Annotated in this window: 108 protein-coding genes, 2 tRNA genes, 3 rRNA genes and 2 pseudogenes (2 of these 115 running past the window's edge); 73 read left to right on the top strand and 42 right to left on the bottom strand. The window is 64.9% G+C overall.

Annotated elements, in window-relative coordinates; genetic code table 11:
• Nucleotides 1–401 carry the 5' portion of a RadC family protein gene (radC, locus tag AVCA_RS01385; RefSeq protein ID WP_012698982.1) on the bottom strand. The gene continues 274 nt to the left of window position 1, outside the view, so 401 of the gene's 675 nt are visible here — the first part of the coding sequence; it begins with the start codon at nt 399–401; its stop codon lies beyond the left edge, outside the window.
• 156 nt (nt 402–557) lie between these two features.
• Between radC and coaBC the strand changes: the two genes are divergently transcribed.
• From coaBC to argB, 4 genes and pseudogenes are all read left to right on the top strand, one after another.
• Complete coding sequence (gene coaBC / locus AVCA_RS01380) at nt 558–1766, top strand: bifunctional phosphopantothenoylcysteine decarboxylase/phosphopantothenate--cysteine ligase CoaBC (protein WP_012698981.1); 1209 nt, start codon at nt 558–560, stop codon at nt 1764–1766.
• Between the two features lie 4 nt (nt 1767–1770).
• Nucleotides 1771–2226: a dUTP diphosphatase gene (gene dut, locus AVCA_RS01375; protein WP_012698980.1), complete on the top strand. Its 456-nt coding sequence runs from the start codon at nt 1771–1773 to the stop codon at nt 2224–2226.
• A 42-nt stretch (nt 2227–2268) separates the two neighbouring features.
• Nucleotides 2269–3801: pseudogene (locus AVCA_RS01370) on the top strand (phosphomannomutase/phosphoglucomutase); the annotation flags it as partial.
• A gap of 117 nt (nt 3802–3918) precedes the next feature.
• Nucleotides 3919–4821 (top strand): acetylglutamate kinase, encoded by a 903-nt coding sequence (gene argB, locus AVCA_RS01365; protein ID WP_012698978.1) that lies wholly within the window; start codon nt 3919–3921, stop codon nt 4819–4821.
• Between the two features lie 88 nt (nt 4822–4909).
• Here the strand turns inward: argB and AVCA_RS26615 are convergent.
• Nucleotides 4910–5236, bottom strand: a pseudogene (locus tag AVCA_RS26615) (DUF3360 family protein); the annotation flags it as partial.
• Between the two features lie 204 nt (nt 5237–5440).
• On the bottom strand, nt 5441–6082 hold the full coding sequence (pyrE, locus tag AVCA_RS01355; RefSeq protein ID WP_012698976.1) for an orotate phosphoribosyltransferase: 642 nt from the start codon (nt 6080–6082) through the stop codon (nt 5441–5443).
• A gap of 80 nt (nt 6083–6162) precedes the next feature.
• On the opposite strand from pyrE, the gene AVCA_RS01350 reads away from it, so the two are divergent.
• The gene (locus tag AVCA_RS01350) at nt 6163–6942 is read left to right on the top strand and encodes an exodeoxyribonuclease III (RefSeq protein WP_012698975.1); all 780 of its coding nucleotides are present in this window, start codon (nt 6163–6165) and stop codon (nt 6940–6942) included.
• A 55-nt stretch (nt 6943–6997) separates the two neighbouring features.
• Here the strand turns inward: AVCA_RS01350 and AVCA_RS01345 are convergent, their stop codons facing one another.
• Both AVCA_RS01345 and rph read right to left on the bottom strand, forming a co-directional pair.
• Nucleotides 6998–7366, bottom strand: a complete 369-nt coding sequence (locus AVCA_RS01345) for a DUF4870 domain-containing protein (RefSeq protein ID WP_015589527.1) — start codon at nt 7364–7366, stop codon at nt 6998–7000.
• A gap of 19 nt (nt 7367–7385) precedes the next feature.
• Complete coding sequence (gene rph / locus AVCA_RS01340; protein ID WP_012698973.1) at nt 7386–8105, bottom strand: ribonuclease PH; 720 nt, start codon at nt 8103–8105, stop codon at nt 7386–7388.
• Between the two features lie 142 nt (nt 8106–8247).
• Between rph and AVCA_RS01335 the strand changes: the two genes are divergently transcribed.
• From AVCA_RS01335 to AVCA_RS01290, 10 genes are all read left to right on the top strand, one after another.
• The gene (locus tag AVCA_RS01335) at nt 8248–9111 is read left to right on the top strand and encodes a YicC/YloC family endoribonuclease (protein WP_012698972.1); all 864 of its coding nucleotides are present in this window, start codon (nt 8248–8250) and stop codon (nt 9109–9111) included.
• A 38-nt stretch (nt 9112–9149) separates the two neighbouring features.
• The gene (gene gmk / locus AVCA_RS01330) at nt 9150–9767 is read left to right on the top strand and encodes a guanylate kinase (protein ID WP_012698971.1); all 618 of its coding nucleotides are present in this window, start codon (nt 9150–9152) and stop codon (nt 9765–9767) included.
• Nucleotides 9768–10341: 574 nt separating this feature from the next.
• Nucleotides 10342–10605: a DNA-directed RNA polymerase subunit omega gene (gene rpoZ, locus AVCA_RS01325; protein WP_012698970.1), complete on the top strand. Its 264-nt coding sequence runs from the start codon at nt 10342–10344 to the stop codon at nt 10603–10605.
• A 60-nt stretch (nt 10606–10665) separates the two neighbouring features.
• A complete protein-coding gene (gene spoT / locus AVCA_RS01320) occupies nt 10666–12774 on the top strand; it encodes a bifunctional GTP diphosphokinase/guanosine-3',5'-bis pyrophosphate 3'-pyrophosphohydrolase (protein WP_012698969.1) in 2109 nt (702 codons plus the stop codon).
• A 44-nt stretch (nt 12775–12818) separates the two neighbouring features.
• On the top strand, nt 12819–13202 hold the full coding sequence (locus AVCA_RS01315; protein WP_012698968.1) for a RidA family protein: 384 nt from the start codon (nt 12819–12821) through the stop codon (nt 13200–13202).
• A gap of 300 nt (nt 13203–13502) precedes the next feature.
• Nucleotides 13503–13793, top strand: coding sequence for a NifU family protein (locus tag AVCA_RS01310; protein WP_012698967.1), 291 nt, complete (start codon nt 13503–13505; stop codon nt 13791–13793).
• A gap of 49 nt (nt 13794–13842) precedes the next feature.
• A complete protein-coding gene (gene vnfA1, locus AVCA_RS01305; protein WP_012698966.1) occupies nt 13843–15411 on the top strand; it encodes a vanadium-dependent nitrogenase transcriptional regulator VnfA1 in 1569 nt (522 codons plus the stop codon).
• Between the two features lie 227 nt (nt 15412–15638).
• Entirely contained in the window at nt 15639–17048 is a 1410-nt protein-coding gene (gene nifE, locus AVCA_RS01300; protein WP_012698965.1) for a nitrogenase iron-molybdenum cofactor biosynthesis protein NifE, read from the top strand.
• A gap of 1 nt (nt 17049) precedes the next feature.
• Nucleotides 17050–18432: a nitrogenase iron-molybdenum cofactor biosynthesis protein NifN gene (nifN, locus tag AVCA_RS01295; RefSeq protein WP_012698964.1), complete on the top strand. Its 1383-nt coding sequence runs from the start codon at nt 17050–17052 to the stop codon at nt 18430–18432.
• Nucleotides 18429–18977, top strand: coding sequence for a NifB/NifX family molybdenum-iron cluster-binding protein (locus AVCA_RS01290; protein ID WP_012698963.1), 549 nt, complete (start codon nt 18429–18431; stop codon nt 18975–18977). Before nifN ends, AVCA_RS01290 begins: the two co-directional genes overlap by 4 nt.
• A 26-nt stretch (nt 18978–19003) precedes the next feature.
• Here the strand turns inward: AVCA_RS01290 and AVCA_RS01285 are convergent, their stop codons facing one another.
• From AVCA_RS01285 to AVCA_RS01265, 5 genes are all read right to left on the bottom strand, one after another.
• On the bottom strand, nt 19004–19486 hold the full coding sequence (locus tag AVCA_RS01285; RefSeq protein WP_236616330.1) for an aspartate carbamoyltransferase: 483 nt from the start codon (nt 19484–19486) through the stop codon (nt 19004–19006).
• A 133-nt stretch (nt 19487–19619) separates the two neighbouring features.
• Nucleotides 19620–19892 (bottom strand): MoaD/ThiS family protein, encoded by a 273-nt coding sequence (locus AVCA_RS01280; protein ID WP_012698961.1) that lies wholly within the window; start codon nt 19890–19892, stop codon nt 19620–19622.
• Between the two features lie 16 nt (nt 19893–19908).
• Entirely contained in the window at nt 19909–20673 is a 765-nt protein-coding gene (locus AVCA_RS01275; RefSeq protein WP_231876174.1) for a HesA/MoeB/ThiF family protein, read from the bottom strand.
• Nucleotides 20674–20752: 79 nt separating this feature from the next.
• The gene (gene moeB, locus AVCA_RS01270) at nt 20753–21886 is read right to left on the bottom strand and encodes a molybdopterin-synthase adenylyltransferase MoeB (protein ID WP_012698959.1); all 1134 of its coding nucleotides are present in this window, start codon (nt 21884–21886) and stop codon (nt 20753–20755) included.
• Nucleotides 21887–22426: 540 nt separating this feature from the next.
• Nucleotides 22427–23803: a 4-hydroxybenzoate transporter PcaK gene (locus tag AVCA_RS01265; RefSeq protein WP_012698958.1), complete on the bottom strand. Its 1377-nt coding sequence runs from the start codon at nt 23801–23803 to the stop codon at nt 22427–22429.
• 438 nt (nt 23804–24241) lie between these two features.
• Here AVCA_RS01265 and nifH point away from each other — a divergent pair, with 438 nt between their 5' ends.
• The 12 genes from nifH to AVCA_RS01210 all read left to right on the top strand — a co-directional run bounded on the left by nifH (nt 24242) and on the right by AVCA_RS01210 (nt 34146).
• Entirely contained in the window at nt 24242–25114 is an 873-nt protein-coding gene (gene nifH, locus AVCA_RS01260) for a nitrogenase iron protein (RefSeq protein ID WP_012698955.1), read from the top strand.
• Nucleotides 25115–25231: 117 nt separating this feature from the next.
• Complete coding sequence (locus tag AVCA_RS01255) at nt 25232–25429, top strand: 4Fe-4S dicluster domain-containing protein (protein ID WP_012698954.1); 198 nt, start codon at nt 25232–25234, stop codon at nt 25427–25429.
• A 150-nt stretch (nt 25430–25579) separates the two neighbouring features.
• Complete coding sequence (locus AVCA_RS27195; protein WP_197471038.1) at nt 25580–25930, top strand: AAA family ATPase; 351 nt, start codon at nt 25580–25582, stop codon at nt 25928–25930.
• 490 nt (nt 25931–26420) lie between these two features.
• On the top strand, nt 26421–27845 hold the full coding sequence (gene vnfD, locus AVCA_RS01250) for a nitrogenase vanadium-iron protein, alpha chain (RefSeq protein ID WP_012698950.1): 1425 nt from the start codon (nt 26421–26423) through the stop codon (nt 27843–27845).
• A complete protein-coding gene (vnfG, locus tag AVCA_RS01245) occupies nt 27845–28186 on the top strand; it encodes a V-containing nitrogenase subunit delta (RefSeq protein ID WP_012698949.1) in 342 nt (113 codons plus the stop codon). The genes vnfD and vnfG overlap by 1 nt, the downstream gene beginning before the upstream one ends.
• A 55-nt stretch (nt 28187–28241) precedes the next feature.
• Nucleotides 28242–29669 carry a V-containing nitrogenase subunit beta gene (gene vnfK / locus AVCA_RS01240; RefSeq protein ID WP_012698948.1) on the top strand — a complete coding sequence of 476 codons (1428 nt, stop codon included), beginning with the start codon at nt 28242–28244 and terminating at the stop codon, nt 29667–29669.
• Nucleotides 29670–29914: 245 nt separating this feature from the next.
• A complete protein-coding gene (locus AVCA_RS01235; protein ID WP_012698947.1) occupies nt 29915–30820 on the top strand; it encodes a hypothetical protein in 906 nt (301 codons plus the stop codon).
• 62 nt (nt 30821–30882) lie between these two features.
• Nucleotides 30883–31368: a NifB/NifX family molybdenum-iron cluster-binding protein gene (locus tag AVCA_RS01230; RefSeq protein ID WP_012698946.1), complete on the top strand. Its 486-nt coding sequence runs from the start codon at nt 30883–30885 to the stop codon at nt 31366–31368.
• Nucleotides 31365–32213, top strand: a complete 849-nt coding sequence (locus AVCA_RS01225) for a phosphonate ABC transporter ATP-binding protein (protein ID WP_231876173.1) — start codon at nt 31365–31367, stop codon at nt 32211–32213. The genes AVCA_RS01230 and AVCA_RS01225 overlap by 4 nt, the downstream gene beginning before the upstream one ends.
• Nucleotides 32214–32229: 16 nt before the next feature.
• Nucleotides 32230–33120, top strand: coding sequence for a phosphate/phosphite/phosphonate ABC transporter substrate-binding protein (gene phnD, locus AVCA_RS01220; protein WP_012698944.1), 891 nt, complete (start codon nt 32230–32232; stop codon nt 33118–33120).
• The gene (phnE, locus tag AVCA_RS01215; protein ID WP_012698943.1) at nt 33117–33935 is read left to right on the top strand and encodes a phosphonate ABC transporter, permease protein PhnE; all 819 of its coding nucleotides are present in this window, start codon (nt 33117–33119) and stop codon (nt 33933–33935) included. The genes phnD and phnE overlap by 4 nt, the downstream gene beginning before the upstream one ends.
• Nucleotides 33936–33948: 13 nt before the next feature.
• Nucleotides 33949–34146, top strand: a complete 198-nt coding sequence (locus tag AVCA_RS01210) for a Nif11-like leader peptide family natural product precursor (RefSeq protein WP_012698942.1) — start codon at nt 33949–33951, stop codon at nt 34144–34146.
• A gap of 120 nt (nt 34147–34266) precedes the next feature.
• Here the strand turns inward: AVCA_RS01210 and AVCA_RS01205 are convergent, their stop codons facing one another.
• Complete coding sequence (locus AVCA_RS01205; protein ID WP_012698941.1) at nt 34267–34479, bottom strand: YdcH family protein; 213 nt, start codon at nt 34477–34479, stop codon at nt 34267–34269.
• Between the two features lie 277 nt (nt 34480–34756).
• Here AVCA_RS01205 and AVCA_RS01200 point away from each other — a divergent pair, with 277 nt between their 5' ends.
• The 3 genes from AVCA_RS01200 to AVCA_RS01190 are packed head-to-tail and all read left to right on the top strand — an operon-like array spanning nt 34757 to nt 36180.
• Nucleotides 34757–35326, top strand: coding sequence for a nucleoside/nucleotide kinase family protein (locus tag AVCA_RS01200; protein WP_012698940.1), 570 nt, complete (start codon nt 34757–34759; stop codon nt 35324–35326).
• 45 nt (nt 35327–35371) lie between these two features.
• Complete coding sequence (locus tag AVCA_RS01195) at nt 35372–35872, top strand: nucleotidyltransferase substrate binding protein (protein ID WP_236616329.1); 501 nt, start codon at nt 35372–35374, stop codon at nt 35870–35872.
• Nucleotides 35869–36180, top strand: coding sequence for a nucleotidyltransferase domain-containing protein (locus AVCA_RS01190; RefSeq protein ID WP_012698938.1), 312 nt, complete (start codon nt 35869–35871; stop codon nt 36178–36180). The genes AVCA_RS01195 and AVCA_RS01190 overlap by 4 nt, the downstream gene beginning before the upstream one ends.
• A gap of 35 nt (nt 36181–36215) precedes the next feature.
• Here the strand turns inward: AVCA_RS01190 and mgtA are convergent, their stop codons facing one another.
• Nucleotides 36216–39803 (bottom strand): magnesium-translocating P-type ATPase, encoded by a 3588-nt coding sequence (mgtA, locus tag AVCA_RS01185; RefSeq protein ID WP_012698937.1) that lies wholly within the window; start codon nt 39801–39803, stop codon nt 36216–36218.
• A gap of 671 nt (nt 39804–40474) precedes the next feature.
• On the opposite strand from mgtA, the gene AVCA_RS01180 reads away from it, so the two are divergent.
• Nucleotides 40475–42205, top strand: a complete 1731-nt coding sequence (locus tag AVCA_RS01180) for a glycoside hydrolase family 13 protein (RefSeq protein WP_012698936.1) — start codon at nt 40475–40477, stop codon at nt 42203–42205.
• Nucleotides 42206–42259: 54 nt separating this feature from the next.
• Nucleotides 42260–43477 (top strand): aldose 1-epimerase family protein, encoded by a 1218-nt coding sequence (locus tag AVCA_RS01175; protein WP_012698935.1) that lies wholly within the window; start codon nt 42260–42262, stop codon nt 43475–43477.
• 34 nt (nt 43478–43511) lie between these two features.
• On the opposite strand, the gene AVCA_RS01170 is transcribed toward AVCA_RS01175, so the two are convergent.
• On the bottom strand, nt 43512–43748 hold the full coding sequence (locus AVCA_RS01170) for a hypothetical protein (RefSeq protein ID WP_012698934.1): 237 nt from the start codon (nt 43746–43748) through the stop codon (nt 43512–43514).
• Nucleotides 43749–44133: 385 nt separating this feature from the next.
• Here AVCA_RS01170 and AVCA_RS01165 point away from each other — a divergent pair, with 385 nt between their 5' ends.
• The 5 genes from AVCA_RS01165 to AVCA_RS01145 are packed head-to-tail and all read left to right on the top strand — an operon-like array spanning nt 44134 to nt 48601.
• Nucleotides 44134–45195, top strand: a complete 1062-nt coding sequence (locus AVCA_RS01165; protein ID WP_012698932.1) for an ABC transporter substrate-binding protein — start codon at nt 44134–44136, stop codon at nt 45193–45195.
• Entirely contained in the window at nt 45186–45890 is a 705-nt protein-coding gene (locus AVCA_RS01160) for a GTP-binding protein (protein WP_012698931.1), read from the top strand. The genes AVCA_RS01165 and AVCA_RS01160 overlap by 10 nt, the downstream gene beginning before the upstream one ends.
• Nucleotides 45887–46894, top strand: a complete 1008-nt coding sequence (locus tag AVCA_RS01155; RefSeq protein WP_012698930.1) for an ATP-binding cassette domain-containing protein — start codon at nt 45887–45889, stop codon at nt 46892–46894. Before AVCA_RS01160 ends, AVCA_RS01155 begins: the two co-directional genes overlap by 4 nt.
• Complete coding sequence (locus AVCA_RS01150) at nt 46882–47466, top strand: nitroreductase family protein (RefSeq protein WP_231876171.1); 585 nt, start codon at nt 46882–46884, stop codon at nt 47464–47466. Before AVCA_RS01155 ends, AVCA_RS01150 begins: the two co-directional genes overlap by 13 nt.
• A gap of 4 nt (nt 47467–47470) precedes the next feature.
• The gene (locus tag AVCA_RS01145) at nt 47471–48601 is read left to right on the top strand and encodes a glutamate-cysteine ligase family protein (RefSeq protein WP_236616328.1); all 1131 of its coding nucleotides are present in this window, start codon (nt 47471–47473) and stop codon (nt 48599–48601) included.
• Between the two features lie 173 nt (nt 48602–48774).
• Here the strand turns inward: AVCA_RS01145 and AVCA_RS01140 are convergent, their stop codons facing one another.
• Complete coding sequence (locus AVCA_RS01140) at nt 48775–50808, bottom strand: AsmA family protein (protein WP_012698927.1); 2034 nt, start codon at nt 50806–50808, stop codon at nt 48775–48777.
• A gap of 193 nt (nt 50809–51001) precedes the next feature.
• Between AVCA_RS01140 and AVCA_RS01135 the strand changes: the two genes are divergently transcribed.
• Nucleotides 51002–51826, top strand: a complete 825-nt coding sequence (locus AVCA_RS01135) for an alpha/beta fold hydrolase (RefSeq protein ID WP_012698926.1) — start codon at nt 51002–51004, stop codon at nt 51824–51826.
• A gap of 99 nt (nt 51827–51925) precedes the next feature.
• Here the strand turns inward: AVCA_RS01135 and AVCA_RS01130 are convergent, their stop codons facing one another.
• The gene (locus tag AVCA_RS01130; protein ID WP_231876169.1) at nt 51926–52345 is read right to left on the bottom strand and encodes a hypothetical protein; all 420 of its coding nucleotides are present in this window, start codon (nt 52343–52345) and stop codon (nt 51926–51928) included.
• A gap of 227 nt (nt 52346–52572) precedes the next feature.
• Here AVCA_RS01130 and AVCA_RS01125 point away from each other — a divergent pair, with 227 nt between their 5' ends.
• Both AVCA_RS01125 and AVCA_RS01120 read left to right on the top strand, forming a co-directional pair.
• Nucleotides 52573–53043: a MerR family transcriptional regulator gene (locus tag AVCA_RS01125; protein WP_012698924.1), complete on the top strand. Its 471-nt coding sequence runs from the start codon at nt 52573–52575 to the stop codon at nt 53041–53043.
• The gene (locus AVCA_RS01120) at nt 53018–53434 is read left to right on the top strand and encodes a carboxymuconolactone decarboxylase family protein (protein WP_012698923.1); all 417 of its coding nucleotides are present in this window, start codon (nt 53018–53020) and stop codon (nt 53432–53434) included. Before AVCA_RS01125 ends, AVCA_RS01120 begins: the two co-directional genes overlap by 26 nt.
• A 434-nt stretch (nt 53435–53868) precedes the next feature.
• On the opposite strand, the gene AVCA_RS01115 is transcribed toward AVCA_RS01120, so the two are convergent.
• Entirely contained in the window at nt 53869–54060 is a 192-nt protein-coding gene (locus AVCA_RS01115) for a CsbD family protein (RefSeq protein WP_012698922.1), read from the bottom strand.
• A 90-nt stretch (nt 54061–54150) separates the two neighbouring features.
• Nucleotides 54151–54462, bottom strand: a complete 312-nt coding sequence (locus AVCA_RS01110) for a hypothetical protein (protein ID WP_050764409.1) — start codon at nt 54460–54462, stop codon at nt 54151–54153.
• Between the two features lie 174 nt (nt 54463–54636).
• On the opposite strand from AVCA_RS01110, the gene AVCA_RS01105 reads away from it, so the two are divergent.
• The 3 genes from AVCA_RS01105 to AVCA_RS01095 all read left to right on the top strand — a co-directional run bounded on the left by AVCA_RS01105 (nt 54637) and on the right by AVCA_RS01095 (nt 56775).
• Nucleotides 54637–55443 (top strand): endonuclease, encoded by an 807-nt coding sequence (locus tag AVCA_RS01105; protein ID WP_012698920.1) that lies wholly within the window; start codon nt 54637–54639, stop codon nt 55441–55443.
• 240 nt (nt 55444–55683) lie between these two features.
• Nucleotides 55684–55971, top strand: coding sequence for a con-10 family general stress protein (locus AVCA_RS01100; RefSeq protein ID WP_012698919.1), 288 nt, complete (start codon nt 55684–55686; stop codon nt 55969–55971).
• Nucleotides 55972–56223: 252 nt separating this feature from the next.
• Entirely contained in the window at nt 56224–56775 is a 552-nt protein-coding gene (locus tag AVCA_RS01095; RefSeq protein WP_041806859.1) for an ATP-dependent Clp protease proteolytic subunit, read from the top strand.
• Between the two features lie 61 nt (nt 56776–56836).
• Here the strand turns inward: AVCA_RS01095 and AVCA_RS01090 are convergent, their stop codons facing one another.
• Nucleotides 56837–57049, bottom strand: coding sequence for a hypothetical protein (locus tag AVCA_RS01090; RefSeq protein WP_231876308.1), 213 nt, complete (start codon nt 57047–57049; stop codon nt 56837–56839).
• 260 nt (nt 57050–57309) lie between these two features.
• Between AVCA_RS01090 and AVCA_RS01085 the strand changes: the two genes are divergently transcribed.
• The gene (locus tag AVCA_RS01085; RefSeq protein ID WP_236616327.1) at nt 57310–58113 is read left to right on the top strand and encodes a hypothetical protein; all 804 of its coding nucleotides are present in this window, start codon (nt 57310–57312) and stop codon (nt 58111–58113) included.
• 386 nt (nt 58114–58499) lie between these two features.
• On the opposite strand, the gene AVCA_RS24150 is transcribed toward AVCA_RS01085, so the two are convergent.
• Nucleotides 58500–58769 carry a hypothetical protein gene (locus AVCA_RS24150; RefSeq protein WP_012698915.1) on the bottom strand — a complete coding sequence of 90 codons (270 nt, stop codon included), beginning with the start codon at nt 58767–58769 and terminating at the stop codon, nt 58500–58502.
• Nucleotides 58770–59493: 724 nt separating this feature from the next.
• Here AVCA_RS24150 and AVCA_RS01080 point away from each other — a divergent pair.
• The 3 genes from AVCA_RS01080 to AVCA_RS24145 all read left to right on the top strand — a co-directional run bounded on the left by AVCA_RS01080 (nt 59494) and on the right by AVCA_RS24145 (nt 63448).
• The gene (locus tag AVCA_RS01080) at nt 59494–59997 is read left to right on the top strand and encodes a sigma-70 family RNA polymerase sigma factor (RefSeq protein WP_012698914.1); all 504 of its coding nucleotides are present in this window, start codon (nt 59494–59496) and stop codon (nt 59995–59997) included.
• Nucleotides 59994–60956, top strand: coding sequence for a FecR domain-containing protein (locus tag AVCA_RS01075; protein WP_012698913.1), 963 nt, complete (start codon nt 59994–59996; stop codon nt 60954–60956). The genes AVCA_RS01080 and AVCA_RS01075 overlap by 4 nt, the downstream gene beginning before the upstream one ends.
• 122 nt (nt 60957–61078) lie before the next feature.
• Entirely contained in the window at nt 61079–63448 is a 2370-nt protein-coding gene (locus AVCA_RS24145; RefSeq protein ID WP_012698912.1) for a TonB-dependent siderophore receptor, read from the top strand.
• Between the two features lie 19 nt (nt 63449–63467).
• On the opposite strand, the gene AVCA_RS01060 is transcribed toward AVCA_RS24145, so the two are convergent.
• Complete coding sequence (locus AVCA_RS01060; RefSeq protein WP_236616326.1) at nt 63468–64295, bottom strand: AraC family transcriptional regulator; 828 nt, start codon at nt 64293–64295, stop codon at nt 63468–63470.
• A gap of 177 nt (nt 64296–64472) precedes the next feature.
• On the opposite strand from AVCA_RS01060, the gene AVCA_RS01055 reads away from it, so the two are divergent.
• Nucleotides 64473–65276 (top strand): sulfite exporter TauE/SafE family protein, encoded by an 804-nt coding sequence (locus AVCA_RS01055; protein WP_012698910.1) that lies wholly within the window; start codon nt 64473–64475, stop codon nt 65274–65276.
• Between the two features lie 164 nt (nt 65277–65440).
• Here AVCA_RS01055 and AVCA_RS01050 read toward each other — a convergent pair whose 3' ends face one another.
• Both AVCA_RS01050 and cbpA read right to left on the bottom strand, forming a co-directional pair.
• Nucleotides 65441–65761: a chaperone modulator CbpM gene (locus AVCA_RS01050; RefSeq protein WP_012698909.1), complete on the bottom strand. Its 321-nt coding sequence runs from the start codon at nt 65759–65761 to the stop codon at nt 65441–65443.
• Nucleotides 65743–66684, bottom strand: a complete 942-nt coding sequence (cbpA, locus tag AVCA_RS01045) for a curved DNA-binding protein (protein WP_012698908.1) — start codon at nt 66682–66684, stop codon at nt 65743–65745. The genes AVCA_RS01050 and cbpA overlap by 19 nt, the downstream gene beginning before the upstream one ends.
• 208 nt (nt 66685–66892) lie before the next feature.
• Between cbpA and AVCA_RS01040 the strand changes: the two genes are divergently transcribed.
• Entirely contained in the window at nt 66893–67099 is a 207-nt protein-coding gene (locus tag AVCA_RS01040) for a hypothetical protein (RefSeq protein WP_012698907.1), read from the top strand.
• A 176-nt stretch (nt 67100–67275) separates the two neighbouring features.
• On the opposite strand, the gene AVCA_RS01035 is transcribed toward AVCA_RS01040, so the two are convergent.
• On the bottom strand, nt 67276–68040 hold the full coding sequence (locus tag AVCA_RS01035; RefSeq protein WP_012698906.1) for a hypothetical protein: 765 nt from the start codon (nt 68038–68040) through the stop codon (nt 67276–67278).
• Nucleotides 68041–68627: 587 nt separating this feature from the next.
• Between AVCA_RS01035 and AVCA_RS24140 the strand changes: the two genes are divergently transcribed.
• Entirely contained in the window at nt 68628–69485 is an 858-nt protein-coding gene (locus tag AVCA_RS24140; protein ID WP_236616325.1) for a glycosyltransferase family 2 protein, read from the top strand.
• A gap of 128 nt (nt 69486–69613) precedes the next feature.
• On the opposite strand, the gene trpA is transcribed toward AVCA_RS24140, so the two are convergent.
• Nucleotides 69614–70423: a tryptophan synthase subunit alpha gene (gene trpA, locus AVCA_RS01025; RefSeq protein ID WP_012698902.1), complete on the bottom strand. Its 810-nt coding sequence runs from the start codon at nt 70421–70423 to the stop codon at nt 69614–69616.
• Nucleotides 70420–71640, bottom strand: coding sequence for a tryptophan synthase subunit beta (gene trpB / locus AVCA_RS01020; RefSeq protein ID WP_012698901.1), 1221 nt, complete (start codon nt 71638–71640; stop codon nt 70420–70422). The genes trpA and trpB overlap by 4 nt, the downstream gene beginning before the upstream one ends.
• A 134-nt stretch (nt 71641–71774) precedes the next feature.
• Here trpB and AVCA_RS01015 point away from each other — a divergent pair, with 134 nt between their 5' ends.
• Nucleotides 71775–72671, top strand: coding sequence for a LysR family transcriptional regulator (locus AVCA_RS01015; RefSeq protein WP_175555863.1), 897 nt, complete (start codon nt 71775–71777; stop codon nt 72669–72671).
• A 70-nt stretch (nt 72672–72741) separates the two neighbouring features.
• On the opposite strand, the gene AVCA_RS01010 is transcribed toward AVCA_RS01015, so the two are convergent.
• Complete coding sequence (locus AVCA_RS01010; protein WP_231876305.1) at nt 72742–73149, bottom strand: FecR family protein; 408 nt, start codon at nt 73147–73149, stop codon at nt 72742–72744.
• A 52-nt stretch (nt 73150–73201) separates the two neighbouring features.
• Here AVCA_RS01010 and AVCA_RS01005 point away from each other — a divergent pair, with 52 nt between their 5' ends.
• Nucleotides 73202–73417 (top strand): dodecin, encoded by a 216-nt coding sequence (locus tag AVCA_RS01005; RefSeq protein WP_012698897.1) that lies wholly within the window; start codon nt 73202–73204, stop codon nt 73415–73417.
• 81 nt (nt 73418–73498) lie between these two features.
• On the top strand, nt 73499–74494 hold the full coding sequence (locus AVCA_RS01000) for an LLM class flavin-dependent oxidoreductase (RefSeq protein ID WP_012698896.1): 996 nt from the start codon (nt 73499–73501) through the stop codon (nt 74492–74494).
• A 90-nt stretch (nt 74495–74584) separates the two neighbouring features.
• Here the strand turns inward: AVCA_RS01000 and oadA are convergent, their stop codons facing one another.
• Together oadA and AVCA_RS00990 are read right to left on the bottom strand one after the other, a co-directional pair.
• Nucleotides 74585–76384 carry a sodium-extruding oxaloacetate decarboxylase subunit alpha gene (gene oadA / locus AVCA_RS00995; protein ID WP_012698895.1) on the bottom strand — a complete coding sequence of 600 codons (1800 nt, stop codon included), beginning with the start codon at nt 76382–76384 and terminating at the stop codon, nt 74585–74587.
• Between the two features lie 51 nt (nt 76385–76435).
• Nucleotides 76436–77851: an acetyl-CoA carboxylase biotin carboxylase subunit gene (locus AVCA_RS00990; protein ID WP_012698894.1), complete on the bottom strand. Its 1416-nt coding sequence runs from the start codon at nt 77849–77851 to the stop codon at nt 76436–76438.
• A 206-nt stretch (nt 77852–78057) separates the two neighbouring features.
• On the opposite strand from AVCA_RS00990, the gene AVCA_RS00985 reads away from it, so the two are divergent.
• The gene (locus AVCA_RS00985) at nt 78058–79020 is read left to right on the top strand and encodes a LysR family transcriptional regulator (RefSeq protein ID WP_041806853.1); all 963 of its coding nucleotides are present in this window, start codon (nt 78058–78060) and stop codon (nt 79018–79020) included.
• Here AVCA_RS00985 and AVCA_RS27190 read toward each other — a convergent pair.
• The gene (locus tag AVCA_RS27190) at nt 78962–79186 is read right to left on the bottom strand and encodes a PA3496 family putative envelope integrity protein (RefSeq protein WP_072432471.1); all 225 of its coding nucleotides are present in this window, start codon (nt 79184–79186) and stop codon (nt 78962–78964) included. The two genes, AVCA_RS00985 and AVCA_RS27190, sit on opposite strands and share 59 nt — an antisense overlap.
• A 105-nt stretch (nt 79187–79291) precedes the next feature.
• Nucleotides 79292–80158 (bottom strand): transcriptional regulator HexR, encoded by an 867-nt coding sequence (hexR, locus tag AVCA_RS00980; protein ID WP_012698892.1) that lies wholly within the window; start codon nt 80156–80158, stop codon nt 79292–79294.
• 120 nt (nt 80159–80278) lie between these two features.
• Between hexR and zwf the strand changes: the two genes are divergently transcribed.
• Complete coding sequence (gene zwf, locus AVCA_RS00975; protein ID WP_041807488.1) at nt 80279–81703, top strand: glucose-6-phosphate dehydrogenase; 1425 nt, start codon at nt 80279–80281, stop codon at nt 81701–81703.
• Nucleotides 81704–81717: 14 nt separating this feature from the next.
• Here zwf and yihA read toward each other — a convergent pair whose 3' ends face one another.
• Entirely contained in the window at nt 81718–82368 is a 651-nt protein-coding gene (yihA, locus tag AVCA_RS00970; protein WP_012698890.1) for a ribosome biogenesis GTP-binding protein YihA/YsxC, read from the bottom strand.
• Between the two features lie 376 nt (nt 82369–82744).
• On the opposite strand from yihA, the gene AVCA_RS00965 reads away from it, so the two are divergent.
• From AVCA_RS00965 to AVCA_RS00950, 4 genes are all read left to right on the top strand, one after another.
• Nucleotides 82745–83377 carry a c-type cytochrome gene (locus AVCA_RS00965; RefSeq protein ID WP_012698889.1) on the top strand — a complete coding sequence of 211 codons (633 nt, stop codon included), beginning with the start codon at nt 82745–82747 and terminating at the stop codon, nt 83375–83377.
• A gap of 151 nt (nt 83378–83528) precedes the next feature.
• Nucleotides 83529–84173, top strand: a complete 645-nt coding sequence (locus tag AVCA_RS00960) for a thiol:disulfide interchange protein DsbA/DsbL (protein ID WP_012698888.1) — start codon at nt 83529–83531, stop codon at nt 84171–84173.
• An 18-nt stretch (nt 84174–84191) separates the two neighbouring features.
• A complete protein-coding gene (locus AVCA_RS00955; RefSeq protein WP_012698887.1) occupies nt 84192–85052 on the top strand; it encodes an endonuclease/exonuclease/phosphatase family protein in 861 nt (286 codons plus the stop codon).
• A 134-nt stretch (nt 85053–85186) separates the two neighbouring features.
• Nucleotides 85187–85963 (top strand): N-acetylmuramoyl-L-alanine amidase, encoded by a 777-nt coding sequence (locus AVCA_RS00950; protein WP_012698886.1) that lies wholly within the window; start codon nt 85187–85189, stop codon nt 85961–85963.
• A 34-nt stretch (nt 85964–85997) separates the two neighbouring features.
• Here AVCA_RS00950 and AVCA_RS00945 read toward each other — a convergent pair whose 3' ends face one another.
• Entirely contained in the window at nt 85998–86552 is a 555-nt protein-coding gene (locus AVCA_RS00945) for a Tll0287-like domain-containing protein (protein ID WP_231876304.1), read from the bottom strand.
• Between the two features lie 146 nt (nt 86553–86698).
• Between AVCA_RS00945 and AVCA_RS00940 the strand changes: the two genes are divergently transcribed.
• The 3 genes from AVCA_RS00940 (at nt 86699) to AVCA_RS00930 (ending at nt 88619) form a co-directional block, all read left to right on the top strand.
• Nucleotides 86699–87133: a YeeE/YedE family protein gene (locus AVCA_RS00940; RefSeq protein WP_012698884.1), complete on the top strand. Its 435-nt coding sequence runs from the start codon at nt 86699–86701 to the stop codon at nt 87131–87133.
• Nucleotides 87134–87135: 2 nt separating this feature from the next.
• Nucleotides 87136–87555 carry a DUF6691 family protein gene (locus AVCA_RS00935; RefSeq protein ID WP_012698883.1) on the top strand — a complete coding sequence of 140 codons (420 nt, stop codon included), beginning with the start codon at nt 87136–87138 and terminating at the stop codon, nt 87553–87555.
• A 200-nt stretch (nt 87556–87755) separates the two neighbouring features.
• The gene (locus tag AVCA_RS00930; protein ID WP_012698882.1) at nt 87756–88619 is read left to right on the top strand and encodes an MBL fold metallo-hydrolase; all 864 of its coding nucleotides are present in this window, start codon (nt 87756–87758) and stop codon (nt 88617–88619) included.
• A 127-nt stretch (nt 88620–88746) separates the two neighbouring features.
• Here AVCA_RS00930 and AVCA_RS00925 read toward each other — a convergent pair whose 3' ends face one another.
• Nucleotides 88747–89280, bottom strand: coding sequence for an acyloxyacyl hydrolase (locus AVCA_RS00925; protein WP_012698881.1), 534 nt, complete (start codon nt 89278–89280; stop codon nt 88747–88749).
• 219 nt (nt 89281–89499) lie between these two features.
• A complete protein-coding gene (locus AVCA_RS00920; protein ID WP_041806852.1) occupies nt 89500–89700 on the bottom strand; it encodes a hypothetical protein in 201 nt (66 codons plus the stop codon).
• Nucleotides 89701–89780: 80 nt separating this feature from the next.
• Here AVCA_RS00920 and AVCA_RS25830 point away from each other — a divergent pair, with 80 nt between their 5' ends.
• Entirely contained in the window at nt 89781–89993 is a 213-nt protein-coding gene (locus AVCA_RS25830) for a hypothetical protein (protein ID WP_144061653.1), read from the top strand.
• A gap of 31 nt (nt 89994–90024) precedes the next feature.
• Here AVCA_RS25830 and AVCA_RS00915 read toward each other — a convergent pair whose 3' ends face one another.
• The 8 genes from AVCA_RS00915 to AVCA_RS00880 form a co-directional block, all read right to left on the bottom strand.
• Nucleotides 90025–90327, bottom strand: coding sequence for an I78 family peptidase inhibitor (locus AVCA_RS00915; protein WP_254796224.1), 303 nt, complete (start codon nt 90325–90327; stop codon nt 90025–90027).
• Nucleotides 90328–90434: 107 nt separating this feature from the next.
• Entirely contained in the window at nt 90435–93575 is a 3141-nt protein-coding gene (locus tag AVCA_RS00910; RefSeq protein ID WP_012698878.1) for an efflux RND transporter permease subunit, read from the bottom strand.
• 25 nt (nt 93576–93600) lie between these two features.
• Nucleotides 93601–94734: an efflux RND transporter periplasmic adaptor subunit gene (locus tag AVCA_RS00905; protein WP_041806851.1), complete on the bottom strand. Its 1134-nt coding sequence runs from the start codon at nt 94732–94734 to the stop codon at nt 93601–93603.
• 228 nt (nt 94735–94962) lie between these two features.
• Nucleotides 94963–95078: ribosomal RNA gene (rrf, locus tag AVCA_RS00900) — 5S ribosomal RNA — on the bottom strand.
• Between the two features lie 161 nt (nt 95079–95239).
• Nucleotides 95240–98131: ribosomal RNA gene (locus AVCA_RS00895) — 23S ribosomal RNA — on the bottom strand.
• A 245-nt stretch (nt 98132–98376) separates the two neighbouring features.
• Nucleotides 98377–98452: transfer RNA gene (locus tag AVCA_RS00890), tRNA-Ala, on the bottom strand.
• 44 nt (nt 98453–98496) lie between these two features.
• Nucleotides 98497–98573, bottom strand: a tRNA-Ile gene (locus AVCA_RS00885).
• 91 nt (nt 98574–98664) lie between these two features.
• Nucleotides 98665–100200: ribosomal RNA gene (locus AVCA_RS00880) — 16S ribosomal RNA — on the bottom strand.
• Together the 16S, 23S and 5S rRNA genes with 2 tRNA genes alongside form the textbook arrangement of a ribosomal RNA operon.
• A gap of 1252 nt (nt 100201–101452) precedes the next feature.
• Here AVCA_RS00880 and AVCA_RS00875 point away from each other — a divergent pair.
• The 10 genes from AVCA_RS00875 to AVCA_RS00830 all read left to right on the top strand — a co-directional run.
• Nucleotides 101453–102625 (top strand): Re/Si-specific NAD(P)(+) transhydrogenase subunit alpha, encoded by a 1173-nt coding sequence (locus AVCA_RS00875; protein WP_012698876.1) that lies wholly within the window; start codon nt 101453–101455, stop codon nt 102623–102625.
• A 10-nt stretch (nt 102626–102635) separates the two neighbouring features.
• On the top strand, nt 102636–102944 hold the full coding sequence (locus tag AVCA_RS00870; RefSeq protein WP_012698875.1) for an NAD(P) transhydrogenase subunit alpha part 2: 309 nt from the start codon (nt 102636–102638) through the stop codon (nt 102942–102944).
• A 2-nt stretch (nt 102945–102946) separates the two neighbouring features.
• Nucleotides 102947–104380, top strand: a complete 1434-nt coding sequence (locus AVCA_RS00865; RefSeq protein WP_012698874.1) for an NAD(P)(+) transhydrogenase (Re/Si-specific) subunit beta — start codon at nt 102947–102949, stop codon at nt 104378–104380.
• Nucleotides 104381–104517: 137 nt separating this feature from the next.
• Nucleotides 104518–104835, top strand: a complete 318-nt coding sequence (locus tag AVCA_RS00860) for a DUF2388 domain-containing protein (RefSeq protein ID WP_012698873.1) — start codon at nt 104518–104520, stop codon at nt 104833–104835.
• Nucleotides 104836–105050: 215 nt separating this feature from the next.
• Nucleotides 105051–105365: a DUF2388 domain-containing protein gene (locus AVCA_RS00855; RefSeq protein ID WP_012698872.1), complete on the top strand. Its 315-nt coding sequence runs from the start codon at nt 105051–105053 to the stop codon at nt 105363–105365.
• Entirely contained in the window at nt 105362–107356 is a 1995-nt protein-coding gene (locus tag AVCA_RS00850; protein WP_012698871.1) for a DUF7844 domain-containing protein, read from the top strand. Before AVCA_RS00855 ends, AVCA_RS00850 begins: the two co-directional genes overlap by 4 nt.
• 30 nt (nt 107357–107386) lie before the next feature.
• Nucleotides 107387–107812 carry an OsmC family protein gene (locus AVCA_RS00845; RefSeq protein WP_012698870.1) on the top strand — a complete coding sequence of 142 codons (426 nt, stop codon included), beginning with the start codon at nt 107387–107389 and terminating at the stop codon, nt 107810–107812.
• Between the two features lie 176 nt (nt 107813–107988).
• Nucleotides 107989–108891: an AEC family transporter gene (locus AVCA_RS00840; RefSeq protein WP_012698869.1), complete on the top strand. Its 903-nt coding sequence runs from the start codon at nt 107989–107991 to the stop codon at nt 108889–108891.
• A gap of 168 nt (nt 108892–109059) precedes the next feature.
• Nucleotides 109060–110766 (top strand): Na/Pi cotransporter family protein, encoded by a 1707-nt coding sequence (locus AVCA_RS00835; RefSeq protein ID WP_012698868.1) that lies wholly within the window; start codon nt 109060–109062, stop codon nt 110764–110766.
• Nucleotides 110767–110865: 99 nt separating this feature from the next.
• On the top strand, nt 110866–111794 hold the 5' portion of the coding sequence (locus AVCA_RS00830) for a DUF5924 family protein (protein WP_012698867.1). Its footprint extends 85 nt past the window's final position; only the first 929 of its 1014 coding nucleotides appear in the window; the start codon lies at nt 110866–110868; its stop codon lies off the right edge, out of view.

Here is a 111794-nt window from a genome sequence, read left to right as displayed (position 1 = left end):
TGCTTGGCGTCGAGGAACAGGCAGCCGAAGACCTCGTGGGGCTCGTGGCGCAGGCGCGCCTTCAGGTAATCGCGCACCGCCTGCGGGCTCTCCAGCGCCGGATCGCGGCGCAGGCGCTCGGCCAGGTGCCGGCGGGACATTTCCAGCACCGCCTGCAACTGGGCGAACTTGGCCGGACCGAGGCCGAGGCGGCGGCTGAACGCGGCCCGATCGGCCTCGAGCAGGGCACGCAGGCCGCCGAAATCGTTCAGCAGGTGGCGGGCCAGATCCACCGCGGTCTGCCCGGCGACCCCGGTGCGCAGGAAGATCGCCAAAAGCTCGGCATCGCTCAGCGCCGACGCCCCCTGCTCCAGCAGTTTTTCCCGCGGCCGCTCCGCCGCCGGCCAGTCCCGAATGCCCATGCCGCCTCCCTGTCGAGCCGCCCCGCTACTCCCGGCGCGAGGCTGTGCTATCTTAGCCGGCATTTTGTGCCCGGCCGTGATGAGGAGCACATCCAGGCAGTCCGACTGCCCGGAAGCCGGGGACACGCGATCATGAAAACAACGCAAGGCAGGCCTATGCAGCGGCTGTATCGGAAACGCATCGTCCTGGGCGTCGGCGGCGGCATCGCCGCCTACAAGAGCGCGGAGTTGGTCCGCCGCCTGCGCGACCAGGGTGCGCAAGTCCACGTGGTGATGACCCGGGGGGGACGCGAGTTCATCACCCCCCTGACCCTCCAGGCCCTGTCCGGCCATCCGGTGCACCTGGATCTGCTCGATCCGGCCGCCGAAGCGGCGATGGGGCATATCGAACTGGCCAAATGGGCCGATCTGGTGCTGATCGCGCCGGCCACCGCCGACCTGCTGGCGCGCCTGGCCCAGGGCATGGCCGACGACCTGCTGACCGCCCTGGTGCTGGCCACCGACGCGCCGGTGGCCCTGGCTCCGGCGATGAACCAGGCGATGTGGCGCGACCCGGCGACCCAGGCCAACGCACGGACCCTCGCCGAGCGCGGTCTGCGCCTATTCGGTCCGGCCGAAGGCAGCCAGGCCTGCGGCGACGTCGGCCCGGGACGCATGCTGGAGCCCGCGGAGCTGGCCGAACGGGCCGCCGACTGCTTCGCAGGCGGCCGCTTGACCGGCCGCCACGTGCTGATCACCGCCGGACCGACCCGGGAAGACATCGACCCGGTGCGCTACATCAGCAACCACAGCTCCGGCAAGATGGGCTTCGCCCTGGCCGAGGCCGCCGCCGAGGCCGGCGCCCGCGTCACCCTGGTCAGCGGCCCGGTGCACCTGCCGACGCCGGACCGGGTCGAACGCATCGACGTGATCAGCGCCCGCGACATGCTCGCCGCCTGCGAGGCGGCGCTGCCCTGCGACATTCTCATCGCCGCCGCCGCGGTGGCCGACTATCGCCCGCAGGCCGTCGCCCCGCAAAAACTGAAGAAGAGCCCGGACAGCGACGACGGCCTGATCCTGCAACTGGTGCGCAACCCGGACATTCTCGCTACCCTGGCGCAGCGCGCCGACCGCCCGTTCAGCGTCGGCTTCGCCGCCGAAACCGAAAACCTGCGGGAATACGCCCTGCGCAAGCTGAAAACGAAAAACCTCGACCTGATCGTCGCCAACGACGTGGCCACCCCCGGCATCGGCTTCAACAGCGAGGAAAACGCCGTCAGCGTCATCGACCGCGCCCAGCGGGAAACCCGCTTCGCCCGGACCGGCAAGGGCAAGATCGCCCGCCAACTGATCGCCTTCATCGCCGACCGCTTCGACCAGGCCTGACCCCATGCACAGTCTGCAAGCCAAGATCCTCGACCCCCGCCTGGGCAGCGACTACCCGCTGCCGGCCTATGCCACCGCCGGCTCCGCCGGCCTCGACCTGCGCGCCATGCTCCAGGAGGAGCTGACCCTGGAGCCGGGACAGACCGCCCTGATCCCCACCGGGCTGGCCATCCACATCGCCGACCCGGGCCTGGCCGCGCTGGTCCTGCCGCGCTCCGGGCTCGGCCACAAGCATGGCATCGTCCTCGGTAACCTGGTCGGCCTGATCGACTCGGACTACCAGGGCGAGCTGATGATTTCCTGCTGGAACCGTGGCCAGAGCACCTTCCGCATCGCCGTCGGCGAGCGCATCGCCCAACTGGTGCTGGTGCCGGTGATGCAGGCACACTTCCAACTGGTCGAATCGTTCGACGAGAGCCAGCGCGGCGCCGGTGGATTCGGCCATTCGGGCAGTCATTGAGCGGAACTCCGCGCCGTCCCGGCCATCCAATCTGGCGGGCCGGCGCCGCACGGTAACGAACTGCTCTCTTGCTCACCGAGCAGGTCGCAGGCTGCTCTACTCAACGACATGCTCGACATGGATATCCTCGAAGTAACCCGGACCGCCTGTCCGGAAATATCGGAGCCCCACCCTCGCATGAACAGCTTCCAGAAAGCCCCCTCCCTGCCCGCCAGCATCTTCCGGGCTTATGACATCCGCGGTGTGGTCGGCGACAGTCTGACCCCGGAAGCCGCCTACTGGATCGGCCGGGCCATCGGCTCGGAAAGCCTGGCCAAGGGCGAGCCGAACGTTTCGGTCGGGCGCGACGGCCGCCTGTCCGGTCCCGAGCTGGTCGAGCAGTTGATCCGCGGCGTGCGCGACAGCGGCTGCAAGGTCAGCGACGTCGGCATGGTGCCGACCCCGGTGCTCTACTACGCGGCCAACATCCTCGCCGGCAAGTCCGGCGTGCAGCTCACCGGCAGCCACAACCCGCCGGACTACAACGGTTTCAAGATCGTCGTCGCCGGCGATACCCTGGCCAACGAGCAGATCCAGGTGCTGCGCGAGCGCATCGAGAGCGGTGACCTGACCGCCGGCGAAGGCAGCGTCGAGCAGGTCGACGTGCTGGAGCGCTATTTCGAACAGATCACCGGCGACATCCGTCTGGAACGCAAACTGAAGGTGGTGGTCGACTGCGGCAACGGCGTCGCCGGGGTGATCGCGCCGCGCCTGATCGAAGCGCTCGGCTGCGAGGTGATCCCGCTGTTCTGCGAGGTCGACGGCAACTTCCCCAACCACCACCCGGACCCGGGCAAGCCGGAGAACCTGGAAGACTTGATCGCCAAGGTGGCCAGCGAGAAGGCCGACCTCGGCCTGGCCTTCGACGGCGATGGCGACCGCGTCGGCGTAGTGACCAACAGCGGCGGCATCATCTATCCCGACCAGTTGCTGATGCTCTTCGCCAAGGACGTGGCCGCACGCAACCCGGGCGCCGAGATCATCTTCGACGTCAAGTGCACCCGCCGCCTGACCCCGCTGATCAAGGCCAGCGGCGGCCGTCCGCTGATGTGGAAGACCGGCCACTCGCTGATCAAGAAGAAGATGAAGGAAAGCGGTGCCCTGCTCGCCGGCGAGATGAGCGGGCACGTGTTCTTCAAGGAGCGCTGGTTCGGCTTCGACGACGGCATCTACAGCGCCGCGCGCCTGCTGGAGATCCTCGCCAAGGACCCGCGCCGCGCCGACCAGGTATTCACCGACTTCCCGGTGGACCTCTCCACCCCGGAAATCAACGTCAAGGTCACCGAGGAGAGCAAGTTCGCCATCATCGAGGCCCTGCAGCGCGACGCCCAGTGGGGCGAAGGCGCCGAGGTGAGCACCCTCGACGGCGCGCGCGTCGACTATCCGAAGGGCTGGGGTCTGGTGCGCGCCTCCAACACCACGCCGGTGCTGGTGCTGCGCTTCGAGGCGGAAAGCGCCGAGGAGCTGAAACGCATCCAGGAAGTGTTCCGTGCGCAGCTTTATAATGTCGCCCCGGATCTGAAGCTGCCGTTCTGACCCGGCCGGCATGCCCAGGGCCGACGCTCGCCACTGGCGGGCGTCGGCCTTTCGTCGTCTGGGCGGCAGCCGATTTTCATTTTCCCCCATCCCAGTCTCTGTCCAGCGGAGTTCAGCATGACCCTCAGCCGTGATGCCGCCATTCAGGTCGCCCAGGTTCTCTCCGAAGCACTGCCCTACATCCGCCGCTTCGTCGGCAAGACCCTGGTGATCAAGTACGGCGGCAACGCCATGGAGAGCGACGAACTGAAGACCGGCTTCGCCCGCGACATCGTGCTGATGAAGGCGGTCGGCATCCACCCGGTGGTGGTGCACGGCGGCGGCCCGCAGATCGGCGACCTGCTCAAGCGCCTGTCCATCGAAAGCCGCTTCGTCGACGGCATGCGCGTCACCGATGCGCAGACCATGGACGTGGTGGAAATGGTCCTCGGCGGCCAGGTGAACAAGGACATCGTCAACCTGATCAACCGCCACGGCGGCAGCGCCATCGGTCTGACCGGCAAGGACGCCGGCCTGATCCGCGCGAAGAAGCTCAAGGTCACCCGCCAGACCCCGGAAATGACCCAGCCGGAAATCATCGACATCGGCCAGGTCGGCGAAGTCGAGTCGGTCAACACCGAGCTGTTGAACATGCTGGTGCAGGGCGACTTCATCCCGGTGATCGCGCCGATCGGCGTCGGTGCCGACGGCGAGTCCTACAACATCAACGCCGACCTGGTCGCCGGCAAGGTCGCCGAGGCGCTCAAGGCCGAGAAGCTGATGCTGCTGACCAACATCGCCGGGCTGATGGACAAGGAAGGCCGGGTGCTCACCGGGCTGTCCACCGAGCAGGTCGACGCCCTGATCGCCGACGGCACCATCTACGGCGGCATGCTGCCGAAGATCCGTTGTGCCCTCGATGCCGTCCAGGGCGGGGTGACCAGTGCGCACATCATCGACGGCCGGGTACCCAACGCGGTACTGCTGGAGATCTTCACCGACACCGGCGTCGGCACCCTGATCACCAACCGCCAGGGCTGATGCGGACACCGGCCGCATCCAGGATGCAGAAGGGGGAGCCAGGCTCCCCCTTCTTCGTTGCGGACACCGTGCAGCCGCTACAGACGCCTTACAGCAGTGCCGGAATGCCCGGAATCTGCCCGATGGCCGCCAGGATGCCGGTCAGCAGCAGGAACACGCAGGTCGGGATGACCCAGCGGTGCACGGCCCCCATCGCCTGGCCGCGCTCCTTGTCGCCGATCAGCCCGAGATTGTCCAGCAGCATGGTCAGCGACCAGCCGAAGGCCGGGTTCACCAGCGCCGAGGAGAAGATCACCACGGCGGCGGACTGGGAAGTCTTGCCCTCGCGGGTCATCTGCATGCCGGCCTCCAGCAGTGGCAGGTAGACGCCGACCAGCAGCGCCACGCTCGACACCGGCGGCCATACCGCCAGGTCCTGACACCGCGCGACGGATCGGTCGATGATTCGAATCGGATGGTCGAAGCGATGAGGCAGGCGTCGATGGATCACGCCGGGGTAGCGAGGTAAGGGGGCGGCAATACAATACCGGGGCCGCAGGCGCCGACTATCAGCCAACCGAACCGGCTCGACGGGCCCCTATCGGCATCGGCACCCCGGCTGCCCAGCCTCAACTATCGGTCATATGCCGTATTGCGCACGATAGGCTTCCACGGCGCTCAAATGGCGCTTGAGCTGCGCATCTTCCGCCAGGTACTCCAGCACATCGGAGAGGGAAGCGATGCTGACCACCGGCATGGCGAAGTCGCGCTCGACCTCCTGGATCGCCGACAGCGCGCCCTGGCCGCGTTCCTGGCGGTTCAGCGCGATCAGCACGCCGGCCGCCCGGGCGCCCTGCCCCTGGATGATCTGCATCACCTCGCGGATCGCCGTGCCGGCGGTGATCACGTCGTCGACGATCAGTACCCGCCCGCTCAGCGGTGCGCCGACCAGGCTGCCGCCCTCGCCGTGGTCCTTGGCTTCCTTGCGGTTGAAGCACCAGGGCAGGTCGAGTCCATGGTGCTCGGCCAGCGCCACCGCGGTCGCCGCGGCCAGCGGGATGCCCTTGTAGGCCGGCCCGAACAGCACGTCGAAGGCAATGCCGCTACCGACCAGGGCCGAGGCGTAGAAACGGCCCAGTCGCGCCAACGCCAGCCCGCTGTCGAACAAGCCGGCGTTGAAGAAATAAGGGCTGGTCCGTCCCGACTTGAGGGTGAACTCGCCGAAGCGCAGCACACCGCGCTCGATGGCGAAACGAATGAATTCGCGCTGGTAGGCCTGCATGAAAAGTCCCGATAGGCACGGATTTAGCTATATGCTCCGAGGTCGGGTATCATACACGCTGGTTTTTTTGGGGGCCATGTATGCGGATCATCAGTGTAAACGTCAATGGTATCCAGGCTGCCGTCGAGCGTGGCCTGCTCAGCTGGCTGCAAGCCCAGAATGCCGACGTGATCTGCCTGCAGGATACCCGCGCCTCCGCCTTCGAACTGGACGATCCGACCTACCAGTTGGACGGCTACTTTCTCTATACCAGCGAGGCGGAAGTCCCCAGCCAGGGAGGCGTCGCACTCTATTCGCGGCTGCAGCCCAAGGCAGTGATCGGTGGCCTCGGCTTCGAGACGGCCGACCGTTACGGGCGCTACCTGCAAGCGGACTTCGACAAGGTCAGCATCGCCACCCTGCTGCTTCCTTCCGGACAAGGCGGCGACGAGAGCCTGAACCAGAAGTTCAAGTTCATGGACGACTTCGCCCGCTATCTGGAGAAGCAACGGCGCAAGCGCCGCGAATACATCTATTGCGGCTCGCTGTACGTGGCGCACCAGAAGCAGGACGTGAAGAACTGGCGCGACTGCCAGCAGTTGCCCGGCTTCCTGGCGCCGGAGCGCGCCTGGATGGACCAGATCATCGGCCACATGGGCTACGTGGACGCCCTGCGGGAAACCAGCCGCGAGGGTGACCTCTACAGCTGGTGGCCGGACAGCGAACAGGCGGAGATGCTCAACCTCGGCTGGCGCTTCGACTACCAGTTGCTGACCCCGGGCATGCGCCGCTTCGTGCGCAACGCCCGCCTGCCCAGGCAGCCGCGCTTCTCCCAGCACGCGCCGCTGATCGTCGACTACGACTGGCTGCTGAGCCTGTAGACGACGCAGCTCCGGAAGAGGCCGGCTCCGCAGCCGGCTCTTCCCCCCCTCCCGCTCACTTCACCAGACGCAGGCAGAAGGGATAGCGCCAGGCCTCTCCGGCATTGGCCCGGATGCCGGCGATGACCACCAGCACCAGGGCCGTCAGGTTGACCAGCACCATCAGCGGGAAACCGATGAAGATCCAGGCGAGCACGCCGCAGAGCATCATCAGGATGCTGTAGGTAATCTGGAAGTTGAGCGCCTCCTTGCCATGCCAGTCGACGAAGGGGTCGCGCTCCTTCTGCAACTGCCAGACGATCAGCGGCCCCAGCACATTGCCGACCAGCGGCGCCACGAACCAGAAGAAAGCTGCGTAATGGCAGAGCATCGCCCAGCGGCGGACCTGGGGATCGGGCAAGGGGACGAGCGGCGGCGAGGACATGCGAACTCCCGGCGAAAAGTCAGTCGGCCAGCACGGCGCGTTGCAGCTCGAACAGCTCGCGGATGCCCTGGGTGGCCAGGGCCAGCATGGCGTTCAGCTCCTCCGGCTGGAAAGGCTCGCCCTCGGCGGTGCCCTGCACCTCGATGAAACCGCCGGCGTCGGTCATCACCACGTTGAGGTCGGTCTCGGCGTCGGAGTCCTCGGGATAGTCCAGATCCAGGATCGGCTCGCCCTGGTAGATGCCCACGGAAACCGCCGCGACCATCTGCTTCAGGGGATCGCCCTTCAGCGCCCCGCGCTTCTTCAACACCGCCAGGGCATCGACCAGCGCCACCATGGCGCCGGTGATCGAGGCCGTGCGGGTACCGCCGTCGGCCTGGATCACGTCGCAGTCGACGTACAGGGTGTTCTCGCCCAGCTTGCTCATGTCCAGCGCGGCGCGCAGCGAACGACCGATCAGCCGCTGGATCTCCAGGGTGCGCCCGCCCTGCCGGCCGCGGCTGGCCTCGCGCGCCATACGCTCCCCGGTGGCCCGCGGCAGCATGCCGTACTCGGCGGTCAGCCAGCCCTTGCCCTGGCCCTTGAGGAAACGTGGCACGCCGGCCTCGGCGCTGACCGTGCAGATCACCCGGGTGTCGCCGAACTCCACCAGCACCGAGCCCTCGGCATGCCGGGTGTAGTTGCGGGTGATGCGAATCGGACGCAACTGGTGGGGCGCTCGGCCACTGGGACGTTTCATCTGGGCTTACCTGTACGGTCGGAAAAAATTTGCCGGCCATTATAGGGCGCTCATCGTCAGTCGGACATGCCGATTGGGCCGCGGCGACGCACTGCGCTACAATCCGTTCCCTTTAAATACGACGATCCGAGAGGTGGACACCATGGCGCACAGCATGACTGCCTTCGCCCGCGTCGAGCGGGCCGGCGCCCACGGCACCCTGAGCTGGGAACTGCGCTCGGTCAATCATCGCTACCTCGAACCGCACCTGCGTCTGCCGGAGGCCTTCCTCGATCTCGAGGGCGCCCTGCGCGACGCCCTGCGCCAGGGGCTTTCCCGCGGCAAGGTCGAATGCACCCTGCGCTTCGACGAAGGCAGCGCCGGACAGCCGTTGCAGATCGACCGCGAACGTGCCAGCCAACTGGTGGCCGCCGCCGAGGACATCGCCGCCCTGATCCGCCAGCCGGCCCCGATCGACCCCTTCGACGTGCTGGCTTGGCCCGGCGTGCTGGTGGCCGATGCCGCCGATCACCAGCGCCTCAGCGCCGAAGCCCTGAGCCTGTTCGACGAGGCCCTGGCCCAGCTCAAGGCCGGCCGCGCCCGCGAAGGCGCGGAACTGGCCCGGTTGCTCGAGGAACGCCTGGACGCCATGCTCCAGGAGGTCGAGAACCTGCGCCAGTTGGTCCCGCAGATGCTCGCCAACCAGCGCCAGAAGATCCTCGACCGTTTCCGCGACACGCAGCTGGAACTGGACCCGCTACGCCTCGAACAGGAACTGGTGCTGCTCGCCCAGAAGAGCGACGCGGCCGAGGAACTGGATCGCCTCTGCACCCACATCGCCGAGGTCCGCCGCGTGCTCAAGGACAGCGGCACGGTCGGCCGCCGGCTGGACTTCCTGATGCAGGAACTCAACCGCGAGGCCAACACCCTTGGCTCCAAGGCCTTCGATCCCCGCTCCACGCAGACCGCGGTCAACCTCAAGGTATTGATCGAACAGATGCGCGAGCAGGTACAGAACATCGAGTGAAGCCCCACTCCACGAGAATCCGCGCTCAGGAAACGTCCATGTCCGCCACCGGCACCCTCTACATCATTTCCGCACCTTCCGGCGCCGGCAAGACCAGCCTGGTCAAGGCCCTGATCGACGCCCTGCCACAGGTGCGGGTATCGGTCTCGCATACCACCCGCGGCATGCGCCCGGGCGAGGTCGAAGGCGTGAACTACCACTTCGTCGACCGCCCGACCTTCCTCGGCATGCTCGAGCGGGGCGAATTCCTCGAGCACGCGGAAGTCTTCGGCAACCTCTACGGCACCTCGCAGCTGTGGCTGGAGCAGACCCTGGCCGAGGGCTACGACCTGATCCTGGAGATCGACTGGCAGGGCGCCCAGCAGGTCCGCAGGCTGCTGCCCCAGGCGCAATCCATCTTCATCCTGCCGCCGAGCCAGCAAGCCCTGCGCCATCGCCTGACCAACCGCGGCCAGGACAGCGACGAGATCATCGAGCGGCGCATGCGCGAGGCGGTCAGCGAGATGAGCCACTACGTGGAATACGACTACCTGGTGATCAACGACAACTTCGCCCACGCCCTCGAAGACCTGAAGTCGATCTTCCGCGCCCGCCAGTTGCAGCTGGAAGCCCAGCAGCGCCGCCACGGCGACCTGCTCGCCGAACTGCTGGCCTGAAGCCGCGCGCCTGCGCGACCCCGGCCGCCGGGCGGCCCGGCGTCTCTGCAGGAAGGTCTTCAGCGCGGACACCGGCAGGATCGCCCCAGGCAGGATCGCCCCGAGCAGGACCATCGGCAGCCGCTTCGGCACCAGGCCGGGCCGATCAAGCCGATGGCGGGCCGGCGACGAAGCCCCGGCCGCTGCAAGGGACCTGCAGGATTCAGCCGCTTTCACGTCGTGCGCTCACCGCTATGCCTATGGATGAATAGCGGAAGACCCGGCAAGCAGCACTCCACTCGGTACAGGACCGAAAACCGGCCCCAGCGGATCGGCCGCAGCCGGCCGCAACCGATATGTTTCTTTATATAGGCAGGAAAATCGCGTGTCCCGGAAGGCGACCGGCGAGCCCGTCGCAACGCCGGCCGTCTTCTCCTGCCGCTGTCGGCTTCGCGACGAGGCCGACAGCGGTTGCCAGTTCGGGGCAATGACCGCACGGCCATTTGGCCCTTCCCTTCGAAGTGGCGTTTTCCTAGACTAGTCAGTCCGCTTGTCCATTTGGCACTGCAACACTCATTTCGTCACGAGGAACACCATGGCCCGCGTTACCGTTGAAGACTGCCTGGAAAACGTCGATAACCGCTTCGAGCTGGTCATGCTCGCCAGCAAGCGCGCGCGCCAGTTGGCCACCGGCGGCAAGGAGCCGCGCCTGCCCTGGGAGAATGACAAGCCCACCGTGGTCGCCCTGCGCGAGATCGCCGCGGGCCTGGTCGACTACAACGTCATCGCCCAGGACGAGATCGTCGCCGAGGAGCCACTGTTCGCCGCCTTCGAGGAAGATAGCAACGAGGCCCTGTAACACGATGTCAGACAGCGGTCGCGGCACGGGAGCAGTGTTCGCCGGCCAGGGGGAGCGTCCTTGGCCAGCATAGACACCCTTGCCGATCGGCTCCTGACCTACCTTGCCCCGGACCAGGTCAACCTGGTCCGCCGAGCCTATTACTACGCCGAGCAGGCCCACGACGGCCAGCGTCGACGCAGCGGCGAGCCCTACGTCACCCATCCCCTCGCCGTCGCCAACATCCTCGCCGACATGCACATGGACCATCAGAGCCTGATGGCCGCGATGCTCCATGACGTGATCGAGGACACCGGCATTCCCAAGGAGGCGCTGGTCGAGCAGTTCGGCGAAACCGTCGCCGAACTGGTCGACGGGGTCAGCAAACTGACCCAGATGAAGTTCGAGAACAAGGCCGAGGCGCAGGCCGAGAACTTCCAGAAGATGGCCATGGCCATGGCCCGCGACATCCGCGTGATCCTCGTCAAACTGGCCGACCGCCTGCACAACATGCGCACCCTCGACGCCATGCCCTACGAGAAGAGCCGGCGCATCGCCAAGGAAACCCTGGAAATCTACGCGCCCATCGCCAACCGCCTGGGCATGCACAGCATGCGCGTGGAATTCGAGGACCTCGGCTTCAAGGCCATGCACCCGATGCGCTCGGCGCGCATCCGCCAGGCGGTGCGCCGCGCCCGTGGCAACCGCAAGGAGATCGTCACCAAGATCGAGCAGTCGCTGGTCGCCTGCCTCGAGCGCGAGGGCCTCGACGGCGACGTCAAGGGGCGCGAGAAGCACCTCTACAGCATCTACAAGAAGATGCGCGGCAAGCGCAAGGCGTTCAACGAGATCATGGACGTCTACGCCTTCCGCATCGTGGTCGACAAGGTCGACACCTGCTACCGCGTGCTCGGCGCCGTGCACAACCTCTACAAGCCGCTGCCCGGCCGCTTCAAGGACTACATCGCGATTCCCAAGGCCAACGGCTACCAGTCGCTGCACACCACCCTGTTCGGCATGCACGGCGTGCCCATCGAGATCCAGATCCGCACCCGCGAGATGGAGGAACTGGCCAACAACGGCATCGCCGCCCACTGGCTGTACAAGTCCGGCGACGAGGACCCGATCAAGGGCAACCACGCGCGGGCCCGGCAGTGGGTCAAGGGCGTGCTGGAGCTGCAGCAGAGCGCCGGCAACTCGCTGGAATTCATCGAGAGCGTGAAGATCGACCTGTTCCCCGACGAGGTCTACGTGTTCACGCCCAAGGGCCGCATCATGGAGTTGCAGAAGGGCTCCACCGCGGTCGACTTCGCCTACGCGGTGCACACCGACATCGGCAACAGTTGCATCGCCTGCCGCATCAACCGCCGCCTGGCGCCGCTCTCCCAGCCGCTGGAGAGCGGCTCCACGGTGGAGATCGTAACCGCTCCGGGCGCGCGGCCGAATCCGGCCTGGCTGAACTTCGTGGTCACCGCCAAGGCGCGCACCCACATCCGCCACGCCCTCAAGCAGCAGCGCCGCTCGGAATCCATCAGCCTCGGCGAGCGCCTGCTGAACAAGGTGCTCGCCGGCTTCGATGCCAGCCTCGAACAGATCCCAGCGGAGCGCATCCGCCAGGTGCTCGACGAATACCGCATGGAGGTCTTCGAGGACTTGCTGGAGGACATCGGTCTCGGCAACCGCATGGCCTACGTGGTGGCCCGACGCCTGCTGGCCAGCGAGGGCGAGGAGATCCCCAGCGCCGAAGGCCCGCTGGCGATCCGCGGCACCGAGGGCCTGGTGCTGAGCTACGCCCGCTGCTGCTCGCCGATCCCCGGCGATCCCATCGTCGGTCACCTGTCGGCGGGCAAGGGCATGGTCGTGCACCTGGAGAACTGCCGCAATATCGGCGAGATCCGCCACAACCCGGAAAAATGCATCCCGCTGACCTGGTCCAAGGACGTCAGCGGCGAATTCAACGTCGAACTGCGCATCGAACTGGAACACCAACGCGGCCTGATCGCCCTGCTCGCCGGCAGCGTCAACGCCGCGGACGGCAACATCGAGAAGATCGGCATGGACGAGCGCGACGGCCGCACCAGCGTGGTCCAACTGGTGGTCAGTGTGAAGGACCGTATCCACCTGGCCCGGGTGATCAAGAAGCTGCGTGCCCTCAAGGGCGTCATCCGCATCACCCGCGTGCGCGCCTGAGCGCCGACGCCGCGCCGCCCGGAACATCCCCGAAGGAGCTTTCCATGAGCAAGAGCGTGATCAATACCGACAAGGCCCCCGCCGCCATCGGCACCTACTCCCAGGCGATCAGGGCCGGCGATACCGTCTACCTGTCCGGACAGATTCCCCTCGATCCCGGGACCATGGAACTGGTCGAGGGCGACTTCGAAGCCCAGACCGTGCGGGTGTTCGAGAATCTCAAGGCGGTCGTCGAGGCGGCCGGCGGCTCGTTCGCCGACATCGTCAAGCTGAACATCTTCCTCACCGACCTGGCCCACTTCGCCAAGGTCAACGAAGTCATGGGCCGCTACTTCGCACAGCCCTACCCGGCCCGTGCCGCCATCGGCGTCGCCTCCCTGCCGCGCGGCGCGCAGGTGGAGATGGACGGCATCCTGGTCCTCGGCTGAACCCCATGGGCGGAGCCGACGCTCCGCCCTTTCCCATCGACGCCCCCCTGTCAGCGTTATATTTACGAATATATAGCGCTTGTCCTACACTGCCCATTGGCCCCGCCAGCCAGGCACCCGAGTCCTGGGCGGGAGAAGGATCTGTTCGCCCGCTGTCCGGTCCGTCCGGGCAAGTCATGCATTCGCCCGAATGACCTGCGCCGCCTTCGACGGAGGGCGGCGCATCCGACAATCCGCCCCGCCGCCCTGGCGCGCCGCACGCCAGCAGTCGTTCGCGGGCACCGCCCGAGGAGGCAAGCCATGTCCAATCCGCCGCTGGATACCGAGGAAAACGCAACCACCCTCGCGATAACGCCCATCCCCGCCGAATCCCTGCCGCTGGTGCGCGAAACCGTCGAGCGCCTGCGCCCGGGCGTGCAGCGCGACGGTGGCGACCTGGAGCTGGTCGCCGTACAGGACAACATCGTCCGCCTGCGCCTCAAGGGCGCCTGCGTCGGCTGCGCCATGTCCGCCCAGACGCTCGGCGGCGTGCGCCGCGAACTGGTCAAGGTGCTCGACAATCCCTCGGTGCGCGTACTGCCGGCCCCCTGAGTAGAGTCCCATGCGCCAGACAGAACGCCAGACAGGAGTGGTCATTCCCATGTCCAGCCTCCCCCAATACTGCGAATGCGGCCTCGGCGAGTGCCGTACGGACGTGTTGCCGCTGCTCTACGAAATGAGCCAGATCGCCACGGAAAGCGGCGATCTGTCGAGCATCATCAGCATCCTGCTGCGCCTGATGAAGCGCCACATGAAAGTGGTGCGCGGCATGGTCACCCTCTACGACCGGGACTCCGGCAGCATCGTCCTGCACGAGAGCTTCGGCCTCAGCCCCGAAGAGGCCGGCAAGGGCGTCTATCTGCTCGGCGAAGGCATCATCGGGCGGGTGGTGGAAACCGGCCAGAGCATCGTGGTGCCCTGCATCCGCGACGAGCCGGCGTTCCTCAACCGCACCGGCAGCCGCGACTGCGACAGCGACGACGCCAACCTGTCGTTCATCTGCGTGCCGATCCTGCGCGGTCGCCAGGTGATGGGCACGATCAGCGCCGAGCGTCTCTACGACAACGCCGAACTGCTCAAGCTGGACGTCGAGGTGCTGTCGATCCTGGCCACCACCACCGCCCAGGCGGTCGAACTGTACTTGGTGGAGAACGTCGAGAACGTCGCCCTGGAGGCGGAGAACCGTCGCCTGCGCAGCGCCCTGGGGGAGCGCTTCAAGCCCGCCAACATCATCGGCAATTCCAAGCCGATGCTCGAGGTCTATCAACTGATCGAGCGCGTGGTGCGTACCAGGACCACGGTGCTGATCCTCGGCGAGAGCGGCGTCGGCAAGGAGCTGGTGGCCGGCGCCATCCACTACAACAGCCCGGCGGCCAAGGGGCCGTTCGTCAAGTTCAACTGCGCCTCGCTGCCCGAATCGGTCATCGAGAGCGAGCTGTTCGGCCACGAGAAGGGCTCCTTCACCGGCGCCATCGGGCTGCGCAAGGGTCGCTTCGAGGAAGCCGCCGGCGGCACCATCTTCCTCGACGAGGTCGGCGAGATGTCGCTGACCACCCAGGCCAAGCTGCTGCGCGTGCTGCAGGAGCGCAGCTTCGAGCGGGTCGGCGGCAACACCACCATCCACGTCGACCTGCGGGTGATCGCCGCGACCAACCGCAACCTCGCCGAGATGGTCGCCGACGGCACCTTCCGCGAGGACCTCTACTACCGCCTCAACGTCTTCCCCATCACCATCCCGCCACTGCGCGAGCGCGGCAGCGACATCATCACCCTGGCCGACCACTTCGTCTCGCGCTTCTCCAGGGAAATGGGCATCGAGGTCAAGCGCATCTCCACCCCGGCGCTGAACATGCTGCAGAGCTACCAGTGGCCGGGCAACGTGCGCGAACTGGAGAACGTCATCGAACGCGCCATGCTGCTCAGCGAGGACGGGGTGATCCACGGCTACCATCTGCCGCCGTCGCTGCAGGCGCCGGTGGTCGGCGACAGCGAAGCGCCGCCGGACGGCCTAGAGGCGCGCCTCGGCGCCATCGAGTACGAACTCATCGTCGAAGCCCTCAAGCTGCACCACGGCAACATGACCGAGGCGGCCACCCACCTCGGCCTGACCCGCCGCGTGCTCGGCCTGCGCATGGGCAAGTACAACCTCAACTACAAGGACTACCGCTGAGCGCGGCGTACCGCCCGCGTGAAAGTACCACCGCGTACAGGGATCGTTCGCCACGGTACGTCCCCTCCGAAAAAACCCGCCGGAACCCTTCAGGGACGCGGGTCTTGCGCGATTGGCGCGACCTTTGCTCCAGCTCCTGCAGGGGTTCGCGACGGGGCGCTCCGCCCGGCGGACCGCACCTTTCCATCCACCGCACGCGACGGGCATCGCCCGTCCGGAGAGGGACGATGAATCAGACCGAAATCCAGAACCTGCTCGACGAGCCAGCCTGCACCCACAACACGGCGGGCAAGACCGGCTGCTCGCGCTCGCGCCCGGGAGCCACCCAGGGCGGCTGCGCCTTCGACGGCGCGCAGATCGCCATCCTGCCGATCGCCGACGCCGCGCACATCGTCCACGGTCCGATCGGCTGTGCCGGCAGTTCCTGGGACCTGCGCGGCAGCAATTCCTCCGGCCCACAGTTGTACCGCCTGGGCATGACCACCGAACTGTCCGACGTCGACGTGATCATGGGCCGCGGCGAGAAAAAGCTGTTCCACGCCATCCGCCGTGCAGTCGAGCGCTACCAGCCGCAGGCAGTGTTCGTCTACGGCACCTGCGTGCCGGCGATGCAGGGCGACGACATCGAAGCGGTGGCCCGCGACGCCAGCCAGCGCTGGGGCGTGCCGGTGATTCCGGTGGACGGCGCCGGCTTCTACGGCACCAAGAGCCTGGGCAACCGCATCGCCGGCGAAACCCTCTACCGCCACGTCATAGGTACCCGCGAACCGGCGCCGCTGCCGCAAGGCGCCGTCGGCCACGGCATCACGGTGCACGACGTCAACCTGATCGGCGAATACAACATCGCCGGCGAGTTCTGGCGCGTCGCGCCGCTGTTCGACGAACTCGGCCTGCGCATTCTCTGCACCCTGTCCGGCGACGCGCGCTTTCGCGAGGTCCAGACCATGCACCGCGCCGAAGCCAACATGGTGGTCTGCTCCAAGGCCATGCTCAACGTCGCCCGCCACCTGCGCGAGGACTACGGCACGCCGTTCTTCGAGGGCAGCTTCTACGGTATCGCCGATACCTCCCAGGCCCTGCGCGACTTCGCCAAGGCGATCGGCGACCCGTCGCTGTCGGTACGCACCGAACTGCTGATCCTGCGCGAGGAAAACAGGGCCAGGGCGGCGCTCGAACCCTGGCGCGAGCGACTGGCCGGCAAGCGCGCGCTGATCTTCTCCGGCGGCGTGAAATCCTGGTCGGTGGTTTCGGCGCTGCAGGACCTCGGCGTCGAGGTGATCGCCACCGGCACCGAGAAATCCACCGAGGAAGACCGCGCGCGCATCCGCGAGCTGATGGGGCCGAACGCCCGGATGATCGACGACAACGACCAGAGCGCGCTGATCGCCACCTGCATCGAGAGCGGCGCCGACATCCTCATCGCTGGCGGACGCTACCTGTACGCCGCGCTCAAGGCGCGCCTGGCGTTCCTCGACATCAACCACGAACGCGACTTCGGCTACGCCGGCTACGGCGGTTTCGTCGAACTGGCCCGCCAGTTGGCGCTGGCCGTGCACAGCCCGGTATGGCAGCGCGTGCGCCAGGAGCCGCGCTGGGTACGCGCCAGCACCCGGGCCGCGCTGCTGGAGGAGGCCTGACATGGCCCGGATCGTCCAGACCAGCAAGCCCCTGAGCGTCAATCCGCTGCGCGTCAGCCAGCCGATGGGCGCCGCGCTGGCCTTCCTCGGCCTGTCCCGCAGCCTGCCGCTGGAGCACGGCGCCCAGGGCTGCACGGCGTTCAGCAAGGTGTTCTTCACCCGCCACTTCCGCGAACCCATCCCATTGCAGACCACCGCGCTGGACATGGCCAGCACCGTGCTCGGCAGCGACGAGCGGCTGCAGGAAGGCCTGGCCACGGTGATCGACGGGCATCACCCGGAAGTGGTCGGGCTGATCACCACCGGCCTGGTGGAAATGCAGGGCGCCGACATCCGTCGCGTGCTGCGCAGCTTCCATGCCGAACGCTGCGAAAGCGCCAGCGTCGTCGCGGTGAACACCCCGGACACCCTCGGCGGGCTGGAGAGCGGCTACGCCCTGGCGGTGGAGGCGATCATCGAGGCGCTGGTGCCGGATAGCGTGGTGCCGGCGGCGCAGCGGGCCCGCCAGGTCAACCTGCTGGCCGGATCGATGCTGACCCCGGCCGATGTCGAGGCGATCCGCGAGTGGATCGAGGGCTTCGGCCTGCAGGCGGTGATCCTGCCCGACCTGGCCGACTCCCTCGACGGTCACCTGACGCCCCAGGGCTACACCACCCTGACCACCGGCGGCACCACCCGTCAGGAAATCGCCGCCATGGGCCGCTCGGCGCTGACCCTGGTGATCGGTGACTCCCTCGGCCGCGCCGCCGACCTGCTGCAGGCGCGTACCGGAGTACCGGACCTGCGCCTGCCCGGACTGACCGCGCTGGCCGACTGCGACGCCTTCGTCCAGGCGCTCGCCGATGTCTCCGGCCGCCCGGTGCCGGCGCGCATCCTGCGCCAGCGCGAGCAACTGCTCGACGCCATGGTCGACAGCTATGTCCCGGTCGGCGGCACGCGCATCGCCATCGGCGCCGACGCCGACCAACTGGTCGCCATCGGCCGCTTCCTCGACGACGTCGGCGCCCGCCTGGTCGCCGCGGTCAGCCCTTGCCGCAGCGCGGCGCTGGAGGCGCTGAATATCAAGGAAGTGATGATCGGCGACTTCGAGGACCTGGAGGAACGCGCCCGCGAAACCTCCGCGCAATTGCTGATCGGCAACTCCCACGCCCTGCAGAGCGCCGAGCGCCTCGGCATCCCGCTGCTGCGCGCGGGTTTCCCGCAGTACGACCACTACGGCGCGGCGGCGCGCCTGTGGGTCGGCTACCGCGGCGCGCGCCAGTTGCTCTTCGAACTGGCCAACCTGTTCGCCCCCCGGGGCGCCGGCATCGCCCCCTACCACTCGCCGCTGCGCCAGGATTTCGACGGCGCGGCCGCACCTTCCGCGAGGAGCATCACTGCATGATCAAAGTCGCTTTCGCGTCCAACGACCGGGTCAACGTCAACCTGCACTTCGGCGCCGCCGACACCCTGATGGTCTACGACATTTCGCCGGGCTACGCCGAACTGCTCGGCGTCGGCGAGTTCGTCCAGGCCAACATGAAGGGCGAGAACCGCTTCAAATCGCTGTCGGACGGGCAGACCAACATCATCGACCTGCAGCTCAGCGCCGAGGAACTGGAGCGTCTCGCCGCCAAGCCACCGGAGGACAAGGTGATCGCCAAGCTGAAATTCCTCGAAGGCTGCTCGGCGATCTACGCCGCCTCGATCGGTACTTCGTCGATCAAGCGACTGATAATGGCCGGTATCCAGCCGATCATCGTCGGCACCGGCCAGACCATCGAGGACCTGCTCAACGAGGTCAGCCTGGCCCTGCACTGCGGCGGCCTGAGCTGGGTGGAGCGGGCCAAGGCCAAGGCCGAACGCGCTGCGGCCCAGAACCCCGCCGCGCCCCACACGCCCTCCGGCAACGGCCTGCGCCTGATCACCTCCATCGAGGAGCTGGAATAGCCACTTCCGTGCGGGGCGCCGAAGGCTCAGCGCATCGAATGGTGATGCGCGGAATGGCCTTCCACGGCATCCCTCCCGTGGTCGCCGAGCTGGGCACCGATCCAGGCATGGATCGCATGGATCAGTTCCGGCCTGCCAGCGGCGAAGCGCAGTTGCGCACCGTCCCGGATATCGGCGTATCTCACCGACATCTCGCCCGGCGCGGCATTCCTGAGCGCCTCCAGGCCCGGCATGTCGCGGCCGTGGATGGTTTCCGGCGCGGAGAAGTCCCGCCTCGCGAACTGTTCGCCGACCTCCTGCAGATGCCGGCGGATCAGCGTCAGTTGGGCGGGGTCCGCCCCGTCCTTCAGGACGACCTTCTGGATGCCGCCGTCGGACGTTCTTTCGAAGATGTGAGTGGTCTGCGCCAAGGCGAAGGGCATCACCTGGGCACCGCGCCGGGCGACTTCCGCCTGGCGCTCGGACGAGGCCTGCGAGGCGAACGCATTGCCCGCGAGACACACTGCCATACCCAGTACCGGCAAGAACTTCGACGATCTTTCCATGGAACTCAAAACAACCTCCTGTATGCATCGAGTGCAGGTTCGACGCTTCGCTGGACGCCCGATGCCATGACCGGGCCGATACGCCCCCGGGCCGGCCTCAGCCGCCGGCCATCGCCGAGACGATGAAGACTTCGTCGCGGGTATCGAGCGCCGTTTCCATGCCGTCGAGCGCCTTGATGTCCTTCCCGTTGACGAAAATCCTGATGTATTTCTTCACGCTGCCATCCGGGCCATGCAGTTGGGCATTGAATCCCGGGTAGCGCGTATCGACCTCCCGCAGCAGCGCGCTGACGGAGCCTGCCCCGACTTCCAGTCTGGACAGGTCCTCGACGGACTTTCTGAAGGGCGCGGGCACGAAAAGGGTCGGCATTGTCTTTCTCCTGGAATCAGTGGCTTCTGCTCGCCCCGCAGGCAGGGCAATCCTTCACGCGCTCGATCTCGAGATAGCGTGTCGTGTTCGATTCAAGATCGAAGAACCAGAGTATGTTCTTGAGCGGCTGGCCGAAGCCGGTCAGCACCTTGATCGCCTCCATGGCGATGGTCGTTCCGACGATCGCCGGACCGGGGCCGATCGCCGGGAACACCTTCATGTCCGTCCAGTACTCGGGCTTTTCCGGGAACACGCAGCGCAGGCAGGCGCTTTCGCCGGGAATGAAGGTGCTCGCATAGCCTTCCATGCCGAACATCGCGCCCATGCACAGGGGCTTTCCCTGCCGCATGGCTTCGTCGTTCATCAGGTAGCGCTCCTCGAACAGCGGCGCGCCATCCACCACCAGGTCGGCCCGGGAAACGAGATCGGCGACGTTTTCCCCGTTGATGTATTCGTCCACCGTGACGATCTCGACGTCCGCATCGATCTGCCCGAGCTTTTCCGCCCAGACCTGCGCGCAGGGCCGGCCCAGGTCGTCGGGCGTGATCAGTTGCCAGCGGTTGAGGTATTCCGGCACCACCTTGCCGCCGTGCGCCAGGATCAGGCGTCCCACCCCGGCACGCACCAGGTTCATCGCCGCGGTACCGCCCACGCCGCCCACCCGGGAAACCAGAACGGTGGCGCCCTTGAGGCGCAACTGGCCTTCCTCGCCAAAGCCTTCGATCCGCAACTGCCTGGAGTAACGTTCCCTATCGAACTCGCTAAGCGCCTTAGTCTGCATGAGATTCCTTCGGTCTATCGAAAACCAGCAATGAAGCCTTCCCCATCGGCGATGGCGAAGGGAAACGCGCGACAAGTCGTCAATAAAGGGGCAGCGTCCCGTCGACTTCCGCAACCCAGGCCCGCAGGCCGCCCCGCAGGTTCCAGACCCTGTGGAAGCCCTGCCCTTCGAGGATCTCCAGGGCCTTGCGGCCGCGCGCGCCCATCAGGCAGTAGACGATGATGTCCTTCGCGGGGTCCAACTCCCCGCAACGCGCGGCCAACTCGCCCAGGGGCACATGCACAGCCCCCGCGATCCGGCAGATGTCCCATTCGTGCGGCTCCCGCACATCCAGCAGGAGCACATCCCCGGGGCGTCCGAGCCAGACGGCCGCCTCGCCGGCGGCGATCTCCGCGCGGGCCCCGCCGCCCGGCGCGAGCGCGCCGCAGAAGGCCTGGTAATCCTGTAGCCCGGTGATGCTGGGCGAAGTGCCGCACAGGGGGCAGTCGGGGTCCTTCTCGATCCGCAGTTCGCTGGTCCGCATGCCCAGGGCATCGAACATCAGCAGTCGCCCGACGAGGGGATCGCCGATTCCCAGGATCCGCTTGATGACCTCGGTCGCCTGAACGACCCCCAGGAGTCCCGGCAGCACGCCCAACACCCCGCCTTCGGCGCAACCGGGTATTTCGCCGGGCGGCGGCGGTTCGGGATACAGGCATCGATAGCAGGGCCCCTCCTTCGCGTAAAAAACCGAAGCCTGCCCCTCGAACCTGAAAATGCTGGCATGGACATTGGGTTTTCCCAGCAACACGCATACATCGTTGATCAGATAGCGCGTGGAGAAGTTATCGGTACCGTCGGCGACGATGTCGTAGCGGGAACAAATGTCGAAGGCATTCTCCGCCGTGAGCATGGTTTCGTGCTTGACGATCTCGATATCCGGATTGAGGTCGCGAAGTTTCTCGGCGGCCGAAGTTATTTTCGGTTTGCCGATATCGGCGGTATGGTGGATGACCTGACGCTGCAGATTGCTGTAATCGACGACATCGCTGTCGACGAGCCCCAGACGCCCGACACCGGCGGCGGCCAGATACAGCGCCAGCGGGGAACCCAGCCCGCCCGTGCCGACGCACAGGACCTTCGCCCGCTTCAGCCTCGACTGCCCTTCCAGGCCCACCTCGGGCAATAGCAGATGCCGGCTGTATCTATTGATTTCCCGCTTTGAAAGATCCATTGAGCCTATCCCTGCAGCGATCGGACTACTTCCTGTCCTTATGGATTTTATCGTAACGAACTCAACCAAATAATCTAAGACAAGGCAATGCCCATCGGGGTCTTCGCTTCTGCCGCCAAAGCGCTATACAAATAAATACACATAAATACTTCTTCGATCCCTGTGAAAAACTTGCGTTAATAGCGAGTACTGGCATGTCAATTACTTTTTTATAGAACGAAACATATATTGAAAACATGCCCCGCGTAGTTCCGATGAAATACGGAATCGACGCCGTTCGATCGGTCGCACGCCCCATCTACGACCGCCGAAGCCCGCGGATGGCCATTCGCAACGGCACGAACAAGTGACGCCTGTCATAAAACCGTAAAAAATATTTATTGCACGTTATTTCCCATGGCAAGTCATGCCCATCCGGCATGGGCGCAGGCATGCCGGGCCGCGCGCGGCCCTGGGCTTACCCACCTGGAAATCACGGCGAAGCGACGAAAAAGGCCCGCCGGATGCCATCCGGCGGGCCCTCGGCATTACGGGCGAGACTCAGGTGGCGTCGGCGTGGCTGACCAGGCCCTTGATCAGGATCGCCGCGGTGGCGATGCCGGCCGGCAGCAGCAGGGCGCCGAGCACATCCTCGAAGGTCCAGCCGAGACCGAGCAGGGTCGCGCCGATCCAGGCGCCGAGGATGGCGCCGAAACGGCCGATGCCGAGCATCCAGGACACGCCGGTGGCGCGGCCGTGGGTCGGGTAGAAGCGCGCCGCCAGGGACGGCATGGCCGACTGCGCGCCGTTGACGCTCATCCCGGCCAGCAGCACCAGAGTCGCCAGCAGGGCGGTCTGGCCCAGGCTCTGGCCGACCGCGAAGGTGAAGAGGCCGGCCATCAGGTAGAACAGACCGATCACCTTGTGCGGGTTCATGCGGTCCATGGCCCAGCCCACCGCCACCGCGCTGAGCACGCCGCCGAACTGGAACAGCGCGCCGACGAAGGCGGCCCGCTCCATGCTCGCGCCGCTGTCGCGCAGCAGCGTGGGCAGCCAGCTGGTCAGCAGATAGACGATCACCAGGCCCATGAAATAGGTGAGCCAGAGCAGCAGGGTGCCGACACGGAAGGTGCCGCCGAAGATCACCGCGAAGACGCCGCCGGCCTTCTCCGTGCGCTGTTCGGGGATGCTGAAGCCCCTGGCCTGCGCCGCTTCCTCGCCGATCGGCCGCAGCACCCGGCGGACACGCCCGACGTCGTGACCGCGCGCCACCAGGTAGCGGGCCGACTCGGGCAGCCAGAACAGCAGCACCAGCGCCAGGAGCAGCGGCAGCACGCCACCGACCAGCAGCAGGCTGTGCCAGCCATAGGCCGGGATCATCCAGGCGGAGACGAAGCCGCCGGCCGCCATGCCCAGGTTGAAGCCGCAGAACATGCTGGTCACCAGCAGCGACTTGTGGCGCACCGGGGTGTATTCCGACAGCAGCGTGGTGGCGTTGGGCATGGCCGCGCCGAGTCCCAGACCGGTGAGAAAGCGCAGCACCACCAGTTCGCCGACGTTATCGCTGTAGGCCGACGCCAGGCTGAACAGGCCGAACAGCAGCGCCGAACCGACCAGCACGCCCTTGCGACCGAAGCGGTCGGCCAGCGGACCGGAGCAGAGCGCGCCGAACACCATGCCGATCAGCGCGGCGCTCATCACCGGGCCGAGGCTGGCGCGGTCGATGCCCCAGTCCTGGACCAGCGCCGGGGCGATGAAGCCCATGGCGGCGGTATCCAGACCGTCGAGGAAGACGATCAGGAAACACAGCAGAACGATGCGCCACTGGTAGAGGCCGAGCGGCCGGGAATCGATGAAGGCCTGTACGTCGAGGGTTTTCGGAACCGGGGCGCGGCCGGATGCGGCGGCCTCGCCGGGAAGCGCAAGGGGAGTGCTCATGGGATCTCTCTTGTCGTTGTTGTCGGAGGTAGAGCGCCTCCGAAAGCTACGACCGCCCCAGTCCAGTCAACAAGCCGATAATCGCCTTTCTGTTCGATCAGCGAACGATTCCTCCCGGCTATTCCTCGTACCATCCAGCCCCTCGCCTCTTCGCCGATCGGCCGTCCGGCGCCGTCGAGCACCCCAGTACCATGCGGAACGGATCGCTTCCCGGCTGTACCTGCGGGTACGTCGACGGAGCGCACAGCATCCTGGCCTGGATTTATGGAGTCCAATAAACCTGCAAAAATTAAAATAATTCACTAATTAAATATGTTTTTTTGATTTTATATTCCAAAAAATAGGCAATCATCGACTTATCGATCCTTGTGGCACCGCCCTTGCTCAACTCTCGTCGGCACAAATCAAAACGCCAACGAATCAACGGAGGTTCCTAAGATGGCATTGCGTCAGTGTGCAATTTACGGCAAGGGTGGCATCGGCAAGTCCACCACCACCCAGAACCTGGTCGCCGCCCTCGCCGAAGCCGGCAAGAAAGTGATGATCGTCGGTTGTGACCCGAAAGCCGACTCCACCCGCCTGATCCTGCACTCCAAGGCCCAGGGCACCGTCATGGAAATGGCCGCGTCCGCCGGCTCGGTCGAAGACCTGGAGCTGGAAGACGTGCTGCAGATCGGCTTCGGCGGCGTCAAGTGCGTCGAATCCGGTGGCCCGGAGCCGGGCGTCGGCTGCGCCGGCCGTGGCGTGATCACCGCGATCAACTTCCTGGAAGAAGAAGGCGCCTACAGCGACGACCTGGACTTCGTGTTCTATGACGTGCTGGGCGACGTGGTATGCGGCGGCTTCGCCATGCCGATCCGCGAGAACAAGGCCCAGGAAATCTACATCGTCTGCTCCGGCGAGATGATGGCCATGTACGCCGCCAACAACATCGCCAAGGGCATCGTGAAATACGCCCACTCCGGCAGCGTGCGTCTGGGCGGCCTGATCTGCAACAGCCGCAAGACCGACCGCGAAGACGAGCTGATCATGGCCCTGGCCGCGAAGATCGGCACCCAGATGATCCACTTCGTGCCGCGCGACAACGTCGTGCAACACGCCGAAATCCGCCGCATGACCGTGATCGAATACGATCCGAAGGCCGGACAGGCCGACGAGTACCGTGCCCTGGCTCGCAAAATCGTCGACAACAAGCTGCTGGTCATCCCGAACCCGGCCTCCATGGAAGAACTCGAAGAGCTGCTGATGGAATTCGGCATCATGGAAGTCGAAGACGAGTCCGTCGTCGGCAAGGCCGCCGCCGAAGGCTGATTCACCCAGCACAGCGTTTGCGGAGGAGCGTGCGCCGCGGGCTTTCGGAATGGCTTCTCGCGGCCGGCGGCGCACGCCGCCCTCCCTTCGAACAACCCGACCTCAGGAGCTGACACCATGGCCATGGCCATCGACGGCTACGAATGCACTGTCTGCGGCGACTGCGAGCCGGTCTGCCCGACCGGTTCGATCGTCTTCAGGGACGATCACTACGCGATCGAAGCCGACAGTTGCAACGAATGCACCGACGTGGGCGAGCCGCGCTGTCTCGGCGTCTGCCCCGTCGACTTCTGCATCCAGCCGCTCGATGACTGAACACTGAACGACTCCGCACCCCGTTGCCGGCGGCAGGACATTCCGCGCCGTCCTGCCGCCGGACCCAGAACGGCGATCGCTTTTCCTCAGGGGCGATCGCCGTTTTACTTTTCCCCGCTCCGCTAGCGCCCGCGGACAACAGCCGTCCGTATCCGCGCCGTTCGCCGTCCTCGACCGGCCACGATCGCGGCACAGCTCGCCAAGCTACAGCCCGCTCCACAAGCTGACCATCGGCATCCAGACCTTCGCCAAGATCCGCGAAGACTTCTTACGTCGACAAGACCGGCTTCGCCCGGCGACCGATCGAACGGGACACACTACTTCCTCTCCCGGCCATGCCGCTTCGGCAAGAGCCCGTTCCTCGATACCCTGGCCGAACCGTTCGCCGGCGACGAACCTTCGTTCCGCAGGCTGCAGATGCATGACCGATGGGACTGGCGCCGGCGCCATCCGGCATTGCGGATCGGCTTCGGCGGCGCGCCGATCCGGGACGGCGGATAAGCTCGCCGAGCCGCTGCTCCCAAAGCCACGCCCACCTCCACGTCCCGGCGCGGAAGTGGCGATCCCCAGCCGCACGTCCCCATGGTTTCCGGGTCTGGAACCGTCCCCCGGACTTCCCGTACGGACGCCCGGAAGCCACCGCCCCGACGGCCACGCACAGCCACGTACAGACCCCCCGCTCTCCGTACTTGGCCGAACGAAAAACCTTTTACGTAACCCGCCGGCCGTCCACCCGGTTGTCCCGAACAGGAAAAAAAAGCCCGGAAAAGGCTTGCCCCGGCGCTTTTCCAAAACCTCGAAAATGCGCACAAATAATTGATTCGAAAGGATTAATCTGAGACAGCGGCGATGCCGCGAAAAATTCCTGCAAGCGCTGCAAGGACATATGGCACGCATCCTGCCCTTACCTCTTCGCCAACCGGTTTTTCCGGTCCCGGTCGAGTGCCGTCAGGGGACTCGATCCACGCATAGAGCCGAGGAGACTTCAATCATGCCAATGGTATTGCTGGAATGTGACAAGGACATACCCGAGCGCCAGAAACACATCTATCTGAAGGCGCCCAACGAGGACACCCGCGAGTTCCTGCCGATCGCCAACGCGGCGACCATCCCCGGCACCCTGTCCGAACGCGGCTGCGCCTTCTGCGGCGCCAAGCTGGTGATCGGCGGTGTGCTCAAAGACACCATCCAGATGATTCACGGCCCGCTCGGCTGTGCCTACGACACCTGGCACACCAAGCGCTACCCGACCGACAACGGCCACTTCAACATGAAGTACGTCTGGTCGACCGACATGAAGGAAAGCCATGTGGTCTTCGGCGGCGAGAAACGCCTCGAGAAGAGCATGCACGAAGCCTTCGACGAAATGCCCGACATCAAGCGGATGATCGTCTACACGACCTGCCCGACCGCGCTGATCGGCGACGACATCAAGGCCGTGGCCAAGAAGGTGATGAAGGACCGTCCGGACGTGGACGTCTTCACCGTCGAATGCCCCGGCTTCTCCGGTGTGTCCCAGTCCAAGGGCCACCACGTCCTGAACATCGGCTGGATCAACGAGAAAGTCGAGACGATGGAGAAGGAAATCACCAGCGAATACACCATGAACTTCATCGGTGACTTCAATATTCAAGGTGATACCCAACTGCTGCAAACCTACTGGGACCGCCTGGGCATCCAGGTCGTCGCCCACTTCACCGGCAACGGCACCTACGACGACCTGCGCTGCATGCACCAGGCCCAGCTCAACGTGGTGAACTGCGCCCGTTCCTCCGGCTACATCGCCAACGAGCTGAAGAAGCGCTACGGCATCCCGCGTCTGGACATCGACTCCTGGGGCTTCAACTACATGGCCGAGGGCATCCGCAAGATCTGCGCCTTCTTCGGCATCGAGGAGAAGGGCGAGGAGCTGATCGCCGAGGAATACGCCAAGTGGAAGCCGAAGCTCGACTGGTACAAGGAGCGTCTGCAAGGCAAGAAAATGGCGATCTGGACCGGCGGCCCGCGCCTGTGGCACTGGACCAAGTCGGTCGAGGACGACCTGGGCGTGCAAGTGGTGGCCATGTCCTCCAAGTTCGGCCATGAGGAAGACTTCGAGAAGGTCATCGCCCGCGGCAAGGAAGGCACCTACTACATCGACGACGGCAACGAGCTGGAATTCTTCGAGATCATCGACCTGGTCAAGCCGGACGTGATCTTCACCGGCCCGCGCGTCGGCGAACTGGTCAAGAAGCTGCACATCCCCTACGTCAACGGCCACGGCTACCACAACGGCCCGTACATGGGCTTCGAAGGCTTCGTCAACCTGGCCCGCGACATGTACAACGCCGTGCACAACCCGCTGCGCCACCTGGCCGCCGTGGATATCCGCGACAAGTCGCAGACTACCCCGGTCATCGTGCGGGGGGCCGCCTGATGAGCCAGTCCCATCTCGACGATCTGTTCGCCTATGTCGAGGAGCGCTGCCTGTGGCAGTTCTTCTCGCGCACCTGGGACCGCGAGGAAAACATCGAGGGCGTGCTCAATCAGGTCGGCCGCCTGCTGACCGGCCAGGAGCCGCTGCGCGGCACCCCGCAGGAGCGCCTGTTCTACGCCGACGCCCTGGCCATGGCCAACGATGTCCGCGAGCGTTTCCCCTGGGCTTCGCAGGTCAACAAGGAAGAGATCGAGTTCCTGCTCGACGGTCTCAAGTCCCGTCTGGTCGACGTGACCATCACCCGCTCGACCAACCGCGAACTCAACCACCACCTCTACTGAGTCATCGGCGCGGAGACGGCCGGAACGCCGTCTCCGCGCGCGAAGGAGCCATTTCATGAGCAATTGCGAACTGACCGTGCTGAAGCCGGCAGAAGTCAAGCTGAGCCCGCGTGACCGCGAGGGCATCATCAACCCGATGTACGACTGCCAGCCGGCCGGCGCCCAGTACGCCGGCATCGGCATCAAGGACTGCATCCCGCTGGTCCACGGCGGCCAGGGCTGCACGATGTTCGTCCGCCTGCTGTTCGCCCAGCACTTCAAGGAAAACTTCGACGTCGCCTCCACCTCGCTGCACGAGGAGTCGGCGGTGTTCGGCGGCGCCAAGCGCGTCGAGGAAGGCGTGCTGGTCCTCGCCCGCCGCTACCCGAACCTGCGCGTCATCCCGATCATCACCACCTGCTCCACCGAAGTCATCGGCGACGACATCGAGGGCAGCATCCGGGTCTGCAACCGGGCACTCGAAGCCGAATTCCCGGATCGCAAGATCTACCTGGCGCCGGTACACACCCCGAGCTTCAAGGGCAGCCACGTCACCGGCTACGCCGAGTGCGTGAAGTCGGTGTTCAAGACCATCACCGACGCGCACGGCAAGGGCCAGCCGAGCGGCAAGCTCAACGTGTTCCCGGGCTGGGTCAACCCCGGCGACGTGGTGCTGCTCAAGCGCTACTTCAAGGAAATGGACGTCGAAGCCAACATCTACATGGACACCGAGGACTTCGACTCGCCGATGCTGCCGAACAAGAGCATCGAGACCCACGGCCGCACCACCGTCGAGGACATCGCCGACAGCGCCAACGCCCTGGCCACCCTGTCCCTGGCCCGCTACGAGGGCAACACCACCGGCGAGTTGCTGCAGAAGACCTTCGCGGTGCCGAATGCCCTGGTCAACACCCCCTACGGCATCAAGAACACCGACGACATGCTGCGCAAGATCGCCGAAGTCACCGGCAAGGAGATCCCCGAGTCGCTGGTCCGCGAGCGCGGCATCGCCCTCGACGCCCTGGCCGACCTGGCGCACATGTTCTTCGCCAACAAGAAAGTGGCGATCTTCGGCCACCCGGACCTGGTGCTCGGCCTGGCCCAGTTCTGCATGGAAGTCGAGCTGGAACCCGTACTGCTGCTGATCGGCGACGACCAGGGCAACAAGTACAAGAAGGACCCGCGCATCGAGGAGCTGAAGAACACCGCGCACTTCGACATCGAGATCGTCCACAACGCCGACCTCTGGGAACTGGAGAAGCGCATCAACGCCGGCCTCCAGCTCGACCTGATCATGGGTCACTCGAAGGGCCGCTACGTCGCCATCGAGGCCAACATCCCGATGGTCCGCGTCGGCTTCCCGACCTTCGACCGCGCCGGTCTCTACCGCAAGCCCTCGATCGGCTACCAGGGCGCCATGGAACTGGGCGAGATGATCGCCAACGCCATGTTCGCCCACATGGAATACACCCGTAACAAGGAGTGGATCCTCAATACGTGGTGAGTTGAGGTGCCGGAGCGGTTTCCACGCACTCCGGCTGTCGAGCCGACCGAGATGACGGCATGCACGGATCTCCCCTCGCCCATGCATGGGCGAGGGAGTTGCGAGCCGTCACGCCCGAGGTCGTTCCGACGGCAGGCCGATGCACCGGAAAACCGCTCCCGCCCCCGGCGGCTCCCGGCTCCGGCCGGGGCCTCCGCCCCGTATTCCAGATCCGGCCGCCATGCCGCATTCCCGGGAGTGATGCCATGAAACAGCGACAGGAAATGGTCGCCCACTACCGCGCCTGCTTCGGCGAGCTGTGCGCCCGACCGGAACACCGTCCTATCGAACCCTACACCCGCCCCCGGCGCCTGAGCTTCGCGGAGCCGGAAAGCGCGACCGCCCGTCAGGTGCCGGCGCGCCTGGTACTGGCCCTGACCAGTGCCTACGCCCTGCTCGCCGACTGGCAGGAATCCCGCGACCCGTCGCTGGCCGACCTGGGCAGTTGGCAACGCTACCTCGCCCTGCCCCGCCGCACCCCGGCGGAAAAGCTGATGGCCGAGATCTTCCGCATCCTGCGCGTGTTCCGCGCCGCGGCGATCCAGCAGAACGGCGCCATCGAAATCCGCGACGACGGCCTGATCCGCGCCAGTTGCACCTACAACCGCTGCGCGCTGAGCCTGCTGATCACCCAGGCCGGCCTCGAACTGCTCACCGCCTGCGTCGCCTGCTACCTCGAATCCTTCGACCAGCCCTACAGCGATGCCTACGAGGAACTGCTGCTCGGCCAGTACTACGCCGACATCGTCGCCGAGATCCGCTCCTTCGCCGACGACGACCGGGTGCTGTTCCAGTTCCGCCAGAAAGCCTGGTTCAACCGCCATGTCCGCCTGGACTGCGACAACCCGCGCCTGCAGCTCGAAGAGGACAGCCACTACCGCATCGATCTGGGCAAGTACGGCGAGAACGCCGCCCGCCATCCGATCGACTTCTACATCAGCCTCGACGACCGCCTCTACATAGTGCCGGTCGAGGCCCTGAAGGCCGGGCGCATCGCCGTCGCCGAGCTGCCCCGCTGGCTGGCGCGCACCGACGGCGGAACCAGGTTGCCGGACGCCTTCCGCCTGCGCTTCGCCCACGAAAAGAACGTCGTCGGCCTGCCGATGACCTGAATCCCGCGCGCCGGGCCGCGCCCGGCGCCCAGCCTGAGCCCACCCGACGCGAGGAAACGGACATGAACGAGATCGGCCATCTGAAGATCGCCATCACCAGCAACGACCTGTTGCAGGTCGACGCCAATTTCGCCACCGCCAAGCAGATCGTCATCTACGACGTCACCTACGACGAGGCCAGTTTCCTCGACGTCATCCAGTTCAAGGGCGGCGGCAAGAGCGGCGGCGAGGGCAAGCGCGGCCCCGGCGGCGGCGCCGGCTGCTCCATGGGCGACCCGACCGGCGGCGCCTCGGTCGACCAGGTCCAGCTGCGCGTCGACGCCATGCAAGGCTGTGCCGTGCTCTTCACCCTCGCCCTCAGCGACTTCGCCGCGGTCAAGGTGAAGAACGCCGGGGTTTTCCCGGTGAAGATGCAGCACAGCCGCGAGATCGACGAAGTGGTCGCGCACCTGCAGCGGATGATGGGCAGCAACCCGCCGCTGTGGCTGCGCAAGGCGCTGGGCTATGGCGTGCGCAACGCCGATTACCTGATCGAGCGCGAGGCATGACGGGCAGCTACCAACTGCCCCTCGATCCCCCCCTCGCGCTCGGCACGAGCGCGAGGCGCAGCGCGCCGGCGGCGGCCGAAGACGGCTCGCCGGTGCTGCTGCGGCTCGACCGCGTGTCGATCGAGCGCGGCGGCAAGCCCATCCTCGACGGCATCGACCTCGAGATCCGGCGTGGCAGCATCACCGCCATCGTCGGCCCCTCGGGCATCGGCAAGAGCAGCCTGCTGGCCACGCTCAACGGCCTGCTGCGCCCCGCATCCGGCACCCTGAGCGTGGACGGCATCGGTCCCCTGCGGACCCCGGCCAGCCTGCTCGCCCACCGCCGCGGCAGCGCCACGGTATTCCAGGAGCATGCGCTGATCGCCCGCCTGTCGGCGCTGGACAACGTATTGCTCGGCCTCGCCGACCGCCGCCACCCGCTGTCGCCATTGCCCTGGCCACGGGCGATGCGCGAGGAGGCCCTTGCCGCCCTCGCCGAGGTCGGCCTGCTCGGCAAGGCCCTCGACCCGGTCGCCCGGCTCAGCGGTGGCGAGCGCCAGCGCGTCGGCATCGCCCGCGCCCTGGTGCGCAAGCCGCGACTGCTGCTGGCCGACGAGCCCTTCGCCTCGGTCGACCCGGCCCTCGCCGAACGCCTGGCCGCTGAATTCCTCCGTCTGGTGCGCGAGCACGCGCTGACCCTGGTCATCGTCCTGCACCAGCTCGACCTGGCCCGCCGGCTGGCCGAACGCATCGTCGGCCTGGGCGATGGCCGCGTCGTCTTCGACGGTAGTCCCGAGCGTTTCGACGCCGCGGCCCAGGAACGCCTGTTCCCTTTGCATTCCGCCCCGGAATCCACCCCTCCCTAGCGAAAGGAAAAGCTCCATGACCCGACTGTTCAAGCGTCTGCGCCCGTTGCTCGCCGTACTGTTCCTGCCGGTCGCCCTCGCTGCCCACGCCGACGATTCGGCCATGCCGAAGAAGCTCACCGTCGGCCTGTTGCCCGGTGAATCCGCCCCCACCGTGATGCGCCTCAACGAACCGCTGCGCGCGCATCTGGAAAAGACCCTCGGCATCCCCGTCGAACTGACCGTCGGCGCCAACTACGCGGCGACCAGCGAAGCGCTGCGTTTCGGTCGCATCGATATCGCTTATCTGGGGCCGATCACCTACATCCTGCAAAGCCGCAAGGTCCAGCTCGAACCCTTCGCCCGACCGACCCACGCCCAGGTCGGCCCGACCTTCCAGGCGGTGCTGATCGTCCCGGCCGACAGCCCGGCGCGCAGCCTCGAGGACCTGCGCGGCAAGGAAGTCGCCTTCGGCGACCCGGCCTCCACCTCGGGCACCTGGGTGCCGCGCTACATGCTGGCCGAAGCCGGCCTGGTCTCCGGGCGCGACTACACCCTACGCGTGCTCGGCGCCCACGACGCGGTCGCCCTCGCCGTCGCCAGCAAGAAGGTCGCCGCCGGCGGCCTGTCCAAGCCGATCTACGAACGCCTATTGAAGGAAGGCAAGATCAAGGCGGAAAGCGTGCGCATCCTCGAAGACTCCCCGGCGATCCCCGAATACATGTGGACGTTCCGCTCCGGGCTGGCTCCCGAGGTGAAGGAAAAGATCCGCAGGGCCTTCATCAGCACCAGCGACCCGGCCGCGCTGGGCGTGTTCCGCGCCGAAGCCTTCATCCCCTGCGTCGACTCGGACGTGGATCGCGTGCGCAACTGGATCTCGGTCATCGAGAAGGACCACCCGGAAGACGCCGTGGTGAACGCGAAATGAACATCCCCGCCCAGCAGCAAGCGGTACTGCGCATCGCCGCCCGGCGCGCCTGGCTGTCCTGCCTGCTGCTGGCCGCCTGCCTCGGCGCCATCCTGCTGGCCGCCCGCTGGGCCGGCGCGCTGGATGCCGAGCGCTACCGGGAAATGCTGCCGACGCTCTGGACGCTCGGCCTCGATGCCTGGCCGCCGGATTTCCAGCGCCTGTCGAGCTGGGGCAAGCCGCTCATGGATACCCTGTCCATGAGCGTCGCCGGCACCGCCGGCGGCATCCTGGCCGCCCTGCCGCTCGGCGCCCTGGCCGCGCGCAACCTGGCCCCGGCACCGGTGCGCCAGTCGGTGATGCTGCTGCTCAACAGCATCCGTTCGATCCCCAGCCTGCTGTGGGGCATCCTGTTCGTCGCCGCGGTGGGTTTCGGCCCGCTGCCCGGCGTGCTGGCGCTGGCCTGCCACTCCACCGGCATGCTCGGCAAGTTCTTCGCCGAAATCTTCGAACACGTCGACCGCGCCCCGGTGGACGCGCTGCGCAGCCAGGGCGTCCCGGTGCTCGGCGTGCTGCGCTTCGGCGTGCTGCCGCAGGTGCTGCCACGGCTGGTCGACGTCGCCCTCTACCGCTGGGAACACAACATCCGCGCCGCCACCACCCTGGGCGCGATCGGCGCCGGCGGCCTGGGGCTGGAGATCATCACCGCCTTCCACCTTTTCGAATACCGCGAGGCCCTGGCCCTGATCGCCGTCCTGCTGGTCCTGGTCAGCCTCGTCAACCTGCTCGGCGCGCAGATCCGCAGCCGTTTCCTCGACCACACCACCGCTTCTTAAGGAGGCATTCCCGATGAGTGTCGAATCCGCCAAGGCCTATATCAACCGCATGCGTACCGACGAAGCCTTCCGTCACACGGTCAACGAAGGCTCGGAGGACGAAGCGGCGAGCTGGGCGCTGCTCAAGGAGCATGGCTACGAATTCAGCATGACCGAATTCCGCCAGGCCCAGGACGAGATCTACGCCGAGAACGGCATCACTCCCCTCTGAGTTCCACACCCTTGCGACTGTGGCTTTACGCCGACCGGACTCCCTGCCGGTCGGCGTTTTTTTCATGCGACGGCGCCGGGCGCTACCGAAACGGATCGCCCCCGGGGAGGAGGGGAAGCCTCATGCCGCGCCCTTGAGGATCGCGTACAGCCGATCCTTCAGGTTCAATTTTTCCTTCTTCAGGTTTTCGATTTCCGCCGGCGTGCCCGGCTCGATGTGGGCCTCCATGTTCTTGATGCGCTGGTCCAGCGCATTGTGCGCATCGAACAGACCCGCGAAATGCGCATCCTCGGTCTTCAGGCGGGTGATCAGATCGCGGTACTCGGGAAACATGGGGAACTCCTGGGTTGACGATTGTCGAGGTGACACGGCAGATAGCGCGGCCGGCACCGTCCGGCCCGGACGCCGCAGTACCAGGGAGCCCCTGGCACAGCCTCATCCTGACAGCCGACGGGCCGGCCACCCTTGACCGGTGTCAGAGCCTCCGGCGGAAGCGGCCGGACCATCGCGCCACATCCCATCCGCGCCCGGGCGCTTATGCTGATGAAAGGCTCCGGCACGGACTCGCCGCCGTGAGGAGCGCTCCCGGCATCCACCGACAGGAACCCCCATGGCCCGTTTCATCGTCATCGAATCCCTCGACGGCGTCGGCAAGACGACCCTGACCCGCAACCTGGCCGCCGCGCTCGGCGGGATCGCCATGAGCATGCCCGGCCCGGCGATAAAACCGCTGCGCGAGCCGATCCAGGCCGCGCTGGGCGACGCCAGGATCGCCCATGCCCTGTTCTACCTCGCCGTCGCCGCCGCCGAGGGCACCAGGGCGCGGGCCGCGACGGACGCCGGCCGGAGCGTGGTGATGGACCGCTTCCTGGCCTCCACCATCGCCTACGCGCGGGCGCGTGGCGTCGACGCCGACTTCGACGCCCTGCTCCCGGCCCTGCCGCGCCCGGACGTATCTGTGCTGCTCACCCTGGACGAGGACGAACGCATCCGCCGCCTGGGCGCACGCGGAGAGATGAGCCTCGCCGATATCCAGAGCCTGGACCCGACGTTCCGCGGCGTGGTCATGGCCGAACTCGGGGGGCGCTGCGATCTGCAGGTGGATGTGACGGGGGCAGACGAGGAAGAGGCGGTAAGGCGGGTGATCGGGGCGATTGGCTGCTTGCCAGCGGCCCAGTAGGAGCAGATTTATCTGCGACTGGCGGCAATGGCGGAAGCATCGCGAATGAATTCGCTCCTAACCGAAACCCTTATTCCATCGGCTTCCCGAACGGAAAACTGCAAGACCTTGCAAGGGATGGAAATGAACACTCCCGATACTCACTGGCAATGGCGGCTGAACAATTTCCGCAAGGCCCTGCTGCAACTCGACGAAGCCATGGAGCTGATGAGCCGGCGACCCCTGTCGAAACTGGAAAGACAGGGAGCGTTTCACGTGTTCGAATGCAGTTACGAACTGGCCTGGAATACGCTGAAAGATTTCCTCGTCTGGCAGGGTATCGAAGGAATCGTCGGCTCGCGCGACACCATACGAGAGGCATTCAGCGCTGGCCTGATCGCCGACGGACAGGGCTGGATGCGGATGCTGACCGACCGCGGCCGCACCTTGCACACCTGCAACGAAGAAACCGCCGAAGCGATTCTGCTCGATATCCGGCAACAGCATCACCCGCTGCTCGAGGCTCTGGAGCGCATGCTCTCCAGCCGAACGGAGCCGAGCGCATGACGCCCGAGGAAATCGGCCTTCCAGCGCAGGCCGTCGAGTCCATCCGCCAGGTGTTCAGCCGCTTTCCGGGCATCGAGCAGGCCGTGCTCTACGGCTCCCGTGCCAAGGGCAATTTCCGCGCCGGCTCGGATATCGACATGACCCTCAAGGGCGACCTGAACTATCGGGACTTGCTGAATATCGAGCTGGCGCTGGACGATCTGCTGCTGCCCTGGAAGATCGACCTGTCGCTGTATGCGCAGATCGACAATCCGGCGCTGGTCGAGCATATCGGGCGAGTGGGGAAGGCTTTATATGTGAAGGGCTGAAATCATTCCTCCGCCGTGTGCCCGTCGCAATTTCTCTACCGACCCGGCTCCACTCCCCGATACCTCCTCGCCGCCCCCCTCGGCATCCGCGCCGCCGCATAGAAGCGCCGCTTCACCGCCTCCGAAGTCGCCGCGTAGAGCAGGGTGATCAGCCCGATCATGGCCAGCAGCGCGGGCGGCAGGGGGACGAGGTCGAACCAGGCGCCGGCCGGGGTGTAGGGCAGCAGCAGGGTGAGCAGCATCACCGCCAGGGTGCTCGAGAGCAGCAGACGGCCGGGGCGGCTGCGGTAGAAGGGTTTGTAGGTGCGCACCACGAAGACGATCGCCAGTTCGGTGAGCAGCGATTCGACGAACCAGCCGGTGCGGAACAGCTCGGGCCGCTCGCCGACGAAGTAGAACAGCGTGCCGAAGGTCAGCAGGTCGAAGGCCGAGCTGACCAGGCCGAACACCACCATGAAGTTGCGCACTTCGCGGAGGTTCCAGTGGTGCGGTGTGCGTTCCCATTCGCGGTCGACGTTGTCGCCGGCGATGCCCATGGCCGGGATGTCGGAGAGGAAGTTGTTGAGCAGGATCTGCTTGGCCAGCAGCGGCAGGAAGGGCAAAAACAGCGAGGCCAGGGCCATGCTGATCATGTTGCCGAAGTTGGCGCTGGTGGTGATGAAGATGTATTTGAGGGTGTTGGCGAAAGTGTGACGGCCCTCGTCGATGCCCTGGCGCAGCAGGTCCAGGTCGTGGCGCAGGAGGACGAAGTCGGCCGCCTCCTTGGCCACGTCCACCGCCTGCTCCACCGAGACGCCGACGTCCGCCGCGTGCAGCGCCGGCGCGTCGTTGATGCCGTCGCCGAGAAAGCCGACCACGTGGCCGGTCTTCTGCAGGGCGAGGATGATCCGCTCCTTCTGGTTGGGGTCGACCTCGGCGAACAGCGCCACCTGCGGCGCCAGGTTGAGCAGTTCCTCGTCGCGCATCCGCAGCATCTCGCCGCCGGTGATCACCCGCCCGGCCGGGATGCCGACCGCCTCGGCGACATGGCGGGTCACCAGACGGTTGTCGCCGCTGATGATCTTCACCGCCACGCCGAGCCGGTCGAGATCCCGCAGGGTGTCGCGCACGCCGGGTTCGGGCGGGTCGAAGAACAGCAGGAAGCCGACGAAGGCCAGTTCGTTCTCGTCGCTTTCGGTGTAGCGCGCCTGGCGCGGCACCGGCCGGCTGGCCAGGCCGAGCACCCGGTAGCCCTGGGCGCTCCACTGCGCGTAGCGCTCGCGGAGCGCGGCCAGCGCCGCTTCGTCCAGGGGCGCCGCCTCGGCCTCGCCGATCCGCGTGCAGCGCTCCAGCACCTTGTCCAGCGCGCCCTTGACGATCATCAGCGCCTCGCCGTCCGCGCCCTCGACGACCACCGCGAGGCGCTTGCGCACGAAGTCGTAGGGGATCTCGTCGAGCTTGCCGAAGGCGCCGAGGTCGAGGCCTCGCTCCCGCACCCCGGCGACCAGCGCGGCGTCCAGGGCGTTGGCCAGCCCGGTCTGCAGGCTGGCATTGAGGCCGGCCAGCAGCAGGCAGCGCTCCGAGGGCTGGCCGTCGGGGTCTAGGGCGCCGTCGAGCTGCACCACGCCGCGGGTCAGGGTGCCGGTCTTGTCGGTACACAGCACGTCCATGGCGCCGAGGTTCTCGATGGCGTTCGGCCGGCGCACTATCACCCCGCGCCGGGCCATGCGCTGCGCGCCCCGGGCCAGGGTGATGCCGAGGATCGCCGGCAGCAGTTCGGGGGACAGGCCGACCGCCAGGGCGATGGCGAACATCAGGGTTTCCACCGTGGGCCGTTCGAGCAGGATGTTGGCCGCCAGCACGCCGACCACCATCAGCAGCATCACCTTGAGCAGCAGGGCGCCGAAGTGGCGCAGGCCGCGCTCGAACTCGGTTTCCGGCGGGCGCAGGCTCAGGCTGCGGGCGATCCGCCCGTACTCGCTGTCGGCGCCGGTACGCACCGCCAGCAGGGTCGCCGTGCCGCTGCGCAGCGAGCTGCCCATGAACAGGCAGTTGTCGCGCTCGGCGAGGCTCGCGCCGGGCTCGGCCAAGCCCGGACGCTTCTCCACCGGGAAGGTCTCGCCGGTCAGCAGGCCCTGGCCGACGAAGCAATCGCGCGCCGCCAGCACCAGCCCGTCGGCGGGGATCAGGCTGCCGGCGGACAGTTCGATCACATCGCCCGGCACCACCTCACCGGCTGGAATCTCGACCGGCGCGCCGTCGCGGTGCACCCGGGCGGTGATCGCCACGCGCCGGCGCAGCCGCTCCAGGGCGCTGGAGGCGCGGTATTCCTGGCCGGCGCCGAGCAGCGCGCCGATCAGCACGATCGCCAGCACGATGGCCGCATCCAGCCAGTCGTGGACCACCAGCGAGACGATGCTGGCGAAGATCAGGATCAGCACCAGCGGACTGCGCAACTGTTCGAGGAAGATCCGCGCCAAACCACGGGGACGGGCCCGCTCCGGCGTCTCGCCGGCACCGGTGCGAGCCGCCGCGGCGGCGCCGGAAAGTCCTTCGGCGGCGCAGTCCAGAGCGGCGAAGGCCTGCGCCGGCGTCCAGCTCCACCAGGGCTCGCCGGGCGCCACCGGTTGCCGCGCCCGCGGCGTGCGCAGCGCGCTCCGAGCGATCAGCAGACCGGGCAGCATCGGCAGCCAGAAGCTCAGCCCCCGGAACAGCAGGGTCGCCGACAGCGCCGCCGGCAGGGGCACCCCGGCCCAGCCCAGGGTGGTCACCGCGGCGGCCTCGAAGACACCGAGACCGCCCGGCGTGATACCCAGGCTGCGCAACACGCTGGCCAGCATGAAACCGGCGAACACGCCGCTCCAGGACGCCTCCGTGCCCAGCGAGCGGAGCAGCGCCCAGAGCGTGCCGGCATCGAGCAGGACGATGCCCAGGTCAAGGGCCACGGTCAGCGCCAGCAGGCGCGGATTGCGCGTCAGCCGGGTATCGGCCTGGCCGAGCAGAGCCAGACCGCGCTCGACCCGGGCGAAGCCGGCGAGGCGCCGCAGCCGGCCCGGCAGGCCGCGCCCGGCCAGCAGCGCCACGCCCAGCCCGGCGACCAGGCTGCCGAAGACGAACAGGCCGCCGGCCAGGATCAGCAGCGGCGTGGCATGTCCCTCGACGACCACGATGGCGAGCGCCACGGCCAGCGCCAGCACGTAGGCGAGCAGGTAGGAGGACAGGCTGACCACCAGGCAGGCCATCGCCACCGGATGCGGAACGGCCAGGCGCTGGAAGGCCGCGGTGACCGCCAGGGTCCCGCTGACCCCGTAGGTCGGCAGCGCCTGGTCGACGAACAGCTTCATCAACCCCAACCGGCAGGCGTCGAGCAGCGGCAGGCGAACCTGGCCGGCCCGCGCCACGCGGCGATAGAGCTGGCCTTGAGCCAGATAGGTCAGTGCCTGCAGCGCCAGGGCCAGGACGAACCAGCCGGGCTCGGCCCGCTCGATCAGGCGGGCGAACGCTTCGGCCTCGGCGCGATGCAGGACCACCGCCACCAGCGCCGCCAGAGCGGCCGCCCCGATTAGCCAGGATGTCCACAACAGACGCCGGGCGCCGCCGTCGAAAACGCCGGCGGACGAATCCATGTCGTTGGAAGCGCTCATCTTTCCCCCGTATCGGCGCAGGCCGGCATGCCTCTACAGCGTAGCCAGTACGGTAGTCGCCGGGGCGAGGCGCGCTGTCGCGCTCCGGCCGCACGGACGGCTCGCGGCGATCTTTTTTCGCGGTCGGCCAGCGGAGGCCGACCGACGCGATCCGCACGGCAGCCGGTCCGAACGTGCGAACATCTGCATTCATCTTGATGAATCGTTTTACCTACCGATAACTCCCGAGAAAAACCTTAAAACGACAGGTGTCTTGTCAAACGAAAATCCCCCTACTAAGGTAGCGACACCCCGACACGGGGACCCTTGCCGGGGCAGAGCGGCCCACTCGTTCCGGGCCGGCTTCGGCAAACGACAAGAACAACAAGACGGCGACGACGCGCCCGGGCCCACGGCCCAGAGACAGCGTTATCTCCGAAACAAGGTGTCCCATGCTTGCAGTCATCCAACCGCCCGCGCCCGCAGGCGATATCCCTGCCCCTCGCTCCCCGGATCCTCTTCGCCCCCATGCCGGCGCAGGCGGCGACGCGCCTTCCGGCGCTTTCATGCGCCCTGCCCGGCTGCAGCGTTCGGCAGGCATCCGTTCCCGATGCCGACGGCCCTGAATACAGCACGCACTACGTCAAGAAACACGCTCTGCCTACCAATAATCCCAAGAACAGGAAGCCCGTATGTTTCGTCGCAAGTTCCTCGCCACCAGCCTCGCGACCGCCGTCGCCCTGTCCCTGACCTCCTTCCACGGCAACGCCCTGGCGGCCAGCCCCAAGACCGCCGCAGGCGACCAGGACTGGGCCCGCCACTCGGTGATCTACCAGATCTATCCGCGCTCCTTCGCCGACGGCGATGGCGACGGCATGGGCGATCTGTCCGGCGTCGTCTCGCGGCTGGACTATCTGGACAGGCTGGGCGTGGACGCGCTGTGGCTGTCGCCCTTCTACAAATCGCCCCAGGCCGATGCCGGCTACGACGTGGCCGACTACCGCGTCGTCGACCCGATGTTCGGCAGCAACGCGGACTTCGAGCGTCTGCTCGAGGAAGCCCACGCCCGCGGCATGAAGGTGATCGTCGACCTGGTGCCCAACCACACCTCCGACGAGCACGCCTGGTTCCAGGCGGCGTTGCAGTCGCCGCCCGGCAGCCCCGAGCGCGCCCGCTACATCTTCCGCGACGGCCGGGGCGAGAACGGCGAGCTGCCGCCGAACAACTGGCCGAGCGTGTTCGGCAAGGCCGCCTGGGACCGGGTGCCGGGCGAGAAGCAGTGGTACCTGCACCTGTTCGACAGCAAGCAGCCGGACCTGAACTGGGACAACCCGCAGGTGCGCGCCGAGTTCGAGCAGGTGCTGCGCTACTGGCTGGACCGCGGCGTGGACGGCTTCCGCGTCGACGTGGCGCACGGACTGGTCAAGGAAACGGGCCTGCCCGACCTGCCGGTCGAGGAAGGCCGCGAGAACGCCGGCGCGCTGGTCGGCCCGATGTGGGACCAGGACGGCGTGCACGAGATCTACCGCGCCTGGCGCAGGGTCCTCGACGACTACCCCGGCAAGCGCATCATGGTGGCCGAGGCCTGGGTCACCCCGCGCGAACGGCTGACCCACTACGTGCGTCCCGACGAGATGCATCAGGCGTTCAATTTCGACTACCTGATGACTACATGGGATGCGGGCGCCTTCAAGGAAGTCATCGACAGCTCGATGGCCCTGACCGCCACGGTGGGAGCGCCGACCACCTGGGTGACCTCCAACCACGACACCGTGCGCGCGCCGTCGCGCTACGGCCTGAAGGAGCTGGGCAAGCATGCCCTGCCCGGCAATGGCATCGGCCCGGCCACCGCACAGCCGGACGAGGCGCTGGGCCTGCGCCGGGCCCGCGCCCTGGCCATGCTGACCCTGGCCCTGCCCGGCTCGACCTACATCTACCAGGGCGAGGAGCTGGGCCTGCCCGAGCACACCACTATGGACGGCCGGTACCGCCAGGACCCGATGTTCCTGCGCACCAAGGGCGAGGAAGTCGGCCGCGACGGCTGCCGCGTGCCGCTGCCCTGGAAAGCGGAGGTGCCGGCCTTCGGCTTCGGCCCCAGCGACAAGACCTGGTTGCCGCAGCCGGCCTCCTACGCGCGCTACGCCGTGGACCGTCAGGAAGGCGCCGACGATTCCACACTGAACCTGTACCGCAAGATCCTGGAACTGCGCCAGGAGCTGGCGCTGGGCAGCGGCCGGCTGCAGTGGGCCGACGCCGGCCAGGACACGCTGGCCTTCGACAACGGCGACCTGCGCGTGCTGATCAACATGGGCGAGCAGACCACGACGCTGCCGGCCGGCAGCCAGGTGCTGCTGTCCAGCGAGCCGCTGGCCGCGCCGGACCGGTTGCCGGCCAACGCCGCGGTCTGGCTGAAGCGGACCTGATCGCTATCCGGGGCGGCCTCGCGGTCGCCCCACGACAAGAAAAGAAGGATCATCATGCACAAACTTTCCTGCCTCATCGGCCTCGCCGCCATCGTCGGCGCCACCCCTGCCCTGGCCCGGGACTACGTCCTGCTCGACACCGACAAGCCGGCGCAGAACTGGAGAATCGACAGCCAGCAACTGGGCATCCAGACCGACAAGCCGTTCTCGGTCAGTCTGCGCACCCTGCACGGCGGGCGCCAGGAGGGCGTCAGCCTGATCGACATCGACACCGGCGCCATGACCATCACCGTGGTGCCGACCCGCGGCATGAACGTGCTGCGCGCGATGGCCGGCGACATCCGCCTGGGCTGGGACTCGCCGGTCAAGGAGGTGGTCAACCCGGCGTTCATCGAGCAGAACGGCCGTGGCGGTCTCGGCTGGCTGGAGGGTTTCAACGAACTGGTCACCCGCTGCGGCTACGAGTGGGTCGGCCACCCCGGCACGGACAACGGCGAACTGCTCACCCTGCACGGCCGGGCGGCGAACATCCCGGCCAGCAAGGTGGTCCTCAGCATCGACGAGCAGCCGCCGTACGCCATACGCCTCAGGGGCGAGCTGAAAGAGCAGGCGTTCAAGAAGGTCGACTTCGCCATCGCCACCGAGCTGAGCACCACGCCGGGGGCCACGGGCTTCGTCATCGACGACACCCTGAGCAACGACGGCGACTACCCCAAGGAATACCAGGCGCTCTACCACAACAACTTCGGCACCCCGCTGCTGGAGCAGGGCGCGCGCTTCGTCGCCCCGGTCAAGCAGGTCTCGCCGTTCAACGAGAAGGCCCGCGGCGACCTCGCCGACTGGCAGACCTACCGCGGCCCGACCAAGGACTACGACGAAACCGTCTACAACCTGGTGCCCTACGGCGACGACAAGGGCGACACCCTGGCCGTGCTGCACAACCAGGCCGGCGACCGCGGCGTGCGGGTCGACTACAACGTCCGGCAACTGCCGGTGTTCTCCCTGTGGAAGAACACCGACACCGCCGGGCAGGGTTACGTCACCGGCCTCGAGCCGGGCACCAGCTTCTCCTACAACCGCCGCTTCCAGCGCCCGCTCGGCCTGGTGCCGAGCATCGGGCCCAAGGAGCAACGCCGGTTCCGGGTCGGCTTCGCCCTGCTCGCCGACAAGGCGGCGGTGGAGCGGGCCGTGCAACGGGTCGAAGAGGTCCAGGCGGGCCGGCCGACCGAGGTGCGCGAGGCGCCGCTGGTCGATCTGACCAAGCAGCAGTAAGTCCTTCCGGGACGCCCTCGGGCGTCCCCTCCCGTCAGGCGCCGGCGCCTCCCTCCAGCAGCGCGCGCTCCAGATCCTCGGTCGCCGCGACGACGGTCCGGAAGTTCTGCTGCGCCTCCTCGTCGCGCGGATTGGTCCGCTCGATCCAGGCGCGCGCATGGGTCAGGGCGTGGCGGGCTTCTTCCTCGGCCTTGCCCAGCAGGGTGGCGCTGCCCAGCTTGCGCGCGCCGATCAGGCGGCGGGTGGCGTTGACGATGCCGCGTGACTTCATGGCGTGTTCCTCGTGCGGATGGATGCGCCGGGGACGATGCCAGCGGCGTGCCAGAACCCCGCGGCAGCCGCCGGCCGGGCCGCGTCCGGTCCCGGATGCCGATGGCACGGCGCCGAGGGTTCGCTCCGGTACGTCTGCCGCGATGAAATGTTCGGCAAAGAACATTTCGCTTTTGTTTCCGCCACGCGCCGGGCGCCCGTGGCACCGGCCCGACGCGGTCTCGGGCGCTGACGGGCCGGCTGGCCCGAATCTCGCTTAAAACCGATTCATCGGCTGGAAAACCCGCATCGCGACTTTCCAGCCCTCCGCACATCGCTACGGAGCCGAATCCCCGCCCGAAGCTGGAGCGAAGCGAAATCCGAACAGCCGCCGGAAGGAGGTCAGCGTGACGACACCACAGCACATCACCGCCGACACCGCCTATCACGCGTTGCCGACGCCCGACGCCCTGGGCGGACTGGACCTGCTCGGGCGCATGCCGATTCCGCTGCGCCGGGCGTTCAAGGCCGGCATCGACCAGACCCTGGCGGCGCAGCGCGCGGCCGGCGGCGAGTCCCTGAACTGCTGTTGCCTGGGCGGCGGCGAGTGGTACAGCCCGTTCGACACCCTGGCGACCGAGCGCGATCCGGCCCGCCTGCCGGGCATGCTGGTCTCGACCATCTACCAGGACATCCTGTCGCCCGGCCTGCTCACCCACTACGCCCCCGGTCCCGACGCCCGTCCCCTGCCCGCACTGCATCCGGCCTGCGCGGCCGCCGGTCTCGCCGACCCGCAGGGCGTCTTCCGGGTGTTCTCGGTGATCCCCTTCGTCTGGCTGGTCGACAAACGCCGGCTCAAGGGCCGCCAGCCACCGCGGGTGTGGAGCGATCTGCTCGACCCGCAATGGGCCGGGGAGATCGTCTTCGGCGGCTGGCGGCCGAATCCGCAGGTGCCCTACCAGGACTACAACGCCTATCTGCTGCTGATGCTGTACCTGGAATTCGGTCAGGCCGGGCTGGAGGCCTTCGCCGGCAACGTGCGCCACCTGCAGCACAACGTGCGCACCGCGACCCAGGCCGGCTCGAACAGCCAGGACGTCGGCGCCATCGCCGTGCTGCCCTGGCTGCAGGCCGAACTCTGCCCGCGCCGCGAGCGCACCGCGGTGCTCTGGCCGGAGGACGGCGCACTGGCCATGCCGATCGGCTATCTGCTCAAGCCCGGCCAGGAGCGGCGCCTCGCCCCGCTGGTCGACTACCTGCACGGCGCGCGGCTCGGCGCCGTGCTCGCCCGCAACTGCTATCCGCCGACCGGCCTGGCGACGGCGGGCGCCTTCCCGCCGGGAGCGCGGCTGAAGTGGCCGGGCTGGGAGTTCTTCCGCCGTCACGACTTCGACGCTGAACAGCGCCGCGCCGTCGAACTGTTCTTCGCCGCCGGCCACGCCCAGAGGGGACTGCACCTATGCAACTGATCACCGTGGCCGGCTCGCCGTCGGTCGGCAAGACCTCGGTCATCCTCCAGGTCGCCAAGCTGCTCAGGGAGGAAGGCCTCGCCGTCGGCGTGGCCAAGTTCGACGCCCTGTCCAGCGACGACGGGCACCTCTACGCCAGGCACGGCATCCCGGTGGCGGTCGGCCTGGCCGGCGCCCTGTGCCCGGACCACTACTTCGTCTCCAATGTCACCGACTGCCAGGCCTGGGGCCGGCGCCAGGGCCTCGACGTGCTGATCGGCGAGAGCGCCGGACTGTGCAACCGCTGCTCGCCGCACATCGAAGGCGTGCTGGCGATCTGCGTGGTCGACGCCCTGGCCGGGGTGCACACGCCGAAGAAGATCGGCCCGATGCTGCGCCTGGCCGACCTGGTGGCGATCACCAAGGGCGACATCATTTCCCAGGTCGAGCGCGAGGTGTTCGCCTTCCACGTGCGCCTGGCCAATCCCGGCGCGCCGGCGCTGTTCTGCAACGGTCTCACCGGCCAGGGCGCCGCCGATCTGGTTCGCCACATCCGCGCCGCCGCACCGACGCCGGATCTGGACGGCAGCCGCCTGCGCTTCTCGATGCCGGCGGCGGTCTGCCCCTACTGCGTCGGCGAGACCGCCATCGGCGAGACACATCAGCGTGGCAACGTGAAGAAGATGCGCTTCGCCGACCTGGAGGACTCCCGATGAGCCTCGCCGAGCTGCCCTTCGCCCTGCTGCCGGAACGCCACCCGGTGGCCGCCGAGTTCATCGTCGCCCTCGCCCTGCCCCCCGCCGCGCCCGGCGCCAGCGTCGGCCAGTGGCTGGCCGGGCTGCCCGACGAGGCGCTGTTCGACGCCGGCATGCAGCGCGAGCAGTTACTCGATCACTTGGAACGGCTGGTCGCCGAGGTGCGCGCCCTGGCCGAGGCCACCGATGAGCGGATCGACAGCCTCACGCTGCTCGGCGGGCGCGACAAGCAGGGGCACGCCGAGAACCGGGAACTGGTCTTCCACGCCGGCGAGATCGTCTGCATCGTCGGTCCGACCGGCTCGGGCAAGAGCCGCCTGCTCGCCGACATCGAATGCCTGGCCCAGGGCGACACGCCGACCGGACGCCGGGTGCTGGTCAACGGCGCCGAGCCGCCCGCGGAACGGCGCTACGCGCCGGACCGCAAGCTGGTCGCACAGCTCTCGCAGAACATGAATTTCGTCGTCGACCTGAGCGTGCGCGAGCTGATCGAAATGCACGCCCGCTGCCGGATGGTCGCCGACCCGGAAGGCATGGCGCTCACCGTGATCGCCTGCGCCAACGCCCTGACCGGCGAGAAGTTCGCCGCCGACACCTCCGTCACCCAGCTTTCCGGCGGCCAGACGCGCGCCCTGATGATCGCCGATGCGGCGCTGCTGTCGGCCTCGCCGGTGGTGCTGATCGACGAGATCGAGAACGCCGGGGTCGACCGCAAGCGTGCGCTGGACCTGCTGGTCGGCGGCGCCAAGATCGTGCTGATTTCCACCCACGACCCGCTGCTCGCGCTACGCGGCGCGCGGCGGCTGGTGATCCGCAACGGCGGCATCGCCGAGGTGCTCGACACCAGCGCGGCCGAGCGGCGCAACCTGGAGCGCATCGAGCGCCTGGACGCTACCCTGATGGGCATCCGCGAACGACTGCGCGCCGGCCTGCGCATCGAGGAGACACTGACATGGGCGGAATGATCCCGACTCCCGCGCCGGATTCGGCCCTGGACCTGCTGCTCAACCGCCGCTCCTGCCACAGCGTGCGCGCGCCGGGGCCGGACGACGCGGAGCTGGCGCTGATCCTGCGTGCCGCCCTGCGCGTGCCGGACTTCCAGCGCCTGCGCCCGTACCGCTTCCTCGCCGCCCGCGACGAGGGCCTGGACCGCCTGGGCCAGGCCATGCAGCGCGCCGCCGTCGCCGCCGGGCGGAGCGAGGCGGAAATCGCTCGCACCCCGCGCATGCCGCATCGCGCGCCGCTGGTGATCACCGTGGTGGCCAGCCCGCGGCCGAGCAAGGTGGTACCGCTGTTCGACCAGCAACTGTGCGCCGCCAGCACCGTGCTGGCCATGCAACTGGCCGCCCGTGCCCTCGGCTACGGTGGCCTGTGGCGCTCGGGCTGGCTGATGTACGACCGTGGCTTCCACCGCGAACTGGGACTGGGCGAAAACGAGCAGATCGTCGGCTTCCTGTATCTGGGAACGCCGCAACACGCCGAGGAGACAACGAATGAGGCTGTGCCAGACCCCTACGACTTCCTCCGCTGGATCTAAGCCGATGCCGGCGGTGCACTACGGCATCGAATTCGAATACCTGCTGGTCGATACCCGTGGCCCGCAGGCCGGGCGCCTGCGCGACATCCACGCCCTGGACGTCCCCCGGCTCGCCGAGCTGCTGGCCGACAAGCCCGGCCTCGGCGACCCGGAGCTGGCCGAGGGCGACCTGGGTATCCGCAACGGCTACTGGTATCTGGAAGGCGACGAGCGCTTCGACCTGGAGGGGCGCCTCGTCGGCTTCGTCGCCAAGGGCGTGGAAATCCGCACCCCGCCGCGCCCGAGCGTCGCGGTCGCGATCGACTGTCTGCTCGACATCGAGCGCCAGCTCGCCGCGCGCCTCGAACGCGACGGCCTGGGCCTGGCCATCGCCGGCTTCGACCCGCTGCGCACCCGGTACGGCTACCAGCCGCCGCTCAACGCCTTCGAACGGCGCCTGCGTGCCGGCGACCGCGAGTACGAGGGCATGGAGCTGTCGATGCTGACCTACGGCCCGGACCTCAACCTGTCGCTGCCCGACTGGAGCACCCGGCGCAACCTCGACGCCGCGCGCAAGCTCAACTACTACGCGCCCTACATCGTGCCCTTCAGCTTCAGCTCGCCATACTGCGCCGGCCAGCCCTGGCACGGCTGGTCGCGGCGCACCTGGCTGCGCTGCGAGCAGCGCCCGGCGGTCAAGCTGTTCCTCGGCCTCGAAGAGTACGCCGAGCAGGCCGAACGCTCGCCGCTGCTGCGCCCGGCGCGGCTGGCGCGGGAGGCCGGACGCATCGAGTTCAAGGCCTTCGACGCCATGCCCTCGGTGGAACTGCTCGCCGCCTGCTGCCACCTGCTGACCGGCATCTGCCTGGCGAACAACCTGCGCGGGCGCAGCGAAACCCCGGACGTGGCGCTGTACCGGCGCGCCGCGCTGCACGCCTTCGACGATGCCGAGATCCGCAACGGCGCCCGCGCCGCCCTGTACGCCGCCGCCGAGGCCCTCGACCGCGCCGGCAACGAGACCGCCGTCGCCGGCCTCGCGCCCCTGGCGCGGCTGCTGTCGAGCCGCAGCACGCCGGCCCACGACCTGCTCGCCAACGATCGACTGTTCCATCCGGGCGGGCTGGCCGACACTCTGCCGCGGGCGGCGGCCTGCTGAGCCATCACTGCCGCTGGGCCGATGGCACCCTCTCCCCCGGCCCCTCTCCCTGAAGGGAGAGGGGAGAGAGCGGAGCTCCGGCAAATCAGTGCAGAGAGCGCGCAATCGCGCCGGGGAAGATGGCGAGAACCCGCCCCCCTCGCCCTCGGGGAGAGGCAAGAAGACGGCGGCCCTCAATCCGCCCGGCCGGCCTTCATCCGCTCCAGCAGGGGTCCGCACTTGTTCGGCTCTCCGCTACTCGGCGCGACGAGCGCGAGCAGGCCGGCCACCGGAGCGACGGCGGCGCCGAGAACCGCCATGCCGGCACCGCGCGCGATCAGGCCTTCGGCATGCACCCCCGGATCGGGGTTCTTGAAGGTGCCGCGCACGTACAGCGGCGAGCGCAGCGAGATGATCCGCACCCCCTTGGACTTGGGCACGATGTCGAGATCCATCGCCTCGCTCTTGAAGTCGACCGAGCCGTCGATATTGATCACCGCGTTTTCCGTGTCGAAGACGAACAGCCGCGGGGTCGCCAGGCCGTTCTTGAAGCCGACGTCGGCCGCCGCACAGTTGATCGGGACCTCCTCGTCGCCGAACAGGCGTTCGACGACGTAGCTGCCGACATTCAGTCCGGCGAGTTCCATCAGCGCCCGGCTGATGGTGCCGTCGTCGACCAGAAGCTTCAGTTCGCCGCCGACCGAGCCGAGCAGGGCGGCCACCGAGTTGCCGGTGCCTCTCAGGTTGGCGTCGCCGTTCAGCTCGCCGAGGCTGTCGCGCATGGTCTCGACGGTGGGGAACAGGCGCTTGAGTTCGAGGCCGCGGATGCTCACCCGGGCCTGGCCGTCCAGCGGCGTCCGCCGGCCGTCGAGGGCGATCGCGGTATCCAGGCGTCCGCCGGCGACGCCCAGGCGCAGCGGTTCGAGGCGCAGCCTGCCGTTCTCGAGATGCACCTGGACGGACAGATCGGTGATCGGCAACTCCTTGCTCCGGACGATGCGCTTGCCCTCGAAGCGCACGTCGGCGTCCATGTCGCGCCAGCGCTCGGTGCGGAACTCCTCCACCGGCAGGGCCTTGTCCGGCGGCTGCCCGGACTCCTCGCGTTTGGTCCCGGTGTCGGCACCGATCAGCGGGCCGAGGTCGCGGAACAGCAACTGGTTGGAGGTCAGTTCGCCGGACAGTTTGGGCCGTGGCTTGCCCGCCACGTAGGCGAGGTTGCCGTGGATGTCGCTGTCGCCGATCTTGCCGCTGAAGTCGCGATAGCGGTACTCGGCGCCGTCCGCGGCGCGCAGGTCGGCGCTCAGCCGCCCCTCGGTGGAATAGGCCGCGGTATCCGGCAGGGTCACGCCGATCAGCGGATGCAGGTCGGCGAGGCTGTCGCCCGACAGGCGCAGGCGCAGATCCAGGACGCTGAGCGTGCGTGGCGAGACCAGGGTGCCCTCGGCGCGCAGGCGGCTCTTCCCGGCGCGCAGGTCGACCTGCACGGGGAACGGCAATTCGCTGTCCTGCAGGGCCAGGAGCCCGCCGACCTTGCCCTCGCCGGAGAGCGGCTGGCCCTGGTAGCGGCCCTGCGCCTTCCAGGCGAAGGCGTAGTCCTGGGGCCGGCCGCCGCCACGGGCGGCGCGCCCGGCCTGCGCCTCGCCGACGATCTGCTCGAAAGGGATCGGCGCGCCGAGAGGCGTGACCTCCACCTGCAGGTCGGCCTTGAGCACCCGGTCGTCCAGACGCACCAGGGCCCGGTCGAACTGGACGGTGCCGATATCGAGGGTCCAGGGCGAGGGCTTCTTGTCTTCGGCCTCGTCGCCCTGCTCGAAAGTCCAGTTGGCGCGGCCGTCGGCCAGGCGCTGGAGGCTGGCCTCCGGCCCGCCCAGCGTGATCTGCGGAATACGCACGGTCCTGCCGAGCAGGGCCAGCGGCGACAGGCTCAGTTCGACCCGTTCGAGGCTGACGAAGCGCTCGCCTTCGGCCCAGTCCGGATTGCCCAGGCGCAGCGCTTCGGCGCTGATCCGCGGCCAGGGCAGCCAGCCGGACTCCTCCGCCGGGCGCCGCCAGTTCACCGCCAGGTCGCCCTCGATGGCGAAGGGACGCTTCAGGGCTTCGGAGACCTGGGCGTTGATCCGCGGCTTGAGCCGGTTCCAGTCGAAGGTCGCGACGAGCACGACGAGAATGGCGATCAGTGCCGCCAGACCGCCGAGCGCCCAGACGAGGATCTTTCCGCTACGCGTCATATCGTTCTCCGGCTGCCGTCCCCGCGGGCAGCGCTTTTCCTATCGACTGGCGAAACGCGGCGATGACTCCTGCGGCAACGATGAGCGGTCCCGGCCGGCACTAACGCCCGGCGGCAAAGTCGTAATCGATAGGGCGGGCCGGGAGCAGCCTCCGGTCCCGCCGCCATCACGGCCCATACGAGGAAATCCGCGCATGTCCACGCTGACGCTCCAAGACGGCACCACCCTCTTCTACAAGGACTGGGGATCGGGCCAGCCGATCGTCTTCTCCCACGGCTGGCCGCTCTGCGCCGATGCCTGGGATGCCCAGATGCTGTTCCTCGGCCCGCGCGGCTACCGGGTGATCGCCCACGACCGCCGCGGCCACGGCCGTTCGGAGCAGACCTGGGACGGCAACACCATGGACCAGTACGCCGACGATCTGGCGCAGTTGCTGGAGGCGCTGGATCTGCGCGACGCCGTGCTGGTCGGCCACTCCACCGGCGGCGGCGAGGTGGCCCGCTATATCGGCCGGCACGGCACGGCGCGGATCGCCAAGGTGGTGCTGCTGGGTGCGGTGACGCCGCTGATGCTGAAGACCCCCGGCAACCCCGACGGGGTGCCGAAGGAGGTGTTCGACGGTATCCGCCGGAGCGTGCAGGAGAACCGCGCGCAATTCTTCAAGGAACTGCCGGCCAGCTTCTACGGCTTCAACCGCCCCGGCGCGAAGGTTTCCGAGGGACTGCGCGACGCTTTCTGGCTACAGGGCATGAACGCCGGGATCAAGCCGGTCCACGACTGCATCGCGCAGTTCTCCGAAACCGATTTCAGCGAAGACCTGAAAAAGATCGACGTGCCGACCTTGATCGTGCACGGCGACGACGACCAGATCGTGCCGATCGAGGCCTCGGCCAGGCGCGCCGCGCAGTTGGTGCCGAACGCCGTCCTGAGCGTCTATCCGGGCGGTTCGCACGGTCTGGCGCAGATCGAGGTCGAGCGCTTCAACCACGAACTGCTGCGCTTCGTCATCGAGGGCTGAAAGACCCCGGACAAGGCAATGCCCGCCGAGGCGGGCATCGGCAAGGCGGCATCGGCGAAAGCGGGGCGGCCGGTCCGCCGCCCCGGCGATCGCGCCGACTCAGCGACCGGCGTGCTCGAACACCTCATGGTGGTCGTGATGGTGGTGATAGGCCTCTTCACGGAAGTGGGCCTCCCTGTGGCGTTCGATGGCCCGGCGCCGCTCCATGGCCCTGTGGCGCCGAATTGCCGCCTCCCGATGCGCCCGTCCATGATCGTGGTAACGCTCGGCGATCCGGTAGCGTTCGTGGTACCCGTCGTGGCGATGGTGCCCATCGTGATGGTCATGCCGATGACGATCGTTCTCGTGGGCGAGCAAATGGCCATTCGTGCCCACGGCGGCGGCGCTAGCCGCCCATGGATTGCCTCCCCTCGGCTCGGTGACGCCGGCCGCGGCGCCGGCATTGCGCTCCTGCAGGCTCGCCGAGGCCTGGCCCACGGCGAAGAAAGCGAACAGGCCAACGAGCATTACCCTGGTCATACAGCGTTTCATGGTCAGGCAACCCTCTATCGGAAAAGGCGATACGGCGATCGAGCGGCCGGAACCGGCGGGGCAGGCCCGACCGAAACGCTCGAAGGCACGTCTTATGCGACCCCGAGTTGGAACGAGAGTTCTGCTTCGAACTGCGCAGCGCGCCGAACCGGAGCCCGGTCCGGGCCCGCAGGAGCCCTTGACTTGGAGCGCACTCGAACCTCTAGGCTCCTCCCATGAGCAAATACCTGACCATCTCGCAGCTAGCGGCCCGTTTCGGCCTGAGCGCGCACACGCTTCGCTACTACGAGCGCATCGGCCTGCTCGACCCCGTGGGCCGCGACAGCAGCGGACACCGGGTCTTCGTCGAGAAGGACCTGCTCTGGATCGAATTCCTGCTGCGACTGAGGAGCACCGGCATGCCGATCCGGCGGATGCAGCGCTATGCCGAACTGCGCCGGCAGGGCGAAACCACCCTGGCCGCGCGGCGGCAACTGCTCGAGGAGCATCGGCAAGCGGTCGCGCGGCGACTCGACGAACTGGGCCGGTCCCTGGCAGCGCTCGACGGGAAGATCGACATTTATCGACAACTCGAGGACGAGGTGAGCGCCCGTGAATCTTCCGCCAATCGCGATCAACAACCTTCTTTCGATCATTCTGATAGGAGCGAGCATGACCGGCATGGCCAGCCAAACGCCCGAAAATGACCGCCGCGCCCGGGGCGAAGCCGCACTGACGGAAATCGCCGGCGGCGCCGGGCGGAACGTGATCGACTCGTTGCGGGACATCGCCCCGGAACTGGCCGACTGGATCCTCGACTTCAGCTACGGCGACGTCTTCTCCCGCCCCGGGCTCGACTACTGCACCCGGGAACTGGCGACCGTCGCGGCGCTGACGGCCATGGGCAATGCCCAGCCGCAGTTGAAGGTGCATATCGGCGGCGCCCTGAACGTGGGCTGCGAACCGGCGGCGATCATCGACGTGATCCTGCAGATGGCGGTCTATGCCGGCTTTCCCAGCGCCCTGAACGGCGTGGCGGCGGCACGCGAGGTATTCGACGACCGCGGTATCGACCCGCGCGCCGCTGGGAAAGGTTAGGGTCTGTTGCCGTTTCGCCGCGACCGCGCCGGAGCCGGTTTTTGCGCGGGGTTAGCACGAGACGCGAAGTCTGGTCGTCCAGATGAGCCGTCGAGTAACGACACACCGCGCAAAAACCGGCCCGGCCCTTCGGGTTGCGCGGGAAATGGCTCCCGCTGTCGTTGCAGGACTTGGCAAGGGAATGACCATTGCCTGCGTCCTGCGCAATCTCCATGGATGGAGTGAATGCCGCAAGCCCGCCGGGAGCGGGCGCGGCCTAACCGGGAGCCATTTCTCGCGGCAACGCGGCTTGCGCCGAAACGGCAACAGACCCTAGGCGCCCTCTCGTCGCTCGGCATGCCATTCGGAAAAGACAATGCCCGCCGGAGCGGGCATTGGCGAGAACGAGACGGCGGCGTGCGCGGATCGGCCGGCCCGTCGCGCCGTCTCGAGACTCAGGCCCGGTCGATACCGCGCTTGAGCGAGTCCTTCACGTCGCCCTTCACCTGTTGGGCCTTGCCCCGGGACTCCTGGGCGCGACCTTCGTTTTCCAGGGCCGGATCGTCGGTGGCGCCGCCGACGCCCTTCTTGATCTTGCCGGCCAGTTCGTTCGCATTGCCTTTGACTTTGTCCGAAGTGCTGCCCATGTGTCGTCTCCTTGTTTCAATGAGTGACACCTGAATGGACCGGCGCGAAGCCGCCATGGTTTGACGAGCCCCGACGAACGGTGCAAGAACCTAGAATCTCCGCGCGGCACGGGGCCGTTCGCTCCAGTCGTTCGCCAGACACTCGCGCATCCGAGCCTGCAGCCAGGCCCGATCCTGCTCGGCGCTGCGCGCCAGCACCCGCTGCTGGTAAAGCGCCAAGCGCCGCTTGCGCTCCATGGGCGAGAGCCCGTCCCAGCCGACGAACAGCCCGGCATCGTCCGCCACCTCCTCGAGGCTCGCCTCGGGACGGGAAGGCGCGCGCAGCCAGCGCCCCAGGCCGACCCCGACCATGAACAGGACAAAGCACGCGAAACAAACGAAAAGCACGATGGCAAGTATCATCAGCCGCCCTCCCTGGCATTGCATTTCGTAACAGTTCATTACGACATCGTTGCTGTGACAGTCGAACCCACCGAAAGTGCGTGCCCATCCGGCCCCGCGGACGGAAGGCCGACGGATGGGCGGACGGCGGCCTCGGTAGAATCCCCGCCCTGGTCGACAGATGGAGCCGCGTCGATGAAGCCCCCGGCCGCCAAGAAGATCGTTTCGCTGCTCGCCGGCATCGCCCTGGCCGTCGCCGGCGCCCTGTTCACGGATATCCGGCCTCCCGCCACCTTCGGCGAGGCGAAGCGAATCGCCCGGGACATCCATGCCGACGATCCGCTCACGTTCTATTGCGGCTGCCGTTACCAGGGCAATCGCATCGACCTCGCCAGTTGCGGCTACCGGCCGCGCAAGAATCCGCAACGCGCCGGCCGGCTGGAGTGGGAACACGTGGTGCCCGCCTGGGTCATCGGCCATCAGCGCCAGTGCTGGAAAAAGGGCGGGCGCGATCACTGCACGGCCAACGATCCGGTCTTCGCCCGGGCCGAGGCCGACCTGCACAACCTGGTGCCGGCGATCGGCGAGGTCAACGGCGACCGCAGCAACTTCGGCTTCGCCATGCTGGGCGGGAGTTCCGGCCAGTACGGGCAATGCCGGATGGTCGTCGACTTCCAGGCGCGCAAGGCCATGCCGCCCGAGGAGGTGCGCGGCGCCGTGGCGCGTATCCAGCTGTACATGCACGACCGCTACGGGCTGCGCCTGTCCCGGCAGGACCGGCAACTGTACGAAGCCTGGAACCGCCAGTACCCGGTCAGCGCCCGGGAACGCCGGCGCAACCGGGAAATCGCCTGCCGGATGGGCTGGGGCAACCCCTATGTCGGCGAGGTCGAGCTGTGGCGCTGCGGCTTCGCCGGGGCCATGACCGGCCTGCTCGATACCGCCCGGCGCCTGATACGGGACACTCTGGACAATCTTCTCGACACTCTGCCGAAGCGCTGATTGGAAGAGCCGATATCGGGCAGCTATTCTGCGAAATCGAGGGAGCCGCCTTTTATCACGCGGCGGAATGCCCGGCCGAACGGGCTCCGGCGAAGAAAATGCATCCGATGCGACGCGAGTCGGGCCGAAAAAAGCGGAACTGCCCGCACCAATGCGACTCCATAACAGTGAGTGTCGCTGATAAGGGTAAGCGAAGCGAGGCACTCTACTTGTTGTTTGCCTAAACGATTGGAGGTCGTCATGACTGAAGACAAGGGTAACAAAGGTAAGATGAGTGTAAGCGAAGCGGGGCGCAAGGGCGGTGAGACAACCGCCGCCAGCCACGACCGCGAGTTCTATCAGGAAATCGGCAGCAAGGGCGGCCAGCACAGCGGGGGCAACTTCAGGAACGATCCGGAGCGTGCTTCCGAAGCCGGCAGCAAGGGCGGCCGCAACAGTGGCGGAAACTTCGCGAACGACCGCGAAAGAGCCGCCGAGGCTGGCCGCAAGGGTGGCCAGCACAGCCACGGCGGTGGCCGCAAGAGCTGACCCGGAAAGAGCGGAGGCTCCGGCCTTCGCTCCTCCCAATGGCCAACGTAAGGCTGTTCCGGGCACTCGAGGTTTCCCTGGTGCGCAAGACGAGACACCGCCGGCGTCACGACCCGTTCGAAGGGTAGCGCTCATCCGGTACCGCACGCCCGCAGGCCGCAACGGCAACCGCCGCGTCAACGGATGCCACAGCAGGAACATGGCGGATGTCATGAACAGCCATGGTGACGCCAACCACGAGAGAAGTAATAGATGACCACTCACATCATCCACTTCACGGGGCCGATAAACTCTTCGACGTGCGGGCAGCTCATCAACAAATGTTCACAGGCGATAAAGCAGGATGCCTCCGAACTCACCATAAAGATCGCTACCATGGGCGGAGAATGCAGTTACGGCTTTTCTCTCTATAATTTCCTGGTTTCTCTTCCCATTCCGGTCAACACCCATAATCTGGGTACCGTCGAGTCCATGGGCAATATCATCTTTCTCGCCGGGCAACGACGCACCGCCTGCCAGCACAGCAAGTTTCTCTTCCACCCTTTCCACTGGACCATCCACGGTTCGGTCGACCACGCCAGAATGTCCGAATACGCCATGAGCCTGGATTTCGACCGGGTTCTTTATGCGCGCATCGTCGCGGAACGCACTCTAGGAGCCATGGACCCCCTGGACGTTTCCCAGTATCTGACCGCCGACTCGAAGATCCTGACGCCCGACGAAGCCCTCGCCGCCGGACTCATCCATGCCGTGGAAGACCCCGGCATGTCCGCCGACACGACCAGTTGGTGCATCCACTCCTGAGGCGACGCGAAGCGCTTCGCGCCGCCGCCGATAGAGTCCGGGGTCCTTGCCGCCGGGGCGTTCAGCACGGATTCCGCTCTTCCCACTCCACGTGCTCCGGCTCCATTTCGCCGGTTTCCCGATCCGTCACCACCGCCTCGTCGTAGGCGTCCGGCGGGATCTCGCCTTCGTCGACACCGACCTCGTGGTCCGGATACGATTGGGAGCGCCCCCGGTTCACGATGGGGCCGCACGGCCCCGGATACGACCTTTCTCCATCTCGCTCATGACTCATAGCCACCTCCGCCAGTTCCGGCACAAGTAGGGGTTCCGATGAATTAGAGGGACGCCGGGATCGAAGCGTTCGACGGACGCGCGACCGTCCGTCAAGAGGCCGGCTCCGGCATCCCGCGCCTTCGCGGATAGACTCGCCGGGGACAATTGCCCCCGATCCGAGACGCCATGGTCTTCCCTTGCGGAATACGGATCATCGCCCCGCCCGGCAAGCCGGTCCGCCCCGCGCCGGATGAAAATACCCGGCCCCGGAGACCGATCATGCACTACCTGTTCGTACTCGGAGCACGCGACCCCGAGATGACCATCATCGAGGACCTGGTTCGGAAAGTCGGACACGAGGTCGCCCATGCCATGGCCGGCGAACGACGGGTGCATGCCGGCAATGCCTATGCCGCCGAGCGTGCCTCGGCACGGCCGGGCCGGCATCGCGGCCCCGTCGTCTGGGTCGAATGCGCCCTGGCCGACGGCGGTGTCCCGCGGGACCTGGTGGTCGACCACCATCGCGAGGACGATCCCGGCTTCAGCATGCCGCCCGAGCGTTTCTGGGAAGGCGCCTCGCTCGGGCAGGTCTGCACCCTGCTCGGCATCGACCCAACCCGGGAGCTGCGCCTGGCGGCGGCCGCCGACCACTGCCTGAACGCCGCCTATCTCGGCCGCTGCCCCGGTATCGCGCCGGAAGAGATGCGCGCCTGGCGACTGGCCTCCCGCGCGGCCTGGCAAAAGCTCAGTCCCGAGGTACTGGCCCGACGCATCGAAACAGGCATCGCGCAGGTGCGCTCGCTCGAGCGGCTGCGTGTGGGCGGGTTCGAATTCGCCGATGCCATGGGCCGGGAGATACCGGAAGTCCCGGAAGCCTCCGCCATTCTCGGTATCGCCGTGATGTACAGCCGGGTCGAACCGCGTTCCGGGCGGACCAAGATCGGCGCCTTGAACGGCACCCCCGAGATGCTGGAAGCCTGGATGGATTTCGCCCGCGACGTACTCGGGCTGGCCGATGTCTACGGCAGTCCGATCCGGGGCTACGCCGGCGGATATCTGCGCGAAGGTCCGCGCGCAGGTTGACGATTGGAAGGACATGCCTGCTGCGAAACGCCCCCGCTCAATCGAGTGGCTCATCCTGCGGGATCGTCGAGACACTTGCCGGGCAAACGCCCGGGGCGACTTCGCACCTTCTCTTGTCAGGCCGTGCCCGAGCCTTGTCCCGGGCCGGAACTTGCAGCGTCCCGAAAGATTTCGCCTGCCGACTTCGAGAGGAATCGCTATCGGGAATCCTCGAAGCCCCTGTTATCTGTGGTTGCCATATTCACGGCAATAACATCGCCCTGTATTCACTGCCGACCTGGGGTCGTGTGAGCGGGCATCCGGCGAAGTTCGGGAAATCGCCTTCCGACCGGCCTACCGCTCAATGCGCCTCCGGCACGACCCTGGCCCCGATCGACCCTTACTAATCAAGTCGACTCGGCATAAAGATCCTCGTTTTCCGGAACGCCCGGCAACGACTCGTCCGGTGTCCATCGCAGCTCTATCGATTTGCTGTGGGAGGTATCTCCCAATATTTCGAGCAGTGCATGGGCGCGCACCGTCTCGTAGTAGGCTCTTTTCTTGAAGAACCTTGCCGCTCCCCTGTCACCGGCTTCGCCACACAATTCATTGGCGGTATCGCGATAGACATGTGCCAATTCCAGACGCCGATAAGCGCAACGTGCAAACCCATTCATATTCAGCCGACTCCAGAGCGTGATGGTGCGATGGACCGGTCAAGCCTGCCCGACCCTCAGTAGTTAAGTATTAAAATGTAAAAATTGCTCTTCCCGGACAGACTTGGCGACGAGCGGTAGCTTTCCAGTATTGAACTCTCGAATAATGCCCACATTGTCTACAAGTTTAACTTCGGTCATAGGTAAAAATTTCGTGCATATCGACGCGAAACGTGAAGAACCCGTGAAGAGCCATGCCATATCGATGCTCGATCAACAGTCCGATTACAATTGCGGAAATCCTCGATAAAAATATCGCGGCGAATACCGGAACCGAAGCTCTGGCTTTTTCGAATGGATCTCGAGCATTCCGCTTTCGGCCAGGCCCCATACTCAGCGGCCCCATGCGAAACCTGTCGGGACGACGGATTCAGGCAATTGCTCATGAAGTACGGTCGGGTGGAGAGCGGTATATTTTCCGGCCGATGAACAACGACGGGTATTACGCTGTCCTGCCACATATGTACCCGGTGCTCATTGGTCAGGTGTCGCCATGGCATCTTCGCCAGGGCCTGTACCGACTTCGAGGCGGAGCCGGCGGAGTTCGACGGCGGAAGGAGCATGAGCTGTCCGCGCTATCCTTCCCCGGCCCGGAAGGCCGGGGCTTGCCGCGCGCCGGGTCGATTGCCGAACCCGGGTGACACGGATAAGATGAGAATGTTTTTCATCTGCATGAATCTATCCCATGTCGAGTCCGACGAGCGGCAAGCTGGAATCCTTTTTCAACAGCCACCACCACTGGCTGCTCCGGCACGTGCAACGCCAGTTGAGCAACCGGGCCGACGCGGAAGACACCGCATCGGAAACCTTCTGCCAGGTGTTGAGCTCCCGTATCGACACGGACGAAATCCAGCAACCCCGCGCCTACCTGTCGACCATTGCGCGCCGCCTGATGTTCGACCGCTACCGGCGGCGTCAACTGGAGAAAACCTATCTCGACTATCTGGCCACGCTTCCCGAAGGGCTGGCGCCCTCAGCGGAAGAAAGAACGCTGCTGCAGGAAGCCCTGACGCTGATCGACCGAACCCTGGACGGCCTCCCGCTGGCGGTGAAAACGGCCTTCCTCTATAGCCAGATCGATGGCCTCGGCTATACCGAGATCGCGCAATTGCTGGGTGTTTCCGAACGCACGGTCAGGCGCTACATGAAACAGGCCTTGAGCCACTGCTACCTGATCGATCTTCCATGAACGAAAAACGGCTCGACCGGGCGGCGGAAGAAGCCATCGACTGGATGGTGCGTTTGCGCGCGGAAAAACCCGATGCCCGGCTGCTGGCGGCACTCGATGCCTGGATCGCCGGCGATCCGGCGAACGCCGACGCCTGGAGCCGTCTGCAAAACCGGCTGGGCGGGCCTTACGACACCTTGCGCAGCCTCGATCACCGCCTGCCCCGAAAGAATGTTCGCGCGATATTGCTGCAACCCGACACCAGCCGGCGCGATCTGCTGCGCACCTTTGCCGGGCTCGGCCTGCTGGGGGGCGGATTGTGGCTTGGCGCCCGTAGCCGTCCAGGCCAGGCGTTGTTCGCCGATCTGAGCACCGCTACGGGCGAGCGACGCGCATTCGCCCTGGACGACGGCAGCCGCTTGACCCTCAATGCCGAGAGCGCGGTGGATCTGGCATTCGACGACCGGCAACGCCTGCTGCTGCTGCGCCGGGGCGAACTGGTCGTCCAGGTCGCGCCCGACCGGGCGCGACCCTTCCTGGTCCGCACCGGACAAGGCGAAATCATGGCCCTCGGCACCCGCTATCTGGTACGCCAGGAGGCCGATGCGACCCGAGTGCTCGTACTGGAGCACAACGTGCGCCTCAGCCTGCCGGATGGGCATTTTCTCGATGTGGCGCAGGGCGAATCGGCCTTGCTGCACACCCGGCGGATCGAACGCCTGGGGGCGGGCGAAGGTTATCGGGCCGACTGGCTGGAGGGCCGCCTGAGCGTGCTGGACGAGCCGCTGTCCGCCGTCATCGACGCCTTGCGGCCATACCGGCACGGGCTGATCCGGGTCGCGCCGGAAGTCCGCCAGTTGCGGGTACAGGGCGTCTATTCGCTGGACGACAGCGAGCGGACGCTGCGGATTCTGGCCGAGACGCTGCCGATCCGTATCGACCGTTACACGCCCTGGCTGGTACTGATCGGGCCGGGCTAGGGAGAACCTCCGAACCGAACCGGCCGGCGGACATAAAAAATATTCTCATTCGTGTCCGCTTTTCATCGCCCGTCCCACCTATCTCCTGATTCCATCGTATGCACAAGGATTAGGAGATCCTCATGCCCTTCACCCGCTCCTGTACCCTGACAGCCGTCCTGGCCGCCGCCGTATCCTGCCTGCAAACGAGCGCAGCCATGGCGCAGCAGCAGACCCTGTTCTTCGACCTTCCCGCCGGCAGTCTGGCCAGTACGCTCAACGGCATCGCCCGCCAGGGCAACCAGGTGATCTCGCTCGATCCCGCGCTGGTCGCCGGCAAGCAGGCACCGGCCATCGAAGGTGAAATGACGACGACCCAAGCGCTCGAACGAGCCCTGGCCGGCAGCGGACTGGAACTGCGGATGACCGAAACGGGCGGCTTCAGCGTTCAGCCGATCGCGCTGGGCGACACCATGAGCCTGGATGTCATGCGCGTGGAAGACAACGCGCTCGGTACCATCACCGAGCAGACCAAGTCCTATACGCCCGGCACCATCGCTTCGGCTACTCGATTGGTGCTGACGCCACGCGAAACGCCACAGACGGTTACCGTTGTTACACGTCAGCATATGGATGACTTCAATCTAACCGATATCGATAAAGTTATAGAGCATACGCCGGGCGTGACGTTGCAACGCATGAGTAACTTTCGCTCTTTGTATTATGCGCGGGGTTATCCAATCAGAAACTTTCAATACGATGGCGTCCCGACTTTCGATGATAGCGTAAACTCGATGGGACAAACTTCAAGCGACATGATTCAATATGATCGCGTGGAGATTATTAAAGGCGCCAGTGGCCTGACTACAGGTGCTGGCGGCCCCGGCGCTACGCTGAACCTAGTGCGCAAGAAGCCCACCCACGAATTTTCTGGCCATGCTACCGCTGAAGCGGGTCGTTGGGATAATTATCGCACCGAATGGGATGTCGGTGGCCCACTCAATGAAAGCGGCAGTGTTCGTGGACGTATCGCAACTGCCTTCCAAGACAGACAGTCATTTCAGGATCATGCCAAAGAACAAACCAGAGCACTCTATGGAATATTGGAGGTGGACTTAACGCCACAGATGATGTGGACTATTGGCGGAAACTATGACAAAAGAATCCCCAATGGAGACATGTGGGGAGGCATTAGATTATTTGATAGCAACAACAAAGAGGTTGATGTATCAAGGTCATTCAACCCAGGAGCAACCTGGGCCTACAACGAAGAATTCAGTCATGCTTTTTTTACTCAATTGGATCACAGCTTCGACAACGGCTGGAGTAGTCGACTTTATTACACATTTCAAAAAAATGCTTATATTGGAAAATTGGGAAGCTTAAGTGCCACACCCAATGCCGACAATGGTAACACTACATTGCAGACTGGCTATTACCGATATAAAACCAGAACTCAGGCCCTAGAAGGCTATGCACGTGGCCCCTTTGAGCTTTTTGGCCGAACCCACGAATTGGTATTTGGATTTAGCGGTTACCACAACCACCACAAAGGTAAGGGGCGCAGCTATCTTCAGCTACCAGTAGACAACTATTGGGAGTGGGAAGGCCATATACAAAGACCGGACTGGGGAGCTATTCGATCCAGAACAGAGGATCGAATTAACCAGAGGGCTTATTATGCCAGCACCCGCCTCAGCTTGACCGATGATCTTGCCGTCATCTTGGGCGGACGAGTCACCAATTATCTTCGGGGCGGCGACAGTAATATGCATGAATCCGGCGAGGTAGTTCCTTTTGCGGGGATCACTTATGACCTGAATGATAATTTCTCGGTTTATGCCAGTTATACCAAAATATTTATGCCGCAAAGTGCCAGGGATGCAAATAATTCGGTACTTGACCCGGATGAAGGCGACAGTTACGAAGTTGGCTTCAAAGGCGAGTGGTTCAATGGCCGTTTAAATGCCAGCCTGGCTTATTTCGAGATTCGCCAGGATAATCGTGCCGAAAGCACTGGCATCAGAGATCCGGAGCTGAACTATCTTATATATAGAGGCGTAAAAGCCAAAAGCAAGGGGATTGAGCTTGAAATAACAGGCGAACTGATGCCGGACTGGAATATCCAGGCAGGCTTTACCCATCAGGTTATCCGGGAAGATGCAACCAATGAAAAGCTAACAACTTATCAGCCTGAAAACCAGTTCAAAATTTACACAACCTATCGTCTGCCTGGCATATTGAATAAACTGACCATCGGTGGTGGCGCAAACTATCAAGGGACTACCTGGTCTGATGGAACCGATGCCTTTGGTGGTACCCGACAATATAGGCAGGAAGCATTCTGGTTGCTGAACGCAATGGGGAAATACCAAGTCAGCGATAGTGTTTCTGCTACACTAAACATTAACAACCTGCTTGACAAGTATTATTACAGCAACTATGGATATGGTAATGGCAAAATGTACGGCGAACCCCGCAACATGATGCTGACCACTCGGTGGGACTTCTAAGAAAACGCCGAACAAACCATTACCGGATCGCCCTCTTAAAACAATGACGATCCAGGACATCAACTCCCAGAGCCCCATGCCGGGCTCGACAATAAAGGCTCGGCGGCTCTCCCATGCTGCGCGCGAACATGGCGCTGAAACTACCGGGGCTGGCATAGCCCAGGGCATAGGCGACCTGGGTGACGCTGGCGCCTTCGAGGAGCATTTCCACGGCTCGAGTCAGGTGAAGTTGTTGACGCCATTGCGAGAACGACAGTCCGGTCTCGCTACGAAACAGGCGCGCCAGGGTCCGGGCACTGGCGCCGACCTGGCTAGCCCATTCCTCGAGACTTCGCTTGTCGTCGGGGTGACGATGCAGGAATGCCGTCACCCGTCGCAGACGGTTGTCCCTGCCTTCGGGAATGAACAGCGGGGCGCTGCTCTGCCGGCCGATCTCGCCGATCAATACGAGCATGGCGCGCGCCTCATGACTGTCGATCCCGTAATCCCAGCCGAAGTCGTAGGCGGCGATGACGAGTTCGCGCAGCAAAGCGCCCAGATTAAGAACGCGGCAATCGCTTGGCAGCATTTCGCAAAGGTCGGTACGCACGTAGGCGACGGCCAATTCCGCGGCCTGCGGGTATTCGGCGATATGGTTGAGACCGCAGGGCACCCAGCAGGCCCGTCCGGGAGGGATGGTCCAATAGCCGCGCCGGGTCTGCACGCGCAGACCGCCCGAAGTCACGAACATCAATTGACCGCGTCGATGCGAGTGTTCGGGAATCCGTTGTCCCTTGGGATACCCATATCGCTCGGCCACGACCGGAAGCGATGAGCGATCGGGGTCGCGCCGCCCCGCCAGCGGCATGTCCGCCTCGCTGAAATGTTTGACCGGCTCGCAAAAGTCGTCCATCACGCCGCCACTTACCATATGGACGCGTCAATACCTATATGCACCGGATTTCCCGGAACGGCTCTACCCGACGAATATCGATCCCTCAAACGCTCATGCATGCCTTGCGCTTCGCGCCGAGACTTTTGAACCATGACAATCGCATTATCTCTTGGCATTTTCTTCGTCGCCGGTTTGGCCGGCGGTTTGCTGCTCGGCCTGATCGGAGTCGGCATGGCCCTGATCACCGTGCCACTTTTGATCATGGCTTTGCCGATGTTCGGCTTCGACCCCGAACATGCTCCCCTGGTCGCCCTGGCCACATCGATGGCGGTAGTGTCCGTCGGATCGGTTTCTTCCGTATTCTCCCATAACAAACTTGGCAACGTTGACTGGTCGATAGTGAGGATCGTTGTACCCGCCAGCCTGATTGGCGTCGGTCTCGGCAGCCTGAGTATCGATTTGTTTTCCGGCACGCTGCTCAAATGGTTGTTCTGTATCTTTCTGTCGATCATCGCCGTGCGCATGTTACTGCCGACGAAAAAGAAAACCGCGAATGACGCCATCGATACCACGGCGCCCTGGGTCTATCGTTCGGCCGGTGGCCTGATCGGTATCGCCGGCTCGCTGATCGGTGCCGGCGGCGGTGTATTCATGGTTCCCTTCCTCAACCGTATCGGCCATGCCATGCCCAGAGCGGTGGCCACCTCCACCACCATCGGCCTGCCGGTCACGGTTTTCGCCGCCATCGTGCACGCCAGCCAGAGCAGTCCGCCGGGGGATAGCGCCATGCTCGGCCACATCTACCTTCCCGCGTTCATCGGCCTGGGCCTGGGCAGCGTACTGACCGCACCGCTCGGCGCCCGTTTTTCCTCCAGAGTCCCGGCCGAACTGCTCAAACGCGTCTTTGCCTGGCTGCTGATCGCATTGGTGGTAAAACTCGCCCTGAGCGCCTGATCCGCCGGCGGCGTCGGCATCCGCGCGCCCACCGAAGCGGACCCGGCGGGACGGGGCTGGCTCCGAGGCAGGGAAGCCGTAGCGTCGCATGTCCGCCGGCAGTTCGCCGCGCCCTTGGCGCGGGTCGCGAACGAATTTGCTCCCGCACGAATCGACGACGCGCCTCAGTACTCCATGAACCTCAGCAGGCGCCGCCTCAGGCTCTCGTTCTCGGCCCGCAGACGCCCAACCTCGTCGAGCAGGTCCAGAGCCACGGCCACGGCCTGCCAGTCGAGTTCCAGTTCCCGCTGCAGGCGCACTGCCCGGCGCAGCCGACCCAGGGCGACGCTGTCGAAGCGCCAGTCGCGGGGGGCGCTGCCGCCCGGGTCGACGATGCCGTATTCGACCATCTCGACCAGGCTGGCGGACGGTGCCTCGACCAGTTGGCAACATTCTTCCAGGGTCAGTTGCAGGCTCAGGGTCGTATTCATGCTTGCTTGCTCCATTGACTGCGCGGGTCGAAGCCCGCCGCATCGCGCAGTTCGGCCCATAACTGGCGGGCACGCTCGTCGCTCTGCGACGGCATCACCACCTTCAGCACGGCGTAGAGATCGCCCTCGCCCTGCCTGCCCTTGAGTCCCTTGCCCCTGATGCGCAGGCGCTGGCCGCTCTGGCTGTTCGGCGGGATGCTCAGGTTGATGCGCCCGGACAGGATCGGCACTTCGATCCGCGCGCCCAGCGCCGCCTCCCAGGGCGCCAGGGGCACGGTGAGAATGAGGTCGCGGCCGTCGACATCGAAGATCGGGTGGGGAACCAGGCGGATGATCAGGTACAGGTCGCCATTCGGCCCGCCGTCGATACCCGGCGCGCCCTGGCCCTTGAGCCGGATGCGTTCGCCGTCGGCGACGCCGGCGGGAATCCTCACGTGCAGGCTCTTGGGCCGGTCGATGCGCCGGCCGTGCTCGTCGAAGCCGGGCACCGCATAGTCGAGCGGCTTGCGCTGCTCGGCAAGGGTCTCCTCGAGGAAGAGCGGCATCTCCAACTCGACGTCGCGCCCCCGCCGCGGCGGCCGCGCATGATGGCCGGCGCCCGGCCGGGCGCCGAAGATCGACTCGAAGAAGTCGGAAAAATCGCCGCCGAAATGCTCGTGCGTCCCGGAGAGGCCCTCCGCTCGCTGCCAGCCCGGCGGCATCTCGAACTGCTCGCCGGCGTGGCCGTACTGGCGCACCCGGTCGTACTCGGCGCGCTTTTCCGCATTGCCCAGCACCTCGTAGGCCTCGGCCACTTCCTTGAACCTGTTCTCCGCCCCGGCCTCCTTGTTCATGTCCGGGTGGTACTTGCGCGCCAGCCGGCGGTAGGCCGTCTTGATCGTCTTCGCATCGGCGCCGGGCTCCACGCCGAGAATCGCGTAATAGTCCTTGAACTCCATGGAAACTCCCCTGGTTGCGGGTCTTCTCAGTCTAGGCGCGTCGCCGGGGCCGGGGGATCGATGCGGATGGCGGTCGCGGGCGGGCGAAACGTCCCCGCCGCCCGCCTACAGACGTAAGTCGAGTGCCTGCAATGCCTCTCTTGCGTCATAGTGTCGCAACCTTATATATAGGAAACTATTGAAAGGCCTATGCATCTAGGAGGGGTCGATGATCGTCAATCCGATTGTTTCCATTGCCTTGGTCGTGGTTCTTCTGGGGTTTTCCGTGTACCTGGCGACCTGGCCGCGGCGTTCCGGTTCCATGCTGGATGCGCTCGACGACGACATGCCGCTCGCTGAAATGAACGGCTCCAGCCGGATCGAGTGCGAGCAGCCTCTGGTGCCGCATCAGAAAAAGCGGGGGCTGTGCGTGTGAGAGCACCGGCGCGGCACGGGACTCCCCCGCCGCGCCTCTCGGCTTTTCGAGCGGAGTAGCCTCCTGTCCGGGCTTTTGCCGATGCCTGGCGCAACGAACGAGGCGCCGTCCCCCAGAGCGGTCCCTGCGCAGGGAAGCCGCGAACCGTTCTCCACAGGAAGCCGCCGGGCCTACGGTTACGCCCGGCTGGTTTCCCGCGCGCCCGCGGGCGAACTTTCGCCCAGCATCTTCGCGATATCCGCCTCGTCGTAAGTCAGGGAAATGGCCTGATCGTCGCCACCGATCCTGTTGGAGTTCTTCAGGCCGATCCTCTGGGTGCCGGGCACCAGTGGAAAATGGTTCACATCGTTGGATATCTGCCGGACTTCGTAACCCTGCCTGACGGCGTTGGCATGCAGCCAGACGTCGTCATGCCTGGGACAACAGGCTATGAAGGCAGTCCCCGCTTCTTTCAAACGCCGCAGGAAAGCGGCAGGGTAGATGACTCCACCGACACCGAGGGCGAAATTCCGCAAATCGGCCTCTTCCTCCAGGCAGAAACGCCAGTTCAGGTAGGGCTCGATCCGCTCGTTGGTTATCTGTACGCGCAAGGCCTTGTAAGCGACAACGATTTCCGGCGTGGCCTCGTGTTCTTCATGCAGTCTTTTCAGCCAGGTCGGCGGATAAAAGGAGTCGTCGTCGGCCGTCACCAGAGGCCCCTCGATTTCCTCGTATTCGATGAATGGATAATATTTGGTATGCGGCCCGTAATTGTCGCACATGCGAATCTCCAGCCCTCTTTTCCGAAGCCTCCGCAGGGACTCCGGCAGGTCATCGAAGATTCGTGCGTCGTCGAGCCAGAGAATGATCCTGCCAGGCTTTTCGATGCCGGCCGCTATTGACTCTATCGCCAGATAGACCCGCTCGGTTCGCGTCGAATGGCTGGTGAGCGAGACGGTCACGCCACCTTTCGCACAGACCGGGTCCGAAGAAAATCTGTTTCTCAGGAAAAACCTACAGGCAAGCAATAGCCTTTCAATCTTCTTGATGGATTTATTCCGTTTCCTTGTCGTTTTTCCCGCCGGATGTGGAAACACTGAAAAGCCTCCGCTCATAGAACATGGTCCGATATGACGCCATGATCTCGGATCATCGACTCCCGAAACAGGAGCGCGTCCTGTTCATGACGGCCCAGACGGCACAAAGGTCCGAAGATCATATGACAATATCTTATAGATAGTCGCCAGGGTTGCACACAACCTTGCCGAACGAACGGAGTCGGACGATGGCTCTGGTCGAACGGTGGAAAGCAACGTGAAAAGTCGGTGAAGATACAGCCATGAAAACATTGGAATCCGATATCATGTCGACATGATCCGGACACGGCAGTGAAAAGCCCGTTGATCGAGGTGATCGGTTCTCGTTGAACATGCCATCGGCGTTTGAAACACGCGGCGAGAATCATGGACGTCTCGAGCGCCTGCTTCACAAGTCCGGGCTGATCCGATATGTAGCAGCATGATCACGTTAAAAGGCCTGTAAAAAATCGATGAAACTATCCATCCTAATAGTTGCATATGACTGCTCGATGGAGAACTCCGCAACGCTCACCTCCATCCTGGCCTCGAAGCTCGGATTCGACGGGGCCCGCTTATGCTTCTGGAACAACGGGCCTCACTATATGAGCCCGCTTCCCGGAACCCTCGCGGCACTCGCAGAGCGGTCCCTTGAGGTAAGCATCAGGCAGACCTGCCAGAATGCGCCGCTGAGCTGGATATACAACTATTTCATAAAGAATTTTCCAGGCGACCGATACGTAATACTTGACCATGACTCGATATTATCCAACGAATACCTCCAGCATATCCTGGCGAGGAAAAAGACCTTCCTGGGAATGCCAACCATCCTTGTCGAAGGGGAACCTCAATACCCACGTTCCAATCGTCGCTTCTCGCTCGGTCCCTATACGAATCGAGACGATGTTTTCTCGATAGGAAGCGGCTTGCTGCTGAGCCATGAAGCGACGCGATGCATCGAGAATGCATATGGGAATATATTCGACGACAATTTCGCCCTGTATGGAGTCGACATATCCCTCTTCAAACGAATCCAAAAGCTCGGATTCACCGAAAAACTCGAATCCCTCCCCGGCTTCGAACACTCCCTGTCCAGACTGAAATCCGAAACGAAAGAACTGAAACACTTCAGGCGAGTCGAAAAAAGCTATTATTTCGGCCTGATGCTGCGACATTATCCATCCGCCAGACGATTACGCATTTTACTCAAGCAGCTATTACGACTTCCTCTTGGTAGAAATAAGCTCCTCTTTAGGAAGGCGCTCAAGGCTTTCCTCACGGGCCGGCACGAAAGATGCGGACTGCCCCCATTGGAAAAGCTGATCCATTAAAAAGCTCGCTTCAAACACAAGTGGCGAACGGCCCGATCCTGCTTTCGACGGAACAAGCCCGCGAAAAAGCCGTTCCCTCTTCCCGGAAGCAACGGCTTTTCTCGACTCACTCGGGCTGTGCGAGAACCTTACCTCCTCGCCCTCCGAACTCCCTCAGCCAACTCCCGACACAAGCCCAACACATCCCCCACCGCCTGCTCCTTCGAGCCGGCCTTGGCAATGCGGTCGACCAATGCCGAGCCCACCACCACGCCCTCGGCCAGGCGGGCGACGCTGCCGGCGTGTTCCGGGCTGCGGATGCCGAAGCCGATGCACAGCGGCAGGTCGGTGTGACGGCGCAGGCGGGCGACAGCCTGTTCGACGTGCTCCAGGGATGCGGCGTGGGCGCCGGTGACGCCGGCCACCGAGACGTAGTAGACGAAGCCGGAGCTGCCGGCGAGCACCCTGGGCAGGCGCTTGTCGTCGGTGGTCGGGGTGGTCAGGCGGATGAAGTCCAGGCCCGCCGCCTGTGCCGGATCGCAGAGGTCCTCGTTATGCTCCGGCGGCAGGTCGACGACGATCAGACCATCGACGCCGGCCTCCCTGGCCTCGGCGATGAAGCGTTCGACACCATAGTAGTGAATGGGGTTGAAGTAGCCCATCAGCACCAGCGGGGTGGTCCGATCGCCTTCGCGGAAGGCGCGAACCATACGCAGGGTCTTGACCAGGTTCTGGCCGGCGCCGAGGGCGCGGATGTTGGCCAGTTGGATCGCCGGGCCGTCGGCCATCGGGTCGGTGAAGGGCATGCCCAGCTCGATCACGTCGGCGCCGGCTTCCGGCAGGCCCTTGAGGATGGCGAGAGAGGTTTCGTAGTCCGGGTCGCCGGCGGTGACGAAGGTGACCAGGGCGGCGCGGTCGGCTTGCTTCAGTTCGGCGAAGCGGGTCTGCAGGCGGCTCATGCGTGCTTCTCCAGTTTTTCCTGCATGTGATGCATCACGGTCTGCATGTCCTTGTCGCCGCGGCCGGAGAGGTTGACCACCATCAGGTGGTCTTTCGGAAGCCGGGGCGCGCGCTTGAACACTTCGGCCAGGGCATGGGACGACTCCAGCGCCGGGATGATGCCCTCCAGGCGACAGCAGGTATGGAAGGCCTGCAGCGCTTCATGGTCGGTGATCGAGCTGTACTCGACGCGGCCGATGTCGTGTAGCCAAGCATGTTCCGGGCCGATGCCGGGGTAGTCGAGGCCGGCGGAGATCGAGTGGGCGTCGATGATCTGGCCGTCGGCGTCCTGCAGCAGGAAGGTGCGGTTGCCGTGCAGCACGCCGGGCACGCCGCCGTTCAGGCTGGCCGCGTGCTTGCCGGTCTCGATGCCGTGGCCGGCGGCCTCGACGCCGACGATCTTCACGCCCGGCTCGTCGAGGAAGGGGTGGAACAGGCCCATGGCGTTGGAGCCGCCGCCGATGCAGGCGACCAGCGAGTCGGGCAGGCGCCCTTCCTTCTCGATCAGTTGCTCGCGGGTTTCCTTGCCGATCACCGCCTGGAAATCGCGGACCATCGCCGGGTACGGATGCGGGCCGGCCACGGTGCCGATCAGGTAGAAGGTGGTCTCGACGTTGGTCACCCAGTCGCGCAGGGCCTCGTTCATGGCGTCCTTGAGGGTGCCGGTGCCGGCGGTGACCGGGATCACCTCGGCGCCAAGAAGCTTCATGCGGAAGACGTTGGCCTGCTGGCGATCGATGTCGGTGGTGCCCATGTAGATCACGCACTGCAGGCCGAAGCGCGCGGCCACGGTGGCGGTGGCCACGCCGTGCATGCCGGCGCCGGTCTCGGCGATGATGCGCTGCTTGCCCATGCGCCGGGCCAGCAGGATTTGCCCGATGCAGTTGTTGATCTTGTGCGCGCCGGTGTGGTTCAGCTCTTCGCGCTTGAGGTAGATCTTCGCGCCGCCGCAGTGCTCGGTCAGGCGCTCGGCGAAATACAGCGGGCTCGGCCGGCCGACGTAGTCGCGCTGGAAGTAGGCCAGTTCTTCGAGGAAGGCCGGATCAACCTTGGCCCTCTCGTATTCCTCGGCCAGGTCGAGGATCAGCGGCATCAGGGTTTCGGCGACGTACTGGCCGCCGAAACGGCCGAACAGGCCTTTTTCGTCGGGGCCGGTGCGGTAGGAAGTCTCGGTCATGGGTGCTCCCGGAGTGTGCGGAGGGGCAGGTCGGCGCGTTTCGCAGTCCACTTGCGATGCTCACACGTTAACCAATGGCGCCCCCGCCGAAAAGCGATAAGATCACCCGAATATGTCAGGAAAACTCACCGATCATGCACCCGGACCTGCCCTCCCTGAACGCCCTGCGCGCCTTCGAGGCCGCCGCCCGCCTGCAGAGCGTCAAGCAGGCAGCCAAGGAACTGCACGTCACCCACGGAGCGGTCAGCCGGCAGGTCCGTGCCCTGGAAGAGGAACTGGGGGTGGCCCTGTTCGCCAAGGAAGGGCGCGGCGTAAAACTCACCGATGCCGGCATTCTGCTACGGGATGCCGCCGGCGACGCCTTCGCCCGTCTGGACGGCGCCTGCGCCGAGCTGAAGCGACGCAGCGAGGAAGCGCCCTTCGTGCTCGGCTGTCCGGGGAGCTTGCTGGCACGCTGGTTCATTCCGCGCCTGGATCGCCTCAACCGTGCGCTGCCGGAGCTGCGCCTGCAGCTCTCCGCCAGCGAGGGCGAGCTGGACCCGCGCCGGCCGGGCCTGGATGCCACCCTGCTGTTCGCCGAGCCGCCATGGCCGGCCGACATGCGGGTCTTCGAGCTGGCCGCCGAGCGCATCGGCCCGGTGCTCAGCCCGCGCCATCCGCGTTTCGCCGAACTGCGCCAGGCACCGCCGCAGGCGCTGCTCGGCGAGGCCCTGCTGCATACGGCCTCGCGCCCGCAGGCCTGGCCGCAGTGGACGAGCGCGCAGGGGCTGCAGCCGGCGCGACTGCACTTCGGCCAGGGTTTCGAACATCTCTACTACCTGCTGGAGGCCGCCGTGGCCGGTCTCGGCGTGGCCATCGCCCCCGAACCGCTGGTGGCCGACGAACTGGCCGCCGGCCGCCTGGCCGCGCCCTGGGGCTTCGTCGAAACCCGCGCACGACTGGCGCTGTGGGCACCGGCGCGCGGAGCCGATCGCCGCGCCGAGGCGCTGGCGCGGTGGCTGCGCCACGAATTGATGGAAATGCCCTCTTGAGGGGTACAAGGGCAGGTCGGCCGTCCGGATCGACCTATCAGAAGGGAGCCGAAGCAGAAGTGAGAATCCGTCACCCCGAGGAGAGAATTTTCCGCGAGGGCCTCGGGATCAGGCCAGAAGCCTTTCCAACCTCGTCCCGGACGGGCAGCGGGGCTTCCAGGATGTCCAGCACGGCCTCGCCGTCGTCCAGGGTGAGGGCGCCGGCATCGGCCGGGGCGGGAAGCAAGGGGCCGGAGGCGAGGACATCGAAGCTCAGGCCCCGTCCTGCCTCCACCCGCACGGCCCGCGCTTGCGCCAGGCGTGGCCGCACCTCCACCACGTGGGCCTCGACGACGACACGGGTACGGCCGTTCTCCTGGCGCACGGCAAAGCGCGTGCCCATGGCGCGGACGCGGCCCTCGGCGGTGTTCGCCGAGCCGCGCTGGCCGGCCGAACGGTGCGCCGGCGGCTGAACTCTCGCGTCTCCGACCTGCCTCATCTAGTGGGGCTGGCACCTGGGCCGGCCCCGCCCATCCTCCCGGGAGGCCCGCATGTCCGACCATCACACCTACAAGAAGATCGAAATCATCGGCTCTTCGCGCAACAGCATCGAGGACGCCATCAGCAACGCCCTCGCCGAGGCGTCGAAAACCCTCGATTATCTGGAATGGTTCGAGGTGGTCGAGATCCGCGGCCACCTGGAGAACGGCGTGGTCGGCCACTATCAGGTCACCCTGAAGGTCGGCTTTCGCCTGGCCGACAGTTGAGCGGCCACCGGCGCCGCCTTTTGCTTTAGTCTCTGCCCTTTCCCGACGGGCGGGCCCCGGGGACGACTCGAGGAAACCTCCATGCCACGACTGGCCGACACCGCGCTTTCCATTCTCGACCTGGCGCCGATCCGCGACGACGGCGGCCCGGCCCAGGCCCTGCAGAATTCCCTGGCCCTGGCCCGGCATGCCGAGGCCCTGGGCTTCACCCGCTTCTGGGTGGCCGAACACCACAACATGGACGGCATCGCCTGTTCCGCCACCGCCGTGCTGATCGGCTATCTGGCGGCGGGCACCCATCACATCCGCGTCGGCGCCGGCGGCATCATGCTGCCCAACCATGCGCCGCTGGTGATCGCCGAGCAGTTCGGCACCCTCGCCACCCTTTATCCGGGACGCATCGACCTCGGCCTCGGCCGCGCGCCGGGAACCGATCCCTACACCGCCCACGCCTTGCGCCGCGACCGCCTGGGCAGCGAAGAGGAATTCCCGGCGGACGTCGAGGAACTGCAGGCCCTGCTCGGCCCGGCGCGTCCCGACCAGCGGGTGATCGCCGTGCCGGGAGCCGGCACCGAGGTGCCGATCTGGCTGCTCGGCTCCAGCCTGTTCACTGCCCGCCTGGCGGCGCGCAAGGGCCTGCCCTACGCCTTCGCCTCGCACTTCGCGCCGCGCTACATGCACGAGGCGATCCGCCTCTACCGCGACAATTTCCAGCCCTCGGCGGTGCTCGACAAACCCTACGTGATGCTCGGCGTGCCGCTGGTCGCCGCGCCCAGCGACGAGGAAGCGGAATTCCTCGCCACCACCGCCCTCCAGCGCGCCCTGGCGCTGGTCCGCGGCGAGAGCCGGGTACTGCGTCCGCCGGTGGAATCGATGGCCGGCCGCTGGCAGCCGCACGAGCAGGCGGCGGTCGGCGACTTCCTCGGCCTGGCGGTGATCGGCGGCCCGGAAAAGGTCCGCGCGCGCCTGGACGTGCTGCTCGAACAGACCGGCGCCGACGAATTGATCTTCACCGGCGACATCTACGATCCGGACGCCCGCCTGCGCTCGTTCGAGATCCTCGCCGGGCTGCGCTGAGCGGGGCTCGCCTCCCGCGGAATCCTGCGAATAAAAAAAGGGAGTCTCACGACTCCCCAAACCGCCTTTCAAATCTTCAGAAACCGCGACTCAACCCTCGATCTCCACCAGCAGTTCGCCGGGGTTGACGCGGTCGCCCTTGGCGACGTGGATGGCCTTGACCGTGCCGGCGATCGGTGCCTGTACTTCGGTCTCCATCTTCATCGCCTCGGTGATCAATACTGGCTGGCCGGCCTTGACCACATCGCCCTCCTTGACCAGGACGTCGACGATGTTGCCCGGCATGCTGGTGCTGACGTCACCCGGCGCGCCGGCCTGCTTGCGTTTGCCGGAGCCGCCGGCGACGAACTCGTTGAGCGGCTCGAACACCACCTCTTCCGGCATGCCGTCGATGGACAGGTAGAAGTGACGCTTGCCCTCGCCCTTGAGGCCGACGCCGGTGATGTCCACCCGGTAGGTCTCGCCGTGCACGTCGATGAGGAATTCGGTGGGCACGCCCTCGCTGGCCGGACCGGCGCCCGCGGTGGGAATCGGCAGCAGCGGCTCGGGCACCAGGGTGCCGGCCTTGCGCTCCTCGAGGAACTTGCGGCCGATGTCGGGGAACATGGCGTAGGTCAGCACGTCCTCTTCGCTCTGCGCCAGCTCGCCGATTTCCGCGCGCAGCTTGGTCATTTCCGGCTTGAGCAGGTCGGCCGGACGCACGTCGATGACTTCCTCGTTGCCGATCGCCTGGAAGCGCAGGCGCTCGTTGACCACGCCCGGCGCCTTGCCGTAGCGGCCCTGCAGGTAGAGCTTGACCTCGTTGGTGATGGTCTTGTAGCGCTCGCCGGCGAGCACGTTGAACACCGCCTGGGTGCCGACGATCTGCGAGGTGGGAGTGACCAGCGGCGGGTAGCCGAGGTCGGCGCGCACCTTCGGGATCTCCTCGAACACCTCGTTGATGCGGTGCAGGGCGCCCTGCTCCTTCAACTGGTTGGCCAGGTTGGACATCATGCCGCCCGGCACCTGGTTGACCTGCACGCGGGTGTCGACGGCGGTGAACTCGCTCTCGAACTGGTGATAACGCTTGCGCACGGCGTAGAAGTACAGGCCGATCTCCTGCAGGAGCGCCAGGTCCAGGCCGGTGTCGTACTGGCTGCCACGCAGGGCGGCGACCATCGACTCGGTGCCGGGATGGCTGGTGCCCCAGGCGAAGCTGGAGATGGCGGTGTCGATGTGGTCGGCGCCGGCCTCGATGGCCTTGAGCTGGCACATGGCCCCCAGGCCCGCGGTGTCGTGGGAGTGGATGAACACCGGCAGGTCGATCTCGGCCTTCAGCGCAGCGACCAGTTCGGCGGTGGCGTAAGGGGTCAGCAGGCCGGCCATGTCCTTGATCGCCAGGGAGTCGACACCCATCGCCTGCATGGCCTTGCCCTGCTCGACGAAGGCGGCGACGGTATGCACCGGGCTGGTGGTGTAGCAGATGGTGCCCTGGGCGTGCTTGCCGGCGGCCTTGACCGCGGCGATGGCCACCTGCAGGTTGCGCACGTCGTTCATCGCGTCGAAGACGCGGAATACGTCGATGCCGTTGACCGCCGCCTTGGCGACGAAGGCCTTGACCACGTCGTCGCTGTAGTGGCGATAGCCGAGCAGGTTCTGCCCGCGCAGGAGCATCTGCAGGCGGGTGTTGGGCAGCGCGGCGCGGAGCTGGCGCAGGCGCTCCCACGGGTCCTCCTTGAGGAAGCGGATGCAGGCGTCGAAGGTGGCGCCGCCCCAGACTTCCAGCGACCAGTAGCCGACCTTGTCCAGCTTGTCGCAGATCGGCAGCATGTCCTCGAGGCGCATGCGGGTGGCGATTAGCGACTGGTGGGCGTCACGCAGGATGGTGTCGGTGACCGTGATCTTCTTCATTCGTCTGTTCCTCTTGAGCCTGCAGCCAGAGCGCAGCCGGGCTGGTGTTCGTCAGAGCCCGGCATGGGCGGCGATGGCGGCGGCGATGGCGATGGCCAGTTCGCCAGGCCTGCGCTTGATCGAGTAGTCGAGCAGTTCCGGGTGTTCGTCGACGAAGCTGGTGTTGAACTGTCCGCTGCGGAAATCCGGATTGCCGAGAATCTGCTGGTAATAGGGCGCGGTGGTCTTCACCCCCTGCACACGCATGTCGTCCAGGGCGCGCAGGCCGCGGGCCAGGGCTTCTTCCCAGGTCAATGCCCAGACGATCAGCTTCAGGCACATCGAGTCGTAGTACGGCGGGATGGTGTAGCCGGTGTAGATCGCGGTGTCGGTGCGCACGCCGGGGCCGCCGGGAGCGTAATAGCGGGTGATCTTGCCGAAGCTCGGCAGGAAGTTGTTCTTCGGGTCCTCGGCGTTGATGCGGAACTGCAGGGCGTAGCCGCGGTGCTGGATATCCTTCTGCTCGACGGATAGCGGCAGGCCCGAGGCGATGCGGATCTGCTCGCGGACGATGTCGATGCCGGTGATTTCCTCGGTGATGGTGTGCTCCACCTGGACCCGGGTGTTCATCTCCATGAAGTACACTTCGCCGTCGGCGAGCAGGAACTCCACGGTGCCGGCGTTCTCGTAGCCCACCGCCCTCGCCGCGCGCACCGCCAGGTCGCCGATGTAGGCGCGCTGTTCGGGGGTCAGTTGGGGACTGGGGGCGATCTCGATCAGCTTCTGGTTGCGGCGCTGGATCGAGCAGTCGCGCTCGAACAGGTGCACCGTGTTGCCGAAGGAGTCGGCCAGCACCTGGGCTTCGATGTGCTTCGGATTGACGATGCATTTCTCGAGGAAGACTTCGGCGCTGCCGAAGGCCTTGGTGGCCTCGGAGATCACCCGCGGGTAGGCGTTCTCCAGCTCGGCGGCGCTGTTGCAGCGGCGAATGCCGCGGCCGCCGCCGCCGGAGGTGGCCTTGAGCATCACCGGGTAGCCGATGCGCTCGGCCTCGAGCAGCGCCTCGGCGAGATCGGCGACGTTGCCTTCGGTGCCGGGAGTGCAGGGCACGCCGGCGGCGATCATGCTGCGCCGCGCCTCGGTCTTGTCGCCCATGCGGCGGATCACGGACGCCGAAGGGCCGATAAACTTGATCCCGCGCTCGGCGCAGATCTCGGCCAGTTCGGCGTTCTCGGAAAGGAAGCCGTAGCCGGGGTGCAGCGCATCGCAGCCGGTTTCCATCGCCAGGTTGACCAGTTTGCGCGGGTTCAGATAGCCGGCCAGCGGGTCCTCACCGATGAAGTACGCCTCGTCGGCACGCTTCACATGCAGGGCGTGGCGGTCGGCTTCGGAGTAGATGGCCACCGAGCGGATGCCCATTTCGGCGCAGGCACGCACGATGCGGACGGCGATCTCGCCACGGTTGGCAATGAGGATTTTTTTTATCACGGAGGTCTCCCTCGGCTGAGCTGGCCAACTCGAACGGTCAGTCGGCAGGTGTGCTGACACCCTAGGCCGGGGGATCGATTAAGAAAAATGAATATTTGTTAGGTTAAGCATAAACTACAACTTATAGACCTACGAACAGCCACGAGCGAGAACGGTTTTTCCTGCCGGAAAACCATGTCTCGCCCTTCCGATTTGCCGAGGCCGCCATGCGTAAGTCCCTGATGCGCCTGACCCTGCGCCAGTTGCGGGTATTTCGCGCGGTATGCGAGAGCCGCTCCTACAGCCGCGCCGCCGAGGAAATGGCGCTGACCCAGCCGGCCGTCAGCCTGCAGATCCGCCAACTGGAGGAACTGGTCGGCCAGCCGCTGTTCGAGTACGTGGCCAAGAAGCTCTACCTGACGCCGGCCGCCGAGGCGTTGCTGAAGGCCAGCGAGGACATCTTCGGCCGCCTGGAAAGCCTCGACATGCAGTTGTCGGACCTGCAGGGCTCGCTGCAGGGCCAGCTCAATCTGGCGGTGGAGTCCAGCGCCAAGTATCTGGTGCCGCACCTGTTCGCCGCCTTCCGCGCGCAACATCCGGAGGTCAGCCTGCAACTGGTGGTGGTCAATCACGCCCAGGCGGTGCGCCGCCTGTCGATAAGTCGCGACGACCTGCTGATCATGTCGCAGGTACCGAGCGAACTGGCGTTGAACTTCTATCCCTTCCTCAACAATCCGATCGTCGCCGTGGCGCCGCCCTGGCACCCGCTGTGCGCGCGGCCGAACCTGCGCTTGCAGGACCTGACGGATTTTCCGCTCTTGCTGCGCGAACCCGGCTCCGGCACCCGCCGCGCCGGCGAGGAGTACTGCCATCAGAAACGTGCGCATTTCGCCGAAACGCTGGAGATCGGTTCGACCGAGGCGCAGTTGCAGGCGGTGATCGCCGGCCTCGGCCTGGCTCTGCTGCCGCGCCACGCGGCGAGCCTGGAACTGGCCACCGGCCAGCTCCGCGAGCTGCCGGTGGAGGAATTACCGCTGTACCACAGTTGGTGCCTGGTGCATACCGAAGGCAAGCGACTGAGCCCGGTGGCGCGGGCGTTCGAGACCTTCATCCGCGCCGAACGCGCGAAGATCAGCGCACTGGCCGAGCGTTTTTCCGGGAGATTGACGGAGAAACCGGCGGCAGGCTGACCGCGTGCAGATCAGGAAAATCGTCCAGCTCATACTGCAACTGACGCTGCTCGTCGTAGCGCTCGATGGCTCGGCGAAAGTGCATCCGCCGCTCGTCCAGCCGCTTGCGACGAGCCTTCGAGTCCAGGGGGCTGAGGTAATACGCGTCTTCCGAGTGACGAAGCATGAGGGGCTCCCAGGCAGGGGTCGGGGAACCTCAGGATCGCCGGTGGCCGGTGACGCCTTCACGGCAGGCGGATTACAGTGTCGTGACCCGCGATCGCCGCGCTGCTCACTCCTCGGCGGCGCGCACCGCCTTGGGCGACAGGCGCAGGCTGCGCAGGCTGCGCTTGACGCTCTTCAGGTGATTGACCAGATCCGGCCCGCGGGCCATGGCCACGCCCATGGCCAGCACGTCGATCACCACCAGATGGGCGATGCGCGAGGTCAGGGGGGTGTAGACCTCGGTGTCCTCATGGACGTCGATCGCCACGTTGATGTCGGCCAGCTCGGCCAGCGGCGTCTGTCCGGGACACAGGGTGACCAGGGTGGCCCCGGTCTCGCGGACCAGGTTGGCGGTGATCAGGAGATCCTTGGAGCGCCCCGACTGGGAGATGCAGATCGCCACGTCGCCGGGCTTGAGGGTCACCGCCGACATGGCCTGCATGTGCGGGTCGGAATAGGCGGCGGCGGTGAGCAGCAGGCGGAAGAACTTGTGCTGGGCATCGATGGCTACCGCGCCGGAGGCGCCGAAGCCGTAGAACTCGATGCGCGGAGCTTTGGCGATGGCATCGATGGCGTGCTGCAAGGCCTCGGGATCGAGCCGCTCGCGCACCTCCATCAGGGTGTGCAGGGTGGTGTCGAAGATCTTCAGGCTGAAGTCGACGACCGAATCGTTCTCATGGATGGCGAACTGGCCGAAACTGGCGCCGGCGGCCAGGCTCTGCGCCAGCTTCAGCTTCAGGTCCTGGAAGCCGGTACAGCCGATCGCCCGACAGAAGCGTACGATGGTCGGCTCGCTGACCCCGACCTCCTGAGCCAGACTGGCCATCGAACTGTGCATCGCCGCGGCCGGATCGAGCAACACATGATCGGCCACCTTGAGTTCCGACTTGCGCAGCAGGGCGCGGGATTGGGCAATATGCTGCAAGAGATTCACGGGGGCTGAACTCGGTTATGATCGGGAATCGGGCTGTAGTTCGCCTGTAGTTATACTACATGGAGAGCGTTCAGCCCATAGCCAAACGTGTTGGAGGCTGTTGTGATCCGTCCCTGCGACATGCTGGTTTTCGGCGGTACCGGCGATCTGGCGCTGCACAAACTGCTGCCGGCGCTCTACCACCTGCACCGCGACCGGCGCCTGCCGGCCGACATGCGCATCCTCGCGCTGGCCCGCAAGCCGCTGGGCGCCGATGCCTATCGGACCCTGGCCGAACGGCATTGCCGGGCCAATGTGCCGCGGGCGAACTTCGACGCCACCACCTGGCAGGCTTTCGCCGAGCGGATCGATTATTTCGCCATGGACGCCAGCCAGAGCGCCGATTATGGCCGCTTGGCCCGACATCTGGGCAACGCCTGCCAGCGCGGCCGCGTCTACTACCTCGCCACGGCTCCCGGCCTGTTCGAAGACATCGCCGCGCACTTGGCCAACGCTGGCCTGGCCGGCAGCGATACGCGCATCGTGCTGGAAAAGCCCATCGGCCACTCGCTGGAGTCGGCGCTGGCGATCAACCAGGCGATCGGCCGGGTGTTCCAGGAGTCCCAGGTCTTCCGCATCGACCACTACCTGGGCAAGGAAACGGTGCAGAACCTGATGGCACTGCGCTTCGCCAACGCCCTGTTCGAGCCGGTCTGGCGCTCCGGGCACATCGACCACGTGCAGATCAGCGTCTGCGAAACCCTCGGTGTGGAGAACCGCGGCGGCTACTACGACAAGGCCGGAGCGATGCGCGACATGCTGCAGAACCACCTGCTGCAACTGCTTTGCCTGGTCGCCATGGAGGCTCCGGTGCGTTTCGACGCCGAGGCGGTACGCAACGAGAAGGTGAAGATCCTCGAGGCGCTGAAACCCATCGCCGGCTTCGACGTGAAGGATCGCACCGTGCGCGGCCAGTACGCCGCCGGGAAGATCGGCGGACAGGAAGTGCCGGCCTACTATTTCGAGAAAAACGTCGACAGCGACAGCGATACGGAAACCTTCGTCGCGGTGCATGCCGAAATCGACAACTGGCGCTGGGCCGGCGTGCCCTTCTACCTGCGCACCGGCAAACGCATGGCGAGAAAGAGTTCGGAGATCGTCATCCAGTTCAAGCCGGTGCCGCACCGGCTGTTCCAGGACGGCCAGGCCAACCGCCTGCTGATCCGTCTGCAGCCGGAGGAGTCGATCAGCCTGCAACTGATGGCCAAGAGTCCCGGCAAGGGCATGTACTTGGCGCCGGTCGAGCTGGATCTCAACCTGGCCCATGCCTTTCGCCAGAAGCGCCGCTGGGACGCCTACGAACGCCTGCTGCTGGACGTGATCGAGGGCGACTCCACCCTGTTCATGCGCCGCGACGAAGTGGAGGCCGCCTGGCGCTGGGTCGACCCGATCATCGGCGGCTGGCATGCCTATTATCAGCGGCCGCGCCCCTATCCCGCCGGCTCATGGGGGCCGGAGCAGGCCCACAGCCTGCTCGAACAGCAGGGCCACGCCTGGCACCGCTGAACCTTCGCCGGGGCTCAGGCCCCGGCATCCGCCTCGCCCCCGTCGTCCCCGGCCAGTCCCAGCCAGCGCGCCAGCACGTCGTGGGCCTCCTCGACCCCCTGACGCTTGGGCGCCGAGAACAGTTGGACGCTCATGCCCTCGCCCCAGCCCTTGTGGATTTCCCGCCGGACCTTGAGCAGGGCGTTCTTCGCCGCGCCGAAGGCCAGCTTGTCGGCCTTGGTCAGCAGGATGTGCATGGGCATGCCACTGGCGCCGGCCCAGTCGAGCATCATCCGGTCGAAGTCGGTCAGCGGGTGGCGGATGTCCATCAACAGCACCACGCCGGCCAGGCTGCGACGGCTGCCCAGATAGGCCTCCAGATGGTGCTGCCAGTGCTGCTTGAGGGGGATCGGCACCTTGGCATAGCCGTAGCCGGGCAGGTCGACCAGGCGACGCCGGTCGTCGAGACGGAAGAAATTCAGCAACTGGGTGCGACCCGGAGTCTTCGAGGTGCGCGCGAGGTTGGCGTGGGTCAGGGTGTTCAGCGCACTGGACTTGCCGGCATTGGAGCGCCCGGCGAAGGCGACCTCTAGGCCGTCGTCGGCAGGGCACTGGTCGACCCGGGCGGCGCTGAGCATGAAGGCGGCCTGCTGGCACAGGCCGAGAACGGGATTCTTGAAGGACATCGGGGAAGTTCCGCTGGGGTTGGCACGCACAGACTGCGGCGCCATGTCATTTCCGTTTCGGGGTCATGAGTATATAATGCCGCGGATTTTGTGTGCGCTTTGCCCCTGCCCCAGGGTAAGTGTTCACGGGAACGGTTTAAGACTGACCGTACGTTGACCGCACGGTGTTTGTTCCCTGCGGAAGGCCCGCTCCAGAAGCCTGTTGCCCACCGCAGTGCCGTGATGCTGCCCTTGGCTGCCAACTGCCCAGTCGACTCTGGCCCGCAGGCGCGCATGGATGCATGGACAGCCACGCCGAAGCCGCCGGGAACTCCTCCACAGCCGGGCACATCGGTCGACAACAACACTTTTCTTGAGCCGTGATTTGGATTAGCTGATGAACAAAGCACTCGTGACTCTGCTGTTAACCCTGGGGATCACCGGCCTTGCCCACGCCGCGGGAGATGCCGCCGCCGGCCAAGGCAAGGCGGCCGTCTGCGGCGCCTGCCACGGCCCGGACGGCAACAGCGCGGCCCCCAACTTCCCGAAACTGGCCGGCCAGGGCGAGCGCTATCTGCTCAAGCAGATGCAGGACATCAAGGCCGGCACCAAGCCGGGCGCTCCCGAAGGCAGCGGTCGCAAGGTGCTGGAAATGACCGGCATGCTCGACAACTTCAGCGACCAGGACCTGGCCGACCTCGCCGCCTACTTCACCTCGCAGAAGCCGACCGTCGGCGCAGCCGATCCGCAATTGGTGGAAGCCGGCGAGACGCTCTACCGCGGCGGCAAGCTGGCCGACGGCATGCCGGCCTGTACCGGTTGCCATTCGCCGAACGGCGAGGGCAACACCCCGGCCGCCTATCCGCGCCTGAGCGGCCAGCATGCCCAGTACGTTGCCAAGCAGCTCACCGACTTCCGCGAAGGCGCGCGCACCAACGATGGCGACAACATGATCATGCGCTCCATCGCCGCCAAGTTGAGCAACAAGGACATCGCTGCGATCTCCAGCTACATCCAGGGCCTGCACTGAGTCCGGCTCGTCGGCGTTGCGAAAAGGGCGGCGGATAGCCGCCCTTTTTCATTGGCCCTCCCCTTACAATAGGTCCAGCCGCTTCGCCCCTACGGGCCGGAGACCGTCCCGTACCGAAAGCCCCCTCCAGCAATGCAAGGAGTCGTCACGCATGCGTAAACTGATTCTCGGCGCCATTCTCGCCGGCACCAGCCTGTTCGCCCTGGGTACCCAGGCGGAATCGCTCTCGCCCGCCGACATCAAGATCGGCAGGCAGTATGTCGAGCTGCCGACCCATGTGCCGGTGGCGCAGCCGGGCAAGATCGAGGTCGTGGAACTGTTCTGGTATGGCTGTCCGCATTGCTACCAGTTCGAGCCGAGCATCAACGCCTGGGCCGGCAAGCTGCCGGAAGACGTGAGCTTCCGGCGCGTCCCGGCCCTCTTCGGCGGCCTGTGGAACATCCATGGCCAGTTGTTCCTCACGCTGGAGGCGATGGGCGTCGAACCCAAGGTCCACACCGCGATCTTCGATGCCATCCACAAGGACGGCAAGAAGCTGGCGACACCCGAGGAAATGGCCGAGTTCCTCGCCGGTCACGGTATCGACAAGGATGCCTTCCTCAAGGCCTACGGCTCCTTCAACGTGAAGAGCCAGATGGAAAAGGCGAAGAAACTGGCGATCGCCTACCAGATCTCCGGCGTTCCGGTCATGGTCGTCAACGGCAAGTATCGCTTCGATCTGGGCAGCGCCGGCGGCCCGGAGAACACCCTGCAGGTGGCCGACTACCTGATCGAACAGGAACGCAGCGCCCAGTGATGACGGGCGGGAGGAACCATGCTGCGCCGACGTACGGTTGAACGCCAGGCCGCGGTGCGGCAACCGCGGACCAACCCGCAGTGCCACGATGCAAGCGAGCTGACTGGCGACGGTCGGCTGCGCCTGCTGAGTTTCAACATCCAGGTCGGTATCCGCACCGAGAATTATCGGCACTATCTGACCCGCAGTTGGCAGCACCTGCTGCCGCATGCCGGGCGCGCCGTGAATCTGCAGCGGATCGGCGCCCTGCTCGCCGACTTCGACCTGGTGGCCCTGCAGGAGGTCGACGGCGGCAGCCTGCGCTCCGATTATGTCAACCAGGTGGAACACCTCGCCCAGCTCGGCAACTTCCCCTACTGGTACCAGCAGCTCAACCGCAACCTCGGCCCGCTGGCCCAGCACAGCAACGGCCTGCTCAGCCGCCTGCGACCTTCCGGGCTGGAGGATCACCCGTTGCCCGGCCCACCGGGACGCGGCGCGATACTCCTGCGGCTCGGCGAAGGAGCCGGCTCCCTGGCGGTGATCATGATGCATCTGGCCCTTGGCGCCCGGACGCGCACCCGCCAGCTCGCCTACATCCGCGAACTGGTCGGCGACTATCGCCACCTGGTACTGATGGGCGACATGAACACCCATGCCCGCGAACTGCTGGAACACTCGCCCCTGCGCGATCTCGGCCTGCTCGCCCCACAGATCGAGGCAACCTTTCCCAGTTGGCGCCCGCAGCGCTGCATCGACCACATCCTGCTCAGCCCCAGCCTGACGCTGGAACGGGTACAGGTGCTGCCCCAACCGATCTCCGATCACCTGCCGGTAGCGGTGGAGATCCGCCTGCCCGAACACCTCGGGCACGGCACCCTGCCCCAGCTCCAACCCTGAGCGGATCGGCCTGGCGACCGACGCACAGGCGAAGGCAGTGAGTCGCCATGCTTTTGCAATAATTCACCGGTGCACAGGGCCCATCCACCAGGGCCCGCCGAACCTTCGATCCTTGCCGGACACGCCCGAACTCCATGAAGTCGCTTGCCCTTCCCCTGATCCTCGCCTTGCTGGCCGGCTGCGCCGTCGGCCCACGGATCGACACCCGCTACAGCTCGCGCGGCCAGGACAGCCGCGTCCAGTACATCGTTCTGCACTACACCTCGGAAGATCTGCCGGGCTCGCTGCGCCAGCTCACCCGGGGCGAGGTCAGCAGCCACTATCTGATCGATGCCAAGCCCGCGACCATCTACCGCCTGGTCGAGGAGAACCGCCGTGCCTGGCATGCCGGAAACAGCCAGTGGCGCGGCAGAACCTGGCTGAACGCCAGCAGCATCGGCATCGAGCTGGTCAATCCCGGCTATCTGGACACGCCCAACGGGCGTCTTTGGTATCCCTATCCGGCGAAGCAGATCGATGCGCTGATCGTTCTCCTCAAGGACATCGTCAAGCGTCACGGGCTGGGACTGGAGGCGATAGTCGGCCACAGCGATATCGCCCCGCTGCGCAAGGTCGATCCGGGACCTCTGTTTCCGTGGAAGCGCCTGGCCGAGGCCGGACTCATCGTCTGGCCGGATGCGCGCCGGGTAGCCGAGCTGCAGACGCGCTACGCCGTTCGCCTGCCGGATGTCGCCTGGTTCCAGGAACAGTTGGCCCGACACGGCTATGCCCTGGAACGGCATGGCGTGCTCGATGCCGCGACGCGACGGGTCATTGCCGCCTTCCAGATGAAATACCGTCCGGCCCGCTTCGATGGCGAGCCGGACGCCGAAACCGCGGCCCTGCTGGCCACCCTGAACGAAACGAGGTGAGGAAAACGGGCGGCAGGCGACAGAGGCCTATCGCTCAGGGCGTAGTTTCTTCGAGGGGACGACGCAAGGTGAAGGCACCGCGAAGCTCGCCAAGGGCGAAGCCTCGCGCCCGGTCCTGCGGATAACGCTCGTCCAGGATATCGAGCAGGGCCCTGTCGATGTTCTCGCCATGACAGGCCAGGCAAGGTTCCCCGGTGGGAATGGCCTGCATGTAGCGATACTCGCCGTCGACCACTTCAGCATGGCTCAGGCCGGCGACGGGCTGCCCTGCGGCGGCGGCCGCGGAAAAGCGCTCCAGAACCCGACGCTCCCAGGCATCCGGACGGTTGGCCGGATTGCGCACCTTGAGAGCGGTTCGCCCGACCGTCCAGGGCTTCCGGCCGTGCTTCCCGGCGATGGCCGGCGCCTGGCTCTGGCAGGCTCGCACCGCGCTCCGCGATCCGCCTTCGGCCAACGCCTGCCCGAGGGTGTCCTGCAGCGCCTGGGCGAAGGGCGGTATCAGGGCACGCGCCTCGGCCTCGAATCCCTGCGGGTCGGCGAGCGAGACTCCGCTGGCGAACAGCAGGGTCAGAGCGGCGGGAAAACGCATGGCTACCTCCATGTATGCTGACGGAAAAACATCGATGAAGAAGGAACGAAGGGCGGCCGGCTTCCGAAGGCCTCATCCCTATGCTTGAAAACATTTTATAAATAAATATATTGTCCGGCCAAGCGATCTTGCGAAGGAGCGATGCGATGCATATCGACTGGGCGCACTTCACCCCCTGGACGGCACTGGCCGGCGGTGCGCTGATCGGCCTTGCCGCCAGCCTGTTCGTGGTGCTGAACGGACGAATCGCCGGGATCAGCGGCCTGCTCGGCAGCCTGCTGCAGCGTGACTCGGATGGCCGCGACGAAAAAGCGCTGTTTCTCCTCGGCCTGCTGGCGGCGCCACTGCTCTGGAGCCTGTTCGGCGCCCTGCCGAAGGCCGAATTCCGGACTGGCTGGTTCGGCCTGGCGATCGCAGGAGTGCTGGTCGGCCTCGGTAGCCGCTACGGTTCCGGCTGTACCAGCGGGCATGGTGTCTGCGGGATTTCCCGCCTGTCGCCACGCTCCATGGTCGCGACCCTGGTCTTCATGAGCGGCGGATTCGCCACTGTCTTCGTCCTACATCACCTGTGGGGAGGTTGAACATGCGCAGACTGACCGCACTGCTCGCCGGACTGCTCTTCGGCATCGGCCTGTTGCTGGCCGGCATGAGCAATCCGGCCAAGGTACTGGGTTTTCTCGATCTGGCCGGCTCCTGGGACCCTTCGCTGGCACTGGTGATGGCCAGCGCCATCGGCGTCGCCCTGCTGCCTTTCGGCTGGGCCAGGCGCCAACGGCGCTCATTGTTGAACACACCCATGCAGTTGCCGCAGAAACGCGGGCTGGACCACCGGCTGATCGGCGGCAGCCTGACGTTCGGCATCGGCTGGGGCATCGCCGGCGTCTGTCCGGGCCCGGCCCTGACCCTGCTGTCCGGCGGTTACTGGCAGGGCCTGATCTTCGTGCTCGCCATGCTCGGCGGCATGGGCCTGTTCAGCGTCTTGGAGCGTCGGCGCAATTCCTGACCATCGAACAGGAAGCCCGCGCGCCCCACGCATGCTCGTCGACCTATCTTCGCCGGCAAGCAGCCTCCTTCACATACGCCCGACCTACACTGGATGGGCATCAGCAAGCGCGGAAAGCGCGGCCGGCATCGGGCACGCCCTCCGCCAGGCTTTCGCATCGTGCCCCCGTAGTATGGATTCCCCTTGCCGAAGGACAGCCCATGAACATCCGTGTAGAAGCCTTCTTCGATCCCGCCACCTGCACTTACAGCTATGTGGCGAGCGACCCGATCAGCCGGCAATGTGCCCTGATCGATGCCGTACTGGACTATGAGCCCGCCTCCGGGCACATCGATCACAGTTCCGCCGACCGCCTGATCGCCCATGTCCGTACCCAGGAGCTGGAAGTGCGCTGGATTCTGGAAACCCATGTCCATGCCGACCACCTGAGCGCCGCCGCATACCTCAAGCGGCAGCTCGGTGGCAAACTCGGTATCGGCGAACACATCACCCAGATCCAGGAAACCTTCGGCGAGCTGTTCAACGCCGGCGAGGAGTTCGCCCGCGACGGCAGCCAGTTCGACCACCTGTTCCACGATGACGAAAGGTTCCGGCTCGGCGACCTCCAGGCCCATGTCCTCCACACCCCCGGACATACCCCGGCCTGCATCACCTACCTGATCGGCGATGCCGCTTTCGTCGGCGATACCCTGTTCATGCCCGACTACGGCACTGCCCGCTGTGACTTTCCCGGCGGGGACGCACGTACCCTGTATCGCTCGATCCAGCGGCTCTACCGGCTGCCGGACGAAACCCGGGTGTTCGTCTGCCACGATTACAAAGCGCCAGGACGTACCGAGTTTCTCCACGAAACCAGCATGGGCGAGGAGCGCCGGCACAACATTCATGTGCATCAGGACATCGACGAGGAAGTCTTCGTGGCGGTACGCAACGCGAAGGATGCGACCCTCGCCATGCCGGCCCTGATCCTTCCTGCCGTGCAGGTCAATATGCGCGCCGGAGAACTCCCGCCGGCCGAGGACAACGGCATTCGCTACTTGAGGATCCCGCTGAACGCACTCTGAGCCAGCTCTCGTCGTCGGGCCGCCGGATTTCCACGATGCTCAGGGAAAAGGAATCTGGACGGCCAGAGACTGGCCGCCCAGCTCGAACTCCGGCGCAGAGGGCGTAGAGCTCGAGCGCAACACCGAATCAGAAGGCGTGGCTGTAGTAAGCCGAGAAGGACTCGATGCCGTCGTTGGGCTGTTTGATGCCGGCGTTGGAGTAGTGAATCGCCCGGATGCCGACTTTTTGGCCACCCGCGAACTTGATGCCGGCGCCGATGCGATCCTCGAAGTTGAAGGAGGAACCCAATTGCTGCTCGCCCACGCGGGTCTTGGAGAAGAAGGCAACGCCGACGCCGAGTTCGAGGAACGGGGTGACGCTGCTGAAGCCGCTGAACTCGTAGGTGAACACCGGGCTGAACGACAGCGAATGCGCACCCGCGTAGTTATCGTTGCCGGAGCCGCCTTCCCAGTAGGTATAACCGGCATCCCAGTAACCCGTCACATAGCCCAGGTCACTCTTCCACCATTGCTTCTCCCAGGGCAGGCCCAAACTGAGGCGATAGGTCATATCATTCTGACTGGTGACGCCGACCGCAGCACCTACCTCGACAGCCTGTGCCACCCCCGCCGAACCCAGAAGCAGAACGGCGACTGCGGGCAATGACAGATATTTTCGCATTGAAACATCCTCTATTTGTTAGCAAGTACGATTATGCAGAACTCCTGGACAGTCCGGACCTGCCTGGCCGGACGCAAGTCTCCCGTCAGGCGACGGGCAAAACGAGTCTCGCAGAAAAGGCACGCGAGCATTGCATGCGACATCCGCACGCAATGCGGCGGCGGGAGTTTCGCACGATAATGGCCCGAACTTGAATATTTATTCTATTGGATCGGCTCCTCACGGAGTGGCCAGAGCTTTCTTGTATTTCTCGTATTTATCCGGAGACAGAGCGCTTCGCCCCAGCATGCCCTGGGCGAACTCCTTGATCTCGGCATCCGAATAGGCCCTGTGGGCTATCTGCGGCGGCGATCCACAGCCGCTCAGCATGCACGGAACGAAGGCAAGCGCCATCCATAACGGAACGACCACCGATTTCATAGGTTCAACCTGCAAGTTGAGTGGTTGGATTTCCGCATCCGGCCCACGTCATGGCTCCATCCTTATCCAGGCGGATCGGAATGAAGCAGGAACTCGTGCTGCCACGCGCAGCAACGACCGGATTTATGAAAAGCCAGGAGATTCTAGAAGTCGTTGGAAGGGCAAAAAACCAGGGATTCCAAAAAGTATCGTTACTTTATTCGCAACAATATATTGAGGATTTTCTTACAATCGTTGGAGTTTTTGTCGGGAATGTCTGTTTTACATCAAGCCTTCCGCCTCGGCCAAAATAGGCCGGGGCGGTATTGAGCGAACGGAATTCATCTAGCCGCAATGGACCTGCCTGATCACCAGGTGCTCGTCGACGTCCAGATTCAGACGCTTGGAATCGTAGTCCAGCGTTACGCTGTCCTGAGGACCGGTCACCCGTGCCCGCAGTGCTCCAGCACGACGCCGGGCCTCCTCGAGCAAGGCGGGGCTGGCGGTCTGGCCGACCAGATCCTGCACCGCGCTGTCGCTGCATCCCTGGCTGGAGACCGCCGGAACAGGTTCGGACTTGCCGGCGGAACTGCAACCGGTCAACAGCATTGCAAAGAGGAGGCTGAGGGGGGCGTATCTCGAAATCATGTCTGCTCCTAAAGTAATGCAAGCCCGACAACCATATCATCCTTGAGGCTGCTGCCCCGGCCGCTGGCGATGGATGTCTCCCGTCGATAGCCGAAACCACGCAGGGCTCATGGCACCTCACCGCGGTCGGCAGCCTCGGGGCGACGATCCCCGAACAGGGATGACACCAATACGTAGAATAGCGGCACCCAGAAGATCGCCAGCACCGTGGCGGTGAGCATGCCGCCGATCACTCCCGTACCGATGGCATGCTGGCTGCCGGCACCGGCACCGGCACCGCTGGAGACGGCCAGCGGCACGACACCGAGGATGAATGCCAGAGAAGTCATGATGATCGGCCGCAGGCGCATGCGGCAGGCCTCCACTGCTGCCTCCGGGAGCGCCATACCCTGCTCGTGCAGGTCCTTGGCAAACTCGACGATGAGGATCGCATTCTTCGCCGACAAGCCGACGGTGGTGAGCAGGCCCACCTGGAAGTAAACATCATTGGAGAGTCCGCGCAGGCTGGTGAAGCAGAGCGCGCCTATGACTCCCAGCGGCACGACCAGCATCACCGAGAAAGGAATCGACCAGCTTTCGTAGAGGGCCGCCAGGCAAAGGAACACCACCAGCAGCGAGAGTGCGTAGAGCGCTGGCGCCTGGGATCCGGAAAGACGCTCTTCGTAGGACAGGCCGGTCCAGGCGTAACCGATACCCGGCGGCAATTCCTCGGCGATCCGTTCCACCTCGGCCATGGCCTCCCCGGAGCTGTAACCGGGTGCCGGCTCGCCGAGAATCTCCATCGCCGAGACGCCATTGTAACGGGCCAGTTTCGGCGGACCGTAGGTCCACTCGCCGTTGGCGAAAGCACTGAAGGGCACCATGGTGCCGGCCGCATTGCGCACGAACCACTTGCCGAGGTCTTCGGGAGTCATGCGTGCCTTCGGCTCGCCCTGCAGATAGACCTTCTTCACCCGTCCCCGATCGATGAAATCGTTGACGTAGCTGGCACCCCAGGCGATGGAGATGCTGCTGTTGATGTCCGCCAGGGGGACACCATAGGCACGGGCCAGTTCGTCATCGATCAACAGGCGATACTGCGGCTCGTCGCGCAGACCATTGGCACGTACCCGGCTGAGCACGGGATTCTTCGCAGCGCGGGCGAGAAACTGGTCGCGGGCTGCGCTCAACGCTTCGTGGCCGACGCCGGCGCGGTCCTGCAAAAAGACATCGAAGCCACTGGCATTGCCCAACTCCATCACCGCCGGTGGAGCATAAGCGAAGGCCAGGGCGTCGCGAAACCCGGCAAAGCGCTGCTGGGCACGCTGGGCGAGGGCAAACACATCATCTTCTTCACCGGTCCGCTCGGCCCAAGGCTTCAATGAGATGAATGCCAAGCCGGAACTCTGCCCCCGGCCTGCGAAATTGAAGCCGGTGACGGTGAAAACCGAGTTGACCAGATGACCCTCCTCCGTCAGCAGGTAATTGCGCATTTCGTCCACCACCAGTTGGGTTCGCTCAGCGCTGGACCCCGAGGGGGTCTGCACTTGCGCGTAGAGCACGCCTTGATCCTCGTCGGGCAGGAAAGCGGTCGGTATACGGCTGAACAACCAAACCATGAGCGCGACTATTGCCAAGTAGAGCAACAGATAAGGTAGCTTGCGGCCGAGCACCTGCCTGACGCCACGCTCGTAACCTCGGACACTGCGCTCGAAGCTGCGGTTGAACCAGCCGAAGAAACCACGCTTCCGGTGATGCTCGCCTCTGCTCACGGGCTTGAGCAGAGTCGCACAGAGCGCCGGGGTGAAGATCAGCGCGACCAGTACCGATAGCGCCATGGCAGCGACGATGGTGATGGAGAACTGTCGATAGATTACCCCGGTCGAGCCACCGAAAAAGGCCATGGGTACGAACACTGCGGACAGCACCAAGGCAATGCCGACCAAAGCACCCTGGATCTGTCCCATCGACTTGCGTGTGGCCTCCCGCGGTGGCAAGCCATCCTCGACCATGACCCGCTCGACGTTCTCGACTACCACGATGGCGTCATCGACCAGCAGACCGATGGCCAGCACCATGGCGAACATGGTCAGGGTATTGATGGTGAAACCGAATGCGGCGAGCACACCAAAGGTGCCGAGCAGCACCACCGGGACCGCCAGGGTCGGAATCAGCGTGGCCCGGACGTTCTGCAGAAACAGGTACATCACCAGAAAGACCAGGACGATCGCCTCGCCGAGGGTTTTCACCACCTCCTCGATGGAGGCCGAGATCACCGGCGTAGTGTCATAGGGGTAGACGACTTTCACCCCCGGCGGGAAAAAAGGCTCCAGTTCGGCGAGGGTATCCCGCACCGCCTGGGCCGTTTCCAGTGCGTTGGCATCGGTCGCGAGCCTGATCGCCATTCCCGCGGCGGGCCGCCCGTTGTAGGTCGAAGTGATGCTGTAATTCTCACCACCCAGTCCCACCTCGGCGACATCGTCCAGGCGCACCTGCGAGCCGTCGCCATTGACTTTAAGCAGGATGTCGCGAAACTGCTCGGCTGTCTGCAGACGGGTCTTGCCGATGATCGTGGCACTGAGTTGCTGGTCGGGTACGGCCGGAAGACCGCCGAACTGGCCGGAGGAAACCTGGACATTCTGGCTCTCGACCGCGTTGCGCACATCCACCGGAGTCAACTGGAAGTTGTTCAGGCGGGCCGGGTCCAGCCAGATGCGCATGGCATATTGCGAGCCGAAGACCTGGAAATCACCCACGCCCTTGGCCCGGGAAAGGGGATCCTGAATATTGGAAACGATATAGTTGGCCAGATCGTTGCGGTCCATACTGCCATCTTCGGAAACGAAGCCAACGATCAAGAGAAAGTTTCGCACCGACTTGGTCACTCGGATGCCCTGCTGCTGAACCTCCTGTGGCAACAGCGGGGTGGCCAGTTGCAGTTTGTTCTGAACCTGAACCTGGGCAATGTCCGCATCGGTACCGGGTTCGAAGGTGGCAGTGATGGTCATGTTGCCATCCGAATTGCTGTCCGAAGTGATGTAGCGCAGGTTGTCGATACCGTTGAGCTGCTGCTCGATCACTTGCACTACCGTATCCTGAACGGTCTGTGCCGAAGCGCCCGGATAGGTCACGGAAATGCTCACCGCCGGCGGAGCGATACTTGGATATTGATTGATTGGCAACCCAAGAATGGATAGCCCACCAGCCAACATGATCACCAAGGCAATCACCCAGGCAAAGATAGGGCGATCGATAAAAAATCCGGACATCGTGCTATCCCTTAGCGCAAGCCTTCTAGCCTGAAGGTTGCGTGGACGTCCCAGAGTCCTGCCTGACATTGCCGGCTGGCACTGCCTTTACCTCGACTCCCGGCTGAATGAACTGTAGCCCTTCAGTGATCAACCGGTCGCCCGGTAGAAGTCCTTCGTTCACCAGCCAGCGATTACCGACGGCACGTTCTGCCTTGAGCGTTCGTAGCTCGACTTTGTTCTCTGTATTGACCACCATGGCGATGGCTTCGCCTTTGGTATTGCGTGTCACGCCCTGCTGTGGCGCAAGAATCGCTTCGCTCTTCATCCCACGGAACAGGCGAGCATGGACGAACATCCCCGGCAGCAGCTCCCGGTCGGGATTCGGAAACACGGCTCGCAAGGTTACCGAACCGGTACTCTCGTCGACGGCAACTTCGGAAAACTCCAATCGTCCCTCATGGACATATTCGCTGCCATCTTCCAACATCAGCCTCACCTTGGCCGCATTCTCTCCCGTTCTTTCCAAGCGACCGCTGGCCAGATCACGGCGTAACGCCAGCAATTCACGCGCCGGCTGAATGACATCCACATAGATGGGGTCGAGTTGATGAATGGTTGCCATTACCTGAGCCTGGCCATTGCTGACCAGCGCACCTTCGGTTACGGCAGAGCGCCCGATACGACCAGAGATAGGCGCTAATACTCTGGTATAGCGAAGATCTATGCGAGCCTTGTCCAAGCCGGCTTCGGCCTGCAGATAGGCGGCTCGAGCCTCCTCATAAGCCTGTTGGCTCACGGCGCGACTCTTGATCAGTACGGCATAGCGTTCCGCAAGCGATTTGGCGGAAGCCAAACTGGCCTCCGCCTCTTTCAAGGCAGCCTCGTATACTGAGGCATCGATTTGATACAGCTGCTGCCCACCTCTCACTTCAGTGCCTTCGATAAACAAACGCTTCTGGATGATACCGTTGACTTGAGGACGTACTTCCGCAATCCGATAGGCAGCCGCACGGCCCGGCAACTCATGAGTCAGCACATATGGTTGCGGCTCAAGCGTGACGACGCCCACCTCAAGCACCTGGTGTGGTGCTGGCGACTCCCGCTTGCAGCCGTTCGACAGCAGCGCCGCCAAAATGATGGCAGCCACTGCAGCAACAGGGGCTCGCCTCTTTGGCATCCGAGGAACCTCGCGCATAGTGATCCCGACTGGTCTTGCCGCCTTACAAGCGTAGATGTCCTGAGGGAAGAGCAGCGAACGGAACAGCGGCGCGCCCGGAGGAAAACGGCCGGGGCGCCACCCGACGGGCCTGCGGAGAGAGACGAGCCCTTGCCGGGGCGGACCTACGAGCCAGGGCCAAGCAAAAACCCCCGGACCGATGACTCGGTCCGGGGGTTCGCAAAAGGCGCTTGACGATGACCTACTCTCACATGGGGAAACCCCACACTACCATCGGCGATGCGTCGTTTCACTGCTGAGTTCGGGATGGGATCAGGTGGTTCCAACGCTCTATGATCGTCAAGCAATTCGGTTGCCGCCGTGTCGATGACACGACAGCCAATCGGGTAGGTGATAGCGGTAGCCTGTTTCCGGCAGCGTGCGGTCCAGCCAAATCTTCGGCCTGTCGGCTGCGCCCTCTCCGTGCCGCCCCGCTGGGGCTGGCAACAGATTGTTTGGGCGTTATATGGTCAAGCCTCACGGGCCATTAGTATGGGTTAGCTCAACGCCTCACAACGCTTACACACCCCACCTATCAACGTCGTAGTCTGCGACGGCCCTTCAGGGAGCTCGAGGCTCCAGTGAGATCTCATCTCGAGGCGAGTTTCCCGCTTAGATGCTTTCAGCGGTTATCTCTTCCGAACGTAGCTACCCGGCAGTGCCACTGGCGTGACAACCGGAACACCAGAGGTTCGTCCAACCCGGTCCTCTCGTACTAAGGTCAGCCCCTCTCAAATCTCAAACGTCCACGGCAGATAGGGACCGAACTGTCTCACGACGTTCTAAACCCAGCTCGCGTACCACTTTAAATGGCGAACAGCCATACCCTTGGGACCGGCTTCAGCCCCAGGATGTGATGAGCCGACATCGAGGTGCCAAACACCGCCGTCGATATGAACTCTTGGGCGGTATCAGCCTGTTATCCCCGGAGTACCTTTTATCCGTTGAGCGATGGCCCTTCCATACAGAACCACCGGATCACTAAGACCTACTTTCGTACCTGCTCGACGTGTCTGTCTCGCAGTCAAGCGCGCTTTTGCCTTTATACTCTGCGCGTGATTTCCGACCACGCTGAGCGCACCTTCGTACTCCTCCGTTACGCTTTGGGAGGAGACCGCCCCAGTCAAACTGCCCACCATACACTGTCCTCGATCCGGATGACGGACCGGAGTTAGAACCTCAAGCATGCCAGGGTGGTATTTCAAGGATGGCTCCATGGGAACTGGCGTCCCCACTTCAAAGCCTCCCACCTATCCTACACAAGCAGGCTCAAAGTCCAGTGCAAAGCTACAGTAAAGGTTCACGGGGTCTTTCCGTCTAGCCGCGGATACACTGCATCTTCACAGCGATTTCAATTTCACTGAGTCTCGGGTGGAGACAGCGCCGCCATCGTTACGCCATTCGTGCAGGTCGGAACTTACCCGACAAGGAATTTCGCTACCTTAGGACCGTTATAGTTACGGCCGCCGTTTACCGGGGCTTCGATCAAGAGCTTCGCTTGCGCTAACCCCATCAATTAACCTTCCGGCACCGGGCAGGCGTCACACCCTATACGTCCACTTTCGTGTTTGCAGAGTGCTGTGTTTTTAATAAACAGTCGCAGCGGCCTGGTATCTTCGACCGGCATGGGCTTACGGAGTAAATCCTTGACCCTCACCGGCGCACCTTCTCCCGAAGTTACGGTGCCATTTTGCCTAGTTCCTTCACCCGAGTTCTCTCAAGCGCCTTGGTATTCTCTACCCGACCACCTGTGTCGGTTTGGGGTACGGTTCCTGGTTACCTGAAGCTTAGAGGCTTTTCTTGGAAGCAGGGCATCAACCACTTCGCCTTCGTAAAGGAAGGCTCGTCATCGGTTCTCGACCTTGACCACCCGGATTTGCCTGAGTGATCGGCCTACCGCCTTAAACTTGGACAACCAACGCCAAGCTGGCCTAGCCTTCTCCGTCCCCCCATCGCAGCAACCAGAAGTACGGGAATATTAACCCGTTTCCCATCGACTACGCTTTTCAGCCTCGCCTTAGGGGCCGACTCACCCTGCGTCGATTAACGTTGCGCAGGAACCCTTGGTCTTTCGGCGTGGATGTTTTTCACACCCATTGTCGTTACTCATGTCAGCATTCGCACTTCTGATACCTCCAGCAAGCCTCTCGACTCACCTTCACAGGCGTACAGAACGCTCCTCTACCGCGCATCTTGCGATGCACCCGTAGCTTCGGTGCCTGGTTTGAGCCCCGTTACATCTTCCGCGCAGGCCGACTCGACTAGTGAGCTATTACGCTTTCTTTAAAGGGTGGCTGCTTCTAAGCCAACCTCCTAGCTGTCTAAGCCTTCCCACATCGTTTCCCACTTAACCAGGACTTTGGGACCTTAGCTGACGGTCTGGGTTGTTTCCCTTTTCACGACGGACGTTAGCACCCGCCGTGTGTCTCCCGTGCTGGCACTTGCCGGTATTCGGAGTTTGCATCGGTTTGGTAAGTCGGGATGACCCCCTAGCCGAAACAGTGCTCTACCCCCGGCAGTGATACACGAGGCGCTACCTAAATAGCTTTCGAGGAGAACCAGCTATCTCCGAGCTTGATTAGCCTTTCACTCCGATCCACAAGTCATCCGCTACCTTTTCAACGGGAGTCGGTTCGGTCCTCCAGTCAGTGTTACCTAACCTTCAACCTGCTCATGGATAGATCGCCCGGTTTCGGGTCTATACCCAGCGACTTGGCGCCCTATTAAGACTCGCTTTCGCTACGCCTCCCCTATACGGTTAAGCTTGCCACTGAATATAAGTCGCTGACCCATTATACAAAAGGTACGCAGTCACCCAACGAAGTGGGCTCCCACTGCTTGTACGCATACGGTTTCAGGTTCTATTTCACTCCCCTCTCCGGGGTTCTTTTCGCCTTTCCCTCACGGTACTGGTTCACTATCGGTCAGTCAGGAGTATTTAGCCTTGGAGGATGGTCCCCCCATGTTCAGACAACGTTTCACGTGCGCCGTCCTACTCGATTTCATTGACCAGGGACTTTCGTGTACGGGGCTATCACCCGCTACGGCGGCACTTTCCAGAGCCTTCCACTAATCCCAAGCCAACTTAAGGGCTGCTCCCCGTTCGCTCGCCACTACTAAGGGAATCTCGGTTGATTTCTGTTCCTCAGGGTACTTAGATGTTTCAGTTCCCCTGGTTCGCCTCTTGCCCCTATGGATTCAGGACAAGATACCCGGCTTGTGCCGGGTGGGTTTCCCCATTCAGAGATCGCCGGATCACGGGCCGTTTGCCGCCTCCCCGACGCTTATCGCAGGCTACCACGTCTTTCATCGCCTCTGACTGCCAAGGCATCCACCGTATGCGCTTCTTCACTTGACCATATAACCCCAAGCAATCTGTGGCCTCGCGGCCGTGCCTGGCTGGTGTGAAGACGACATTTGCCGAACATTTGCGCTTGAACTCGCACATTTGCCTTGACCACGCCGATCGCAGTGAAACAATCGACGCGTCGTACTTCTATCACATACCCGAATTGTTAAAGAACGGTTCTGGCGCAAAGACCAGAAATCAGCATTCGCCCTATGGGAAATGCTCATTTCTAAGCTTTCAGCGATGGTGGTGGGTGGTGGAGCCAAGGAGGATCGAACTCCTGACCTCCTGCGTGCAAAGCAGGCGCTCTCCCAGCTGAGCTATGGCCCCTCTTGCCTTGCGCGAGGTCGACACCGGCCACGACCCTTGACAATTGGTGGGTCTGGGCAGATTCGAACTGCCGACCTCACCCTTATCAGGGGTGCGCTCTAACCAACTGAGCTACAGACCCAATCGTCTCACTCTCGGGTCTAGACCCAATCGCTGTTTGCCAGGGAATCAAGCAATTCGTGTGGGTGCTTATGATAAGCCGGATCTTCGATTAAGGAGGTGATCCAGCCGCAGGTTCCCCTACGGCTACCTTGTTACGACTTCACCCCAGTCATGAATCACTCCGTGGTAACCGTCCTCCCGAGGGTTAGACTAGCTACTTCTGGAGCAACCCACTCCCATGGTGTGACGGGCGGTGTGTACAAGGCCCGGGAACGTATTCACCGCGACATTCTGATTCGCGATTACTAGCGATTCCGACTTCACGCAGTCGAGTTGCAGACTGCGATCCGGACTACGATCGGTTTTCTGGGATTAGCTCCGCCTCGCGACTTGGCAACCCTTTGTACCGACCATTGTAGCACGTGTGTAGCCCTGGCCGTAAGGGCCATGATGACTTGACGTCATCCCCACCTTCCTCCGGTTTGTCACCGGCAGTCTCCTTAGAGTGCCCGACCGAATCGCTGGTAACTAAGGACAAGGGTTGCGCTCGTTACGGGACTTAACCCAACATCTCACGACACGAGCTGACGACAGCCATGCAGCACCTGTCTCTGCGCTCCCGAAGGCACCCATCAATCTCTTGAAAGTTCGCAGGATGTCAAGGCCAGGTAAGGTTCTTCGCGTTGCTTCGAATTAAACCACATGCTCCACCGCTTGTGCGGGCCCCCGTCAATTCATTTGAGTTTTAACCTTGCGGCCGTACTCCCCAGGCGGTCGACTTAATGCGTTAGCTGCGCCACTAAGCTCTCAAGGAGCCCAACGGCTAGTCGACATCGTTTACGGCGTGGACTACCAGGGTATCTAATCCTGTTTGCTCCCCACGCTTTCGCACCTCAGTGTCAGTATCGGTCCAGGTGGTCGCCTTCGCCACTGGTGTTCCTTCCTATATCTACGCATTTCACCGCTACACAGGAAATTCCACCACCCTCTACCGTACTCTAGCCCAGTAGTTTTGGATGCGGTTCCCAGGTTGAGCCCGGGGCTTTCACATCCAACTTGCCGAACCACCTACGCGCGCTTTACGCCCAGTAATTCCGATTAACGCTTGCACCCTTCGTATTACCGCGGCTGCTGGCACGAAGTTAGCCGGTGCTTATTCTGTCGGTAACGTCAAGACGCTTGGGTATTCACCGAGCGCCCTTCCTCCCAACTTAAAGTGCTTTACAATCCGAAGACCTTCTTCACACACGCGGCATGGCTGGATCAGGCTTTCGCCCATTGTCCAATATTCCCCACTGCTGCCTCCCGTAGGAGTCTGGACCGTGTCTCAGTTCCAGTGTGACTGATCATCCTCTCAGACCAGTTACGGATCGTCGCCTTGGTGGGCCTTTACCCCACCAACTAGCTAATCCGACCTAGGCTCATCTGTTAGCGTGAGGCCCGAGGGTCCCCCACTTTCTCCCGTAGGACGTATGCGGTATTAGCGCGAGTTTCCCCGCGTTATCCCCCACTAACAGGCAGATTCCTAGGCATTACTCACCCGTCCGCCGCTCGCCGGCAACCCGAAGGTCCCGCTGCCGCTCGACTTGCATGTGTTAGGCCTGCCGCCAGCGTTCAATCTGAGCCATGATCAAACTCTTCAGTTTCAATTCGTTCGGATCCTAAGATCCCAAACTTGGCTCAGCAATCGCCATAACTCATGAATTCACGAGTCGCTTGGACTTGCTGACTGTCTTGCGATGCCAGGCTTGCCACAAGCGCCCACACGAATTGCTTGATTCCACTTTGTTAAAGAGCGTTTCGACCGGGCTTCCCCGTCCGAGGCCGCGCATTCTACCGCAGCCCGTGAACCTGTCAAGCGTTTCGATACGTGTTTCGCATCCGCTTCGCTGACCCTTTCCTGCCCTGCCTCACGGCCAACCCTTTGATTTTCAAGGGCTTGCCCTGCTGGGCGGAAAGTGGGGCGCATTATAGGACCTGAAAACGGAACGTCAACACTTAATTCAAACTTTTTATAAACACGACGCAAGGCCCCCTCATACGGGTGATGGATGGGTAATTCGGTACTTCATATATTCCTAGCTGCCAGCGAAACGGACACAAATAAATAAAGACAGCGCCCTAGCCGAAGCAATATGTATCCAGTCACGAACCAGAGCACTCCACGCTGCCGCAAGGCAGCGATCTGCTTGCAATCAAGATCCAGAACTTCCTCCTGGCTTGAACGTTCCCGCTTCGCCCTCCGCACGCCAGGTCAGACTCATTCCCCCGATGGTCTGGATCCTGAAGCAGGATGAAGGCCAGTTGGGCTAAGACCGGTGATGGAGCGCAGACCAAGTCTGCGGATCAGTTGCTGGCCCCTCGGGACGTTTCAGATCGACTGTGTAGGAGCGCTTGTCGCGAACCGAAAGAAAGAAGGTGGGTCGCTTCGGAAGTTTCCACCTTCACTCTGGACATCATCGAGAAAGGGTAGCGCCAGTGGCGAGCATCGCCCCATGCCAGGACGCTTGACCTTCCTATGCTCTTGGCGCCAAAGCCCGGCGAGCGCCGTGGATAACCCGACTACACAGATCAAGGAAAGTGACCGGACACGGCTCCTACAACAAGAGAGATAGATCGCCAAAGCCAGCTACGGGAGAGGATGCAACCTTTGCGCGTCTACCCACTCTGATAGCGTGGGTACTTTAGACTAAAGTAGGATGTGCTGTTTTCTACACGGAATGAAGCAGCCCTTCAGGTTCATCCGCGCCCCAAGCGACAGAGATGTGCGGCCCTGTCGAACCGGATGTCCCGACAGTCCGCTTCCAGTCTAGGCCACCGATGTTTCGCTGTGGCCGAACAAGACTCCGTCGAGTTTTGGCCCAGGGAAGAGTTACGAAATCAAACAAGGAGAAAAACGTGCATATTGGCGTTCCACTAGAGACCCTCATCGGGGAAACAAGGGTTGCCGCGACACCGGAGACCGTGAAGAAGCTGGTCAGCCAGGGTCACGCTGTCACTGTGCAAAGCGGGGCCGGTCTCAATGCCAGCCTTCCGGACAGTGCATTCGAAGCGGCTGGCGCCAGGATCGGCGATGCAGCGACGGCTTTCGGCGCCGACATCGTGCTCAAGGTCGTGGCTCCCACCCCGGCAGAATTGGCCCAGATGAGAGCTGGCACAGTGCTGATCGGCATGCTCAACCCGTTCGATGATGGCAACATCGCACGCATGGCCGACAGCGGCATCACCGCCTTCGCGCTGGAGGCGGCACCACGTACCTCGCGAGCACAGAGCCTCGACGTGTTGTCCTCACAGGCCAACATCGCCGGCTACAAGGCCGTCATCCTCGCAGCCAATCACTACCCACGCTTCATGCCGATGCTGATGACCGCCGCAGGCACGGTGAAAGCCGCTCGCGTGCTGATTCTCGGCGCCGGCGTCGCCGGTCTGCAGGCAATCGCCACGGCCAAGCGCCTGGGCGCCGTGATCGAAGCCTCCGATGTGCGCCCGGCGGTGAAGGAGCAGATCGAGTCCCTCGGCGCCAAGTTCGTCGATGTCCCCTTCGAAACCGAGGAGGAACGCCAGTGTGCCGAAGGCGTGGGCGGCTATGCCCGGCCGATGCCGGCATCCTGGATGGAGCGCCAGGCCAAGGCGGTACATGAACGCGCCAAGCAGGCCGATATCGTCATCACCACTGCGCTGATTCCCGGCCGCAAGGCACCGACCCTGCTGCACGAAGCCACCGTACAGGAAATGAAGCCGGGCTCGGTGGTCGTCGATCTCGCCGCCGCACAGGGCGGCAACTGTCCGTTGACGGTACCCGACGAAGTAGTGGTCCGCCACGGCGTGACCATCGTCGGCCACAGCAACCTGCCGGCCCTGGTAGCGGCCGACGCCTCTGCACTCTACGCGCGTAACCTGCTGGATTTCCTCAAGTTGGTGGTCGACAAGGAAGGCCACTTCCACCTCGACCTGGAAGACGACATCGTCAAGGCCTGCCTGATGTGCGAAGGCGGCCGGGTCGTGCGGAACAATGGCGGAGCCTCCGGCCCGTCGACCACCACCGTGCAGGCAACGAAAGAAAACGCATAAGGACAAGAACATGGACCTGATTTCCGACGGGCTCTACAACCTGATCATCTTCGTGCTGGCGATCTATGTCGGCTACCACGTGGTGTGGAACGTCACGCCCGCCCTGCACACACCGCTGATGGCAGTGACCAACGCCATATCGGCGATCGTCATCGTCGGCGCCATGCTCGCCGCAGCGCTCACCGAAACCGGCCTGGGCAAGCTGATGGGCACCCTCGCCGTGGCCCTGGCCGCCGTCAACGTGTTCGGTGGCTTCCTGGTCACCCGGCGCATGCTGGAAATGTTCAAGAAGAAAACGGCGAAGGCGGAGGCCAAATAAGAATGAGCATGAACCAGATCACCCTCCTCTACCTGGTCGCCTCGGTGTGCTTCATCCAGGCACTGAAGGGGCTTTCGCATCCGACCAGTTCGCAGCGCGGCAACCTGTTCGGCATGGCCGGCATGGCCATCGCCGTGCTCACCACGCTGGCCCTGGTGTTCAAGCTGAATGCCGAAGTCGCCGGCAGCGGCATCGTCTTCATCATTCTCGGCCTGTTGCTCGGCGGTAGCGTCGGCACCCTGATGGCCAAGCGCGTCGAAATGACCAAGATGCCCGAGCTGGTCGCCTTCATGCACAGCATGATCGGTCTGGCCGCGGTGTTCATCGCCATCGCCGCCGTGTTGGAGCCGCAGTCGCTGGGCATCGTACAGACCATGGATGCCCCGATCCCGACCGGCAATCGTCTGGAGTTGTTCCTCGGTGCAGCGATCGGCGCCATCACCTTCTCCGGATCGGTGATTGCTTTCGGCAAGCTGTCGGGCAAATACAAGTTCCGCCTGTTCCAGGGCGCTCCGGTGCGGTTCCAAGGCCAGCATCTGATCAACCTGCTGGCCGGCCTGCTGATCCTCGCCCTCGGCCTGACCTTCACCCTCAACGGCAGTACCGCTGCCTTTGCCCTGCTGTTGCTGCTGTCCTTCGCCATCGGTGTGCTGCTGATCATTCCCATCGGCGGCGCGGACATGCCGGTGGTGGTGTCGATGCTCAACAGCTACTCGGGCTGGGCCGCGGCCGGCATCGGCTTCTCGCTGAACAACTCGATGCTGATCGTCGCCGGCTCGCTGGTCGGCTCGAGTGGCGCGATCCTCTCCTACATCATGTGCAAGGCGATGAACCGCTCGTTCGTCAACGTGCTGCTCGGTGGCTTCGGCGCCGACGCCTCCGCCAGCACTGAAACCGCCCAGGAACAGCGCAGCGTCAAGTCCGGCTCGGCGGACGATGCGACCTTCCTGCTGTCCAATGCCGACAGCGTGATCATCGTCCCCGGCTACGGTCTGGCGGTAGCCCGCGCCCAGCATGCGTTGAAGGAGCTGGCGGAAAAGCTCACCGAGCATGGCGTCGACGTGAAGTTCGCCATCCACCCGGTTGCCGGCCGCATGCCCGGGCACATGAACGTGCTGCTGGCCGAGGCCGAACTACCCTACGAACAGGTCTACGAGATGGAGGATATCAACTCCGAGTTCGGCCAGACCGACGTGGTGCTGGTGCTGGGTGCCAACGATGTGGTCAATCCGGCGGCGAAGAACGATCCCAAGTCGCCGATCGCCGGCATGCCGATCCTGGAGGCCTTCAAGGCCAGGACCATCATCGTCAACAAGCGCTCGATGGCCAGCGGCTATGCGGGTCTCGACAACGAGCTATTCTACTTGGACAAAACCATGATGGTATTCGGTGACGCCAAGAAGGTGCTCGAGGATATGGTCAAGGCGGTGGCATGATTTATCGCTCCGGAAGCGGGCGGAACGCTCGTGCCAAAACACAATGAAGTGACTCGCCACGGCCTTTTTATTAGGCTGTGACAACAGGGTGCGGCTACGGCCGCACCCTGTTGTCCTCTCATTAAGGAGTGTTTTGCATGTCCCGCCTGTCCTTGTTGGTCGCCACCGCCCTGCTCGCCACTACCACCAGTACCTTGGCCAGCAGCCTCCTCGCCACCACCGATACGATCGGCAACGCGCTGGCCAACTCCAGCGAATCGACCAGCGATCTCACCTTCGACGATGATGACGACAAAATAGTATTGGAAGCCCGTGACGACGCCGCCAGCTTCATCGCCAGCGAAGGCGCCATTCGCGGCGCACATCTGGAAGCCGCCTTGCAGCATATCCGTCGGCAGAGCCCGCAGCTCGAAGCCAGCGACCGGCAACTGGCCGAGGCAATCCTTGCCTTCTGAGCCGAAGACCCCGTCACAGTCGGTACGGCGCGCGGCCGCTCATCCTCGACACGGGATCCCACTCATCCCGGAATACTGGTTCGGCAGAGTGGATTCCGCTACTTTTCGCCCCGCGACTGCCGGCTGTCATCCTGGCACGTTCACTGCCGTCCCACAGGCATAGCCTCGGATTCCCTGTTCATCGAAACACCTCCTGTCGTAACCGAGATACCCACATGCGTCACACCCTGCCCGCCATCGCCCTGCTGCTGCTCAGCACCGCCACCCAGGCCCGAAGCCTGGAGCAAACCAGCAACATCGTGGTGCGCTCCCTCGACCGCTCCATCGATTTCACTTCCGACACCACCACTTCGATTCGCGACATGAAGGTGGTGATCGACGCCCACGACGACGCCGCCAGCTTCGTCGCCAGCGACGGCGCGATCCGCGGCGCACAACTGGAAGCCGCTCTCGGCGCGATCCGCGAGCGTCTGCCGGAAGCCCGTGAAGCCAGCGACCTGGCTTTGGCCGAAGCCATCCTGGCCCGGTGACCGGAGGTCGCGCCTGGCTGCTCGCTGCAGTCCTGCTACAGGCCAGCGCCGGCCTGCATGCCGAACTGCGCCTCGTCCTGCATACCGAGGGACTGAGCGAGAGCGAGCGACAGGCCAGCCAAACCCTGCTCGTTGAAGCCCAGGCCGCCCTGCCGCCCCGCCTGCGCGAGCAATTGGACCGGCGCGTGGAAGTACGCTGGAGCAGTCGCCTGCCGGAAAACGGCTATGGCCGCGCCAGCCGCCCGGATCGCCTCGAACTCAGCGCCCTCCTGTTGCCGGGCCTGGCCGATGGCTCGGCGGCCGCCGCACGAACCGGCCGCCCCCATGGCACGGTGCGCCGCGAACTGCTGGCTACCGTGCTGCATGAGCTGACCCACCTCTACGACCGCAGCCGTGCCTGGCCGGCGGAAGACAGGCTGCTGATGAGCCGCTGCCGCCAGCAAGTCGACAGCCTTGGTCCGATCGGCCTCGCGGAGCGTTGCCGCGGCCAGACCGCGCGCCGTTTCACGCTTTCCGACGATCCGCGTCTGCTCGATCTGGCCGGCTGGCAGCAGGCCGTCGGCCGCCGCGGCGAACGCGAGCGCGATAACGGCCAGGTGGCGCGCAGCCCGGACCTTTATGAACTGAGCAATCCCCGCGAATTCGTCGCGGTGAACATCGAGTACTTCCTGCTCGACCCGGTCTATGCCTGTCGGCGTCCGTCGCTATACCGCTATTTCAGGGAACACTTCGGCTGGGCTCCGGCGACACACGCCGAATGCCCGCCGACCTATCCCTACCTCAACGCCAGCCGCGACTTCGCCCGCCGGCCCCTCGGCCAGCTCGATCCCGAACGGGTCTACGAAGTCGACTACCTGTTCGCCGAAGCCAACGACAACTGGGCCAGCCGCTGGGGCCACAGCATGCTGCGCCTGGTGATCTGCGCCCCCGGACGGCCGCGCGGACCGGCCTGCCGGCTGGACCTGGACCACCACCTGGTGCTGTCCTACCGGGCCTTCGTCGGCGATGTGCAGCTCTCCAGCTGGGACGGACTGACCGGCAGCTATCCTTCGCGCCTGTTCATCCTGCCGCTCGACCAGGTGATCGACGAATACACCAAGGTCGAGCTGCGCAGTCTGGCCTCGGTGCCGCTCAGGCTCAGCGACGAGGAACGCCGCTCGCTGGTCGAACGCGCCGCCGAACAGCACTGGAGCTATGATGGCGACTACTGGTTCCTGTCCAACAACTGCGCGGTGGAGACCCTCAAGCTGCTGCGCGCCGGTACCGCCCGCAGCGAACTGGAGAGTCTCGACAGCATCATGCCCAACGGCCTGCTCGAGCTGCTGGTCGGGCGCGGCTTGGCCGACCGTAGCCGGCTGGACGACCCGCAGGAGGCGCTACGCCTGGGCTACCGCTTCGACTCCTTCCGCGAGCGCTACCAGGCGATGTTCGCGATCCTGCGCCAGCACCTGAGCGTTCCCCAGGAAAGCGTCGAGAACTGGCTCGCACTGCCCGCCGACGAGCGTCGCCCCTGGTTCGCCCGCACCGATCTGCGCGCCAGCGCCGCCCTGCTGCTGCTCGAGCAGGCAGCCATGCGACGTCAGTTGCTGCTCGCCCAGGAAGAGCTCAAGCAGCGTTACCTGAGCGGTCGCCAGGCGGATCGCCGCAGCCCCGAGCTGGCCAGGGCCGGTGCCACCCTGGACAAGATCCTCGCCAACAGCGGCTTCCTGAGCCGCCCGGCGGAGCTGCTCGACGGCGGCTACGGCCTGCCGCAAGCCGGCGAGTGGACTCGCCTCGAACAGCAGAGCACCGCCCGTCAACAGAACCTGCGCCAGCTCAACGACGACCTCGACCGGGAACTACGCATGTTGTTGCCAGCGCAGCGCCTGGCCGAACTACAGGGCGTCGAAACCAATCTCCGCCAGCTCGGCGACCACCTGCGCGCGCTGCACAAGGCAGCCGACGGCCTGCAACTGCCCGGCAGCGAACTTGTCCGTCCCGCTCCCCTCTGATGAGAACACTCACGCGACAGAGGACACCCCATGAAAAGGACAGGATCGGCCGTCTGGCAAGGTAACCTGAAGGAAGGCAAGGGTAGTGTCAGCACCCAGAGCGGTGTGCTCAAGGAACAGCCCTACGGTTTCAACACCCGCTTCGAGGACCAGCCCGGCACCAACCCCGAGGAGTTGATCGGCGCGGCCCATGCCGGCTGCTTCTCCATGGCGCTGGCCAAACTGTTGGGCGATGCTGGCCTGACTCCGGAACGGCTGGAAACCCGGGCCGACGTCACTCTGGAAAAACAGGGCGAGGGCTTCGCCATCACCGTCATCGACTTGACCCTCAAGGCCCGGGTGCCGGGCGCCACGTCAGAGCGGTTCAATGAAATCGCCAATCAGGCGAAAGCAGGTTGCCCGGTTTCCAAACTGCTCAATGCGCAAATCAACCTGAAAGCCACCCTGGAAGGCTAGAACCGCAAACGGCCTTGCCCACACCCAGGCATCCCGGACAGGAATGCACCGTGGTCAAGGCCTTCCCCTTCAGACGTCAGGCATTTCCCTGCGGATTGGTCCGCGCATGCCAAGCGCTTGCCTCACGGCACAGCCCCTGCCCAAGATGACAGCTCCTGGGAATCGTGGGGATACTCATGCCCGCTCTGCTGCTGGCCCTCTGGCCGTTATTCGCGCTGATCGTCGGCGGCTACCTGTTGCGCCGCCAGAATTTCCTCGCTGAAGACTTCTGGCCCGGCGCCGAACGGCTGAACTACTTCATCCTGTTTCCCGCCCTGCTGTTCCACAGCCTCGCCGAGGCACCGCTGGACAACCCAGCCCTGCCGCGCCTGAGCGCGGCCGTGCTGCTGGGGCTTGTGCTGGCCTGGACCGCCTTGCAGCTGGGACGGCGACTGTACGGCTGGCCCGCCGCGCGCTTCGGTGCCCTCGCCCAAGGCCTGCTGCGCTTCAATACCTACCTGGGACTGGCCGCGATCGGCAGCCTGTTCGGTCCTTCGGGCCTGGCCCTGGCCGCGCTGATGCTGGCGCTGCTGGTACCGGCGGTGAACCTGCTATCGGTCTGGGCGCTGAGCAATGAACCCGGACTCAGTGTGCGCCTGCTTCTGCCGATCCTGCGGAATCCGCTGATTCTCGCCTGCCTGGCCGGAGCGCTGCTCAACCTGACGGGACTGCCCCTGCCCACTGGCAGCGACCGCCTGCTGTCCCTGCTCGCCGCCGCCAGCCTGCCGCTCGGCCTGCTCTGCGTCGGCGCCGCCCTGCAACCGCGGGAGCTCGCCGGCGAGTTGCCGACCCTGGCCTGGAACTGCGCCCTGCGCCTGCTCGCCATGCCGCTACTGGCCTGGATCGTGGCCCGCCTGCTCGCCCTGCCGGCGCAGGAAAGCACCGTACTGATACTGTTCTTCGCCCTGCCCACCGCTCCCAGCGCTTACGTGCTGACCCGCCAGTTGGGCGGTGACGGCCATCTGATGGCCGGTCTCATCACCTCGCAGACTCTGCTGGCTGCCGCCAGCCTGCCACTGGTGCTGACACTGCTACCCTGAGACGGACGGACACCAGGCATCCGTTCCGATCGCTTCCCCTTTTGGCGAAGCAGGACTCCTTTGTTACAGAAATGTGATATGAATCAAAAAAGACGCCTCGGGCGTGTTCATCGTTCGAGCTGAACACGCTGGCGCCCTTCATCGTCCCAGTCGCTCAGGGGGCCCGGCATGCTAACGCTGCTTCACCTGCTGTCAGCCATCGCCCTGCTCGTGTGGGGCACACATATCGTTCGTACCGGCATCCTGCGCGTCTATGGCCTGCAACTGCGCCAGTTGCTCAGCCACAGCATGCGCCGGCCATCCCTGGCTTTCCTCAGCGGCATGGGCGTCACCGCACTGGTGCAAAGCAGTAACGCCACCGCCATGCTGGCCAGTGCCTTCGTCGCCGAGGGGCTGATGGCGCTGACTCCGGCACTGGCAGCCATGCTGGGTGCGGATGTCGGCACGGCCGTGATGGCGCGGGTGCTGACCCTGGATCTATCCTGGCTGTCGCCGCTGCTGCTGCTGTGCGGCGTCAGCCTGTTCCTCGCCCAGAAGAGGAACCGTGCCGGCCAGCTCGGCCGGGTGGCGATCGGCCTCGGCCTGATCATGCTCGCCCTCGAACTGATCGTCGTGGCCAGCGAACCCATCACCCATGCCCAAGGACTGGGCCTGTTGTTCGCCTCGCTGACCGGCGACCCGCTGCTGGCCGCGGTGATCGGCGCTCTGTTCGCCATGCTCACCTATTCCAGCCTGGCCACGGTGCTGCTCACCGCCACCCTGGCCGGTGCCGGACCGATCGACCTGCCGCAGGCCATCGGCCTGGTGATCGGCGCCAACATCGGCAGCGGCATGCTGGCCTACCTCAACAGCAGCCTGCATGCCGCTGCCGGCCGACGGGTCGCCCTCGGCAACCTGCTGTACAAGCTGCTCGGACTGCTGGTGCTACCGCTGCTCGATCCGCTGACGGCCTGGATGCGAACGCTGCCGCTCAGCCTGCAGGACCAGGTGATCGGTTTCCACCTGGCCTACAACAGCCTGCGCTGCCTGCTGCTGCTACCCAGCGTCGCGCCGATGGCGCACCTGTGCACCCGGCTGCTGCCGGAGCGGATGACGGAAAGAAACGGTACGGCCCAGCCGCGCTATCTCGATCCGGAGGCCCTGCCGACGCCGACCCTGGCGCTGGCCAATGCGGTACGCGAAACCCTGCGTATCGGCGATCTGGTCGAACAGATGCTCGGTCATCTACAGGATGTGCTGCTGGGACACCGGGCCGAGGCGGGCCGCGAGATCCGCCGCCTCGAAGACGAGCTGGACAGGCTCTACGGAGCGGTGAAGCTGTACCTGGCCAAGTTGCCGCGCCAATCGCTGGGCGACGCGGAAGACCGCCGCTGGGCGGAGATCATCGAACTGGCGGTCAATCTGCGCCAGGCCGGCTACATCCTCGCCAAGATGCAGCACAGGGCCGAGCGGCGGAGCGTCACCCGTCCCGATCAGGAAGAGCTGACGGAGCTGCATGGCGAACTTCTGGCCAATCTGCGCCTGGGACTGAGCGTGTTCCTTTCCGGCGACTCGCGCAGCGCGCGCCAACTGCTGCGCCAGAAACGCCGTTTCCGCGCCCTGGAACGCCATCTGGCGCATGCCCATGTCGATCGCCTGCATCGCCAGCCTCTGCACAGTGCCGAAGTCGGCTCGGCTCATCTGGAGTTGCTGGAAGACATGAAGCGCCTCAATTCGCTGTTCTGCTGCAGCGCCTATGTGGTGCTGGAGGCCGAGGCCCAGAACACCGACTACCCGGACGAAAGGCCCGGACACGGCCGACAGGACGACGAACTGCGCCGTCTGTTGATCGACGATGCGGCGAACAGACCGGCGGGAGGCTCGGCGGCGGGCTGAGAGCGGAGTATGCCGGCCGGTCGCCGCAGGTGGCCGGGAGGGCATGATTCATGCATTTCTTGCCGCTAGAATTGTCCTCCCTGTTCCGATGATGTCGTCATGCAGTCCTGGAAAATCCGCCTCCAGCCGCTGATCGCCCTGGCCAGCCGCCACCCCCGCCTGCTCGCCCTGTTCGGCTTCGCATCCGGCCTCGCCAGCTTCTTCCTGGTCGAACGCAAGGAAAGCCTGGCCAGCATCATCGCCATCGTGATGCTGGTGAGCTGGGCCTGGCTGCTGCTGGAAAACCTGCTGACCCGCAGCCTGAGCCGCTGGCTCGGATTGGAACTGCCCCCGCCGCTGCTGCGCTACGCGACGCAGATGGTCCACCAGGAAAGCCTGTTCTTCGTCCTGCCCTTCTTCTTCACCACTACCACCTGGAACAGCGGCCAGGCCGCCTTCACCCTCCTGCTCGGCCTGGCCGCACTGGTATCGATCACCGACCCGCTGTACTACCGCTGGCTGGCACCGCGGCGCTGGGCATTCATGGCCTTCCATTGCCTGACCCTGTTCGCCGTGCTGCTCACCACCCTGCCGCTGATCTACCAGTTGGCGACGCCGCAAAGCTACCGGCTGGCCCTGGCCTGCACCATGCTGCTGGCTTTCCCCAGCCTGCTCGGCGCATTGAACGGGCAGAACTGGCGGCGTCGACTGCTGTTGATCGGCCTGCTCGCCGCCCTCGGTGGCGCCGGCTGGTGGGCTCGTACCTGGGTGCCGCCGGCCACCCTGTGGTTGAACGCAGTGGCGGTGACCCAGGAAATCGACGGACGCACCCGCAAGCCCGGCGCCAACCTCAAGCGCATCGAACTCGCCCGCTTGCAGGCCCGGGGCCTCTATGCCTACACCGCGATCCACGCCCCGCGCGGGCTGAACGAACGCATCTACCATGTCTGGCGGCATGCCGGCCGAGAGGTGGACCGCATCCCTCTGGAGATCCGGGGCGGCCGCCAGGAAGGCTATCGTGCCTGGAGTCACAAGCGGCATTTTCCCGC

Origin of the sequence: Azotobacter vinelandii CA (assembly GCF_000380335.1) — a bacterium.
GTDB lineage: Bacteria > Pseudomonadota > Gammaproteobacteria > Pseudomonadales > Pseudomonadaceae > Azotobacter > Azotobacter vinelandii.
The sequence above is the reverse complement of the archived record's forward strand: the minus strand, read 5'-3'. Positions and strand labels throughout refer to the sequence as shown.

Coding starts and splice junctions, on each gene's coding strand:
- coaBC (WP_012698981.1), top strand. CDS start 558: ATGCAGCGGCTGTATCGGAAACGCATCGTCCTGGGCGTCGGCGGCGGC.
- dut (WP_012698980.1), top strand. CDS start 1,771: ATGCACAGTCTGCAAGCCAAGATCCTCGACCCCCGCCTGGGCAGCGAC.
- argB (WP_012698978.1), top strand. CDS start 3,919: ATGACCCTCAGCCGTGATGCCGCCATTCAGGTCGCCCAGGTTCTCTCC.
- pyrE (WP_012698976.1), bottom strand. CDS start 6,082: ATGCAGGCCTACCAGCGCGAATTCATTCGTTTCGCCATCGAGCGCGGT.
- AVCA_RS01350 (WP_012698975.1), top strand. CDS start 6,163: ATGCGGATCATCAGTGTAAACGTCAATGGTATCCAGGCTGCCGTCGAG.
- AVCA_RS01345 (WP_015589527.1), bottom strand. CDS start 7,366: ATGTCCTCGCCGCCGCTCGTCCCCTTGCCCGATCCCCAGGTCCGCCGC.
- rph (WP_012698973.1), bottom strand. CDS start 8,105: ATGAAACGTCCCAGTGGCCGAGCGCCCCACCAGTTGCGTCCGATTCGC.
- AVCA_RS01335 (WP_012698972.1), top strand. CDS start 8,248: ATGGCGCACAGCATGACTGCCTTCGCCCGCGTCGAGCGGGCCGGCGCC.
- gmk (WP_012698971.1), top strand. CDS start 9,150: ATGTCCGCCACCGGCACCCTCTACATCATTTCCGCACCTTCCGGCGCC.
- rpoZ (WP_012698970.1), top strand. CDS start 10,342: ATGGCCCGCGTTACCGTTGAAGACTGCCTGGAAAACGTCGATAACCGC.
- AVCA_RS01315 (WP_012698968.1), top strand. CDS start 12,819: ATGAGCAAGAGCGTGATCAATACCGACAAGGCCCCCGCCGCCATCGGC.
- AVCA_RS01310 (WP_012698967.1), top strand. CDS start 13,503: ATGTCCAATCCGCCGCTGGATACCGAGGAAAACGCAACCACCCTCGCG.
- vnfA1 (WP_012698966.1), top strand. CDS start 13,843: ATGTCCAGCCTCCCCCAATACTGCGAATGCGGCCTCGGCGAGTGCCGT.
- nifE (WP_012698965.1), top strand. CDS start 15,639: ATGAATCAGACCGAAATCCAGAACCTGCTCGACGAGCCAGCCTGCACC.
- nifN (WP_012698964.1), top strand. CDS start 17,050: ATGGCCCGGATCGTCCAGACCAGCAAGCCCCTGAGCGTCAATCCGCTG.
- AVCA_RS01290 (WP_012698963.1), top strand. CDS start 18,429: ATGATCAAAGTCGCTTTCGCGTCCAACGACCGGGTCAACGTCAACCTG.
- AVCA_RS01285 (WP_236616330.1), bottom strand. CDS start 19,486: ATGGCAGTGTGTCTCGCGGGCAATGCGTTCGCCTCGCAGGCCTCGTCC.
- AVCA_RS01280 (WP_012698961.1), bottom strand. CDS start 19,892: ATGCCGACCCTTTTCGTGCCCGCGCCCTTCAGAAAGTCCGTCGAGGAC.
- AVCA_RS01275 (WP_231876174.1), bottom strand. CDS start 20,673: ATGCAGACTAAGGCGCTTAGCGAGTTCGATAGGGAACGTTACTCCAGG.
- moeB (WP_012698959.1), bottom strand. CDS start 21,886: ATGGATCTTTCAAAGCGGGAAATCAATAGATACAGCCGGCATCTGCTA.
- AVCA_RS01265 (WP_012698958.1), bottom strand. CDS start 23,803: ATGAGCACTCCCCTTGCGCTTCCCGGCGAGGCCGCCGCATCCGGCCGC.
- nifH (WP_012698955.1), top strand. CDS start 24,242: ATGGCATTGCGTCAGTGTGCAATTTACGGCAAGGGTGGCATCGGCAAG.
- AVCA_RS01255 (WP_012698954.1), top strand. CDS start 25,232: ATGGCCATGGCCATCGACGGCTACGAATGCACTGTCTGCGGCGACTGC.
- vnfD (WP_012698950.1), top strand. CDS start 26,421: ATGCCAATGGTATTGCTGGAATGTGACAAGGACATACCCGAGCGCCAG.
- vnfG (WP_012698949.1), top strand. CDS start 27,845: ATGAGCCAGTCCCATCTCGACGATCTGTTCGCCTATGTCGAGGAGCGC.
- vnfK (WP_012698948.1), top strand. CDS start 28,242: ATGAGCAATTGCGAACTGACCGTGCTGAAGCCGGCAGAAGTCAAGCTG.
- AVCA_RS01235 (WP_012698947.1), top strand. CDS start 29,915: ATGAAACAGCGACAGGAAATGGTCGCCCACTACCGCGCCTGCTTCGGC.
- AVCA_RS01230 (WP_012698946.1), top strand. CDS start 30,883: ATGAACGAGATCGGCCATCTGAAGATCGCCATCACCAGCAACGACCTG.
- AVCA_RS01225 (WP_231876173.1), top strand. CDS start 31,365: ATGACGGGCAGCTACCAACTGCCCCTCGATCCCCCCCTCGCGCTCGGC.
- phnD (WP_012698944.1), top strand. CDS start 32,230: ATGACCCGACTGTTCAAGCGTCTGCGCCCGTTGCTCGCCGTACTGTTC.
- phnE (WP_012698943.1), top strand. CDS start 33,117: ATGAACATCCCCGCCCAGCAGCAAGCGGTACTGCGCATCGCCGCCCGG.
- AVCA_RS01210 (WP_012698942.1), top strand. CDS start 33,949: ATGAGTGTCGAATCCGCCAAGGCCTATATCAACCGCATGCGTACCGAC.
- AVCA_RS01205 (WP_012698941.1), bottom strand. CDS start 34,479: ATGTTTCCCGAGTACCGCGATCTGATCACCCGCCTGAAGACCGAGGAT.
- AVCA_RS01200 (WP_012698940.1), top strand. CDS start 34,757: ATGGCCCGTTTCATCGTCATCGAATCCCTCGACGGCGTCGGCAAGACG.
- AVCA_RS01195 (WP_236616329.1), top strand. CDS start 35,372: ATGAATTCGCTCCTAACCGAAACCCTTATTCCATCGGCTTCCCGAACG.
- AVCA_RS01190 (WP_012698938.1), top strand. CDS start 35,869: ATGACGCCCGAGGAAATCGGCCTTCCAGCGCAGGCCGTCGAGTCCATC.
- mgtA (WP_012698937.1), bottom strand. CDS start 39,803: ATGAGCGCTTCCAACGACATGGATTCGTCCGCCGGCGTTTTCGACGGC.
- AVCA_RS01180 (WP_012698936.1), top strand. CDS start 40,475: ATGTTTCGTCGCAAGTTCCTCGCCACCAGCCTCGCGACCGCCGTCGCC.
- AVCA_RS01175 (WP_012698935.1), top strand. CDS start 42,260: ATGCACAAACTTTCCTGCCTCATCGGCCTCGCCGCCATCGTCGGCGCC.
- AVCA_RS01170 (WP_012698934.1), bottom strand. CDS start 43,748: ATGAAGTCACGCGGCATCGTCAACGCCACCCGCCGCCTGATCGGCGCG.
- AVCA_RS01160 (WP_012698931.1), top strand. CDS start 45,186: ATGCAACTGATCACCGTGGCCGGCTCGCCGTCGGTCGGCAAGACCTCG.
- AVCA_RS01155 (WP_012698930.1), top strand. CDS start 45,887: ATGAGCCTCGCCGAGCTGCCCTTCGCCCTGCTGCCGGAACGCCACCCG.
- AVCA_RS01150 (WP_231876171.1), top strand. CDS start 46,882: ATGGGCGGAATGATCCCGACTCCCGCGCCGGATTCGGCCCTGGACCTG.
- AVCA_RS01145 (WP_236616328.1), top strand. CDS start 47,471: ATGCCGGCGGTGCACTACGGCATCGAATTCGAATACCTGCTGGTCGAT.
- AVCA_RS01140 (WP_012698927.1), bottom strand. CDS start 50,808: ATGACGCGTAGCGGAAAGATCCTCGTCTGGGCGCTCGGCGGTCTGGCG.
- AVCA_RS01135 (WP_012698926.1), top strand. CDS start 51,002: ATGTCCACGCTGACGCTCCAAGACGGCACCACCCTCTTCTACAAGGAC.
- AVCA_RS01130 (WP_231876169.1), bottom strand. CDS start 52,345: ATGACCAGGGTAATGCTCGTTGGCCTGTTCGCTTTCTTCGCCGTGGGC.
- AVCA_RS01125 (WP_012698924.1), top strand. CDS start 52,573: ATGAGCAAATACCTGACCATCTCGCAGCTAGCGGCCCGTTTCGGCCTG.
- AVCA_RS01120 (WP_012698923.1), top strand. CDS start 53,018: ATGGCCAGCCAAACGCCCGAAAATGACCGCCGCGCCCGGGGCGAAGCC.
- AVCA_RS01115 (WP_012698922.1), bottom strand. CDS start 54,060: ATGGGCAGCACTTCGGACAAAGTCAAAGGCAATGCGAACGAACTGGCC.
- AVCA_RS01110 (WP_050764409.1), bottom strand. CDS start 54,462: ATGATACTTGCCATCGTGCTTTTCGTTTGTTTCGCGTGCTTTGTCCTG.
- AVCA_RS01105 (WP_012698920.1), top strand. CDS start 54,637: ATGAAGCCCCCGGCCGCCAAGAAGATCGTTTCGCTGCTCGCCGGCATC.
- AVCA_RS01100 (WP_012698919.1), top strand. CDS start 55,684: ATGACTGAAGACAAGGGTAACAAAGGTAAGATGAGTGTAAGCGAAGCG.
- AVCA_RS01095 (WP_041806859.1), top strand. CDS start 56,224: ATGACCACTCACATCATCCACTTCACGGGGCCGATAAACTCTTCGACG.
- AVCA_RS01090 (WP_231876308.1), bottom strand. CDS start 57,049: ATGAGTCATGAGCGAGATGGAGAAAGGTCGTATCCGGGGCCGTGCGGC.
- AVCA_RS01085 (WP_236616327.1), top strand. CDS start 57,310: ATGCACTACCTGTTCGTACTCGGAGCACGCGACCCCGAGATGACCATC.
- AVCA_RS24150 (WP_012698915.1), bottom strand. CDS start 58,769: ATGAATGGGTTTGCACGTTGCGCTTATCGGCGTCTGGAATTGGCACAT.
- AVCA_RS01080 (WP_012698914.1), top strand. CDS start 59,494: ATGTCGAGTCCGACGAGCGGCAAGCTGGAATCCTTTTTCAACAGCCAC.
- AVCA_RS01075 (WP_012698913.1), top strand. CDS start 59,994: ATGAACGAAAAACGGCTCGACCGGGCGGCGGAAGAAGCCATCGACTGG.
- AVCA_RS24145 (WP_012698912.1), top strand. CDS start 61,079: ATGCCCTTCACCCGCTCCTGTACCCTGACAGCCGTCCTGGCCGCCGCC.
- AVCA_RS01060 (WP_236616326.1), bottom strand. CDS start 64,295: ATGCCGCTGGCGGGGCGGCGCGACCCCGATCGCTCATCGCTTCCGGTC.
- AVCA_RS01055 (WP_012698910.1), top strand. CDS start 64,473: ATGACAATCGCATTATCTCTTGGCATTTTCTTCGTCGCCGGTTTGGCC.
- AVCA_RS01050 (WP_012698909.1), bottom strand. CDS start 65,761: ATGGAGCAAGCAAGCATGAATACGACCCTGAGCCTGCAACTGACCCTG.
- cbpA (WP_012698908.1), bottom strand. CDS start 66,684: ATGGAGTTCAAGGACTATTACGCGATTCTCGGCGTGGAGCCCGGCGCC.
- AVCA_RS01040 (WP_012698907.1), top strand. CDS start 66,893: ATGATCGTCAATCCGATTGTTTCCATTGCCTTGGTCGTGGTTCTTCTG.
- AVCA_RS24140 (WP_236616325.1), top strand. CDS start 68,628: ATGAAACTATCCATCCTAATAGTTGCATATGACTGCTCGATGGAGAAC.
- trpA (WP_012698902.1), bottom strand. CDS start 70,423: ATGAGCCGCCTGCAGACCCGCTTCGCCGAACTGAAGCAAGCCGACCGC.
- trpB (WP_012698901.1), bottom strand. CDS start 71,640: ATGACCGAGACTTCCTACCGCACCGGCCCCGACGAAAAAGGCCTGTTC.
- AVCA_RS01015 (WP_175555863.1), top strand. CDS start 71,775: ATGCACCCGGACCTGCCCTCCCTGAACGCCCTGCGCGCCTTCGAGGCC.
- AVCA_RS01010 (WP_231876305.1), bottom strand. CDS start 73,149: ATGAGGCAGGTCGGAGACGCGAGAGTTCAGCCGCCGGCGCACCGTTCG.
- AVCA_RS01005 (WP_012698897.1), top strand. CDS start 73,202: ATGTCCGACCATCACACCTACAAGAAGATCGAAATCATCGGCTCTTCG.
- AVCA_RS01000 (WP_012698896.1), top strand. CDS start 73,499: ATGCCACGACTGGCCGACACCGCGCTTTCCATTCTCGACCTGGCGCCG.
- oadA (WP_012698895.1), bottom strand. CDS start 76,384: ATGAAGAAGATCACGGTCACCGACACCATCCTGCGTGACGCCCACCAG.
- AVCA_RS00985 (WP_041806853.1), top strand. CDS start 78,058: ATGCGTAAGTCCCTGATGCGCCTGACCCTGCGCCAGTTGCGGGTATTT.
- AVCA_RS27190 (WP_072432471.1), bottom strand. CDS start 79,186: ATGCTTCGTCACTCGGAAGACGCGTATTACCTCAGCCCCCTGGACTCG.
- zwf (WP_041807488.1), top strand. CDS start 80,279: ATGCTGGTTTTCGGCGGTACCGGCGATCTGGCGCTGCACAAACTGCTG.
- yihA (WP_012698890.1), bottom strand. CDS start 82,368: ATGTCCTTCAAGAATCCCGTTCTCGGCCTGTGCCAGCAGGCCGCCTTC.
- AVCA_RS00965 (WP_012698889.1), top strand. CDS start 82,745: ATGAACAAAGCACTCGTGACTCTGCTGTTAACCCTGGGGATCACCGGC.
- AVCA_RS00960 (WP_012698888.1), top strand. CDS start 83,529: ATGCGTAAACTGATTCTCGGCGCCATTCTCGCCGGCACCAGCCTGTTC.
- AVCA_RS00955 (WP_012698887.1), top strand. CDS start 84,192: ATGCTGCGCCGACGTACGGTTGAACGCCAGGCCGCGGTGCGGCAACCG.
- AVCA_RS00950 (WP_012698886.1), top strand. CDS start 85,187: ATGAAGTCGCTTGCCCTTCCCCTGATCCTCGCCTTGCTGGCCGGCTGC.
- AVCA_RS00945 (WP_231876304.1), bottom strand. CDS start 86,552: ATGCGTTTTCCCGCCGCTCTGACCCTGCTGTTCGCCAGCGGAGTCTCG.
- AVCA_RS00940 (WP_012698884.1), top strand. CDS start 86,699: ATGCATATCGACTGGGCGCACTTCACCCCCTGGACGGCACTGGCCGGC.
- AVCA_RS00935 (WP_012698883.1), top strand. CDS start 87,136: ATGCGCAGACTGACCGCACTGCTCGCCGGACTGCTCTTCGGCATCGGC.
- AVCA_RS00930 (WP_012698882.1), top strand. CDS start 87,756: ATGAACATCCGTGTAGAAGCCTTCTTCGATCCCGCCACCTGCACTTAC.
- AVCA_RS00925 (WP_012698881.1), bottom strand. CDS start 89,280: ATGCGAAAATATCTGTCATTGCCCGCAGTCGCCGTTCTGCTTCTGGGT.
- AVCA_RS00920 (WP_041806852.1), bottom strand. CDS start 89,700: ATGAAATCGGTGGTCGTTCCGTTATGGATGGCGCTTGCCTTCGTTCCG.
- AVCA_RS25830 (WP_144061653.1), top strand. CDS start 89,781: ATGAAGCAGGAACTCGTGCTGCCACGCGCAGCAACGACCGGATTTATG.
- AVCA_RS00915 (WP_254796224.1), bottom strand. CDS start 90,327: ATGATTTCGAGATACGCCCCCCTCAGCCTCCTCTTTGCAATGCTGTTG.
- AVCA_RS00910 (WP_012698878.1), bottom strand. CDS start 93,575: ATGTCCGGATTTTTTATCGATCGCCCTATCTTTGCCTGGGTGATTGCC.
- AVCA_RS00905 (WP_041806851.1), bottom strand. CDS start 94,734: ATGCCAAAGAGGCGAGCCCCTGTTGCTGCAGTGGCTGCCATCATTTTG.
- AVCA_RS00870 (WP_012698875.1), top strand. CDS start 102,636: ATGGACCTGATTTCCGACGGGCTCTACAACCTGATCATCTTCGTGCTG.
- AVCA_RS00865 (WP_012698874.1), top strand. CDS start 102,947: ATGAGCATGAACCAGATCACCCTCCTCTACCTGGTCGCCTCGGTGTGC.
- AVCA_RS00860 (WP_012698873.1), top strand. CDS start 104,518: ATGTCCCGCCTGTCCTTGTTGGTCGCCACCGCCCTGCTCGCCACTACC.
- AVCA_RS00855 (WP_012698872.1), top strand. CDS start 105,051: ATGCGTCACACCCTGCCCGCCATCGCCCTGCTGCTGCTCAGCACCGCC.
- AVCA_RS00845 (WP_012698870.1), top strand. CDS start 107,387: ATGAAAAGGACAGGATCGGCCGTCTGGCAAGGTAACCTGAAGGAAGGC.
- AVCA_RS00840 (WP_012698869.1), top strand. CDS start 107,989: ATGCCCGCTCTGCTGCTGGCCCTCTGGCCGTTATTCGCGCTGATCGTC.
- AVCA_RS00835 (WP_012698868.1), top strand. CDS start 109,060: ATGCTAACGCTGCTTCACCTGCTGTCAGCCATCGCCCTGCTCGTGTGG.